This is a genomic window from Pseudoxanthomonas mexicana (assembly GCF_014397415.1).
GTDB classification, from domain to species: domain Bacteria; phylum Pseudomonadota; class Gammaproteobacteria; order Xanthomonadales; family Xanthomonadaceae; genus Pseudoxanthomonas_A; species Pseudoxanthomonas_A mexicana.
The window spans coordinates 1,509,539-1,624,881 of sequence record NZ_CP060731.1; the positions used below are offsets into that span (position 1 = coordinate 1,509,539).

A 115,343-nucleotide genomic window follows, 5' to 3' on the forward strand; every position below is an offset into this window, starting at 1 on the left:
GGCCTACCAGCGCATGAAGCTGTACGACGTGTCGCAGCTGCCGGTGATGGAAGGCGACCGGTTGGTTGGCATCGTCGATGAAAGCGACGTGCTGCTGCACGTCTATGGCGACGAGGCCCGCTTCCGCGACCCGGTCGCCACGGCCATGGTCAGCAAGCTGGACCGGCTGGACGTGCGCTCCCCGATCGAGGCCTTGCTGCCGGTGTTCGACCGCGGTCAGGTGGCCATCATCACCGACGGCGACGCCTTCCTGGGGCTGATCACCCGCATCGACCTGCTGAATTATCTGCGACGCCGCGCACAGTAGCCCGCAGACTCCGGCTGCCCACAGGGGAGGGCCGCCGGACATGGACGATATGTTAAGACTCGGCCGGTAGAATGGCCGGCTGATTCAAGGAACCCGAACATGGCGACACATTCATCCCCTTCCGGTGGGGACGCGGGCGATCTCGCACTGGGCACGCTGGCCATCCATGGTGGCCAGGCGCCCGATCCCACCACGGGCGCAGTCATGCCCCCGATCTACGCCACGTCCACGTACGCCCAGAGCAGTCCGGGCGTGCACCAGGGCTTCGAGTACTCGCGCACGCACAATCCCACGCGTTTCGCCTACGAGCGTTGCGTGGCGGCGCTGGAAGGCGGCAGCCGCGGCTTCGCTTTCGCGTCCGGCATGGCGGCCACCTCGACGATCCTGGAGTTGCTGGACAGCGGCAGCCACGTCGTGGCGATGGACGACCTGTACGGCGGCAGCTATCGCCTGTTCGAGCGCGTGCGTCGACGCACGGCCGGGCTGGACTTCAGCTTCGTCGACATGACCGACCTGGCGGCGTTCGAGTCCTCCATCCGTCCGGAAACGCGACTGGTGTGGGTGGAGACGCCCACCAACCCCATGCTGAAGATCGTCGACATCGCCGCCATCTGCGATATCGCGCACAGGCGCGGCCTGCGCGTGGTCGTCGACAACACCTTCGCCTCGCCCATCCTGCAGCGTCCGTTGGCGCTGGGCGCCGACATCGTCATGCATTCGGCCACCAAGTACCTCAACGGCCACTCCGACATGGTCGGTGGCATGGTGGTGGTGGGTGACGACACGCAACTGGCCGAGCAGATGGCCTTCTTGCAGAACTCCATCGGCGCTGTCCAGGGGCCCTTCGACAGCTTCCTCGCCCTGCGTGGGCTGAAGACCCTGCACCTGCGCATGAAGGCGCACTGCGATAACGCGCTCGCCCTTGCGCAGTGGCTGGAAACGCACCCCGCAATCGAGAAAGTCATCTACCCCGGCCTGGCATCCCACCCGCAGCACGCACTGGCGACCCGCCAGATGCAGGGCTACGGCGGCATCATCTCCATCGTGCTCAAGGGCGGCTTCGACGCCGCGCGCACGTTCTGCGAGAACACGAAGCTGTTCACCCTGGCCGAATCGCTGGGTGGGGTGGAGAGCCTGGTCAATCACCCGGCGGTGATGACGCATGCGTCGGTGCCGGTGGAGCGTAGGGAGAAGCTGGGGATTACCGACGGGCTGGTGCGGTTGAGTGTGGGGGTGGAGGCGTTGGAGGACGTGCAGAACGACGTGGCGGATGCGCTCACATTAGCGGTGGGCGTACGCGCGTGAGCATGTTGCCCCTGGATTCGCGCCAGCGCTCCTTGGTATGGGAGCTCACCAAGCGCGATGTTCTCGGACGTTATCGTGGCGCGAGTTTCGGCGTGCTGTGGTCGTTGATCAGCCCCTTCCTAATGCTGATGGTCTATACGCTTGCCTTCGGATTCATTCTTAAGAGCAGGTGGCCCGGCACTAGCGGATCCACGCAGGATTTCGCCCTGATCCTGTTCGCAGGACTTTCGGTGCATGGGTTCTTTGCAGAGTGTTTGACTCGCGCGCCCCAGCTGATTCTCTCGAATGTGAACTACGTCAAGCGCGTCGTATTCCCGCTTCAGATGCTTTCCTGGAGCATGATGTTCTCGGCAGCGTTTCACTTATTCATGAACTTACTGGTCTTGTTGCTGCTCAAGTGGATATGGCACGCCGAGATCCATTGGACCACCATATTTCTGCCGCTAGTCATGATACCGATGCTGGGCCTGGCGGTGGCCGTTTCCTGGCTCGTCTCGGCATTGGCGGTGTACTTGCGCGACGTGGGGCAGTTCGTCGGCGTGCTGGCAGCGGCGATGCTGTTCCTGTCCTCCGCGATCGTACCCGTGGATTCGGTGCCGGAGAGTTATCGCTTGGTGTTTTACCTCAATCCGCTTACGCTGATCATCGATCAGGTACGGGAAGTAGTGATTTGGGGCCGTACTCCTGACTGGAGCGCCCTGCTGCTGTACGGTGCGGGAGTGCTGATCTTCGCCGTCGGCTCCTATCAGGTGTTCAGTCGGTTGCGCCGAGGCTTCGCCGATGTCCTCTGAGAGCCACAGCAGCAGCCACTTGGCCGGCGAGTGCGTGATCCGGGTTGCGCACGTCGGTAAGTCTTACAGGATGTACCGCAAACCTTCCGAGCGTCTGCTGCATGCCATCTTCGGGGGCAAGGACGGAGGAGTTTCGGAATTCTGGGCATTGCACGATGTCAGCCTTGACGTCCGGCGCGGCGAGACATTCGGCATCATCGGACGCAATGGATCCGGTAAATCCACGCTGCTTCAGATCATCGCGGGCACCTTGCAGCAGACGAGGGGCGAGGTAGCGGTCAAGGGCCGGGTGGCCGCGTTGCTGGAGTTGGGGAGTGGGTTCAATCCGGATTTCACCGGGCGCGAGAATGTCTATCTCAACGCGACGATCCTCGGGCTGGCGCGACGCGAAATAGACGAGCGCCTGGACAGCATCCTGGCATTCGCGGGTATTGGCGAGTTCATCGACCAGCCGGTCAGAAGCTATTCCAGTGGCATGTCGGTCAGGCTGGCCTTTGCCGTCATCGCCCATGTGGACGCCGACGTGCTGATCGTTGACGAGGCGCTGTCTGTGGGCGACGTATTCTTCGCGCAGAAGTGCATGCGCTTCCTGCGGGAATTCAAGAAGGAGGGCACTTTGCTCTTCGTCAGCCATGATGCGGCAGCTGTCACCAACCTGTGCGACAGGGCGCTCTGGCTCGACTCGGGCGTCATGAAGATGCAGGGGGGCGCGAAGGAGGTTGTCGAGGCTTACCTGGCCCAGCAGCATGCCACCGACCGACGGGATGTAACGGGAGTTGAGGTCCACGTCGCTGAAGGAAGGGATGGCAAGGAGGCGAATGGCCCTGATTTTCGCGCGTCCGCGCAGCAAGAGCTTGGGCATGCGGGGCGCATGTCAGTGTTCGAATTCGACCCGGAGCAAGCGGGGCTGGAGTTCGGGTCCGGGATGGCCAAGATCGTTGACGTTGGCCTGTACGACGACTCGGGAAACAGGCTCTCGCTAACGGAAGGCGGCGAAATCGTGCGACTGCGTATCTCAGCAAGAATGGACCACGACATCGATAGGCTCATCTTCGGGTTCTACGTGAAGGACAGGCTGGGCCAGCGCTTGTTCGGCGACAACACCTACCTTTCCACGACTGGCTCCGCGATCGCGGGTGACGTCATCCAGGCGGAGTTCCGGTTCCGCATGCCGAGAATGCCCATGGGGTCCTACCTCGTCGATGTCGCAATCGCGAGCGGCACACAGGAGGATCATACCCAGCATCACTGGGTGCACGATGCGATCGAGATTAGGGCGCTCGACCAGACAATGAGGTACGGCCTGATGGGCATCCCGATGCTCGGCATCAGCATGACCAGGGCAGGTGGGCAGTGAAGTTCACAGGCGAGCGCTTCGTTCCGAGCGAAAGCGGTGAGATCAGGCAGGAGCATATCCATCGGTACGCGTGGGCCCGCGACTTCGTGGCGGGCAAGCGGGTCCTGGATGTTGCCTGTGGTGAAGGGTACGGCAGCAGGATGCTCGCCGAATGTGCCGCCACGGTCGTTGGCGTCGATGTTTCCGGCGATGCCATCGAGCATGCGAAGCAGAGCTATGGGCAGGCGAACCTGACGTTCATGCAAGGCGACGCGGCTGCGCTCGAACTTCCCAGCGCTGCGTTCGACGTCGTCGTGTCTTTCGAGACGATCGAACACCTGGTTGCCCAGGAAGCGATGCTGGATGGCATCAAGCGGGTGCTCGCGCCCGACGGCCTCCTGATAATTTCTTCGCCGAACAAGAAGGTCTACAGCGACCTTGCAGGGCACCATAACGAGTTCCACGTCAAAGAGCTCTATTTCGATGAGTTCGACGAGCTGTTGAAGTCCAGGTTCGCGCATGTTGTCTACCTCGGTCAGCGCATCTCGACTGGCTCGGCGATTCTTTCTATTGAAGAGACCTTGAGCGGTCGTTCGGTAGATGTGGTCGTCGACGAGGGGTCGCGTGTCGTGGCACGCGTTCCCCAGCATCCGCAACCGGTCTACTTCATCGCGTTGGCCGGCGCGAAAGAACTGCCGCAAGTCCGTGCCTCGCTTTTGTTCTCCGAGGTAGACGACCTGTTTGAGAGGCAGCGGAGCATCGCCAGATGGGCGCAGTCGCTGGAAATCGAAGTCGAGCGTGTTGGCCAATTGCTGCGGGAAGAGCAGGAGGATGGCACGAAGACCAAGCAGTGGGCGCAAAGGCTGAATGCCGAGCTTGAGGGGACGCGCGCGAGTCTTGGCCGCCTGACCGAAGAGTTCGAGGAACGTTCACAATGGGCGTTGTCGCTGGATGGCGAGCTGAGCGAACTACGACGGGAGCTAGAAGGCGTACTCAAGGAGAACGAGAAGCTCAGTGTCAGTGCCGCCGAGTCGCGCAGAGCATTGAGCGAGTCGCAGCGGTCGCTGGATCAGGCGCGAGAAGCGACGGACGTCTTGCAGCGCGAGCTAGCCGGCGCACGGGAAGAGAGTCGCGCCCTCCTCGTTAGCAACACCGCGATGCTGGCCTCGGAGAAGATTTACAAACAGGATCTGAGCAGGATGCAGAACGAACTGGAGGCGTCGCACGCCGCAGGCAAGATGGCGTCTGAGGCGGTCGCACTCGTCAGTGAAGACGCGATTCGCAAGCGCGCGGAGACCCTCGAGGCACATAGTAAGGAAATGGCCGGGCTGAGGGGTGAGCTGGACGTGATCTTGCGGTCCAAGTCGTGGCGCTGGACCAAGCCGTTGCGTTTCGCCGGCAGGCTTGTGCGCGGGGACTGGCGAGCTATCGCCAGTTCGTTGAGGCAGTCGCCCATAGCGGGGAGCCGGTGGCTCGCGCCTTTACGCGGTCCCGTAAAGCGCTGGCTCATGGTTCGAGCGGCGTCCGATGCGATGGCGCATGGGCCGATGGGCCTAGAGGCGGTTGTCTCGGATCGAACCGGCACGCTTTCGCAGCTGACATTCGAAACTCACCAGAAACCGCTGGTGACCATCGTCATTCCAGCATATGGGAACCTTGACTACACGCTGGCTTGCCTGAAATCCATAGGTGAGCATACACAGGGGATCGCCTATGAAGTGATAGTGGCGGAAGACGCTTCGGGCGACGGCGAAATGGATTTGCTCGCTTCGGTGCCAGGGCTCCGTTACGTCGCCCACGAGCATAATCTTGGCTTCATCAGGTCATGCAATGCGGCCGCGGCGTTGGCGCGGGGTTCGTTCCTGTGCTTTCTCAACAACGACACGGAAGTCACCCGGGGTTGGCTGGCTGCCCTGCTCGACGTCTTCCAGTCGTTCCCCGACGCTGGGTTGGTGGGCTCCAAGCTGATCTATCCCGACGGCAGGCTTCAGGAGGCCGGTGGGATCCTTTGGCGCGATGGTTCGGCCTGGAACTACGGGCGGCTGCAGAATCCGGCTGACCATGAGTTCAACTATGTCCGGACCGTCGACTACTGCTCTGGTGCAAGTATCCTCGTGCGCACGGATGAGTTCCGTAAGCTCGGCGGGTTTGACGAGCACTTCGCGCCTGCGTACTGCGAGGATTCCGATCTATGCTTTCGCTTGCGCAGGCTTGGGCTGCAGACCTACTACGCTCCGCGGTCCGTGGTCGTACACCACGAGGGCATTTCGCATGGCACTGATACCGGCGGCGGCATCAAAGCGTATCAGCTGCTCAACCAGAAGAAGTTCGTTGCGCGATGGTTCGAGGAGCTCTCAGGCCACTATCCCAATGGCGTCGATGTATTCAAGGCGCGGGAACGTGCGTGGGGCAAGCGCGTCGTCCTGATCGTCGATCATTACGTCCCGCAGCCCGACCGTGATGCGGGGTCGCGGACCATGGCCGCGTTCATCGATAGCTTGCTCGATCTCGGACTAGTGGTGAAGTTCTGGCCGGACAATCTATGGTACGACGAAGTCTATGCGCCCTTGCTGGAGCGGAAGGGCGTCGAGGTGATCCATGGAGAGAGGCGTTTCGCGGGATTCGAGCGGTATGTGCAGGAGTACGGCGCTCACATCGATTTCGTGATTCTGTCGAGGCCGCACATCTCCGCTCCCTATCTCGACCCAATTCGCGCCCACTCCTCGGCAAAGATCATCTACTACGGTCACGATCTGCACTTTCGCCGGCTGCAGCGGGAGGCCGAGGTCATGCATCAGGCGGGTCTGCTGGAGCAGGCGGCCCGAATGGAGCAGTTGGAGCGCTCGATCTGGAGACGTTCCGATCTGGTGCTTTATCCATCCCAAGAGGAGGCGCTGGAGGTCGTTGCCCTGGAGCCCGCCGCCAAGGCAAGGTCCATCACTCCCTATGCGTACGAGCCCGTGCGCGAGCCTACGAGTCCGTCGTCCCGACGCGGGATACTCTTCGTCGCCGGTTTCGGCCACCCGCCTAATGTCGACGCCGCGTTCCATCTGGTCGACGACATCATGCCTATTGTTTGGGCAGAGGTTCCTGATACCCCGGTCTTCCTCGTAGGTGCCAATCCTACGACCGAAGTCAAGGCACTTCAGGGCGACAAGGTCGTGGTCACTGGCTACGTCGATGACGGTGTGTTGGCCGACTACTACGCGAGAGCACGTGTCGCGGTGGTCCCGCTGCGTTACGGCGCCGGCATCAAGAGCAAGGTTGTTGAGGCCTTCCAGCAGGGGCTCCCCTTGGTAACTACGCCCACTGGAATGCAGGGCTTGGTGGGGGGCGATGGCATATGCGAGGTCGCGACGGCCGCTGAAGATCTGGCGCGCGCGATAGTGCGTCTACTGCGCGATGATCGTGCGTGGTCGAACTACGCCAGCGAGGGGCGTGCATACGTCGAGGACCGTTTCTCCAGAAGCAGCATGCGCGGTCAGATGCGTGACGTACTCAAGTTAGAGGAATTTCAAGAATGATTGTTCGCGCGCGCGCGCCATTGCGCTTGGGTCTGGCGGGGGGCGGCACCGACGTGTCACCCTTCAGCGACCTGCATGGCGGTCAGGTGATGAACGTCACCATCGACAAGTTCGCCTACGTCACGATCGACGATTCTCCATCCTCGGATGTCGAGCTATACGCGACCGACGCGGGTGTCGCGGAACGGATCCCCGCCGCACCGTTGCAAGGGGACCTGGGGGCGCTCCAACTGTCGAAGGGCGTCTATAGCCGGATCTGCAGGCAATTCCTACAAGAACATTACCCCGCCATCCGCGTGCGGACGCACTCCGACGCGCCTCCGGGATCGGGGCTGGGTTCTTCGTCCACCATGGTCGTGGCGCTGATCACGGCGTTTGCCGAGTACTTCTCCCTAGCCCTGGGCGAGTACGACATCGCGCAACTTGCCTATGAGGTGGAGCGGAACGATCTCGGCCTGTCTGGCGGCAAGCAGGACCAGTACGCCGCTGCATTCGGTGGCTTCAATTTCATGGAGTTCTACGGCGGAGACCGCGTGATCGTCAATCCGTTGCGGATCAAGGACTGGGTTTGGGCGGAGCTGGAGGCGAGCCTCGTGCTCTACTTCACCGGCGTCTCCCGCGAATCCGCACGCATCATCGACGAGCAGGCACGCAACGTCGTGGAAGGAAACAACCAATCGGTGGAAGCGATGTTCCGTCTGAAGGAAGAAGCCGTGCAAATGAAGGAGGCGCTGCTCCGTGGCGACATCAAGCGGTTCGCCAGCGTGATGCAATCCGGCTGGGAAGCTAAGAAGCAGATGGCGCGCAGTATTTCCAACCCCGATATCGACGCGCTTGAGGCGCTTGGTTTCAAGCATGGCGCCATCGCATCGAAGGTGTCAGGAGCGGGTGGTGGCGGTTTCATGATGTTCGTCTGCGACCCTGCCGACAGGATGCGGTTGGTCCAGGCGCTGTCCGGCGCGGGCGGGAGAGTATACGATTCGCGCTTCTCGGCCGAAGGCGCGATTTCTTGGAGGGTCTCATGAAGCAGTTCATCGATGCGGAGTTCTCGAAAACGCTTGATAACTTCAATCGGATGGCGGCGGATGTAGCCCTGAAGGACGAAATCGTCCGTGCGGTCGAGCTTTGCCTAGCATCGTTGAGAAGCGACGGGAAGATTCTGTTCGCGGGCAACGGCGGGAGCGCGGCGGATGCTCAGCATTGGGCAGGAGAGCTGGTCAGTCGCTTCTACTACGATCGCCCGGGTCTGCCCGCAATCGCGTTGACCACCGACACCAGCATCCTCACGGCCATCGGCAACGACTACGGCTACGACTACACATTTGCACGCCAGGTCGAGGCGCTGGGTCGCCGAGGGGATGTCCTTGTGGTGATCTCCACCTCGGGAAATTCGCCGAACATTCTCCGCGCTGCCCAGGCAGCGAGGGATCGTGGAATCTATGTCATCGGATTCACCGGTCAGGGCGGCGGGAAGCTCGCGCCCCTCTGTGACGTTTGCTTTCGCATTCCCTCAGATGAGACGCCCCGCATCCAGGAAGGGCACGAGTTCATTGGACACCTGTTGTGTGCGCTGATCGAAGCCGAAATGTATCCACGCTGATGCTGGCGGACGAAGCGATCATCCTGGCCGGAGGCCTGGGCACCCGATTGCGGCCGATCATCAGCGACGTGCCCAAGCCGCTCGCGCCCGTCGCTGGACGTCCGTTCCTGGCATGGATGCTGGATGCCTATGCCCGCCGGGGTTTTCGGCGCGTGATCCTGGCGACGGGCTACCTCGGAGACCGCATCGAGGAGGCCGTTGGCAATGCATGGCAGGGGCTCGATATCGTATATTCCCGAGAGCGCGAACCGCTGGGCACGGGAGGAGCGCTGAGGTTGGCTGTAGGGCTCGCGGAGGGGGACTGGGTACACGTCGGTAACGGCGACACCTACCTAGACTTCGAGCCGCAGGATCTAGAGGCGGCGGCCTCGGCAACGAACGCGTCTGCCGTCGTGGCGCTGGCTGCGGTTGATGATGTGGCGCGATACGGCGCAGTGGAAGTGGAGGGGCCCCGAATCGTACGTTTCCGGGAGAAGGGCGGACAAGGCCCCGGTCTGATCAATGCGGGCAGTTACCTGCTCCAACGTTCGTTGCTTGAGGATGCCCGCATGTCGGCTCCCTTCTCGTTCGAAGAGGGGATACTGCTCCCGCAGACGCAGGCGGGACGTGTAGCTCACATGGACCGTACAGAACATTTCATCGATATCGGCGTGCCCGCGGACTACCTGCGAGCAGAGATCGTGTTTTCCGACCGGAAGCAGTGACGTAACTGGAGGAACCCGTGGAGCAATACTCCGAAATGCAGCTTCATTCGTTCGCGGGCTGGAACGATCGCGACGGTGACGAGGGTCTAAAGCGTTGCTGGTTGCACGACCACGATCGCGCCGGTCAGGTTTGGCAGGATGGGGTGCAGCAATGTTGTTTGTGCTCAAAGGCGACGGTTTTCACGCTTGCTGCGGGGGCCGATCCGATCGCGTTCGACACGCGCGAGCAGATCCTGTGCACCGAATGCAGGTTGAGTGCGCGCGTCCGCGCTGCGTTCGGCCTGGCTAATCGGGAACTCCGTGGCAGGAACGGCGCCAGCGCATATCTGACGGAGCAGGCGAGCCTGGCGTTCAGTTGGGCGCAGCGCCACTTGCCCGCGCGCGTACATGGAAGCGAGTTCGAAAGCGATGCGAAGGCGCGCCTGAGGCTGTCTGGCTATCTGCGCGATATCGGCGGCTGGGGCGACATCGACTTTCAGGATGTAACCAAGCTTTCCCACGCGGACGCTCAGTTCGATGTCGTCATCAGCATGGACGTGCTTGAGCACGTGCGGGACTACATCAAGGCAATCAGGGAATTTGCCCGGGTGCTGAAGCCGGGTGGAGCGCTCGTAGCCACTTTTCCGTTCAACGACAGACCTTCCACCCTCATCCGTGCCCGGTTGAGCGACGGGGTCATCGAGCATCTCATGGAGCCGGAGTTCCATGGAGATCCGTTGGGTGCCGGCATCCTGTGCTGGTATCACTTTGGATGGGATGTACTGGACGTCTGTCGTGATGCGGGCTTCAAAGATGCACGCATGGTGATGCCGTGGAGTCCGGCTTCTGAGTTGCGCTATGGCTTGTGGACGCTGGTGGCTCACCGATGAGGACGGCTGCCACGCGCGAATGCGGGGGCATGGATGGCTGAGAAAGGCCCGACAGAACATCCACCGGCCGTCGCCGATCCGCTGGTTGATCCGGCGTTTGAGTCGGTGCGGGCCGATGGCGCTGCTCCTCGCCGTGCGCTGTTCCTCGATCGGGATGGCGTCATCAACGTGGACCACGGCTATGTGCATCGCCCCGAAGACACCCAGTTCGTCGATGGCATCTTCGACGTCTGCCGGGCGGCGGCTGGCAAGGGTTGCCTGCTAGTGGTGGTGACTAATCAGGCCGGCATTGGGCGGGGTTACTATTCGCGCGAAGCGTTCTTGGACTACATGGCCTGGATGCATTCGCAGTTTCGCATCGAGGGTGCGCCGCTCGCCGCAACCTATTACTGTCCTCACCACCCCACGGAAGGCATGGGGGACTATCGCGTCGTGTGCACATGCCGCAAGCCGCAGCCAGGCATGCTGTTGGCTGCGGAGCGAAGGTTCGGAATCGATATGGCGGGATCGGTGCTCATCGGCGACACAGTGAACGACATGTTAGCGGGAGCGGCGGCAGGCGTCGGTCAACGATGGCTGCTGGAGGGTCACGACCAGCGCAAATCCCAACAAGAACTTCCCCCAGGCGCGGTTCGCCTGCGGGTACTGGCCGATCTGGCGACTGACCGGCTCTGACAGCAAACACCCAGCAACGACCCTGTGCCATCACGGTGCAGGTCGCGCGGCGGGCATAGAAGGACGATGATGGACAGCGAGAGTCTCAAACGATATTCGACCAGCGACGGGATCATCCTCTTGTTGCTATCGCTGTGTGTTTCGACGGCGGTCTATCATCCGTATTACTTCGGGGACGAGCTCTTCTCTTTCGCATTCGGAATGAGTCACGGCGACGGGTTCTGGGGGACGTTCTCGGAACTCAATGCATACAAGCCCAGAGTCCTGATGAATCTGATCTGGGCAGCGATCGTCGCCGCCGAGGCGCCCCGCTGGGTGGCGATGATCGTCAATGCGAGCGCGATGGGGGGCTGCGCCATCCTCGTGTATCGAATCGGTACACGGAACCTAAACGCCACGCGCGCAGCCAGCCTGTGTGCGGCCCTGGTGCTGCTGGGCTCCCGTTTCGGCGTGATGCTCTACTTCGACTATGTTTCCGGAACAGTCGAGACGATCAGTCTCGCTGCGTTCCTTGGCGGGCTGGCCCTCTCCGCGAGTGCGGTGTTCGATGGGAAGCTGCTGTCGGGCGGGCGCTCGATCGCAACGATTGGCTGTTTTTTGCTAGCGGTGGCGGTCCACGAGCGGTTCGTAGCGGGCCTGGCGGGTGTCATGGTGGTGGTGAGCCTGTTCTGGCTGAAGCGCCATTGGGCGGCGCGTGATTTCCGCGGACTCGTTTTTCCGGTATTGGGCGTCATCCTTCCTGCCCTCGCCGTGGTGCTGTTGGTCAAAACGCTTTCTTCCAATTCCTTGGCGATGGGGACCTCGGGTCAGACGGTGCAGGTGTCGGGTGACACGCTGTTGATCGCCGTTACTTACTTGCGCAATCTCTTCCTGGGCAGCAACTTCGGTCCCGTCTGGTTCGTGGGAAGCCTCAACCAGAGTCACGCTTGGGCAGGGTGGGTATTCGGGACCTCGGCCGCGTTGCTCGCACTGGCGTGGATCGCTCCCTGGCTGCTGCGAGGCAAACCGTCCATTGCCACGGACGGGGAGGGTCTCGTCCGCTACCAGGCGATCGGCGTGCTGCTCGCGTTCGTTGGAGGCATGGTGGTGGTAGCCAGCCTGCCGGGCGCCGATCGGCAGGAAGCGCGCTGGATGTTTCCCGCGTTTGCGGCGCTGCTGCTGCTGGTTCTCGCAACGTATCGCAGCCGGGCGCGATTCGTGTTGCTACTTTTGCTGACCATGAGCCAAGCGTTCTACCTCTCCTATGGCTCACTGGAGCGCATCGCAAGTATCAATGCGTCGATGACGGCGAAGCAGTTGGGGCGTGCGATGGATGCGGTTGATTTCCCGGGCGATGCCGGAGTGATGGTGGCGGTCGCCGAGCCGGACACGAGCTGGGTACTCGGCGGGTCCGACGGACGGGTCTTCTGTCGCGTCAACCTATCTCAGCGAAACTGCTTGTTCTCGGCGACGGCACAGCTCCAAGGTTCGACCGCCGAGTACGGATTCGGCCTGACGCCGCAGGGCGCGAATCGTCGTGGCGAAGCGCTCTATCGCTATGTGCCCCGTGCACAAGCAGCCGCGATGCTTGGCTCGACGACGCTGCCGGAAGGGGGTGACTTCCTGGGGCGAGGGGCCACGTGGCCGGACTGGACGCTCGCCGACGCTGCGTCGCGTACTGAACGCGGTGTCGTGGTGGCGAGCTTGGCCGAGAACTTCTATCGCCTTGACGCGGCGCGGGTAGATGGGAAGTTTCTAGTCTACCGGGCCGAACCTGTCGAGGGCGACCGTGTGCCGATGCGCATCCAGGTCAACTGGCACAACGCTGAAAACGGCTTCCTCGATGCCTTCATCGACGTGGTCGATGTTTCGGGGCCCCTCAAAGACTACCCCGCGCTGATCATTGCACCGGAAGGAGCGGCGTATGGCCTGGTGTACGCGACCTTGCACGACGGTGCGGCCGGCAAGGTGCGATTGGAATCGGTCCGCGTCGTGGACCTGGCTGATGCGGCCGATCCGAGCGGGGCATCGCCCCGCTCCACGCCCCTGCCCGGAGGCGGCTAGGTGCGCTTCTTGATGATGTAGAGAGGCTTCGCCTTGATCTCGTCGAGGATGCGCCAGAGGTACTCGCCGATCAGACCCAGCATCAGCATGAGTACGCCGCCAATGAGCAGGATGGCGACCATGATCGGCGCCCAGCCTGAGAACGGCGTCCTTCCGAGCGCCCATCCGATCGTGATGGCGATGGCGTAGAGCACTCCCATCAGTGCCACGAACACGCCCGCAGCCGACATCAAGCGGATGGGCAGGTAGGAGCCGTCCAGAGCGAAATCGTAGAATAGCTTGAGCTTCTTGCTGAACGTGTACTGCGATTTCCCTATTTCCCGCTTGCGCCGCGTGTACGGCAGGAAAGTCGCCGGCAGGCCCGCCCAGATCACGTCGCCCTGATAGAAGCGGTTGCGACCCTTCATCGACAGGAATACCTCCATCGCGCGACGACTCATCAAGACGAAATCGAAACCGCCGGTCGGAATGTTCGGGTTGGATGCGCGCACCGCGGAGTAGGCGAGCTTTGAGAAGAGCCTTGCGCCGAGAGAATCCTCGCGCGCCTCACGATAGCCGATCACGACTTCCGATCCCGCTTCCCAGGCGCGCACCATGTCGACCGTAAGTTCCGCAGGATCCTGCATGTCCGCCGACATGCTAACGATGGCGTCGCCATTGGCATGGTCGTAGCCCGCGATGATGGCTGCAAGCTGTCCGAAATTCCGGCTGAAGGTGATCGTCCGGACCTTCGGATCCTCGGCTGCGATCCCGCACATTTCTTCATATGATGCATCGCGCGAGCCGTCGTCGACGAAGATGATCTCGTAGTCGTGCGCTGTCAACGCATCCGTGAACAGCGCGCGAATGGCTTGCCATGTCAGGCGGATGGACCCTTGGTTATGGTAAACGGGGATGACGTAACTGATGGTGCTCATGGCGCTGCCTGTTTGTCGCGGATCACGGTAGCGAGGGTCGTGCAGATATAGGCAATCTGCTCATCGCTCAATCCGATGAAGAAAGGCAGCCCCAGAATCCGCGAACCTATGTCGGTCGAAACCTCCAGGTCGCTAGACGGGTAGTCCCGGAGGGCGGGATGGGCGTCGAGTCCCGGAGCGTACCAGCGTCGCGTCTCAATACCGGCGTCCGATAGCTGTGCGCGTACTGCCTGCACATCGATCCCGGCGGGGAGCGCAACCGGCATCAGTGGGTATACGCCGTCCGGGTCCTTCGCCTGCAACTCCACTTCGCCTACGTGGGTTCTCAGTGCGGTGAGGTAGCGTGCGTGGAGATCGCGCCGCGTGCGCTGCGTGTCTGCCCATTCGTCGAAGGACGCCAGGCCGAGGGCGCAGTGATACTCGCTCATCTTGCCGTTGGTGCCATGACCCACCAGTAGACCGGTGGATGCATCGATGCCGAAGTTCGCCAGTTGCCTGATCCGCTTGATGCGCTGGACGTCGTGGGAGATGACGGCTCCACCTTCGGCCGCACCGAACGACTTCGTAGCATGGAAGCTGTAAACAACGTCGGCGACCTCGCCTGGCAGCTGGTTGCCGTATGCGCCGGCCGCGTCGATGACGACTGGGAGGCCAGTCTGGCGGGAGAATTCGTCCCACTCGTTGGGGGCGTGCGCGAAGCCGAACGTGGAGACGGGCATCACGGCATCGACCTTAAGTCGATCCGCGACGGTGCGCGCAATGGCAGGCGTCAGCACCCAGCTTGACGCGTCGATATCCGCGAATATCGGCACGAATCCGCAACGGATGACGGACGTGGCGGTGGCTACAAAAGTGATCGCCGGCAACATCACGCGCGCGCCAGGACGCAGATCGAGTGCCTGCAAGGCAAGTTCCAAACCTACGGTGCAGTTGGCTACCGTCGTGATGTTGTCTGGGCCGAGCGTGGGTGCGGTGTCCTGCAGCAGGCGACGCTCGAACTCCGTGTTAAGTGGGCCGAAGTTCGTGTACCAACGGTTCTGGTCGATCTGACGCAGGTAAGGCACTAAGGTGTCCGCCAGTGGCATCCGCGGGACGAGAAGGGGAATCCGGTTCATCATCTATCCGTGAAGGAGAAATACTTGTGCGCTAGGTAGCTGGCCACCGTCAGCAGGGCGATCAGCACGGCCTGGACGATGCGAGGGTCCGCTCCGGCCAAGTGGACGGTGAGTGGGAGCAGAATCATGTTGGCAACGAAGATGCTGCTGTTGGCGATCAAAAAACGCAGGAATTGTCGACCGATCGCCCCGCGCGCCTTGAAGACCAGCCAACGTTGGGTGACGAAGGAATGCGGTACTGCGATGAGGTAAGAGAGGACCAGCGTCAGCAAGGGCCCGATCTCGTTACCAGCCCAGGCATGGCAGGCGAGGAAGACGAGATAGCCGAAAAGCGTGTTCCAACCGCCGACCGCGAGGAAACGTATTCGCTCGCTCAACAGGAGGGACATACCCCAGGTCTTGATGGCGGTAGCCGGTCCCGCGCGCTGGATCATTTCTTAGGTAGCTTCTTCGCAGGATTGCCAACATACACGCCGGCCTCTTCTATGTGAGACACGACGATGGCGCCCATGCCGATGGTCGTACCGGCGGCGATCTTCAGGCCTTCCCGGAGTGCAGCATTGGTCCCGATGTACGTCAACTCGCCGATATCGCAGGCGCCACTGATGTTGACCGCCGGTGCGGTCGTGACGAAGGGCCTCAGCTGGCAGTCATGACCTACCGTCGTGGCTAGGTTCAGATGGACGTGCTCCGAGACGACGATATCGCAAGTAAGTATCGAGCCGGCGCAGACGACTACGCCTGGAGCGAGATCCACGCGTCGGGAACTTTGCACGCTCGGATGCACCAGTGTGGGGTATGTTATTTCTTTGGGCAGCGCATCGCGCAAGTTCCTGCGAACAGCGGGACTGCCAACCGCCAGCACCGCTTCCCATCGGCCGGAGTCAAGCGAGGAGATCGGCGCGACAGGCAGGCCGGACACCTCGCGCTCCCTCCAGATCTCATCGGTCTCGAAGAATCCTCCGACACGAGATTTGAGGCCCAGGTCAGTCAGCAGCCAGAGGACCTCCCTGGCAAAGCCGCCCGCGCCGACGATCGCAATTTTCTTCATGTCACTGCCTCGATGGAATGGATGCTACTGACAGGCGATCCAGACAGGGGCGCCGTACACGGCCGGACGACCAGTGGGCTCCCAGCTTTGGGTTGCATTGACGGTCACAGCGCCTGTTCGAGCTCCGGCAGCAGCACGAACAGGTCCCCCACCAACCCGATGTCCGCAATCTCGAAGATCGGTGCTTCGGCGTCCTTGTTGATCGCCACGATGGTGCCGGCATCCTTGATGCCGGTCAGGTGCTGGATGGCGCCGGAGATGCCGACGGCCACGTACAGCTCGGGGGCGATGATCTTTCCGGTCTGGCCGACCTGCAGTTCGTTCGGCACATAGCCGGCGTCGACCGCGGCGCGGGAGGCGCCGACGGCGGCGCCCAGCTTGTCCGCCAGCGCATAGATGACCTTGAAATTCTCGGCTGAGCCGACGCCGCGACCGCCGGAGACGACGCGCTTGGCGCTCTGCAGGTCAGGGCGATCCGACTTGCCGGCGGCCAGGCCGATGTAACGGGTGTGCGTGGGCAGGGTGGCGTCCACGCTGACGGCTTCGACCGTCGCGCTGCCGCCCTTGGCCGCTTCCTGCCACGAAGCGGTACGCACGGTGGCGACGACGGTCTGATCGGCCGGGGCTTCGACGGTGATGATCGCGTTGCCGGCGTAGATCGGACGCTTGAAGGTATGCGGGCCTTCCACGGCCATCAGGTCGGAGACCTGGTTGACGCCCAACAGAGCGGCAACGCAAGGCAGCAGGTCCTTGCCGAAGGTGGTGGAGGGCGCGAACACGTGCGTATAGCCCGCGGCGAGCTTGGCGATCTGAGGCGCGAGCACCTGGGCGATCGCGTTCGCGTTGGCGGTGTTGGCGACGGTCAGCACCTTCGCAACGCCGGCGATCTGCGCGGCTTCGGCAGCGATGGCCGTCGGGTCGGCAGCCAGCACGACCACGTCGATCGCGTCGGCGTTCACGGCCGCAGCGGCGCTAACGGTCTTGGCGGTGGAGGCGTTGAGCTTGCCGTCCAGGTGTTCGGCGATGACGAGAACCTTGGCCATTACAGCAACCCCTTCTGCTTGAGTGCGGCGACCAGTTCGGCCGCGTCCTTCACCATGACGCCCTTGCTGCGTTTGGCTGGCGGGGCGTAGTGCGTGGTCTTGTGCGTATCGGCGGATTCGACGCCTAGGTCGGCCAGCTGCAGCGTTTCCAGCGGCTTGCTCTTGGCCTTCATGATGTCCGGCAGCTTGATGAAGCGCGGTTCGTTGAGGCGCAGGTCGGTGGTGACGACCGCAGGCAGGTCGACCTCAAGCGTTTCCAGGCCGGCGTCGACTTCGCGCACCACCGTAGCCTTGCCGTCGGCGATGTCGAGCTTGCCGGCGAAGGTGGCCTGCGGGCGGCCCCACAGGGTGGCCAGCATCTGGCCGGTCTGGTTGGCGTCGTCGTCGATGGCCTGCTTGCCGAGGATCACCAGATCGGGCGATTCCTTCTCGACCAGCTTCAGCAGGGTGCGGGCGGCGGTCAGCGGCTGGATGGCCTGATCGGTGACCACGTGGATGGCACGGTTGGCGCCCATGGCCAGGCCGTTGCGCAGGTGGGCCTGGGCGTCGGCGGGGGCGATGGTGGCGACCACCACCTCGGTGGCGATGCCCTTGTCGCGCAGGCGCAGGGCTTCTTCCAGCGCGATCTCGTCGAAGGGGTTGGGAGACAGCTTGACGCCGTCGGTGACCACGCCGGAGCCGTCCGGCTTGACCTGGATGCGGACGTTGTAGTCCACCACGCGCTTGTAGGCGACGAGAATCTTCATCCTGCGGGAATTCCTGTGTGCGACGGAGAGGCCCGGCCGCGGCGGTGGGCCGAGGGCAGAAGCCGGATTTTAGCCGTCAGGCCCGATCCATGCGAGTCCGTACGGCGGCGTCTGCCGGCGGCGCGGCGAGCAGGGCGGCGAGTCGGGCTGCGCTGCCGGGGGCCTGGTCGAAGAACAGGGAGGGCTCGGTCAGCTCCAGTTCGAGCAGGCAGGGCTGGCCGTTCGGGCCGGACAGCAGGTCGATGCGTGCGTAGGTCAGGGGCGCCTCCAGCTGACGCAGACGCGTGGTCGCGGCCAGGATGCGCTCGGCGAGGGTGAGTTCCGAAGGCAGGGGATCGCGCGCGGTGATGTCACCCGCTGCCATAGGCGCCTGGCGTGCCGCTTCTCCGGGAGGCAGCTGCGCGCCCTTGCGGAGCGCATGGCTGAAATGGCCGGCAAAGTAGACCAGGGCGGTTTCGCCAGCGGCATCCACCGTGGACAGGTAGGGCTGCAGCATAACGCTGCGGTCCTGGTCGAGCAGCCGGGCGATATGGTTGCCGGCGGCGAACTGCTGGTCGCGCTGGTAGCGCTGGGTGTCGCGCGCGCCGGCACTGACGGTCGGCTTGACCACGAACTCGTCCGCATCCGCGAACGCCTCCAGAAAGCGGCTCAGGGCCTCCATGGGTTCGGCGTCGGGCTCCACGAACGTAGTCGGCACCGTGGGGATGCCGACGGCGGCCAGATCGGCCAGATAGTGCTTGTCGGTGTTCCAGCGGACCACGTTCAGGGGGTTGAGCAGCAGGGTCGCACGGTCCACCCGTTCGGCCCATGCCAGAAACTCCGGCAGCCGTTCGGTGTAGTCCCAGGGCGAGCGGAGCAGGACAGTGTCGAAACGCCCCCAGTTCACGGTGGGATCGTCCCAGGCCACGGCGCGGGCATGCAGGCCGGCATCGGCACACGCATCGAGCAGGGGAACGAGGTCATCGTCATGCCCGGTGGCAGCGACGGCGGTGACGAGGGCGACGGTTCTCATGGCGGCAGTGTACGCGCACGCCCCGCGCCGGATTCCCATTGCCCGAAAGTACCTGTGTCCGGGATGGGCGGCTGGGTAGAATGCCGGCTTTCACCATCGAATGGATCGCGTCATGGCGGCTAATCCCGGCTCCCGAGGCAGGCAGAAGCTCTATCCCAGTGCGGCAGCGGCGCTTGAAGGCGTCGTGGCCGACGGCCAGACGCTGGCGGTCGGTGGCTTCGGCCTGTGCGGCATCCCCGAAGCATTGATTGGCGCCCTGCGCGACAGCGGCGTGAAGGGGCTCACGGCGATCTCCAACAACGCCGGCGTGGACGGCTTCGGACTGGGGCTGCTGCTGGAGACCCGTCAGATCAGGAAGATGATTTCGTCCTACGTGGGTGAGAACAAGGAGTTCGAGCGCCAGTTCCTGTCGGGCGAGCTGGAGCTGGAGTTCAACCCGCAGGGCACGCTGGCCGAGCGCCTGCGCGCCGGCGGCGCCGGGATTCCCGCGTTCTTCACCCGCACCGGCTACGGCACGGTCGTCGCCGAAGGCAAGGAAACGCGCCAGTTCGGCGAGCATTGGTACGTGATGGAGACGGCGCTGATGGCCGACGTGTCGCTGGTCAAGGCGTGGAAGGCCGACAAGGCGGGCAACCTGGTGTTCCGCAAGACCGCGCGCAACTTCAACCCGGCCTGCGCGATGGCCGGCAAGGTCTGCATTGCCGAGGTCGAGGAGGTGGTGGAGGTCGGCGCGATCGACCCGGACCACGTCCACCTGCCGGGCATCTACGTGGACCGCATCGTCCACAACCCCGCCCCCGAGAAGCGCATCGAGCAGCGCACCGTCCGCCAAGGAGACAAGTGATGCCCTGGACCCGCGATGAGATGGCGCAGCGCGCTGCCCGCGAACTGACCGATGGCGCCTATGTGAACCTGGGCATTGGCCTGCCGACCCTGGTTGCCAATCACATTCCCGCCGGAATGGACGTCTGGCTGCAGTCCGAAAACGGCTTGCTGGGCATCGGTCCGTTCCCGACCGAGGACGAGGTGGATGCCGACCTGATCAATGCCGGCAAGCAGACCGTCACCGCGCGCGCTGGCGCCAGCTACTTTGGCAGCCACGACTCCTTCGCCATGATCCGCGGCGGCCACATCGACCTGGCCGTGCTGGGTGCCATGCAGGTGACCGACAAGGGCGACCTGGCCAACTGGATGGTGCCAGGCAAGATGGTCAAGGGCATGGGCGGCGCCATGGACCTGGTGGCGGGGGTCAAGCGCATCGTCGTGCTGATGGAGCACGTGGCCAAGGACGGGAGCCACAAGATCCTCCCCCAGTGCGACCTGCCGCTGACCGGCGTCGGCGTGGTGGATCGGATCATCACCGATCTGGCGGTGTTCGACGTCACCGGGGAGGGACTGGTGCTGGTGGAGTCGGCCGACGGGGTGACCGAGGCAGAGCTCCGTGCGAAGACGGGCGTGCCCTATCGGTCGCTGGCTTGACGCGCGCCATGGTGGCGTGACCGGGGTCAAATCTCCGCTCACGTTACTGGCGATGCATCTGACTTTCAGCTGTACGTCATCCTGCCGATAAACAGGGAAGCGGACCGGGTTGGCTGTTTTACAGCCGGTCAGCTGGGCTATATTGTCCGTTCAGGGGCTCCAACTGTTTTTCTTGAGGGTACGTATGAAACTCCGCATTGGCGCTTGCGCCTTGGTAGTGGCTCTGGCCGGGTGCAGTGGAGGCAACCCCGAATCGGGCGTGGCCGGGATGCGTGGCGTGGCCGCGACCCAGCCGTCCGGCACGCTGCCGGCCGCGCTTCCGTTGGCCCGCGCGATCGGCGCCTCTATTGCCAATGCGCCGGACCGCGGCGCGCTGTTGTCCTATCCGGACCAGGCGAAGGCTGCCAAGCAGGAAGGCGCCTATACGTGGTACCCCACCGCCATCAGCGAGGCGCACGCTTTCAAGGCGGTGGCCACCGGCGAAATGACGGTCCCCTCGCCCGATGGCAGCCAGGTCAAACTGCGGTACGAGCGCCATGTCGAGGAAATCGACGGCAACTGGACCTGGATCGGCCGTGTGGTCGGCGGCGATCCTATGCAGGAAGCCATCATCACCTTCGGCGAGAAGGCGGTGTTCGGTTCCATCCCGCAGGCCAGCGGCAAACCGGCACTGAGCTTGCAGACCCGTAACGGCAGGGTGTTCGCTGTCCAGACCGATCCTTCGAAGGTCGTGTCGGCGACCAAGGGCCATGTGGACATGATGATCCCGGAGGCGGCCGCGCTGCGCTCGTCGATGGGGGCCGCGGTCAGCCAGTCGGCGCCCGTGAGCCAGGGCGCGACCATGGTGGCGCAGGGTGCGCCGCAGACCGCTGCCAACACCATCGACGTGGCCATCGGCTACACGCCTGAGTTCGCCACGGCGAATGGCGGCGCGTCCGGCGCTGCGACCCGGTTGGTCTTCCTGGTCCAGGTGGGCAACCAGGCCTTCGTCAACAGCGACGTCAACGGCTACCTGCGCATCGTCCATGCCCTGCAGGTCAGCTATACCAATACCAACAGCAACCAGACGGCGCTGTCCGAGCTGACCGGCAGCAATGGACAGTCCGCTGTCACCATTCCGGCCGGCCTCGCGCCGTTGCGCGCGGCGCGCGACCAGTACGGCGCGGATATCGTCGTGCTGGTACGCAAGTTCAATACGCCGGAGAACGAGGGCTGCGGCATCGCTTGGCTGAACGGCGCCAACCAGACCGCCATCACTGCAGCGGATGCGCCATGGGGCTACGCCGTCATCAGCGACGGCTACGACCAGGGGACGGACGGCAAGACGTACTACTGCGCCGACGAGACCCTGGTGCATGAAGCTGCGCATCTCATGGGGTCCGCGCACGATCGCGCAAATTCGACAGCCCCCGGCCCCAACAACACAACGGTCCTGCAGTATGGCGCGTATCCCTATTCGTTCGGATACAAGACAACGGCAGCGGCCGGCAACTTCTACACCGTGATGGCGTACGGCGACACCGGCCAGATCTCGCACCGCATCTTCTCCACGCCCCTGAAGAGCACCTGCGGCAGCGGCGCCAATCTGGCATGCGGCGTCGCGAACAGCGAGGACAATGCGCGTAGCTTGAACCAGACGATTCCGGTGGTGGCGACGTTTAGGGCGACGGTTGTACCGCTGGGGAAGGCGGCGAACGACTTCAACGGCGACGGTAAGTCGGATATCTATTGGCGCAACAATCAGACGGGTGTCAACCACATCTGGCGCCTAGACGGGCGAGTCCAGACGGGCTGGGGCCATGTCTACACCGAGGCGGATCAGGCGTGGAAAGTTATCAGCAGCGGTGACTTCAACGCTGACGGCAAGGCGGATGTCTTGTGGCGCAACTCGACCTCGGGTCGGCTGTTCATCCAGCACATGGATGGTTACACCGTGCTCTCGACGTCGGGCAGCGTGGATAGCCTTGCGGATCTGGCGTGGGAAGTGGCGGCCGTGGCGGATTTCGATGGTAACGGCACCTCGGACATCTTGTGGAGGAACGTCAACGATGGACGAGTCACGCTATGGACGATGAGCGGGCGTGCGCCGACGGCGGCGGTGCAGATCTATCAGGAACGCCAGCTCAGCTGGCGAATCGTCGCCCCGGGCGATTTCAACGGCGATGGCTATCCTGACCTGCTGTGGCGCAATGTGGCCACGGGTGAGAACTTTATCCTCTACATGCAAGGCACGTCAGTCGCGGCAGGCTCGGGCTTGATCACGCGAGTTTCCGAGCAGCAGTGGCAGATCGTCGCTGTTCGTGACTTCAACGCGGATGGACGCGACGACATTTACTGGCGCAACTCGATGAGTGGGCAAAATGCGCTTTGGCTGATGAACGGCCTGCAGGTCGGCACGCTGAGCTACGTGTACAACGAACCTGCCGCTGCCTGGAAAATCGTCAACTCCGGCGATTACAACGGCGACGGTCGGGCAGACTTGTTCTGGCGCAATACGTCGACTGGCCAGAACTTCGTCCAGCTCTATGATGGAACGCAGGTTCTTGCGACGTCCGGCTATACGACGCAGGTTGCGGACCAAGCTTGGCAGGTTACGGGAAGGTGACGGACAGGCGCATCCTTGCGAATGTGATTAAGCAACGGCGACGCTTACGCGTCGCCGTTGCTTTTTTGGAGGCTCAGAGATGAAACGAGCAGGCGACAAGCTCGCGTGGGCAGCATTGCGCCTTAAAGGTTCTGGTAATTCGGCCCCGATCCGCCTTCCGGCGTCACCCAGTCGATGATCTGGTAGGGATCCTTGATGTCGCAGGTCTTGCAGTGCACGCAGTTGGCGGCGTTGATCTGCAGGCGCTTGCCTTCGCCGTCGTCGACGATCTCGTAGACGCCCGCCGGGCAGAAGCGCGTGCAGGGGTTGTCGTATTCGGCGGCGCAACGGGTCACACAGACGGAGGTGTCGTGCACGCGCAGGTGCACGGGCTGGTCTTCGTCGTGTTCGGTGGCGGCGTAGTAGACGCCTTGCAGGCGGTCGCGCGGGGCCAGCGTACGGTCCACGTAATCGCGCTTGGATGCTTCGTGTTCGCTGAGCTTGTCGAGCGATGACCAATCCGGCTTGACCTTCAGCGTCCAGGGCGACAGACCGCCGGTGACGGTTTCCCACGCGGCGTTGGCCATGCCGAACCACAGGCCCTTCTTGAAGCCGGGTTTGATGTTGCGCACGGACTTCAGCTCGGCCATCGCATCCGAGGCACGCAGCTTCGCATCGAACCCTTCCGGTGCGAGCTGCGATGCCACCAGATGCTCAGCCGCCAGCATGCCGCTGCGGATGGCCTGGTGCGTGCCCTTGATCTTCGGCACGTTGAGCAGGCCGGCGGTATCGCCGATCAGCAGCGCACCCGGCATGTCCACCTTCGGCAGCGACTGCCAGCCACCGGTGACGATGGCGCGCGCGCCGGCGGACAGGATGCTGCCGCCTTCGAGCAGCGGCTTGATCAGCGGGTGGTTCTTCCATTGCTGGAAGGCTTCCCACGGCTTGTACTCAGGGTCCTTGTAGTCCAGGCCGCTGACATAGCCGAGCGCGATCTGGTTGTTCTCCAGGTGGTAGAGGAAGCTGCCGCCGTAGATGTCGTTGCTGGCGGGCCATCCCAGGGTATGCACGATCTTGCCGGGCGTGACGCGGCCTTCCGGCACCTGCCACAGTTCCTTGATCCCGATCGAGTACGCCTGCGGATCGCTGTCCTTGTCCAGCGCGAAGCGCTTGACCAGTCGCTTGGTCAGGTGGCCGCGTGCGCCTTCGGCCAGCACGGTGACCTTCGCGCGGATGTCGATGCCCTGCGTGTAGCCGGGTTTGTGGCTGCCATCCTTGGCGATGCCCATGTCGCCGATGCGCACGCCGATGACCTTGCCGTCGTCGTCATGCAGCGTCTCGGCGGCGGCGAAGCCCGGGTAGATCTCCACGCCCAGCGCTTCGGCCTGCGGGGCGAGCCAGGCGCACATCGCGCCCAGCGACACGATGAAGTTGCCATGGTTGCGCATGCCCGGCGGCACCATCGGGAACTTGCGGCCACCATCCTTGCTGAAGTACCAGAACTCGTCCTCCGTGGCCGGCACGCAGATCGGCGGCGGATTGTCGCGCCAGCCGGGGAGCAGGGCATCCAGCGGTGCGGGTTCGATCACGGCGCCGGACAGGATGTGCGCGCCGATCGTGCTGGCCTTCTCGATCACGCAGACCGAGATATCGGGATTCAGCTGTTTCAGCCGGATGGCGAAGGCCAGGCCCGCCGGGCCAGCGCCGACGGTGACGACGTCGTACTCCATCACATCGCGTTCGACATCGGACATCGGGCTTGCTCCAGCAGGGCGTTAGGCTGCCGGTATTTTCGGGGTTTGCACCGGACGGGGCAAATCCGCGAGCATCGCGGGCGTGACCATACCCTTGCCACTGTCGACGGATGGCGCCTTGGCCGCGCTGCCGGGTGCATCGCTTGCATTCGTGCCGGAATGGCTGGGCGCCGACGAGGCCGATGCGTTGTTGCGCCTCCTCCAGCGCGACCTGCCCTGGAGCGTGCACCGGATCAGGATGTTCGGACGTGAGGTGGATTCCCCCCGCCTCAGCGCTTGGATCGGGGATGCAGGGGCGGTCTACCGCTATTCGGGCGCCGATTTCACCCCTTGCCCCTGGAATCACGCCCTGTCGGTGCTCAGGGTGCGGCTGCAGGAGGAACTGGGAGTGCCGTTCAACAGCGTGCTGGCGAACCTGTACCGCGACGGGCGGGATGCCATGGGCTGGCACAGCGACGATGAACCCGAACTGGGTCCACGTCCTGTCATCGCCTCGGTGAGCCTGGGCGGCGTGCGGCGTTTCGCGCTGAAGCATCGCCGCGATGCGGCGCTGAAGGGTGTGCTGGAGCTGCCGCATGGCAGCCTGCTGGTGATGTCCGGTGACACCCAACGGCTGTACCGGCATGCGCTTCCGCGTACCTCCCGCGTGGTGGCTCCCCGGATCAACCTGACGTTCCGCCAGGTCGATCCGGCGCGTCGCCACTGAGCGGCGGACGGGTCAGGGGGATGCGGCCGGCTTCGGGTCGCTGTTCCCCGAAACGAGCACCCAACCCGCGATATCGGTCGTGGCCGCCTGCAGGGCCTGTTCGAACGCCGCGGCCACGCGGGCCACGTCCACGCCATCCGCAGGCCGCTGCTGCAGGAACGTGCGCGAGGCGACGACGCGCTGGCCGCGGTTGTTCACCAGCTTGGCGTTCACCTCCACCACCGCCTCCGGCAGTGCGCCGCCCGCGTAGTCGGCGTCGAACCGGCGCAGGTCCATGACCAGCTTGTAGTCGCCCAGGATGCCGGCGTCGGCGCTGGCCACCGCCGGAATGCGGCCGGAATCCTCCAGTGTGCGCTGTACCGCATCCTGCAGCATGTCGGTCGCCGGCATTGCCCAGGACGCGCCGCGATAGACCTGCAGCTCGCCGGGCGTCGGCCGCACGCTGATGCGGGGGCTGTCGATCACGCGCGCCGCGGTGGGCTTGGCGATCACCAGCGTCCATGACACGGCAGGCCAGTCGGGGCGCGCCGGCACGCGGACGTCGGGGGCGAAGATGGTGACGGGATCGCGCTGTTCGCTGCCCAGGATGGAACAGCCGGCCAGTGCGAGCGCGAGGGGGAGGGCAAGGGCGAGGCGCATCGGCTTCATTTCGGGTCGAACTCCTTGGGTGCATCGCGGCCCAGCAGGTAGCGGGCGGGATTGCCTTCGAGGCGGTCGCTGACGCGGCGCAGGTCGCGCACCAGGCCGCGCAATTCGGTCAGCGTGGGGCCCAACTGGCCCAGGCCGTCGTTGGCGAAGCTGTTGATGGCGGCACGGTTCTCGCCGAGGATCGCATCGGCGTTGCCGGCCGCCGAATCCAGCTTGCCCAGCGTCGTCTCCAGCTTGTCCAGGATCCCGGGCAGTTCCTGCACCAGGTTCTTGTCCAGGCGCTCGATGGCGCCGTTGGTGGTGGTCAGGGTCTTGTCCAGGTTCTGCGCCGCATCACGCGCGCTGACGATCAGCGACTCCAGCCCGTCCTCACGGCTGGCGAGCGAGTTGCTCATGGACTCCAGGTTCTCGAGCGTGGCGGTGATGCTGGCCACGTTCTTGTCGCTCAGCACCTGGTCCAGGCGCTCAACGATGCGGTTGGCGGTGTCGGTGATGTTCTGCAGTGCCGACGGGGCGGTCTGGATCACCGGCGCTTCGCGGCTGTCCACGCTGGTAAGGGCCGGTGCCTGCGGCGTACCGCCACTGAGCTGGATGATGGTCGGCCCCGTCAGGCTGGTGATGGCGAGCTTCGCACGGGTATCGGTCTTCACCGGCGTGTACGACTCCACCCGGATGCGTGCGATCACCTGGCGCGGATCGTTGGGCGCAAGCGACAGCTTGGTGATCGAGCCCACCGCAATGCCGTTGTACTGCACCGGGCTGCCGACGGACAGGCCGGTGACCGCCTCGCGGAACACCACCTGGTACTCCTGCCACGTGCGTTCCGATGAATACTTGGCCGCCCACAACCCGAACAGCAGCAGCGCGCTGGCGATGATGAGGGTGAAGGCCCCGATGAGGACGTAGTTGGCGCGTGTTTCCATGGATCAGACCGCCGTTTGCGAAAGGGAGGGCGCGGAAGGCCGCTGTCCATCGCGCGCGGCGCGCGCGCGCGGACCGTGGAAGTATTCCTGCACCCAGGGATGGTCGAAGCGCTCCACCTCTGGCAGCGGCGCGACCGTGACCACCTTGCGGTCCGCCAGCACGGCCACGCGGTCGCAGATCGCGTACAGCGTGTCCAGGTCGTGGGTGATCAGGAACACCGTGAGGCCGAGCGCTTCCTGCAGGGTCTTGATCAGGCGGTCGAATGCGGCCGCACCGATCGGGTCCAGCCCCGCGGTGGGTTCGTCGAGGAACAGCAGCGGCGGATCGAGGGCCAGCGCGCGGGCCAGACCGGCACGCTTGCGCATGCCGCCCGACAGCTGCGACGGCAGCTTGTTCAGCGCGTCGGCGGGCAGGCCGGCCAGCTTGACCTTCAGCAGGGCCAGTTCGTAGCGCCAGCTGTCCGGCAGTTCCGGATGATGCTCCTTCAACGGCACCTGCACGTTCTCGCCGACCGTCAGCGAAGAGAACAGCGCGCCATCCTGGAACAGCACGCCGGTGTTGCGTTCGATGTGCTGGCGCGCGGCGGGATCCTGCGACAGTGCATCCTCGCCGAGCACGGAGATCCGGCCTTCCTGAGGTTCGCGCAGGCCGAGGATGGCGCGCATCAGCACCGATTTGCCGGTGCCGGACCCGCCGACCACGCCGAGGATCTCGCCGCGGCGCACGTCCAGGTCCAGGCCCTCGTGCACGGTCTGCTCGCCGAAACGGTTGACCAGCCCGCGCACCTGGATCACGGCGTCGCGCGCGGACGAATCAGCACGCCGCTCCGTCGTTGCGGGCGACGTGCCATCCGGACCCGCTGCCTGTTGTCCGATTTCCGATGCCATCGTCACCAGTCCATGTGCATGAACCACAGCGCGGCCAGCGCGTCGATCATGATCACCAGCGAGATGGCCTGCACCACGCTGGACGTGGTGCGCTCGCCGACGGACTGCGCGGTGCCTTCCACGCGCAGGCCCTCCAGGCAGCCGATCAGGCCGATCACCAGCGCGAACACCGGCGCCTTCGACAGGCCCACCAGGAAGTGGCGCACTTCGATGGTGTCGTGCATGCGCGCGATGTACATCTGCGGCGGGATGTCCAGGTCGAAGGCGCCCACGGTGACACCACCGGCCAGGCCCGCCATCATCGAGATGAAGGTCAGCAGCGGCAGCATCACCAGCAGGGCGAGCAGGCGCGGGATCACCAGCAGGTCGATGGGGTCCAGGCCCAACGTACGGATGGCGTCGATCTCCTCGCGGCTCTTCATCGCGCCGATCTGCGCGGTGAAGGCCGACGCGGTGCGACCGGCCAGCACGATGGCCGTCATCAGCACGGCGAACTCGCGCAGGAACGCGATGCTCACCAGCTCCACCACGTAGATCTCCGCGCCGAAGTCGCGCAGCACGGTGGAGCCGAGGAAGGCGATCACCGCCCCCACCATGTACGACAGCAGGATCACCAGCGGCACCGCATCCAGGCCCACCGCTTCCATGTGCGCCACCGTGGCGGTGGGGCGGAAACGACGCGGCTCCTTGACCATCCGCACCAGCTTGACCAGGTTCTCGCCGGTGAAGCTGAGCAGGGCGACGATTTCCTGCCCGTTCTCGTGGACCCGCTGGCCCAGACGGGACAGCGCGGCGAGTACGCCGTAGTCGCGCTTGCGTGGCGGCCTGTCGTCGGCGACATCCTCGATGGTGCTGACCAGTGCCTGATGGTCGGTGCGGAACGCGATGTCCGACAGCTCCATGCCGCGGCGCTTGGCGAAGCGCATCAACTGCAGCACGCCGGCGGAGTCGATGCGGTCGATCCCGGTGGCATCCAGTTGGTCGACCGCGTCCGGCAGCGTGCGCAGCTGCTCGGCCACCTCCAGCGCGCTGGACAGCGTCCAGTCGCCGCCCAGCCGGACCCGGCGGGGTTCGGCGGCATCGGCTTCGCAGTGCGGGCGGGCAAGGGTGGGGGTCATGGCATCGCTCGGCCAAGGAGCATACAGGCTATCCCGCTGAACGTGAGGACCACGCCGATGAACGCCCGCTTGCCCAGCGGTTCCCGCAACCAGAGCGCCGCGAGCACCACCACGAACACCGAGGCGGACTCGTTGAGGATCGCGGCCACCGAGGCCGAGGTGAACTTGTAGCCGCCCAGCCACAACACCATCGACAGTCCCTGACCGACCAACGCGGCCACGAGCAGGCGACGCCACGGCACATCGGAGGGGACGAAGCGCATGCGCGCGCGCATCGCAGGCAGCGTGGCCAGCCCCAGCAGGCCCGCAACCGCGCCGGCGAGCCGCAGCGCGGTCACCCACAGCAGCGGCTGGGTTTCCAGCGTGCGCTTGACCATCACGATGGCGATGGCCATCAGCGCGATCGCGGCCAGCCCGATCACGACGCCGCGCACCGTGTGCTGCGGATGCGTCCGCCATTCCCCGGGAGGGCGACTGACCAGCAGGACGCCCAGCCCCACCAGCGCGAACCCCAGCCACTGTCCCGCGCCCAGGCGTTCGTCCAGGAACAGGAAGCCGAGCAGGAGCACCAGCGGACTGTAGAGATTGCCGATCACGCCCATCCGACCGGCGCCCAGCTCATTGAGCGCGCGGAAGTACAAGGTGTCGGCCAGCGCGATGCCGATCACGCCGCTGGCCACGACGATGGCCAGTTCCGTCGCCGGCAGCGACGGCCAGGCCCCCGCATGCAGCACCAGCGCCACCGGTGCCAGCACGGCAAGCACCAGCCCGTTCTTGAGCAGGTTGAGCGCGAGCGGCGGCAGATGCACGCCCAGCTGCCGTGCCAGGATCACGCCCACCGCCCATGTCGCCGCGCTGCCCAGCGCCATGGCCTCGCCGATGCCCACTCGTCCCCCTGTCCTGCTGCAGGTGCGTAGTGTAAGCAGCATGCGATGAAGGCGACCGCACGCCGCTTCGGCGATACTGTGCCGATGGCCGACGACACGTTGACTCCCGCGACCTACGCCCAGCGCATCGCCTTCGTCTGCGAGATCGCCGGGCGCCTGCACCGTTACGGCACCACCGCGCAGCGGCTGGAGGGCACGGTGGTCGGGCTCTCGCAGCGGCTGGGCCTGGATTGCGAGCCGTGGTCGAATCCGACCGGCCTGATCCTGAGTTTCAGCGATCCGGTACGGCCGCTAGGGGCCAGCGACAGCACGCGGGTGATCCGGCTGGCGCCGGGCGAAACCGACCTGCACAAGCTCAGCGAAGCGGACCGCATCGCCGATGCCGTGTCGATGGGGGAAATGAGCATCGCCCAGGGCCACACCGCGCTGCGCGCACTCGACCGCACGCCGAGCGTGCGCTGGCGCGCGATGCAGATCTTCGCGTCGGGCCTGGCGGCGGCGGCCGTCGCCGGGCTGTGGCGGCTGCCGTGGCTGGACATGGCGACGGCGGGGCTGATCGGCATCATCATCGGCGTGCTGGGCGAGCTGATCGCGCGCCGGCCACAGATGAAGGAAGCCAGCGACGCGATCTCGGCGCTGGTGGCGGGCTTCGTCGCCATCCTTGTGGCCAACTTCATCGCGCCGCTCAACCTCAACACGGTGATCATCGCGTCGCTGATCGTGCTGCTGCCCGGCATGGCCCTCACCAATGCGGTGAACGAGCTGACCAGCCAGCACCTGGTGTCGGGCGTGGCCCGTTTCGCCGGCGCCATGGCGACGGTGCTCAAGCTGACCGTCGGCAGCATGATCGCGGTGACGCTGGCGCAGCTGGTGGGCCTGTACCCGGAGGTCCGCGCGCTGCGGCCGCAGCCGGAATGGGTGGAGTGGGTCGCGATGGTGTTCGCGGCCTATGCCTTCGCGGTGTTGTTCAAGGCGCACCGGCGCGACTATTTCTGGGTGATGGCCGCCGCCATTGCCGGGTACAGCATTTCGCGCTATGCCGGGCAGGCCTGGGGCAGTCCGGTGGGCATCTTCCTGTCCGCGCTGGTGCTGACGGCGGCCGGCAACGCGTTTGCGCGCTGGGCCAACCGACCGGGTGCGTTGATCCGCGTGCCCGGCATCCTGATGCTGGTGCCCGGCAGTACCAGCCTGCGCGGGCTGCTGACGCTGGTGCAGCAACAGGATGTGGGCGTGGGGCAGTCCGCGCTGCTGGCGGTCACCAACGTGGTGATGGCGCTGATCGCGGGCCTGCTGTTCGGCAACCTGCTGATCTCCTCGCGCAAGAATCTCTGAGGCGACCTGCGCAAACGAAAACGGGAGGCCAGGCCTCCCGTTCGTGTCCGATGCCGCAGCGGCTTACTTCTTCTTGATGAGGAAGTCGTCGGCCTTCTTGCCCTTGGCGATCAGCGCGGCCATCCAGCGCGGATGCTTGCCGCGGCCGGTCCAGGTTTCCTTGGGGTTGGCCGGGTTGCGGTACTTCGGCGCGACCTTGCCCAGCTTGCGGCCGGCGCGGGAGCTGGGCTTCGCGGCGGCCTTGGCGCCCCGATTGCCGGACATGCCGAACAGCTCTTCCAGCGTGTAGCCCTCGGCCTTGGCGAACTTGGTGATCTTGCTGCGCACGGTGGCGATAGGCGTGCGCTTGGCCAGCCGGCTCTGCTGCTGCTTGGCTTTTTCGATCAGGGCGCCAAGCTCCTTGGCGGACAGGTTACGCAGGTCGATCGACATCAGAATCTCCAGTCAGGAAGGGAAACGCCCGTCCTTGGCCGAATAATCATCTTAATCGACGGGATAATCGCGGCACAAACCGCGACGATCCCCTTTTCCGGAATCCGTCCTGCGATCAACCCCGCAGGCGCGCCAGCAGTTCGTCGCGACCGATGTTCTCGGCCTCCGTCGCCCGGCGCGCGCGGTATTCGAACGTGCCCGCAGCCAGCCCGCGTTCGGACACCACCACGCGATGCGGGATGCCGATCAGTTCGATGTCGGCGAACATCGCGCCGGGACGCAGTCCGCGGTCGTCCAGCACCGCCTCGATGCCCGCCGCCTGCAGTTCTTCAAGCAGGGCCTCGGCCGCATTGTTCACCGCGGCATCGTTTTTCGGATTGATCATGCAGACGGCCACCGCCCAGGGCGCCATCGGCGCGGGCCAGATGATGCCGTTGGCGTCGTGGTTCTGCTCGATCGCCGCCGCCACGATGCGCGACACGCCGATGCCGTAGCAGCCCATCGCCGGCGTGGCGGCCTTGCCGGTCTCGTCCAGCACGGTGAACTTCATCGCTTCGCTGTACTTGCGGCCGAGCTGGAACACATGCCCCACCTCGATGCCGCGCACGATGCGGATCTCGCCGCCGTCGGCGGCCTGGTCGCCAGGCACCACGTTGCGGATGTCGGCCACGGTCTCCGGTTCCGGCAGGTCGCGGCCCCAGTTGACGCCCGCCAGGTGGAAGCCGGCCTCATTGGCGCCGACCACGAAGTCCGCCATCGCCGCCACGTCGCGGTCGGCGACCACGCGGATCGCCTGCTTCGCGCCGATCGGGCCGAGGAACCCCGGCTCGCTGCCCAGGTGGGCGAGAACCTCGGCCTCCGTCGCCAGGCGGTAGTCGGCCATGCCGGCGACCTTGCCCAGCTTGATCTCGTTGACGGCGTGGTCGCCGCGTACCAGCGCCAGCACGAAGCCGCCATCCGTCATCACGGCCACCGACTTGACGGTGCGCTGGAGCGGAATGCCGAGCAGTGCGGCGACGTCCTCGCAGGTCTTCTGCGTGGGCGTGGCGACCTTGGTCATCGTTTCCGAGGCGGCGGCGCGCGGACCCGGCGCGGCCGCCTGTGCGGTTTCGACGTTCGCGGCGTAGTCCGAACCGGTGGAGAACGCGATGGCGTCCTCGCCCGAATCCGCCAGCACGTGGAACTCCTGCGAGGCATCGCCGCCGATGGCGCCGCTGTCGGCCTGCACCGCACGGAAGTCCAGGCCCAGGCGGGTGAAGATGCGCGTGTAGGCCGCATGCATGTTGCGGTATTCGCGCACCAGATCCTCGTCTGTGATGTGGAAGGAGTACGCATCCTTCATCACGAACTCGCGCGCACGCATCACGCCGAAACGCGGACGGATCTCGTCGCGGAACTTGGTCTGGATCTGGTAGAAGTTGACAGGCAGCTGCTTGTAGCTGGAGAGCTCCTGGCGCGCGAAGTCGGTCACCGCTTCTTCGGCCGTGGGGCTGTAGCAGAAGTGCTGCTCCTTGCGGTCGGTGATCTTCAGCAACTGGCCGCCGAACTTCTCCCAGCGTCCGGTTTCCTCCCACAGCTCGCGCGGCTGGATGGTCGGCATGATCATTTCGATGGCGCCGGCGCGGTCCATTTCCTCGCGGACGACGGTTTCCACCTTGCGCAGCACGCGCAGGCCCAGCGGCGACCAGGTGTACAGGCCGGCGGCCAGCTTGCGGATCATGCCGGCGCGCAGCATCAGCTGGTGGCTGACCAGTTCGGCGTCGGCCGGGGTTTCCTTGGTGGTGCGGAGATGGAACTGCGACAGGCGCATCGGCATCGGCGTTCAGGGGGACGAATCGCCTATTTTGCCAGCCTTGGCCGCGTGCGGGGCGTTATTCCAACGGCCCGGCCCGATCGCCTTCCACCCGTATGCCGGCGGGCAGGTCACGGTCCACTCGTTCGTAGCGCCGCCCCTTGGGAGGGTGGTCGGTGATCTGCAGCACCCCGGCATCATCGCGCCAGCGGTACAGCGAAGGGCGTGCGTCCTGTGCCTGGGCAGCCGCCTGGCGGGCCCGCGCCTGCGTGTGCTGTCGGGCTTCCGGTGACTCGCGCGCCAGCCACCAGGCGATGCCGCCGCCCGCGGCGATGCCGACCGCGATGGCCAGCCAGGCCCGCACGAGGCGTCAGCCGCCCGGCTTGCAGTAGGCCTTTACCGCTGCGTCGGCCAGCGCACGCTGGTTGGCGCGGGCGGCATCGTCCAGGGTGACGTCAGGCTTGCCGTCACCATCGGTGTCCTGCTGCACCGGGCCTTGGTGCGCCAACGCTTCCAGGTTCCGGCGGGCGGTCGCGCATTGCGGATGCTCGGCCGGCTTGCCCGCGGGCGCCGCTTCGGCCGCCGGTGCGCCGTACTGGTTGATGCGCCGGTTCTGCACCGTCTGGTTCGGGGGCGGGCTGTCGGCGTAGTGGGTGACGCCGTTCTTGTCCTTCCACTGGTAGACCTGCTGGGCCTGTGCGGTGGCGGCGACGGCGAGGCACAGCGCCAGCGCGGCTAGACAGGGGACGAGGCGCATGGCCGGCTCCGGGATCGAGGAACCCCGATTGCAGCACCCCGAGGGCGTACAGGCAAGCCGGAGCGCGGACCGCTTGGGCTAAACTGCGACCCATGAACGAAATCAAGCCGCCCCCGCGTTCGCGCGGGATCTACCTGCTGCCCAACCTGTTCACCACGGCCGGCCTGTTCGCGGGGTTCTTCGCGATCATCGCCGCGGCGAACGGCCAGTTCGTCCACGCCGCCATCGCGGTCTTCGTGGCGGGCCTGATGGACGGCATCGACGGGCGGGTGGCGCGGCTGACCGGCACCAGCAGCGACTTCGGCGTGCAGTACGACTCGCTGGCCGATCTGGTCAGCTTCGGCCTGGCACCGGCGCTGGTGATGTACCACTGGTCGCTGTCGGCGCTGAAGTTCGATGGCGGCGTGATGGGCCGCGTGGGCTGGGTGGTGGCGTTTCTGTACGCGGCGTGTGCGGCGCTGCGCCTGGCCCGGTTCAACACCCAGGTTGGCACCGTGGACAAGCGCTGGTTCATCGGCCTGGCCAGCCCGGCGGCGGCGGGATTGATGATGTCCTTCGTGTGGGCGTTCGCTGACGGCGAACTGGGCTGGACCGGCGAGGAACTGCGCTATGTGGCGCTGGGCGTGACCCTGGCCGCGGCGCTGTTGATGGTCAGCCGCATCCGCTTCTGGAGCTTCAAGGGCACGGGCGAAGGCGGGGCGAAAGCCGACCGCATTCCGTTCGTGGTGCTGGCACTGGTGCCGTTGGTGCTGGCCATCCTCTTCATCGACCTGCCGCGCACGCTGCTGGCCGTCGGCGTGGTGTACGCGCTGTCGGGACCGGGCTATTGGCTGTGGCAGCGGGTGCGTCGGCACAAGGATGCGCAGGCGTGACGCTCGCGGCGGACCGTCTGTGGTCGGCCGAGCAGCAGGGTTGGCTGCGCGCGCTGGGCCTGACCGTCTTCCTGCCTGCCGACTGGCCCACCGAGACGGGAGCACCTTCCCGTGAGGCGCCTGAAGCTGTGCCCGAGCGCGCCGTGCCGCCGTCGCCCGTGCGCGCCCGGCCGCCGGCACCCGAGGCGATCGAGCGCACGCCGCCGGTGCGTCCCGCGTCGCCGGTTCGCCTGCCCGGTTCGCGCATGCCCGACCGGCTGCATTTCGCGCTGATCCGCGCTTCGGGCATGAATCCCAACGCGCCGGGCGCGGCGGAGGTGTTCGCGCAATGGCCTTCGTCGGCCGAGCTGCGCGGCAATCCCGCGGCCAAGCGCGCGCTGTGGCCGGTACTGCGGCGCCTGCGGCGGAGCGCGCCGTGAGTGCGCAGGGCGTCGAGGTTTCACCGACGTCCGCACCCAGCCTGCGGCCGATGCGCGAGGGCGACCTCGATGCGGTGATGGCCATCGAGCAGCGGGCGTATCCGTTTCCCTGGACCCGGGGGATCTTCCGCGACTGCCTGAAGTCGGGCTACCCGTCTTGGGTGATGACCGAACACGGCCTGGTGATCGGCTATGGGCTGCTGAGCATCGCCGCGGACGAGGCGCATGTGCTGAACATCTGCGTTGCGCCCGAGCGTCAGGGGCGGGGACTGGGTCGGTACCTGCTGCGTGCGCTGGTGAAGATCGCGCGCGACCAGCGCTCGCAGCGTGTGTTCCTGGAAGTCCGGCCCTCCAATCCCGGTGCCATCGCGCTGTACCACAGCGAAGGCTTCAACGAGATCGGCCGCCGCCCACGCTACTACCCGGCCCGCGATGGCCGCGAGGATGCGCTGGTGATGGCGATCGAACTGGTCGCCGACGACATCACCACGATGCCGCCGCTGTAGAGCGCTGTCGTTCGATTCTTCTTGCCGTCATCCCCGCGAAAGTGGGAATCCGCTCCGTCGTTCGCGTTTCAAGGAGAACGGCAACATCAAGATGGATCCCGGCGTTCGCCGGGATGACGACAACATTGATCAGCCCAGCTTCGCGCGCTGCGCGTGCAGGGCGGCGAGCTGGCTGCTCCAGTCGGCCAGGCGCTGGCGCTCCTGTTCGACCACGGCCGGGGGCACCTTGTCGGTGAACTTGGCCAGCTTGGCCTCGCTCTTGTCCTTCTCGCCGGACACGCGGGCGATTTCCTTGTCCAGGCGCGCGCGCTCGGCATCCAGGTCGACCAGGCCTTCCAGCGGCACCAGCAGCTTCAATTCCCCGACCACGGCGGCGGCGGAGGCGGGCGCGTCCGCGCCGGCCTCCATCCATGCGATGTCGTCCAGTTTCAGCAGGAACGACAGCGACGATGCGAAGCGCGCGACGCGTGCGCGGTCGTGGTCGCTGCCGTCCTGCAGCAGCAGGCGGATGGTCTTCGCCGGCGACACGTTCAGCTCGCTGCGCACGCGACGCAGCGCGGACACCATGGTCTTCAGCCATTCCACGTCGGCATCGGCCTGCGCGTAGTCCTGGCCGGCGAAGTCGCTGGCGACCGGGTAGGGGCGCAACGACACGGTGCCGCCATCGATGCCCAGCTTCGGCGCGACCTGCTGCCACAGTTCCTCGGTAACGAACGGCGTCAGCGGGTGCAGCAGGCGCAGCAGCGATTCCAGCACGTACAGCAGCGTGTGGCGGGTGCTGTCGGCGGCCGCGGCGTCATCACCATTCAATGCAGGCTTGGCCAGTTCGACGAACCAGTCGCAGAACTCGTTCCAGGCGAACTCGTACAGCGCCTGGGACAGCAGGTCGAAGCGGTAGGCGGCGAACTGCGCTTCGGCTTCCGCGGTGACCTGGGCCAGGCGCGACAGGATCCAGCGTTCGGCATCCGTCTTCGGCTGCGGTGTGCCGGTGGCGCTGAAGACCTCGGTGTTCATCAGCACGAAGCGGGTGGCGTTCCACAGCTTGTTGCAGAAGTTCTTGTAGCCCTCGGCGCGGCCCATGTCGAACTTGATGTCGCGGCCGTGGGTCGCCAGCGCAGCGATGGTGAAGCGCAGCGCGTCGGCGCCGTGCGCCACGATGCCGTCCGGGAATTCCTTGCGCGTGGCCTTCTCGATCTTCTCGGCCATCTTCGGCTGCATCAGGCCGCCGGTGCGCTTGGCCACCAGGTCTTCCAGCGAGATGCCGTCGATGATGTCCAGCGGGTCCAGCACGTTGCCCTTGGACTTGGACATCTTCTGCCCGTCTTTGTCGCGGATCAGGCCGGTCATGTAGACGTCGCGGAACGGCACCTGGCCGACGAAGCTGTCGGTAGCCATCACCATGCGCGCCACCCAGAAGAAGATGATGTCGAAGCCGGTGACCAGCACCGACGACGGCAGGTAGCGGTCGAAGCCGCGCGCGGCCATCGCCTGTTCGTCAGGCCAGCCCATCGTGCTGAACGGCCACAGCTGCGAGGAGAACCAGGTCTCCAGCACGTCGCTGTCCTGGGTCAGCGCGACGTCGGCGGACAGGCCGGCTTTCGCGCGCGCTTCGGCTTCGTCGCGACCGACGTAGCAGTTGCCCGCGTCGTCGAACCACGCCGGAATGCGGTGGCCCCACCAGAGCTGGCGGCTGATGCACCAGTCCTGGATGTTCTCCATCCAGTGGCGGTAGGTGTTGATCCAGTTCGGCGGCACGAACTTCACCTCACCGGACTCGACCAGTTCCAGGCCGCGCTTGGCCAACCCGTCCATCTTCACGAACCACTGGTCGGTCAGGTAGGGCTCGATCACCTGGCCGGTGCGGTCGCCGCGCGGCACCTGTAGCTTGTGCGGCTTGGTTTCGACCAGCAGGCCGGCGTCTTCCAGATCCGCGAGGACGGCCTTGCGTGCTTCGTAGCGGTCCAGGCCGCGATATTTCTCCGGTGCGTTCTCGTTGATCGCCGCGGTGGGCGTCAGCAGGTTGATCAGCGGCAGGCCGTGGCGCAGGCCGACCTGATAATCGTTGAAGTCGTGCGCAGGCGTGACCTTGACCACGCCGGTGCCGAACTCGCGGTCGACATAGTCGTCGGCGATCACCGGGATCTCGCGGTCGGTCAGCGGCAGCTTGACCATCTTGCCGATCAGGTGCGCGTAACGCTCGTCTTCCGGATGCACCATCACCGCGGTGTCGCCGAGCATGGTTTCCGGACGCGTGGTGGCGACCACCAGCGAGCCGCTGCCGTCGGCGAGCGGGTACTCGATCGACCACAGGAAGCCGTCTTCCTCGACGTTCTCCACTTCCAGGTCGGAAATCGCGGTCTTCAGTACCGGATCCCAGTTGACCAGGCGCTGGCCGCGGTAGATCAGGCCCTGTTCGTGCCAGCGCACGAAGGCCTCGATGACGGCCTTGGACGCCTGCTCATCCATCGTGAAGGTGCTGCGCGACCAGTCGCCGGACGCACCCATGCGGCGCATCTGCCGTTCGATGGTGTCGCCGGACTGCGCCTTCCACTCCCAGACCTTGGCGATGAAGCCGTCGCGGCCCAGCGAATCGCGCGTCTCACCCTGGCCTTCCAGCGCCAGGTTGCGGCTGACGACCATCTCCGTCGCGATGCCCGCATGGTCGGTGCCCATCTGCCACAGCGTGTCGTAGCCGCGCATGCGGTGGTAGCGCACCAGCGCGTCCATCAGCGTGTGCTGGAACGCGTGGCCCATATGCAGGGTGCCGGTGACGTTCGGCGGCGGCAGCAGCACCGTGTACGGTTCGCCCGTGCCGCTGGGCTTGAAGTAGCCGGCGGCTTCCCACTGCGCGTACAGGCGGGATTCGAAGGATTTCGGGTCGTAGCTGGAGGCGAGGTCGGTCATGGGATTCCGGGGGGATGTTGGAGTCGTCATCCCGGCGACTGCCGGGATCCATCCTGATCTTGCCTTTGCGTTGTCTGGCGGGAGGCCAGCGCAACGGCAGAATGGATTCCAGCGTTCGCTGGAATGACGGGTGCTACATATCGTGCTTGTTCACTTCAAAGCCGCGCGCCTTGTACTGCTTCCAGCGCTCGCGCAGCGGTTCGCGTGCGGACGGATCGGCGGGCACCACTTCCAGCACGCGCTCGCAGGCACCGGCGAAGGCCTCGTCGCGCAGGTTGATCACCAGCGCGCGGGCCGGCACGTCGACATCCGGCGTGGCGATCAATACGGGCGTCAGTTCGTCCTCTTCGTCGCCGGCGATCTGGTGCGGGATGTAGGCGTCGGGATCGAACTCCCACAACAGCTCGTCCAGTGCCTCGGCCTGGGCCGCGTCACGCGCCAGCACCAGCGTCCACTGGTTGCTGTCGTAGGCCTTGCGGGCCAGTTCGCAGACCAGCTTGAGCGGCTCCTCGAGGAAGCGCGGCTTGGCGATCAGGTAGAAGTCGGCTCGTGACATAGAAGGCAGGAGTGAGTGGGGAGAAGTGAGAAGTGAGAGGGGAGCGTGCTCTGCTCACTCCTCACTTCTCTTCGCTCACTTCTCGCTGCTCCGGTCCAGCAGCCACTGGCTCAGCAGGCCGACCGGACGGCCGGTCGCCATGCCGCGCTTGCCTTCGTCGTTGGAGACGCCGGCGATGTCCAGGTGCGCCCAGCGCTGGCCTTCGGTGAAGCGGGCCAGGAAGCAGCCGGCGGTGATGGCCCCGGCCCAGCGGCCGCCGATGTTGTAGACGTCGGCGAAGGTGGATTCCAGCTGGGTCTGGTACTCGTCCCACAGCGGCAGGCGCCAGGCGCGGTCGAACACGGTTTCGCCGGCGCCCAGCAGCTCGTTGCTGAGGTCGTCATGCTTGCTCATCAGGCCGCTGGCGTAGCGGCCCAGCGCCACGATGCAGGCGCCGGTCAGCGTGGCCACGTCGACCAGTGCGGCGGGCTTGAAGCGCTCGGCGTAGGTCAGCGCGTCGCACAGGATCAGGCGGCCCTCGGCGTCGGTGTTGCCGACTTCGATCGTCTTGCCGGACATGCTGGTGATGACGTCGGAGGGACGATACGCATTGCCGTCGATGGCGTTCTCCACCGCCGGCACGATTACCACCAGGTTCACCGGCAGCTTCATCTTCGCCGCCGCGACGAACGTGCCGATGACGCTGCCGGCGCCCAGCATGTCGTACTTCATCTCCTCGATGCCGCCCTGGGTCTTCAGGTTCACGCCACCGGTGTCGAAGGTGATGCCCTTGCCGACCAGCACGTACGGCTTGGCGTCGCCGCCCCCGTTCCACTTCAGCACGATCAGGCGCGGGCGGTTGGCCGAGCCGCGGGCCACGGCCAGCAGCGATCCCATGCCCAGCGCTTCCATCTGCGCCTCGTCGAGGATCTCGGCCTCGGCGCCGGTTTCGGCCGCCAGCTTCTGGGCCTGCTCGGCCAGATATGCCGGGGTGCAGATGTTCGGCGGCAGGTTGCCGAGTTCACGGGTGGTCTGCACGCCTGCGGCGATGGCCACGCCCTGCGCCAGCGCCCGGGCGTCGTCGCCGCTGACGTCGAAGCGGACCAGGCCCGGGTCGTCGTTCTTCTTCTTGCCCAGGGTGGCGGTGTAGCGGTAGCAGGCGTGGTCCGCGGCGATCACGGCCTGGCGGATCTTCCAGGCGGCATCGCGGTCCTTCACGTCCACTTCGGACAGGGTGAACAGCGCGGATTTCGCCGGGCCGGTCTTCAGCGCGCGGGCCGCATCGCCGACGGCCTTCAGGTACTGGGCCACGCCGAACTTGGCCGTTTCGCCCAGTCCCACCACCAGCACGCGCGGGGCGGCGACGCCCGGCAGGTCGTGCAGCAGGGTGGTCTTGCCCGTCTTGCCGCCGACATCGCCGCGCTGGACCAGGGCCGACAGCTTGCCGCCGCTCGCCGCATCCACGGCCTGCGCGGCCGGCGTGAGGCTCTTGTCGGCCCAGGCGCCTACCACGAGGCAGTCGACGCCGGCCTGGGCGGGGGCTTCGCGGTTCAGGGTGAATTCCAGCGTCATTGATCAGATTCCCGGTTCAGTTACGTACAATCGCGGGCCGGATGAAAGGTGGCTGGCGCCATCCCGGACCGCAGAGACCGCCGCCGCAGGTGCGGCGCACAAGCCCGAGATTGTAGATCAAGCCCTCCTGATGCCGAAGCTGGACCGCTACCTGTTCCGGGAATTCACCCAGAGTTTCCTGGCCACCCTGATCATCCTGCTGATGGTCAGCGTGGGCGGCGTGATGGCGGACCTGCTGGGCGACGTGGCGGACGGCAAGGTGCCGGCCCGCCTGCTGCTGTCCCAGCTGGGCCTGCAGTTCCTCAACTACATGCCCTACATCATCCCGCTGGCGCTGATGCTGGGGCTGCTGCTGGCGTTCTCGCGCCTCTATCGGGATTCGGAAATGGCGGTGCTGACGGCGGCCGGCATCGGCCCGCGCCGCCTGCTGCGGCCGCTGCTGATGCTGGTGGTGCCGGTGGTGGTGATTGTCGGCCTGTGCTCGCTGTGGCTGGGCCCATGGGCGCTGCGCACCGCGCAGACCATGCTGGAACACGCCAACCGCAGCCTGGTGGTCTCGGGCCTGGACGCCGGCAAGTTCACCGTGCTGTCCAGCGGCGCGGTGGTCTACGTGAGCGGGCTGTCGCCGGACGGGACCGGCCTGAGCAGGGTGTTCATGCACCGGGCGAAGGACGGCCGCATCGACGTGGTGACGGCCAAGTCCGGGCAGATGTTCTTCGAGGGTGAGCGCAACCGTTACCTGAGGCTGGATGACGGCTTCCGGGTCGAGGGCCCGGACGGTCCCGGCCTGGATTACCGGCTGATCCGCTACAAGGCCAATGAAGTCGCCCTGCCGGACCGCGCCGACACCCTGGACAAGGACGATCCCTCGCTGCAGCCCACCTCGAACCTGCTGGGCGACGCGCGTCCGGCCGCCAACGCGCAGCTGCACGCGCGCCTGACCCCGCCGCTGCTGGCGCTGGCGTTCGCGCTGCTGACCCTGCCGCTGTCGCGCAGTTCGCCCCGTCAGACCCGTTACGGGCGGGTGATGCTGGGCTTCCTGGCCTATCTGGTCGGCATCAGCCTGATGTTCAACGGCACCCAGTGGCTCAGCGAGGACAAGCTGCCCGGACTGGCGGGCCTGTGGTGGCTGACCCTGCCGCTGCTGGCCGCGGCGATCTGGTTCTATCTGCGTGACGGCCGGCCGTCGCGACCGCGGAGGCGCGCATGAGGTTCATGCCACGCCTGCACGACACCTATGTGGGCCAGGTGGTACTGGTCACCGTCCTCCTGGCCTGGGCGGTGCTGGTGGGCTTGGACGTGGTGATGGCGCTGTCCGGGGAGATCGGTGACCTGGGCACCGGCAACTACACCTTCGGCCATGCCGTGGCCTGGGTGCTGTACACGGTGCCGCGCCGTGCCTACACGATGTTTCCCACCGCGGCGGTGATCGGCTCGCTGATGGGGCTGGGGCAGCTGGCGGCCAGCTCGGAACTGACCGCGCTGCGTGCGCTGGGCCTGTCGCGGCGGCGGTTGAGCATTTCCGTGGCGGCGGCGCTGGCGCTGTTGACCGGCCTGATGGTGGTCAGCGGCGAAACGCTGGGCCCGTGGGGCCAGCGCCAGGCCGACACACTGAAGATGAGCGCGCGCACCGGCAACGTGGCGATGGACCGCTATTCCGGGTTGTGGGCCCGCGAGGGCAACACGTTCCTCTACGCGCAGAGCGGCGAAGAGCGCGAGCAGCCGGGCGGCAAGGTGTCGCTGCAGCTGCGCGACGTGCGGATGTACGAACTGGCGGACGACGGTCGCCTGGCCTCCATCGCGCACGCCGCCATCGCCGAACACCTGGACGGCTACTGGCTGCTGAAGAACGTCCGCCGGACCACCTTCAACGAGCGCTCCGCCACCCAGACCACGGTGCTCGGCGAGCGTTGGGAATCGGAACTGGACGCTTCGGTGCTGTCGTCCAGCCTGGTGCGCGCGCGCAACATGCCCAGTCACGAGCTGAGCCAGAACATCGATTACCGCAAGCGCAACGGACTGGACGCGCGCGACTACGAGGACCAGTACTGGGCGCGCTGGTTCTATCCGCTCAACGTGCTGGCGCTGTGCCTGGCCGCCATTCCCTTCGCCTTCGGCAGCCTGCGCAGCGGAGGCATGGGCAAGCGGCTGTTCCTGGGCATCGTGTTCGCCGTGGGCTTCTGGGTGCTGCAGACCATGTTCGTGCGCCTGGCGGGCGCCTTCCGGCTGGACTACCGCATCGCCTATGCGATCCCGCCGTTCGCCCTGCTGGGCATTTCGTGGCTGCTGTTCCGGCGACGCAGCCGCTGAGGTGGCGTCAGGCGCGCTTCGGCAGCCGGACCATGCGCGTGCCGCTGTAACGATCGTGGAACGTCAGACGGTCCCGGTCCAGCCACGCCCACCAGAAGCCCAGGCCCCCCGCGAGCGTGGACAGCGTCGCCAGCGCATAGCGGCGCCACAGCGTGGCGAGTGACGGCGCGCCACCATCCAGTGCGGTCACTTTCAGCCGCCATGGCCGCATGCCCAGCGTCTGCCCACCGCGCAGCCAGCTGAAGGTGGCGTACAGGCCGGCGACACCCCAGCAGCAGGCCCAGAGCAGCCACCACATCGGGCTGAAGGGTTCGATGTTGTGGCGGACGTCGCCGCTGATCACCACGTCGACCAGGACGAACGGGATAGCCACGGCCAGCCACATCGCCAGCACCGGCCAGATGTCGTAGAGCAGGGCGAGCAGACGCCAGCCGATCAGGGTGCGGGGTTTTTCAGGGGTAGAAGCGGGTGCGGATTTCATCGCGACAGGATACCGGCTACGCCCGTTCGACTCCTGTGGGAGCGACGTGAGTCGCGAAGACCCGGCCCCTCTCGCTGGAACAGCGGGGTTGTGGACGACGCCGCAGACATCGGTCCTCAGCATCGATCGCGTCCCACTCCCCGCTTCGCGACTCACGTCGCTCCCACAAGACCGGGGACGCATCGCCTAAGCTTGCCGCATGACTGCCCGCACGCCCGCCGAACGCCGCCAGCAGGCGAGCGCCCTGCCTCCGGTCCCGGATACGGATGCCGCCGATATCGCCGCCTTCCTCGATGCGATCTGGGCCGAGAGCGGACTGGCCCGGCCCACGCTGGACAGCTACCGGCGCGACCTGGAGGGCTTCGCCCGCTGGCGCGACGGCCGCGGGGGCGGACTGGCCGCGACCGATCGCGCGGGCCTGTTCGACTACCTGGCCTGGCGGACCCGCCAGGGCTATTCGCCGCGCAGCAACGCCCGCCTGCTGTCGGCCCTGCGGGCCTTCTTCGCCCATCGGCTGCGTCAGGGGCTGCGGCGTGACGATCCGACCGCCCTGCTGGATCCGCCGCGCCTGCCGCGCTCACTGCCCAAGGCGCTGGCCGAAAGCGAAATCGACGCGCTGCTGGCTGCGCCGGACACCGCCACGCCGCTCGGCCTGCGCGACCGCGCGATGCTGGAACTGATGTACGCCGCCGGCCTGCGCGTCAGCGAGCTGGTCCACCTGCCGGCCACCGCGGTCAACCTGCGCCAGGGCGTGCTGCGGGTCACGGGTAAGGGCAGCAAGGACAGGCTGGTGCCCTTGGGTGAGGAATCGCAGCACTGGCTGGAAACGTACCTGGCGCAGGCGCGTCCCGCCCTCGCCGGGAAACGCAGCGTGCCGTCGCTGTTCCTCGGCACGGGGGGCGAACCGCCGACCCGGCAGCAGTTCTGGGCCCTGGTCAAGCGGTACGCGGCGGTGGCCGGCATCGATCCTGTCCGCATCAGCCCGCACGGACTGCGGCACAGCTTCGCCACCCATCTGCTCAACCGCGGCGCCGACCTGCGCGCCCTGCAACTGCTGCTGGGACACAGTTCGCTGTCGACCACGCAGATCTACACCCTGGTGGCGCGCGAACACCTCAAACAGCTGCACGGCCGCCATCACCCGCGCGCATGAACCCGGTCACGCTTGCGGCCGGTTAAGCCGGCCGCCCGTCGCCGTGTGCCAGAATCGGCACCTCTCTCCGCCACCTGCCGCGCCGCGGCTCCACCGGATGCTCCTGATGCCCCGCCTGATCACCGCCGCCCTGCTGGGCGCCCTCAGCCTGACCGCGTGCGCGCAGGCCCCGCAAGCGCCTGCCGCCGACAAGCCGGCTGCGGCCAAGCCCGCGACGGCGTCGACCGCCGCCAGCGGCTCGGCAGAGGACCGCGCCCGGGCCGCGATCGCCAAGCTCAACCCCCGTGCCAAGGTGGAATACGTGGGTGCGGCGCCGCTGCCGGGCTTCCGAGAGGTCATTGCCGGCGGCCAACTGCTCTATGTCAGCGATGACGGCCGCTACCTGATGCAGGGCGCCGTGCTCGACCTGGAGGCGCAGGAAGACCTGATGCAGAACAGCCCCGCGCTGGCCGAGCATCGTCGCAAGCTGATCGCCACCATCCCGCACGCCGAACGCATCGTGTTCGCGCCGCCGAACGCCAAGTACACCGTCACCGTGTTCACCGACATCGAATGCGGCTATTGCCGCAAGCTGCACGGCGAAGTGGGCGAGCTCAACCGCCTCGGCATCGCCGTGGAATACTTGGCGTTCCCGCGCATGGGCCTGGGCAGCCAGGACCACAAGGACATGATCTCGGTCTGGTGCTCGCCCGACCGCAAGCGCGCGCTGACCGATGCCAAGGCCGGCAAGCCGGTCGCCCCCCGCGACTGCAAGAACCCGGTGACGATGGAGTTCGATGTGGGCCAGCGCATCGGCGTGAGCGGCACCCCGGCCATCTACTCGGCCGAAGGCGTGCAGCTGGGCGGCTACCTGCCGCCGGCCGCCCTGCGGGCCAAACTGGACGAGCTGGCGGCGAAAAAGGCCCCGGCCGCCGCCGCAGGCGCCGCACCCTGACGCCAGGGAAGCCGGCCCCGGGCCGGCTTCGCTACAATAGCGGGCCCCGTCCTGACGGCACGCCCCCACGGTTCCCGGACATGATCGTCCTCGAAGGCCAATCGGCCTTGTCGCATTTCCGCCGCGCGCGGCTCGAATCCAAGCTCCAGTCCATCGCCCCCGCCGTCCGCGTTCGCGGCGCCTGGCATGTGTACTTCATCGAGGCGGACCCGGGCGCCAGCCCGGACCTGGCCACGCTGCGGCGCGTCCTGCAGGCCAACGAGGGCGATGCCCCGCAGGCGGACGGCGCGGTCTCCCGCTTCGTCACCCCGCGCCTGGGCACGCTGTCGCCGTGGGCCAGCAAGGCCACCGAGCTGCTGCGCGGCGCCGGCCAGCCGGTGAAGCGCGTCGAGCGCGGCCTGCGCATCGACCTGGAAGGCTGGGACGATGCGTCGCCAGCGCTGGCCAAGGCGCTGCACGACCCGATGACGCAGTCCCTGCTCGCCAGCCGCGAGCAGGCGCAGGCCCTGTTCACCGCGCCCGCGCGCGGCGAACTGGAGCGCATCCCGCTGGCGCAGCTGGAGGCCGCGAACGCGCGCCTGGGCCTGGCGCTGGCCGAGGACGAGATCGACTACTTGCGCACACGCTACGCCGAGCTGGGTCGCGATCCGTCCGACGTTGAGCTGATGATGTTCGCGCAGGCCAACTCCGAGCACTGTCGGCACAAGATCTTCAACGCCAGCTGGACCATCGACGGCAAGGAGCAGGACCGTTCCCTGTTCCGGATGATCAAGCACACCCACGCGCAGACGCCGGAGCACACGCTCAGCGCCTACAGCGACAACGCGGCCGTGCTGGAAGGCTACCCGGCCGCGCGTTTCCGCCCGGACGGCAGCGGCCAGTACCGGATCGAGGCGAGCGTCGACTCGGCGTTCTGCATCAAGGTGGAAACGCACAATCACCCCACGGCGATCGCGCCGTTCCCCGGCGCCAGCACCGGCGCCGGCGGCGAGATCCGCGACGAAGGCGCCACCGGCCGCGGTGGCAAGCCCAAGGCCGGCCTGACCGGCTTCTCGGTCTCGCACCTGCGCATTCCCACGCTGCCCCAGCCTTGGGAGGCACCGCGCGCGCTGAATCCGCGCATGGCGCCGGCACTGGACATCATGCTGGATGGTCCGCTGGGCGGTGCCGCGTTCAACAACGAATTCGGCCGGCCGAACCTGCTGGGCTATTTCCGCAGCTTCGAGCTGCCAGAAGGCGAGGCGCTGACCCGCGCCTACGACAAACCAATCATGCTGGCCGGCGGCCTGGGCGCGATCGACCGCATCCAGGTGGAGAAGAAGACGCTGTCGCCCGGCGACGCCGTCATCGTGCTGGGTGGCCCGGCCATGCTGATCGGCCTGGGTGGCGGTGCGGCCAGTTCGGTCGCCTCGGGCGAGAGCGCCGAGGATCTGGATTTCGCCAGCGTGCAGCGCGACAACCCGGAGATGGAACGCCGTTGCCAGGAAGTCATCGACCGCTGCGTGGCGATGGGCGAGGACAATCCGATCCTGTGGTTCCATGACGTCGGCGCGGGCGGTCTGTCCAACGCGATCCCGGAACTGCTGCACGACTCCGGCGTGGGTGGCGTGATCGACCTGGGCAGGGTGCCCAGCGACGATCCCTCGCTGTCGCCCATGCAGCTGTGGTGCAACGAATCGCAGGAACGCTACGTGCTGGGCGTGCCGCAGGCACGGCTGGCGGAATTCGCGGCGATCTGCGAACGCGAGCGCTGCCCGTTCGCGGCCGTTGGCGTGGCGACGAAGGAAGAGCGACTTGTAGTGGGCTACGGCGCCTTGGACGATGCTTCCCTTCTCCCTCCGGGAGAAGGTGGCGCGCAGCGCCGGATGAGGGGTGACGAAGGTCAGGGTGGTTCCGCCATCACCGGCTCCGGTTCCCCTCACCCCAACCCCTCTCCCGAGGGGAGAGGGGCTTATCCCATCGACCTGCCGATGGACGTGCTGTTCGGCAAGCCGCCGAAGATGCATCGCGACACGGCGCATCCGGCCCCGCCGAAGTGGCCCGCGCTGCAGACCGGGGCACTGGACCTGCATGAAGCCGGCCTGCGCGTGCTGGCGCATCCGACCGTGGCGGCCAAGCAGTTCCTGATCACCATCGGCGACCGCAGCGTCGGTGGCCTGACCGCACGCGACCAGCTGGTCGGTCCGTGGCAGATGCCGGTGGCCGACTGCGCCATCACGCTGAGCGGCTACGAAGGCTTTGTCGGCGAAGCCATGGCCATCGGCGAGCGCACCCCGCTGGCGCTGCTCGACGCGGGCGCCGCCGCCCGCATGGCGGTGGGCGAAGCCATCACCAACCTGTGCGCCGCGCCGGTGGAATCGCTGCACCGGGTGAAGCTGTCGGCCAACTGGATGGCCGCCTGCGGATACCCGGGCGAAGACGCCCTGCTGTTCGATGCGGTGAAGGCTGTCGGCATGGAACTGTGTCCGGAACTGGACATCAGCATCCCGGTCGGCAAGGACTCGCTGTCGATGCAGGCGCAATGGCACAGCGACGGTCAGGCGCAAAAGTCGGTGTCGCCGGTCTCGCTGATCATCAGCGCGTTCGCGCCCGTCACCGATGTGCGCCAGCAGCTGACGCCGCTGCTGGCGCGCGAAGACGACAGCGAACTGTGGCTGATCGGCCTGGGTGCGGGCAAGAAGCGGCTCGGCGGTTCCGTCCTGGCGCAGGTGTATCCGCAGTCGGGCGGCGATGGCGCATGGCCCGCGTTCGCCGGCGACGGTCGTGACGAGAGCGTGCCGGACCTGGACGATCCGCAGCGTCTGCGCGACTTCTTCCACCTGATCGCCGATGCGCGCGAAGCCGGCCTGCTGCTGGCTTACCACGACCGCAGCGACGGCGGCGCGTTTGCCACGCTGTGCGAAATGGCGTTCGCCTCGCATCGCGGGCTGGACATCAACCTGGACGGGTGGGGCGACGACGCGTTCCGCACGCTGTTCGCCGAAGAGCTGGGCGCGGTGGTGCAGGTGGCCGACGAGGATCGCGCGGCCTTCGCCGACCTGGTCGAGCGCCACGCGCTGACCGAATGCGCGCAGCGCATCGCGCGCCCGACGACGGCCGCCGTGGTGCGCGTGCAGCAGGACGGCGACGTGCTGACCGAATGGCGCTGGGAGGAACTGTTCGATGCCTGGTGGTTGGTCACCCATGCCATGCAGAAGCTGCGCGACAACCCGGAGGCTGCCGACCAGGAGCGCGAGACCGCGCGCCAATTCGGACGCACCGGCCTGAAACCGAAGCTGTCGTTCGATGCCGCCGAGGATGTCGCGGCGCCTTTCATCGCCACGGGCAAGCGCCCGAAGGTGGCGATCCTGCGCGAGCAGGGCGTCAACGGCCAGATCGAGATGGCCTCGGCGTTCACCCGCGCCGGCTTCGACGCGTTCGACGTGCACATGAGCGACCTGATCGCGGGCCGTGTGTCGCTGGCGGACTTCAGCGGCCTGGCTGCCTGCGGCGGTTTCAGCTACGGCGACGTGCTGGGTGCGGGGCGTGGCTGGGCGACCTCCATCCTGGAGCGCAACGCCCTGCGCGATGTCTTCGCGACCTTCTTCGCGCGCGCCGACACGTTCTCGCTCGGCGTCTGCAACGGCTGCCAGATGATGAGCCAACTGAAGGACATCATCCCGGGCGCGCAGCACTGGCCGGTGTTCCTGCGCAACCAGAGCGAACAGTTCGAAGCGCGCGTGGCGCTGCTGGAAGTGCAGGAGTCGCCGTCGGTGTTCTTCCGCGGCATGGCAGGTTCGCGCATCCCGGTGGCGGTGGCGCACGGCGAAGGCCGCGCCTCGTTCGCCGGCGCGGTCGACCAGGCCGCGGCGCACGTCGCACTGCGCTACGTGGACGGCGATGGCGTGGTCGCGACGGCGTATCCGCTCAATCCCAACGGCTCGCCCGACGGCATCACCGGCCTGACCAGCGACGACGGCCGCGCCACCATCCTGATGCCGCACCCCGAGCGTACGCCGCGCAGCGCCAACCACAGCTGGCACCCGGCCGGCTGGCCGGAAGACTCGCCGTGGCTGCGCATGTTCCGCAACGCGCGGGTGTGGGTGGGGTGAGCGCCTGTCCATTGGCGCGGTTCACAGGAGGGGGAAGGCAGGCGCCTCTCCCCTCTTTAGTTTTGCGGATCCGATTCGTTACCTTCGCGCGATTACTTCGGGGAAGGGGAAGACGATGGGGCGGAAGAAGTTAAACAAAGTAATCACCTCCGTCCCCTTTTTCGCCTTTTCCAGAGCTCAGAAAGCGGTAAGCAGTTATTGGAGTGTTACTTCCGTGTCGGTATGCCGGTCCAGATTCAGTCTTCCATGAATATTTGCGTAAGCTCACCACAGGGCATCATCAAGAGGACATGGCCGTAATGACCGTGCTGCCATTTAAAAAGTTGGATAAGATCGTGGACCAGGCCATGCTGGAATGGTTTACGCCGCTGGGGTTCGTGCGCGCCAGTTCGGGGGGCGTCGAGCGATGGCAGGGAGACCGCTATGACTATCTGGGGTGTGTGGTCAACCGGATTGGCGGCGAGAATCGGGTAAGCCCGTTCGGTCAAATGGGGTGGCGGCACCGCAAGGGCATCTACTCCTACTTCATGTCCGACGATCCGGTGGAGTCGAATAAGATTGCAGTAGACGTCCAGTTGCAGTACGCCAACTTCACGAACGACTGGACAGCCGACATGCGCTGTCAGCACGAGGAAGAACTGGAAACGTTCCTGCCGCAATTGCGGAGCTTCGTCATGGATCGGCTCTATCCGGCGTTGATGTCCTACGCAACGCCGGAGCAGGTGTTGGCGCTATATCTAAAGAAGAATCACAGTAGCCCCACAGACTTTGATCCTCCGGTTTGGCAGGGGTACAACGCGGCGTCGGCCTTGACTGGCCTGATCTTGGCTAGGTTGCACGGCCCGGGACATTACGAAACCCTGAAACGTCGTTATGCCGGAGAATTTGCCGACCTTGACGTCGATACATTGGCACGGGCCAATCGCTTGATTGCCTACTTGGACCAGCCTGATCCTCTCCCGGCCCTGCCTTCAACGTGAACGTGCGGGTGTCGGCGGTGATGTGGCGGTGGCTAGCAAGGCGCGACGCCAGCAGTTAACCGCTTCGCCCTTCGGAGTTGAACAACAAAGGAGCGGAGGAAGTTAAATCAATAAGGAGCGAAGGTGGCTGAGCAGTCTTCGTTTCTGGTCCTCCACTACTGCGGCATTTGGACCGGCCGTCCTATCGAGGACGCCCACGGCAGAGCGCGGCAGGCGGACCTGCTAAAGTCGGACATCAGAAGGAGGCTCCCGTGAACGCTGCCGCGCTCGACACCCCGCTTTCCGACGACGAACGCATCGTCGCGGCCCTGTTGGCCCGCGGGCGGCTGAAGGAAGCCGACCTGGGGCGGGCGCGGCGCCTGCAGGACGAGACCGGGGGCGACCTGCTGTCGCTGCTGTCGCGCCTGGGGCTGGTGTCCGAGCGCGATCATGCGGAGACGGCCGCCGAGGTGCTCGGGCTGCCGCTGGTGACGGCGAAGGACATGCCCGACGTGCCGCCCGAGTCGGTGGCGCTTTCACTCCGTTTCCTCAAGCAGTTCCATGTCTGCCCGGTCGGTGAGGACGAAACGCACGTCGACCTGCTGATGGCGGACCCGCAAGACGCCTACGCGCGGGAAGCCGTGCGCCTGGCCACCGGTCGCGACGTGCGTGTCAGGGTGGCGCTGCGTTCGGAGATCAGCGACCTGGTCGAGCGCTATTACGGCCAGGGCCGCAGCGCGATGGGCGCCATCGTGGAGAACGCCGACGGCGAAGCCACCGCGGACCTGGACGATGTCGAACACCTGCGCGACCTGGCGTCCGAAGCGCCGGTCATCCGCCTGGTCAACCTGGTGATCCAGCGGGCGGTCGAACTGCGCGCCTCCGACATCCACATCGAGCCGTTCGAGAACCGCCTGAAGGTGCGCTACCGCATCGACGGCGTGCTGGAGGAGGGCGAAAGTCCGCCCGCCAACCTCACTGCCGCGGTGATCAGCCGCATCAAGATCATGGCGCGGCTCAACATCGCCGAGCGCCGCCTGCCGCAGGACGGCCGCATCATGCTGCGCGTGCAGGGCAAGGAACTGGACCTGCGCGTCAGCACGGTGCCCACCGCCCATGGCGAAAGCGTGGTGATGCGCCTGCTCGACCGCGAGACGGTCGTGTTCGATTTCAAGAAGCTGGGCTTCACCGATGCCTTCCTGCCGCAATTCCAGAAGGTGCTGCAGCAGCCGCACGGCATCCTGCTGGTCACCGGCCCCACCGGCTCGGGCAAGACCACCACGCTGTACACCGCGCTGAGCAAGCTCAACACGCCGGACGTGAAGATCATCACCGTCGAGGATCCGGTCGAATACCAGATCGAGGGCATCAACCAGATCCAGGCCAAGCCGCAGATCGGGCTGGACTTCGCCCACGCGCTGCGCAGCATCGTCCGCCAGGATCCGGACATCATCATGATCGGCGAAATGCGCGACCTGGAAACCGCGCGCATCGCCATCCAGTCCGCGCTCACGGGTCACCTGGTGCTCAGCACGCTGCACACCAACAACGCAGCCGGCGGCATCACCCGCATGCTCGACATGGGGGTGGAGGACTACCTGATGACCTCCACCATCAATGGCATCCTGGCCCAGCGCCTGGTGCGCCGGCTCGAGCCCACGCATGCGGAGAAGTACGCCGCCTCGCCCGAGGAAATCGAGAAGTTCGGGCTTCGCCGCTTCCACCCGCAGGGCGAGATATTCCTGTACCGCCCGCGCGGCTCGGCCATCGCGCCGACCGGCTACCTGGGCCGCACCACCATCGTCGAGTTCCTGGTGATGAACGACGAGATACGCCGCGCCATCATGCGCCACGCCGGCATGGGCGAGATCGAACAGCTCGCGCGCGACGCCGGCATGCAGACCATGTACGAGGACGGCATCGCCAAGGCGCTGGCCGGCGAGACGACGATCGAGGAAGTGCTTCGCGTCACCGAGGAGGGTTGAGCCATGGCGAAGGACTGGGTGCGGATCTGCCTGTTCGCGGCGGCGCTGGTGCTGCTGCCCGTCGCCGCGAAGGACAAGCCGGCGCGCACGCTGGCCCGCGCCGAACTGCCGCCGGGCTTCGCCATCGGCAGCGGTTCTCCGGCGCTGGCCCTGCAGGTGGACGTCGTCGGCGACAAGGTGGTGTCCTGGGCGCCGGCGCAGCCGGGCGCGGGCAACCTGCGCGGCACCCGCAGCGGCGACGCCGGCCAGACCACGCTGATGGTCTCCAGCACGTTGCCGGACGCGATCAAGTTCGACCTCTACGTCTCCACCGATGGCGAACGTTTCGAATACGCCAGCACCTGCGGCGTGACGCCGGGCGTGTCCTCGTTCGAGATGTGGGAACGGCCGATCACGCTGTTCGCGATGGGCAATCCGCGGGTGCTGCCGAAAGGGCGCATGGACTGCGACTGAGCCGCGGATATCCCGCAAGGAAAGGGCCCGGCATCGCCGGGCCCTTCTTCTTTGCGCGACCGTGGTTTACAGGTCGATACCGAAGCCCACGCCGGCCGACTTCTCGTCGCCGCTGAACGCGCCACCGATGCTGAAGGACGCGCGGTCGCCGATCGGCTTGGAATAACCCACCGACAGCGCGTTCTCGCCGTTCTGCCAGCCGGCACCCACGGCGACCCGTCCGCGTGGGCTGCGGCTGCCGGCGGCGTTGATGGCCATGTTCAACATCGCCGAACTCATGGCGCCCATCCTGTCCAGTCGGCGGTCCTGCTCCGAGAACCGGCGGTTGACGTCGCCCCGGAAGGCGTTGAAGTCGTCCTCCAGCGCCTTGACCTGGAAGTCCGCGTAGGCCTTCGCGCTGGCCAGGGTGCTCGCCGAGGACTGGTCGGTGTAGGACTGTGCGCTGCTGAGCGTGTTGGCGTCGCCCGCATCGGCGTAGGATGCGGCCGCGGCCGGCACGTCCGCTGCCGCGGTGGCGTCGGTCGGTGCCGCGACCGCAGGCTGGCCGCTGGCCACGGCGCCGCTGCTGGCAGCATCCGTCGTCGTCGCCGTCCCGCGTGTCGGCGTCGCAGCGGCAGCGCCGGTGCCAGGCGCGGACGCCGTCTCGCCCGCGACCTGACCCTGGCTGGCCTGCGTGGGCGGTGCAGCACTGGCGGACGCCGTGGCGCCGCTGCTCGATCCGCTGTACATGCCATACAGCTCGTTGAGCTTGGCGTCGACAGCGGTGAAGGCCGCGCCGACGTTGTTGTACGAAGTTCCCTGGATCGTATAGCTGGGTGCGATGAACACGCCGCCGGAGAATCCCGCGCCGCCGCCGAGCGCACTGGCCACGAAGCTCAGTTGCGACAGGTTCACCGCGTCGGTGGCCTGGGTGCCGGCCGCGACGTTGGTGACCTGGCGCTCGCTGCCGACGCTGCCGACGGAGACGGTGTCTTCGCGGTCCGCGACGGAATCGCCACCGATCGCCACGCTGTTGTCGGCTTCGGCGCTGGCCAGGTTGCCCACCGCCACCGCGTTGACGCCCTGCGAGTAGGCGCCACCGCCCACGGCGACCGAGTAGTCGCCGGACGCCTCGGTCGGAAGGAAGCCGAAGAACGCGCCGCCGACCGCCACGCTGTTGTCGCCGCTGGCGATGGCGTTCGAACCCAGCGCGGTGCTGTCGTAGTTGCTCGCGACGGCACCGAAGCCCAGCGCGGTCGCGCTTTCCTGCGACGCTTCCGCACCGTAACCGAACGCCGAGGCGGCGAAGGCGGATGCGCTGCTGTAGCTGCCGATCGCCGCCGATCCATCGCCCGATGCATCGCTGCGGAAACCGGCCGCCGTCGCCTGCAATCCCGACGCCGAACTCTCCGTGCCGTTGGCGGTGGCATAGGCGCCGGACGCGGAGGCCCCCGCGCCGGTGGCGGTCGCGCCGCTGTCGCTGGCGACGGCCCCTGCCCCTATCGCGGTGGCGTCGTCGGCCGTCGCCTCCGTGCCGGCGTAGACCGGATTGCCGTCTTCATCGAGCAGCGGGTCGCCGTTCTCGTCGAACAGCGGGCGCTGCCCGCCGAGCGCGACGGCACCCGCGCCGGTCGCCTGCGCGCCTGCGCCGCTGGCGACACTGTTCTCGCCGGTCGCGGTGGCGTTGAAGCCGGTGGCCGTCGCGCCGTTGGCGATCGCGAAGGCACCGGATCCCGTCGCTGTCGCACCGACGCCCTCCGCCAGGGCCGCCGCGCCGGAGGCGGTCGCGTAGTCGCCGGTCGCGGTGGCGTCGTCGCTGCCGTCGCCGGCACCGTTCGCCTTGAAGTAGCGGGTGGCGTTTTCCGACGCTTCGGCCAGCGCGTTCAACTGGTCGAGGTTCACGGCATCCGTGCCTTCGGTGCCTGCGGCCACGTTGGTGATCTGGCGTTCGGCACCCACGTCACCCACCGAGACGGTGTTGTCGCGGTCGTTCCACGAGTTGGCGCCGATCGCGACGCTGTTCGGCGCCCCCGCCACGGCGTTCACGCCCACGGCCACGCTCTCTTCGCCATCCGCGTAGCTGTTGTGGCCGAGCGCAGTGCTGTACTCGCCGGTGGCCCAGGCCCCGTTGCCGAAGGCCGAGCTGCCGGTGCCGCTGGCACGTGTGTTGATGAGGCCGAAGAAGGTGGTGCCGCCCACGGCGGTGCTTTCATCGCCGCCGGCGGCGGCCCCTTCGCCGACCGCCGTCGCGCCGCTGCCGCCTGCATCGGCACCGTAGCCGAACGCCGAGGCGAAATCCCCGCCCGCGCTGCTATAGCCACCGACCGTGGTCGAGGCCAGTCCGCCCGCACTGCTACGGAAGCCGACCGCCGTGGACTGCGTTTCCGCTGCCGAGGCTTCGGTGCCCAGGGCGGTGGCGTAGGGACCGGACGCATTCGCACCAGCACCCACGGCGCTCGCGCCGACTTCGCCCGCGACGGCGCCCGCGCCCACGGCCGTGGCATCGTCCGCCGTGGCTTCGGTGCTGGCATAGACGGGATTGCCGTCCTCATCGAGCACGGGATCGCCGTTCTCGTCGAACAGCTGGCGCTGGCCGCCCAGCGCGATCGCGCCTGCACCGGTGGCCTGCGCGCCGGCACCGTTGGCCACGCTGTTGCGGCCGGTGGCGGTGGCGTTGAAGCCGGTCGCGGTGGCGCCTTCGGCGATCGCGAACGCACCGGAACCGGTCGCCGTCGCACCCACGCCCTCCGCCAGCGCGGCGGAGCCGGAGGCAGTGGCGTGGTCGCCATTCGCGGTGGCGTCATCGGTGCCGTCGTTCGCGCCGTTCGCCTTGAAGTAGCGCGTGGCGTTTTCCGAGGCTTCGGCCACCGCGTTCAACTGATCCAGGTTCACCGCATCGGTGCCTTCGGTCCCGGCCGCGACGTTGGTGATCTGGCGTTCGCTGCCCACATCGCCGACCGAGACGGTGTTGTCGCGGTCCGCGGTCGAGTTGGCGCCCAGCGCCACGCTGTTGTCGCCCAGGGCCGTGCTGTAGAAGCCGACCGCGGTGCTGTTGTCGCCACTGGCCCAGGATTCCGCACCCAGTGCGGTGGCGTAGTCGCCCGGCGCGTAGGAGAAGAAGCCGGCCGCCGTGCTTTCCAGACCCGACGCTTCGGCCAGGCTGCCGGCCGCCAGACTGTAGTCGCCCGCCGCAATGGCGCCGCTGCCGAAGGCCGCCGCGCTGAAGCCGCTGGCCTGCGTGTAGACCAGCAGGCCGAAGCCAGGGATCAGGTCCGCCGGGCCGCCGACGGCGACGCTGTAGTCGCCGGTGGCCCCGCTGGCATGGCCGAAGCTGGACGCATACGATCCCGTCGCCGTGCTGCCATAGCCGAACGCGGAACTCGCTTCCCCGCTGGCTTCGCTGAGTACGCCGAACGACGCACTGCCCAGCCCCGACGCCAGGCTGCCGGAACCCACGGCCGTGGCCCCGAGGCCCGAAGCGACGGTGTTGACGGTGATCGGATTGCCGTCGGCATCGAAGGCGTCCACCTGCCCGCCGATGGCGATGCTGGAATCGCCGCTGGCCTCTGCGCTGCTGCCGGTGGCGACGCTGTTGCTGCCGGTAGCGGTCGCGGAGAAGCCGGTGGCGGTCGCGCCGTCGCCCAATGCGAAGGCAGCGGAGCCGGTCGCGGTCGCGCCGATACCTTCGGCCAAGGCGGCCGAACCGGACGCCGTCGCGTAGTCGCCGGTGGCCGTGGCGTCGTCCGCGCCATCGTCGGCCCCATTGGCCTTGAAGTAGCGCGTGGCGTTCTCCGAGGCTTCGGCCACCGCATTCAACTGGTCCACGTTCACCGCATCGGTGCCTTCGGTGCCGGCCGCGACGTTGGTGATCTGGCGTTCGCTGCCGGCGCTGCCGACGGACACGGTGTCTTCGCGATCGGCGACCGAGTCGCCGCCGACGGCCACGCTGTTGTCGGCTTCGGCCGTGGCCAGATTGCCCAGCGCCACCGAATTGAAGCCCGGCGTGTAGGCACCACCACCGACCGCGACCGAGTAGTCGCCGGAGGCCTCGGTCGGGATGAAGCCGAAGAACGCGCCGCCGACCGCCACGCTGTTGTCGCCGCTGGCGATGGCGTTGGAACCCAGGGCAGTGGAATCGAAGTTGCTCGCCACCGCTCCGAAGCCCAGTGCCGTGGCGCTGTTGCCACTGGCTTCGGCGCCGTAGCCGAACGCGGAGGCGCCGAAGTCGGAGGCACTGCTGTAGCCGCCGACGGCGGTGGCGGCGTCATCCGATGCGCCGCTGCGGAAGCCGACGGCCGTGGCCTGCGTGCCGGACGCGGTGGCTTCCGTACCTAGCGCGGATGCGTACGCACCCGACGCATTCGCGCCTGCGCCCGCGGCTGTCGCGCCGACCTCGCTGGCAACGGCGCCTGCGCCGAGGGCGGTGGCATCGCCCGCTGTGGCTTCGGTGCTGGCATAGACCGGGTTGCCGTCCTCATCGAGCACCGGGTCACCGTTCTCGTCGAACAGCTGGCGCTGCCCGCCAACCGCAATCGAACCAGCACCCGTCGCTTGCGCACCGGCGCCATTGGCAACACTGTTCTCGCCGGTGGCCGTGGCGCTGAAGCCGGTCGCCGTCGCACTGTTCGCCAACGCAAAGGCGCCGGAGCCGGTCGCGGTCGCGCCGACGCCCTCGGCCAGCGCGGCCGAGCCGGAGGCGGTGGCGTAGTCGCCGGTGGCGGTGGCGTCATCGGTGCCGTCGTTCGCACCGTTCGCCTTGAAGTAGCGCGTGGCGTTTTCCGAGGCTTCGGCGACCGCGTTCAACTGATCCAGGTTCACCGCGTCGGTGCCTTCGGTACCGGCGGCGACGTTGGTGATCTGGCGCTCGCCGCCGGCGCTGCCGACCGACACGCTGTCCTCGCGGTCGGCAACGGAATCGCCGCCGAGCGCGACGCTGTTGTCGGCGGTCGCCGAAGCCAGGTTGCCGATGGCGGTCGCATTCGTGCCCGGCGCCCATGCGCCACCGCCGACTGCGGTCGAGAAGTCGCCGGATGCCTCGGTCGGCAGCAGGCCCAGCAGCGATCCGCCGACCGCGACACTGTTGTAGCCGGTCGCGAGCGAGCCGGAGCCCAGTGCCGTGCTGTCGCCACCGCTGGCGTCTGCACCGTAGCCGACGGCCGTGTCGAAGCTGCCCGAGGCATTCGCGAACCCGCCGACCGCCACCGTGGCAATGCCGGTCGCCGTGCTGGTGTGGCCTGCCGCCAGCGACTGGGTGCCCGTCGCCGTGGACGCACTGCCGAAGGCGCCGGCGTATGCGCCGGTCGCGCTGCTTCCCGTGCCCACCGCACTCGCGCCTGCGCCGGTCGCGTTGGCCTGCGTGCCCACGGCCGTGGCGTTCGCTCCCGTGGCGGTGCTCTGGCTGCCCAGTGCCGTCGCGCCCTGCGCGGTCGCGCTGCTGTCGTAACCCACGGCGGTCGCATTCACGCCCTTGGCTTCCGCGTAACCGCCGACGGCGGTGGCGCCGGCCTTGCTGGCGATGCTCTTGTAGCCCACCGCCACCGCATGCCGGCCGGAGGCATCGACATCATCGCCGCAGGCCACCGCGTTCTCGCCCGGCCGACCGTCCTTGATCGGATTGCCACGCGCATCCACGCAGTAGGCAGGTCCCGTTCCGATCTGCGGCTTGTCGTTCTGCGGCGGGCCCTTCTGCTTGTCGTGCGCGAATGCCACGCCGAAGGGAATGCCCGCGAGCAGGGCCGAGGCCAGCAGCGTCACGCCCAGGCGTGCACGCACGCGCGCACCGGACGACATCACGCCGTGCGCGCGTCGCGCGAGCTCCGAGGCCACCACCAGCATGCCAAGGGAAGGGTTCCACACCTTGCTGTAAATCCTGTTCATGGATCACGTCCTTCTTTCTGTGTTTTCGGGGGAATACGACAGCCTCCGGGCCTGGCGGCACGGAGATGCGAGGCGGACTGCGTCAGCGAAACGGACTGCGCGGCATGCGACAGGGAAGACGCATGGCCGGCGCGCACGGAGCAATGGAATCGGGAAATCGGAGCAGGAAGCGTGGCGCGGAATGCGACGCAGGGGCGCGCAGCAGTGCATGCGAAAGACGCAGCATCACGATGCTGCAGAAAAGACGTGCAAGCGGAACCGCCATGCGCGATACCGCGAAGGAAAACACTTCCCGCATTCCCCATCCCCTTGGCCCGAGATGATGCAAAAACCACTCCGTGTCATCGAACACTACCCGTGCGTTGTGCAATTTGCGAGAGATTTGCTACGTTCGATGCAACGCGACGAAAAACGCTGAAAACAAGGCGTTAATGGCGTGTGTTCATCGCGTGAAGAGTGTCGTGGCAGGTAAACAGGGGTACCTGCACGATCCGCTTGAAAGGGAAGTCGCAAGTCGTTGAGTAAGCAGTTGGTAAACGGGTTACCCAGTTCGTTCATCCTTGTAGACATGGAGCAGGTCAAGTGAATCCCTATTCTTCTTTCCGCAATTCGCATCGCCGTCCCTTGGTTGCTGCACTCGCCGCAATGTTCGCGCTGGGCGCCGTCGCAGGCTCCGCCTCGGCGGGCGATGTCAGTACCGCCGGTCTGCGCGACGGCGAGACCTACGACCGTTTCATCGTGAAGTACCGCGACGGCAGCACGGCGCGCACCAGCAGTGCAACGCTGCAGCGTTCGTTGGTCGGGGCTGTCTCGCGTGCCGCGCTGGGTCCGGCGAACGGCAAGCCGGTGAGCGCCGCGAAGCTGCGCCGCCTCGGCATCGGCGCGGAGCTGGTGAAGACCTCGCGCAAGCTGGATCGCGTGGAGGCCGAAAGCCTGCTGCGCCAGCTGGCGACGGATCCCGATGTCGAATTCGTCGAAGTGGACGCGCGCCGTTACGCGCGCCTGGTGCCCAACGACACCTACTACAACCAGTATCAATGGCACTTCAAGGATCCGGTCGGTGGCATCAACCTGCCGACGGCCTGGGACAGTGCGACCGGCGCGGGCGTCGTGGTCGCGGTGCTGGACACGGGCATCACCGCGCACAGCGACCTGGATGCGAACATCCTGCCCGGCTACGACTTCATCAGCGACACCTTCGTGTCCCGCGATGGCGACCTGCGCGATGCCGATCCGCGCGACGAGGGCGACTGGAATCCGGTGGCGGGCGAATGCTACGCGGGCTCGCCGGTGCAGGACAGCAGCTGGCATGGCACCCATGTGGCGGGCACCGTGGCGGAAGTGACCAACAACGCCAAGGGCATGGCCGGAGGCGCGTTCGATGCGAAGGTCGTGCCGGCGCGCGTGCTGGGTCGTTGTGGCGGCTACACGTCCGACATCTCCGATGCCGTGATCTGGGCCTCGGGCGGTACGGTCGCGGGCGTTCCGGCCAACGCCAACCCTGCGGAAGTCATCAACCTCAGCCTGGGCGGTTCCGGCGCGTGCAGCGCGGTGGAGCAGAACGCCTTCAACATCGCCATCGCCAACGGCAGCACCGTCGTGGTGGCGGCGGGCAACGACGCCGGCAACGTCAGCGGCTATTCGCCGGGCAACTGCGCCGGCGTCATCACCGTGGGCGCCACGCGCATCACCGGCGGCATCGCCTCGTATTCGAACTACGGCACGCGCGTCGACATCTCCGCGCCCGGCGGTGGCGGCAGCGTGGACGGCAACCCGGGCGGCTACGTGTGGTCCACGGGCAATGCGGGCACCACCGTTCCCACCACCGAGACCTACTTCGGCATGGGCGGTACGTCGATGTCGGCCCCGCACGTCGCGGCGGTGGTCGCGTTGATGCAGAGCGTGGCGGAGACGCCGCTCACGCCGGCGCAGGTACTGGCCACGCTGAAGTCCACCGCGCGACCGTTCCCGGTAGCGCCGCCGGCGAACCGTCCCATCGGCGCGGGCATCGTCAATGCGGCCGCGGCGGTCCAGGCCGTCATCGGCGGCGGCGAGCCGCCTGCGGCGACCGTCCTGACCAACAATGTCGCGGTGGGCGGCAACACCGGTGCCAAGGACGCGGTGGTGCAGTACGCGCTGGTCGTACCGGCCGGGGCCACCCAACTCTCGTTCATCAGCTACGGCGGCAGCGGCAATGCCGATGTGTACGTGAAGTTCGGAAGTCCGGCCACCGCATCGAACTACGATCTGCGTTCGGCGCGTCCCGGCAACAACGAGATGGTCAACATCGCCAGTCCGCAGGCGGGCACGTACTACGTGTCGCTGGTCGGCAAGACGAAGTTCGCCAACGTCAGCGTGCGCGGCAGCTACACCGCGCCCTGAGCGGGCGTGCGGCTCCTCGGTCCCGGAATGCCCGGGCCGAGGCGCCTGCAGGGTGCGCGCATGACGATGCCCCGGCGAATGCGGTAAGTTGGCGCATTCTCCCCGTTCCCACCGGCATGCCGCTCTATCGTTACAAGGCCCTCAACGCGCATGGCGAGATGCTGGAAGGCCAGATGGAGGCCGCCAGCGACGCCGATGTCGTGACACGGCTGCAGGAGCAGGGACACCTGCCGGTGGAAGCGGTGCCTGCGGTGGCCGGTGCCGGTCGCAGCTGGACGCAGTTGTGGCGTCCCCATGCGTTCGGCGGCGACCGCCTGGTGCAGTTCACCCAGCAGCTGGCCACGCTGCTGGGCGCGGGCCAGCCGTTGGACCGCGCGCTGGGCATCCTGCTGGACCTGCCCGAGGACGAGAAGGCGCGTCGCGTGATCGCCGACATCCGCGATGCCGTGCGCGGCGGCGCGCCGCTGTCGGCGGCGCTCGACCGCCAGCATGGCCTGTTCTCGCGGCTGTACATCAACATGGTGCGTGCCGGCGAAGCCGGCGGCAGCCTGCACGACACGCTGCAGCGGCTGGGCGACTACCTGGAGCGCAGCCGCGCGCTGAAGGGACGCGTGGTGAATGCGCTGGTGTATCCGGCGATCCTGCTGGTGGTGGTGGGGCTGGCGCTGCTGTTCCTGCTGGGATACGTGGTGCCGCAGTTCGCGGTGATGTACGAAAGCCTGGACGTCACGCTGCCGTGGTTCACGCGCGGGGTGTTGTGGCTGGGCGCCTTCGTCCGCGATTTCTGGTTCGTGCTGATCACCGTGCCCGCGCTGGCGGTGCTGTGGTTCGACCGGCGCCGCCGCGACCCGGCGTTCCGCGCGCGCCTGGACGCCTGGCTGCTGGAACGGCCGCTGGCCGGGCCGTTGCTGGCGCGGCTGGAGACCGCCCGGCTCGCGCGCACGCTGGGCACGCTGCTGAAGAACGGCGTGCCGCTGCTGACCGCGCTGGGCATCGCCCGCAACGTGCTGGGCAACCGCGCGCTGGCCGCCGATGTCGATGCCGCCGCCGACGACGTCAAGAACGGTCACGGCCTGTCGGCGTCGCTGGGCAAGGGCAAGCGTTTCCCGCGGCTGGCCCTGCAGATGATCCAGGTGGGCGAGGAGTCGGGCGCGCTGGACGGCATGCTGCTGAAGACGGCCGAGACCTTCGAGCAGGAAACCGCTCAGGTGCTGGACCGTATGCTGGCCGCCCTGGTCCCCGCCATCACGCTGGTCCTGGCGGCGGTGGTGGGCGTGGTCATCATCGCCGTGCTGGTCCCGCTGTACGATCTGACCGGCGCCATCAACTGAATTCCGGAGAAACCGCACCATGTCCCATCCGCGCCCGCAGACCGCATTCCGCTCGCCGCGCTCGCAGCAGGGTTTCAGCCTGCTGGAGATCATCATCGTGCTGGTGCTGATCGGCGGCATCCTGGTGCTGGTGGGCAGCCGCGTGATGGGCGGTGCGGACAGCGGCAAGGTGAAGCTGGCGCAGTCGCAGCTGCAGACGCTGTCCGGCAAGATCGAGACCTACCAGCTGGACACCGGCAGCTATCCCGCGCAGCTGTCCGACCTGGTGACGCAGCCCGGCAACGTGGCCGGCTGGCTGGGGCCGTATGCGAAGGAAAGCGAACTGCTGGACCCCTGGAAGAATCCTATCGAGTACCGCATCCCCGGCGAATCGCAGCGGTTCGACCTGATCAGCCTGGGCGCGGACGGGAAGGCCGGCGGCGACAGCGTCGACGCGGACCTGCGGAACGAGTAAGCGCCGGCGCCCACCGTCGTGGCCTGCCGCAGCGCGCTCTCGCATGCCCACGCGCCCGGCGGGCGGCGTGCGGGTGCCCCGCAGGACGGGTTCACCCTGCTCGAAACCCTGCTGGTGGTGGCCCTGATGGCTGCCGCCGCGGTGCTGGCGGCGATGGTCTTCACCGGCGGCATGGAAGGCATGCGCCTGCGGTCCGAGTCCAAGGAGATCGCCGCGCAGCTGCGGTATACGCGGGCGCGTGCCATCGCCACCGGGCAGGCGCAGCGCTTCCGCATCGATCCGCGCGCGCACCAGTGGGAAGCTGCCGGCGACCGCCGCGGTGCCATCGATGCATCGCTGGCGGTGCGCTTCACCGGCGCGCGGGAAGCGCAGGCGCGTGCGGGCGAGGGGGCCATCCTGTTCTTCCCGGACGGCGGCTCGACCGGAGGCCGGGTCACGCTGGCGAGCGGGCGCGCGGCATGGAGCGTGGACGTCGGCTGGCTGACCGGCGAGGTGCGCCTGCTGCGCGACGAGGTGCGTGCGCCATGAATACGCCGTCGTCCGCGCGGCAGCAGGGGTTCACCCTGCTGGAGGTCATCGTGGCGTTCGCGCTGCTGGCGCTGGCCCTGACCCTGCTGCTGGGCTCGCTGTCGGGGGCGACGCGGCAGGTGCGCGATTCCGCTGATGCCAGCCGCGCCACCCTGCATGCGCAGTCGCTGCTGGCGCAGCTGGGTGCGGGCGAAGCCTTGCAGCCGGGGCGGCAGGAGGGCGGTTTCGAACGCGACCGCTACCGCTGGCAACTGGACGTGGTGCCGTTCGCCGATCCGCTGGCGGCGCGTGCGCAGCGCGACCCGGGCGCGCCGCAGCTGCTCGACGTGCGCCTGCAGGTGCGCTGGGGCGACGGCCGCGGACAGGCGCTGCAGTGGCGCACGCTGCGCCTGGCGCCGCGCGACATCAACCAGGCGGCATCGCCATGACATCGCGCCGCGCCCAGGGCTTCACCCTGATCGAAGTGCTGCTGGCGCTGGTCCTGCTGGCGGCCGGGCTGGCGCTGGCCTTCGCCACGCTGCGCTCGTCCACCGCGGTGGTCACCCGCGGAGAGGACATGGCCCAGGCCAGCGAGCGCATGCGCGCCGTGCATGGCTATCTGCGCGCACGGCTGGCCTCGGCGCAGCCGATCGTGTTCGCGACCGATCGCGGCACGCTGCGGCAGGCGCGCTTCCTGGGGTCGCCGCAGCGCATGCGTTTCGTGGCCGACCTGCCCGACTATCTGGGTTACGGCGGCCCCTACCTGCATGACGTGGTCGCCGACGAGACGGGCCAGCTGCGGGTCGCCTTCGCGGTGGCGCAGCCGGAGGCGTCGCTGGAGGACGTGGACCTGGCGGCGCGTGGCCTGCGCGCCGAGCGGCTGGCTGATGGTCTGCGCGTGGTGCGCTTCCACTACCGCGGATTGGATGCGGACAACCGCCTGGGGCCGTGGCAGGACCGGTGGGAGACCTCGGAGATGCTGCCGTTGCAGGTGAAGATGGAAGTGGAAGCCGTCCGGGGTGGGCGCTGGCCCGACCTGGTGGTGACGCTGGCACGCAGTGAGGGCGGCGCCGGTGGCGGCGCGCTGTCCGGCGGCAACGCCCCGGTGCTGCCATGACCGGCATGCGCGGTGCCGCGCTGTTGCTGGTGCTGTGGCTGGTGGCCCTGCTCACCGCGCTGGTGGGCGCGTACGCGCTGACGGCACGTATCGAGGCCCTGCAGGGCCGGGTGGGAAGCCGCGGTGCGATGGCGCAGGAGATCGCGCGGGCTGGCATGGAGTACGCGCTGGTGCGGGTGGCGGACCGCAATCCGGAAACGCACTGGCAACCGAACGGCCGCGCTTACGCGTGGCGGTTCGAGGGGCACGACGTGCAGGTCCGCATCATTGACGAGACCGGCAAGGTCGACCTGAACCAGGCTGACGTGCCGCTGCTGTCCCGACTGATGCAGGCATTGGGCGAGCCACCCGATGCCGGCGACGCGCTGGCGGCGGCCATCGTGGACTGGCGCGATGCCGACGACCTCAGCCAGCCGGTCGGCGGCGCGGAAGACGGCGACTATGCGGCGGCCGGCCGCCCTTACGGCGCGAAGGACGCGCCTTTCGAGACCATCGCCGAGCTGGAACAGGTGCTGGGCATGACGCCCGATCTGTACGCGCGGCTGGAACCGTTCCTCACCCTGTACTCGGGACGCGGGCAACCCGATGCCACCTATGCGCAGGGGCCGGTGCTGGTGGCGATGGGCATGGATGCCACGGCGTGGCTGGCGCAGCGCGAAGCGGCCGGCGCCGCGGGCGCCCTGCAACTCGTCGGCACCGGCAGCGGCACGTATAGTATCGAGAGCCGTGCGCGGCTGGCCGATGGCCGCGAGACGTCGTTGCGGACGGTGGTGCGCGCGGGGGCCAGCCCGGTACCGGGTTCGGCCTACACCTTGTTGCGCTGGGAGGAGGGCGCGTCACCACAATGAGCGGCGTACGCGACACCTTGCAGCGGTTCCGCGCCCGACTTGGCACGGGGCCCGGCGGCTTCCTGGTCTGGTGGGGACAGGCACTGGCGACCTGGCTGCCGGCACGCTGGCGCGTGCTGCTGGGCCTGACCGGCGACCGCCTGCTCTTCCAGCGCCACGAAGACGAGGTGGCCATGGCCTGGCAGCAGGCCGCGCACCGGCATGCACTGGCGCGGTTGCCTGCCACGGTGACGCCGGGCGAACTGCGCGCACTGCTGGGCACCCGCCTGGCGGATCTGCCCCGCTGGTGGCTGATGCCCGCCGACAAAGTGCTGCGGCGCAGGCTGCTACTGCCGTCCGCCGCGGCTGATCGGCTGCGCGATGTCGTTCGTTTCGAGATCGACCGGCAGACGCCGTTCGCCGCCCATGAGGCGTGCTTCGATGCGCGGGTGCTGGGCGTGCGCGAGGACGGGCAGCTGGAGGTGGAACTGGTTGCCGTGCCGAAGGCGACCTTTGCCGCCGGCCTGTCCGGACTGGGTGCGCTGGCCAGCGACCTGGCCGGCGCCGATGTCGAGGATGCCGCCGGCCTGCCGCTGGGGGTCAACCTGCTGCCGGAAGAGGCGCGCGCGACGCGCCAGGCGCCCCAGCGCCGTCTGCACCTGGTGTTCGCGGGCATCGCCCTGTGTGCGCTGGTGTTGGCGGCGTGGCGGGTGCTCGACAACCGGCAGACCGGGGCCGAGGCATTCGCCGCGCAGGTCGAGGCCAACGCCGACGCCGCGCGCCGGGTCGCCGCGCAACGCCAGCAACTGGTCGACCTGGTCGCCGGCACCACCACCCTGAACCAGACCAGCGCCCGGCGCCCGACGGCGCTGGAAGTGATGGATGAGATCACCCGCCGGCTGCCCGACACCACCTATCTCGAGAAGCTGGCGATCGAAGGCGATCGCCTGACGCTGATCGGCTTCAGCCCCGAGGCGTCGGGGCTGGTCGCGCGCCTGCAGGGGTCTCCACTGTGGCGCAATCCCGCGCTGAGCGGTGCCCTGCAGCCGGACCCGCGTACGCGCATGGACCGCTTCACCCTGACCGCCGAACTGCTGGGCAAGCAGGATCCGTCCGCGCCCGCCGCCACGGGAGGCGCCGATGCCGCCGGCCATCACTGACCGCGACCGCTGGCTGGCGCTGGCCCTGCTGCTGGGCGCCCTGTTGCTGGGATACCTGCTTTTGGTGCACCCGTGGTGGACCGTGCCCATGCAGGAGACCGGCCGTCGCGTGGCGGAACTGCGCGAACGCGAACTGCGCATCCGTACCCAGCTGCAGCAGGCGCCGCAGGTGCAGCGCGAACTGGCCGCGGCGCTGGAACAGCAGGCGCAGCGTCCCGGTTTCCTGCCGGAAGCGACGGTCGAGCTGGCCACCGCCGGCCTGGTCCAGCGGCTGGAAGCCATCGTCAAGCAGGCCAGTCCGGGCAATCGCAGCTGCGCCATCGCCAACCAGTCGCCGCTGGCCCTCACCGGCCGCGAGGTCTATCCGCGCGTGGTGGTGCAGGTGCGCCTGCGGTGCGGAGCGCCGGAACTGGCCTCGGTGCTGCACCAGATCGAATCCGGCAGTCCGCGCCTGTTCGTGGAGAACCTCAACATCCTGGCGCAGCGCTACGCCTTCCAGGCCAGCGAAACCGGGGCCGGTGGCCTGGACGTGAACTTCGACCTGTACGGGTACCTCAAGCCGTCGCCGGCCGCGCCACGGGAGCCTGCACGTGCGCCGTGACGCCTGGAACGCCCGCACCTGGATCCTCGCGGTGGTCGCGGGGTGGTCGTTGCTGGTCGCCGTGCTGGCGATGTTCGGGCTCGGCGGGCGGATCACGCCGCTGCCCGCCGACCCGGACCTGGTGCAGCCCCTGCCGCGACTGCCCGCGGCGCCGCCGGAACGGCTGGGTCCGTTGCCGCAGTACGCGATGGTGGGCGAACGGCCCTTGTTCTCGGAAGACCGGCGTCCCAAGCCGTTCTTCCTGTCGGGCGAGGAAGCGGCCGCGCCGGCCTTCGACCTGGTGCTGAGCAGCGTCCTGATCACGCCACGCCTGGAGCTGGCCATCGTGCAGCCGGCGCAGGGCGGCGAAGGCCTGCGGGTGAAGCTGGGCGAATCGCCGGCCGGCTTCCCGGGCTGGCGACTGACCGAACTGGCGCCGCGCCGGGCCGTCTTCGACGGGCCGGAAGGGCGTCGCGAACTCGAACTGCGGGTGTTCGACGGGGCCGGCGGACAGCCGCCCACCGTGATCACCGGGACCGGAACCGTGCCGCCGGCCGCCGCCCCCATGCCGGGTGCACGCCCGACCGGCGGCAACAGTGCGCCGGTCGCGGTCCCCGCAGGACCGGCCCCGGTCCCGGCACCTCCTCCGGCCGCCACGGCGGACGCGGTGGCGCCCGCCTCCGCGACGGAGGCGCCTGCCGCTCCGGCGACCACCACCGACCAGCAGATGGAAGCCATCCGCCAGCGCATCGAGCAGCGCCGCGCGCAGCTGCGGCAGCAGCAGGCGCAACCCACCCCGCCGCCGGCAACGCCCGGCAAGACACAGTAGAGTGCCGGCATGACGTTACGCGTGATCCTGTTTTCCCTCTGCCTGGGCCTGCTGGCCGGCTGCGCCAGCACCCCCGTGCCCGACGTGCGCCGGACCGCGCCCGCGGCGACGGGCGAGGTCGTGCCGGGCGCGGCGCAGACCGCGGCCATGAAGGAGGATGAGGCGCCCGTCACCGGTCCGCAGGCGCAGATCCGCCGCGGCAACGGGCAGATGATCAACCGCAGTGCGGCCAGCGCGCCGCTGCCCTCGCTGGGCGGGGCCAGCAGCGGTTCGGCTACCTTCAATTTCGAAGGCGAGTCCGTGCACGCCGTGGTCAAGGCCATCCTCGGCGACATGCTGGGGCAGAACTACGTGATCGCGCCGGGCGTGCAGGGCACGGTGACGCTGGGCACGCCCAAGCCGGTGTCGCCGGCCGAGGCGCTGAACCTGCTGGAGATGGTGCTGGGCTGGAACAACGCGCGCCTGGTCTACAGCGGCGGCCGCTACAACATCATCTCTGCCGACCAGGCCCTGGCCGGCAGCGTGGCGCCGCGTACCGGCCCGGCCTCGACTGCGCGCGGCTACGAAGTGCGCGTGGTGCCGCTGCGCTTCATTTCGGCCAGCGAGATGAAGAAGGTGCTGGAGCCGTACGCGCGGCCGAACGCCATCGTCAACGTCGATGGCACGCGCAACGTCATCACCCTGGCCGGCACGCGCAGCGAGCTGGAAAACTATCTGCGCACCGTCGAGATCTTCGACGTGGACTGGCTGTCGGGCATGTCGGTGGGCGTGTTCCCGCTGCAGTCCGGCCGCGCCACGCGCGTAGTGGCCGACCTGGAAAAGGTGTTCGGCAACGACAGCAAGACGCCCAGCGCCGGCATGTTCCGCTTCATGCCGCTGGAAGGCGCGAATGCGGTGCTGGTGATCACGCCGCAGCCCGCCTACCTGGACCAGATCCAGCAATGGCTGGAGCGCATCGACGGCGCGGGCGAAGGTAGCCGCCTGTTCTCCTACGAGCTGAAGTACATCAAGGCGCGTGAACTCGCCCAGCGCCTGGCCGAAGTCTTCGGCGCCTCGGGTGGCGGCGCCTCCGGCGATGCCCGTTCCACCGGCGGCGCGGGCAACGTGTCGCTGATGCCCGGCACTGAGCCCGTGCAGATCAACGATGGCGGCATGAACGGCACCGGGGGTTCGGTCGATTTCGGTGGCAGCGGCAGCGGCGGTTCGGGCGGCGGACTCGGCGGCGGCTCGCTCTCGCTCAACCAGCGCGACAGCGGCAACGGCGCGGTGACGCTGGAGGTTGATGGCGCACGCGTGGGCGTGGCGGCGGTCGAGGAAACCAACACGCTGCTGGTGCGTTCCAGTGCCAGCGCGTGGCAGTCGATCCGGGAAGTGGTCGAAAAGCTCGACGTGATGCCACTGCAGGTCCACATCGAGGCGCAGATCGCGGAAGTGTCGCTGACCGGCGACCTGAGCTACGGCGTGAACTGGTACCTGGAACGCGCGATGACCGACAACGGCCTGGGGCCTTTCGCCGCGCCCGGCGCGGGTGGGCCCAGCAAGTGGAGCACGCTCGCCGGCAGCATCGGTGGCGTGAGCGGCGCAGGGGCTGTCTGGACGCTGGTCAAGAACGACGCAGCGGCCGTCATCACCGCGCTGGACGAAGTCTCCGACGTGCGCCTGCTGCAGACGCCGTCCATCTTCGTGCGCAACAACGCCGAGGCCACGCTCAACGTCGGTAGCCGCATCCCGATCTCGTCGGTCACCGTCAACCCAGGCCTGGGCACCGACAACACCTACAGCCAGGTGCAGTACCTGGACACGGGCGTGATCCTGAAGGTGCGCCCGCGCGTGACCAAGGACGGCATGGTCTTCCTGGACATCGTGCAGGAAGTCAGTTCGCCGGGCAGCGAGCCGGACGCCAACGGCAACGTGCGCATCAACACGCGCCGCTTCAAGACCGAGGGCGCCGTGCAGGCCGGCAACACGGTGATGCTGGCCGGCCTGATCAGCGATACGGCGACCCAGGGCTCCTCCGGCATCCCGGGCCTGAGCCGCCTGCCGATCATCGGCGGCCTGTTCGGCAAGAAGACCACCGGCACCGAGCGCAGCGAGGTCATCGTGCTGCTGACGCCGACCATCGTCAGCAACCCGCAGGAAGCCAACGACCTGACCGACGAGTACGGCAAGCGCTTCCGTGCGCTTGAGCCGCTGAACACGCCGCGTTCCAAGTGACGCCGCCGCCCGCATCGTCCCTGCCCATCGTCCTGCTGCCGATCGGCACCGACGACGATGCGCTCGATGCCTGCCTGGGTGCGCTGGATGCCGGCACGCCCGCAGGTACGCGGCTGTGGCTGGCCGACGATGCGCAGGCCGGTCCGCGCGCGCTGGCCATCATCGAGCGCTGGCTGACACGCACCTCCCTGCAGGCCGACTACACGAGGCGCCCGCGCATGCTGGGCGAAGTGGCGCACATGGACCAGATGCTCGCCGCCTGCGGCGACGCCGATGTGGTGGTGCTGTCGCCCGATGCGCAGCCGCTGCCCGGCTGGCTGCAGCAGCTGGCCGCCTGCCTGGCCCGCGATGCCGCCATCGCCACCGCCACGCCCTGGTGCAACGCCGGCGAGACCGCGGCCTGGCCGCGGCTGGGCGAGGTGAGTCCGCCGCCGGACGACGTCGAACGCACCGCGCAGGCCTGCGCGGCGATGCCGCCCCTGCACCCGGAACTGCCCGCCGCGGTCGCGCATGCCGTCGCGTTGCGCGGCAGTGCCCGCAAGCGCGTCGGTGGGCTGGACACGGCCAGCTACGCCTCGTGGTACGCGGCCCTGGTGGACCTGTCCCTGCGGCTGTCCGGCCTGGGCTGGCGCAACGTGCTGTGCGAGACCGCGTTCGTCGCCCGCGGCGGCGAGGGTGGGCCGGCCGATGGCGACATGGATGCCTTGAACGCGCGCTGGCCGACCTTCACGCCGCGGTTGGCGACCTTCCTGATGGACGACCCGCTGCGCGGACCGCGCGAGCGTCTCGCCGCCCTGTATGCCGATATCGGATCGCCGGAGCGCCAGCGTGACCTCTTCGGTTGAGGCGGATGCCGTCGCCGTGGTGGTGGTGACCCACGAGAGCGCGGACACCATCGACGATTGCCTGATGCGCCTGCGCCTGGCGCACGGCGTTGACCAGATCCGCGTGGTCGACAATGCCTCCACCGATGCCACCCTGGCCATCGTGCAGCGGCATGCACTGCACGACGGCCGCGTACGTTTCATCGCCAATCCCGACAATCCGGGTTTCGCGGTCGGGTGCAACCAGGGCGCGCGCGATTCGCATGCGCCGTGGCTGGCCTTCGTCAATCCCGACCTGATGGTGGAAGCCGACACGCTGTCGCGGCTGCGCGCGCATGCGACGGGTTTCGCCGGCGAGGTCCTGCTGGGCGTCGACCTGGTCGACGAAGCGGGCGTGCGCGACACCGCCGCACGTCGTCGCGACCCGGTCTTCGCCCAGATGCTGCGCGCACCCGGTTGCGCGTCGAAACTCGGCGTGCCGCCGGACGACGCGCAGATGCTGCAGCCGGTGGACGCCGTATCCGGCGCGCTGATGCTGCTGTCCCGCCCGCTGTTCGATCGCCTGGACGGCCTGGATGAAGGCTATCGGCTGCACGCCGAGGACATGGACCTGTGCCGTCGCGCCCGCCAGGCCGGGGCGGTGGTCGCGGTCGCCAACGACATCCGCGTGCTGCATATCCGCGGGGTGTCCAGCCGTGCGCGTCCCGTGTTCGTGGAATGGCACAAACACCGCGGGTTGTGGCGCTATTTCCGCAAGTTCGAAGCGGCGCAGTGCGGGCTTCCCACGCAGCTAGGCGTGTTCGCGGCGATATGGCTGCATTTCGGTGCGGTGCTGATGCGAATCCTCCTGCAGCGTCGTTGACGCGCATGGAAGAGTCAGGGGCGAAGGTGATGACCCGCCCCCAGCAGCGCGGACACCGCTTGCTCCAGCTGGTGCGCCTGCACCAGCACATAGTCGGTGTCGTAGGTCGACAGCGCGAAGATGCCTACGCCCCCGGCAGCCAGCGGATCAAGCACGGCCTTGAGGATGCCGGTCAGCGCGAAATCGAAGGGACCTTGCAGCTTGAACATGCGCCAGCCGCGCTGGCAGCGTACGTCCTCGGGAACATGCTGCTCTTCGCAGACGAGCGAGAGTTCGTCGTCGGCCCAGCTCGCGTGGCGCATGCCGCCGGTGGGCCACCAGGCGGGCAGGGCGGCGCCGGCCGGCAGCTGCGCGACGGCGTAGCGCCCCGGCAGCAACGTGAGTGCCAGCGATGGGGCCGTCATCCGGCGCGACCGTTCCACCAGAACAGCACATTGACCGCGAGCACGACGACCATCGTGTAGATCAGCGACAGCGGCCCGCCCACGCGCCACAGCTGGCGCGAGGTGTAGTTGGCCGGGCCGACCACCATGGAGATCACGGGATTCGATGCCGTCATCAGGTTGTTGGACGCCGACAGCGCCACGATCAGCGCGAACGCGGTGGGGTTGCCGCCCGCGGCCAGCGCCAGGTTGATCGCCATCGGCACCATCACGATGGTCGCGCCCACGTGGCTGATGACCAGCGAGAACGCGGTGGTCAGCAGTGCGACCGCGATTTCCAGCGCCCACACCGGAATGCCTTCTGGCAAGCGCTCCACCGTGTGTCCGGCCACCCACGCCGCCGCACCGCTGCTGTCCATCGCCCAGCCCAGCGGGATCAGGCCGGCCATCAGGAACACCGTCTTCCAGTTGATCGCGCCGTAGGCCTCGTCCATGCGCAGCACGCCGGTCAGCAGCATGCCGGCCACGCCGGTCATCAGGGTCAGGGCCACCGGCAGCTTGGACGTCAGCGCGATGATGATGGTGATGGCGAAGATGGCCATGGCGATCTTGAACTTGTGCGGTCGCTGCTCGCCCTTCGGGTAGTCGGTCACCACCACGAAGTCGCGGCTCTCCGCGGCCTGGCCCAGGTCCTGCCAGATGCTGTGGAACACCAGCATGTCGCCGGCGCGCAGCTTCTCTTCGCGCACGTTGTCGCGGATGACCTTCTTGTCGCGGTTGATCGCCAGCAGGCTGATACCGTTCTGCTTGCGCAGGCGCAGCTCGCGCGCGGTCTTGCCGATGAACTTCGAGGTGGGCGGTACCACCGCCTCGGAAATGCCGGCGCGGCTGGGGTTGAACAGGTCGCCGAAGTGGCGCAGCCGCGAGGACATGCGCAGGAAGTGGTTCTGCGCGAAATCGCCCACCTCCTGACGCGCGCCCATCACGCCCAGCACGCTGCCCACCCAGATGCGCATGTCGGCCGGCGGGGCCAGGCGCGTGTCGTTGCCGGTCTGCAGCGCCAGCATCAGCGGCGCGTCGTGCAGTGCCTCGGCCTCGCCCAGCGACATCCCCACCAGCGGGCTCTCCGCGGTGACGATCAGCTCGAACACGTCGCCTTCGATGCCGTAGGTGTTGGCGAAGTAGCTTTCGGTGCGTGCGGGGGTCACGCTGGTTTCGGTTTCGTCCTTGAGCTTCCTGTCGCCGTAGTAGCGGAAGTACAGCAGCGAGGCGGCGACCAGCAGCACGCCGATGGGCGCGGGCGCGAACATGCGCAGCGGTTCCAGCGTGGCCATGCCGGAGGGCAGGTTGTTGTTGGCCGAAACCAGCAGGTCGTTGAGCAGGATCAGCGGCGAGTTGCCGACCATGGTGAAGGCGCCGCCCATGACGATGGCGGCCGCGATGGGCAGCAGCAGCCGCTGCAGCGACAGCCCGGTGCGCGAGGACAGCCGCGAGGCCACCGGCATGAACAGCGCCATCACCGACGGGTTCTGCATGAAGGACGAATTGAGGCTGGCGATGGCCGTGGTCATCAACAGCAGCCGCTGCTCGATGCCGTGGCCGCGCCGCAGCAGCCACGACGCCAGGCGGTTCAGTGCGCCGGTGCGGTCCAGCCCCGCGCCCAGGATCATCGTGGCGATGATGCTCATCACCGCGTTGCCGGAGAAGCCACCGAAGATCTCCTCCGGCGCGATCAGGCCGGTGATGCCCAGCACCACCAGCACCACCAGCGCGACCAGGTCGGCGCGGATGCGTTCGAACAGGAACATCGCCATCGTGAAGCCGACCAGCCCGAGGACGAGCTTCATGTCGTTGGTCAGCGTCAGCGCGTTGTCCATTACGGCAGGCGGGAATCGGGAATGGGGAATCGGGAATCGGCGGGGGCGCCCCGGCTCAGCGGCCCATTACAAGCAGGAGGACGTGGACGGGTCATCACATCCATTCCCTATTCCCCGGTCCCCATTTCCGTCTTGTCGTAGACAAGATCCCACACGCCATGGCCCAGCTTCTGGCCGCGGGTCTCGAAATGCGTCTGCGGGCGCCAGTCGGGGCGCGGCACGCTGCCGCGCGGGCCGGCGCGGTTGACCAGCCCCGGGGTGGCATCCAGCACGTCCCACATGTGTTCGGCATAGGCCTCCCAGTCGGTGGCGCAGTGCAGCCGACCGCCCGGGCGCAGCTTGCGCGCGACGAGCGCGGCGAATTCCGGCTGCACCAGGCGGCGCTTGTTGTGGCGCTTCTTGTGCCAGGGATCGGGGAAGTAGATGCGCACCTCGTCCAGCGACCCGTCGGCGACTTCGTGCTGCAGCACCTCCACCGCGTCGTGGTGGTAGACGCGCACATGGTCGCTGCCGTCTTCGGCCAGCGCGTTCAGCAGGCGGCCCACGCCCGGGGCATGCACTTCCAGGCCGATGTAGTCGCGGTCCCTGTCGTGGCGGGCGGCAAAGCGCAGGGCTTCGCCGTTGCCGAAGCCGATTTCCAGCACGCGGGGCGCGCTGCGGCCGAATACCGCGTCGTAGTCGCGCGGTTCGCCCGTGTAGTCCAGCCCGAAGCGCGGCCACTGGGTATCGAAGGCACGCTGCTGCGCCTCCGTGAAACGGCCCTGGCGCAGCACGAAGCTGCGCACCTCGCGTCGCCCTTCGGTCAGGGTGAAGGGCTTGGGCGGCGTTTTCGCCCCCGGGCTGGAGAACGGATCGGTCATCAGCCGATCAGTCCGTCGATGGGGCTCGATGCGGAGGCGTTGCGCTTGCGCGGGATGCGGCCGGCGAGGAAGGCTTCGCGACCGGCCTCCACGGCCTTCTTCATGGCGCTGGCCATCAGCACGGGATGCTTCGCACCGGCGATGGCGGTATTCATCAGCACGCCGTCGCAGCCCAGTTCCATGGCGATGGCGGCATCGGAGGCGGTGCCGACGCCGGCGTCGACCAGCACCGGGACCTTCGCGTTCTCGATGATCTCCAGCAGGTTGTACTTGTTCTGCACGCCCAGGCCGGAGCCGATCGGCGCGGCCAGCGGCATCACCGCCACGCAGCCGATCTCCTCCAGGCGGCGGGCCAGGATGGGGTCGTCGCTGGTGTAGACCATCACGTCGAAGCCGTCGGCCACCAGCTTCTCGGCGGCGGCCAGGGTCTGCACCACATCGGGGTACAGCGTCTTCTGGTCGCCCAGCACTTCGAGTTTCACCAGCGTGTGGCCGTCGAGCAGTTCGCGGGCCAGCCGGCAGGTACGCACGGCGTCGTCGGCGGTGTAGCAGCCGGCGGTGTTGGGGAGGATGGTGTAGCGGTCCGGCGGCAGCACGTCGAGCAGGTTGGGCTCGTTGGGCGACTGGCCCAGGTTGGTGCGGCGGATGGCGACGGTGACGATCTCGGCGCCCGCGGCTTCGGTGGCCAGGCGGGTTTCCTCGAAATCCTTGAACTTGCCGGTGCCGGTCAGCAGGCGGGAACGGTAGGTCTTGCCCGCGATCACCAGCGGGTCATGGGGGGCGGTGTTGGACATGCGGCGATTATCGCCGATGTTGGACGCAGGGTGGCAGCGCGCGGGCCGGCGCGGCCGGTGGGCTCAGCCTCCGCCCAGCGCGTGCACGATCTCGACCCGGTCGCCGTCCTTCAGCGTGGTCTGCGCATGGCGGCTGCGCGGGATGATTTCGCCGTTGAGCTCGACCGCGACGCGGCGCTCGGCCAGGCCCTGTTGCTGGAGCAGGGCGAGAAGGGTGCCGGGGTGGGGCAGGGCATGGGGCTGCCCGTTCAACTGGATGTCCATGGCGGCATTGTCGCCCATGGCGGATGTCATTGCCGCATTGCAGCGTGTGCGCCGGCCGCGTTTGGTGGAACGATGCGCGCCATGCGCAGCCGTACGGCAGAGCCGGCGCGCAGTCCATCATCCATTGCCCCGGGAGATTCCATGAAGCGTTCCATCTCGCCCGTCCGTTCGTTGCTGGCCGTCGCGCTGGCGATGGCGGCAGCCCCCGTCCTGGCCCAGGACGGCCCGTATACGCAGACCGTGTTCTTCGGCGACAGCCTGACCGACGCCGGTTACTTCCGCCCGCTGCTGCCGGCATCCGTCCGACCGGTGACCGGCCAGTTCACCACCAATCCCGGCTTCGTCTGGTCCCAGTATCTGGCCGAGTACTACGGCACCAGCGCCTACGCCAACGGCAATGGCCAGGTGGGCACCAACTACGCGGCGGGCGGCGCGCGCGTGGGTACCAACACCACCGGCGCGCTGGGCCCGATTCCTTCGCTTGCCACCCAGGTCAACACCTACCTGGCCTCGACCGGCGGCCGTGCCGACCCCAACGCGCTCTACACGGTCTGGGGCGGCGCGAACGACCTGTTCGCCATCACCAGCGGCGGCGCGGATCCCACCACGACGATCGGCGGCGCGGTGACCGCGCAGGTGGGCATCATCGGCACGCTGCAGAACGCAGGCGCGCGCTACATCCTGGTGCCCACCATCCCGGATCTGGGCGTGACGCCGGGTTTCCGCGCGCAGGGTGCGGCCGCGGCCGCGGCGGGCACGCAACTCTCCACCACCTACAACACCGCACTGTTCAACGCGATCGATACGGCCGGCCTGCGGGTCATTCCGCTGGACACCTTCTCCCTGCTGCGCGAAATCGTCGCCAGCCCGGCCGAGTACGGCTTCGCCAATGTCACGGGTACGGCCTGCCAGCCGCAGATCACCGCCAACTCGCTGACCTGCAACCCGACCTCGTACGTCAACCCGAATGCGCCGGATACCTACGCATTCGCCGACGGCGTGCACCCCACCTCGAAGGCGCACAGCATCCTGTCGCAGTACGCCGTGGCGATGCTGGAAGGCCCGCGTCAGATCGCGCTGCTGCCGTACACCGCGTCCGTGCACGGGCGTGCGCGCGCCGACCGCGTGGCCGCGCACGTGGCCGGCAAGCCCGAGGCCGACGGCATGCGCTGGTGGGGCGACCTGCGCGGGGACTTCCTGCGCTATGACGACGGCGACCTGTACGACGGTGCCGGCCCGATGGGCACGTTCGGCGTGGACTGGTCGCGGGGTTCGATGGTCTATGGTGCGTTCGCCGGCTATGGCCGGGCGAAGTACGACTTCGGCAAGCGCAGTGGCAGTTTCGACGAAGCCGACGCCACGCTGGGCGGTTTCGCCGGCTGGTACGGCGACCGCCTGTGGGCCAACGCGCAGGTGAGCTACAGCTGGATCTCCTACGACGTGGACCGCGAAGTCCAGCTGGGCAACGTGACCCGCCGCCACAGCGGCTCGCCTGACGGCACCAACCTGAGCCTGGGCCTGAGCGCCGGCTACCAGTGGGGCGAGGGCGCGTTCCGCCATGGTCCGGTGATCAGCGTGCTGTCGCAGACCATCGACATGGACGGCTACAGCGAGAGCAACGTCAACTCCAGCGCGCTGGCGTATCCGGACCAGGAGTTCGATTCGCTGATCGGCAGCGCGGGCTATGAGTTCAGCTATGCGATCAACGACCACCTGCAGCCTTACGCCCGCCTGACCGTGGACAAGGAGTTCGAGGATCCGGCCGAGGAGGTGTTCGCGCAGGCCCTGTCGCTGCCGGGCACCAGCGCCTACGCCGTTCCGGGACTGGACACGGACGACGGCTACGGCACCCTGCTGATGGGCGCACGCACCAAGCTGTTCGGCTTCGATGCCAACTTGGGCGTCACCACGACGGTCAACCAGGGAGGCGGCACCAATACCACCGCCTTCATGACGCTGGGCGGAAGCTTCTGAAGTGACTGAACGATGCGGCGCCGGTCGCCGGCGCCGCATTGCCTTGTCCCCCGGCCCGGCATAGACTTCGGTCGTCCGCGCGGGTGTAGTTCAATGGTAGAACTGCAGCTTCCCAAGCTGCTAGCGTGGGTTCGATTCCCATCACCCGCTCCATCCCCCGTCTCGCTTCCGTCGTCATCGCCCGGCCTTCCGGGCGTGCGATGCTGTACGCGGCCCAGGTGATCCCGCGTCCATGAAGCTCGCCATCCTGTCGCGCAACAGCAAGCTGTACTCGACCCGCCGGCTGGTGGAAGCCGCACGCCAGCGCGGCCACACGGTCCGGGTGCTGGACCCGCTGCGCTGCTACATGCGCATCGCCTCGTCCGGCTTCCAGCTGCATTACAAGGGCCGCTCGCTGGCCGGCTACGACGCCGTCATTCCCCGTATCGGCGCGTCCATCACCCGCTATGGCACGGCGGTGCTGCGGCAGTTCGAACTGATGGGCACCTACAGCCCGAATCCGTCGGACGCCATCCTGCGCGCCCGCGACAAGCTGCGCGCGCACCAGCTGCTCGCCGCGCAAGGCATCGACCTGCCGGTGACCGTGTTCGGCGACAACCCCGACGACACCTCCGACCTGCTGTCCATGCTCGGCCCGCCCCCCCATGTGATCAAGTTGAACGAAGGCGCCCAAGGGGCCGGCGTGATGCTCACCGAGAAGCCCTCGGCATCGCGCAGCGTGGTGGAGGCCCTGCGTGGCCTGTACGCCAGCTTCGTGGTCCAGGAGTTCATCGGTGAGGCGGACGGGGCCGACCTGCGCTGCTTCGTCGTGGGCGATGATGTGGTGGCGTCCATGCGCCGGCAGGCGCCGGAAGGGGACTTCCGCTCGAACCTGCACCGGGGCGGCACGGCCCTGCACGTGGCGGCCACCGAGGAGGAGCGGGCCGTGGCCATCCGCGCCGCACGCGTGCTGGGGCTGGGGGTCGCGGGCGTGGACCTGATCCGGGCCAAGCGCGGCCCGCTGGTGCTGGAGGTCAATTCCACGCCCGGTCTGGAGGGCATCGAGGCGGTATGTGGCGTGGATGTGGCCGGCAGGATCGTGGAGCACCTGGCGATGCATGCTGAACAGGGCAGCTGATCGCCCTTTCACATGGATTTAACGTCCCTTTTAACGGGTGTTTAATCGATCCCCGCGTAGCCTCTCCCGGACCGCAGCTCTGCGTTCCTCCCGGTGGATTCATCTGGAAAGCACAGGATTACGGTAATCGGGGCATTACTTTGGCCCAAGCGGGCGCCCGCCCGCTTGGGCCTTGTTTTTTGTTGGATGCCTTGGCGTAGTCGCAGTTGCCTATGCAAGAATCGGATCTGCCCACGCCGCTTCACCCCCGGCTTCGGGAAATGGCGGGTTGCGGCGCATATCCGACTACATTGGCGGGTGAACAATTTCGAGCGAGGTGAAAGGATGCGTAAGCTGTTACTTGTCTCCGTCATGCTGCTGGCCGTACCTGCGGCGGAAGCCTCGATGAGCGCGGCATCGGGCGCGGACACGACCGCGACAGACCAACTCAATGTCTCCGTGCCGTTCGAGAAACAGAAGGAGAAGATCCTGGCGGATCTTGCGGAGGGCAAGGCCTACTCCGAAATCTCCCAGACGGACCGGATTGAAGTGCGCAATGCGCTCAACCGCATCGGCGATTCCCTCCAGCGCGCAGGTGGAGTGGACCAGCTTTCATCGGATGACAAGGTGAGGGTTATCAACGATCAGGAGCTGGTCAATACGATTCTGACGCGAGCCGGGGAAGACAGCCGCCTGGTGTGCACCCGGGAAAAGAAGGTCGGTTCGCATCGCGCAACCACGCAGTGCCACACGGTCGCGCAACGTCGCCGCATGCGCGAAGAATCGCAGCAAGAGCTGGGAAAGAACTTCCGCCAGCCCATCCTTAAATCTCGTTGATACAGATGCGCATCCTCGTCATCGAAGACAACAGCGATATCGCCGCCAACCTCGGCGACTATCTGGAAGAGCGTGGCCACACCGTCGACTTCGCGGCCGACGGTGTGACCGGGCTGCACCTGGCGGTCGTGCACGAGTTCGACGCGATCGTTCTTGACCTCAACCTGCCGGGAATGGACGGCTTGGAGGTCTGTCGCAAGCTGCGCAACGAGGCGCGCAAGCAGACTCCGGTGCTGATGCTGACCGCGCGCGATTCGCTGGACAACAAGCTGGCAGGCTTCGATTCCGGTGCCGATGACTATCTGATCAAGCCGTTTGCGCTGCAGGAAGTGGAAGTGCGCCTCAACGCGCTGTCCCGTCGTGGCAAGGGTGTGCAGACCCGCGTGCTGGAAGTGGGCGAACTGGAGTACAACCTGGATACGCTGGAAGTCCGCCGCCAGGGCAAGCTGCTGCAGCTCAACCCCACCGCGCTGAAGATCCTGCAGGCGCTGATGGAGGCCTCGCCCGCGGTGGTGACGCGCCAGGAACTGGAGACCCGCGTCTGGGGCGAGGAACTGCCCGATTCGGATTCCCTGCGCGTGCACATCCACGGCCTGCGCGCGGTGGTGGACAAGCCGTTCGACTCGCCGTACATCCAGACCCGCCATGGCATCGGATACCGCATCGCCGCACCCGATGCCAGCAGCTGATTCGTCGAAACCCCGCCGCCACCGCCGTTTCCGGCGGCGGCTGCGCACCCGCATCATCCTGTCGTTCGTCCTGCTCGGGTTCGGATTGACCCTGCTCCTGGCGTTCTCTGCCAACTGGGTGCGCAATCGGGTCGAGGAGGACCTCGTCGTCGATGCGATCAGCCAGAACATTACCGAGTACCAGCGACGTTACGAAGCCAGCGGAGGACGCGAGCGTGATCTGCGTGTGCAGACCATGCGCGCCTACGCATTCGCGCCGGACAAGTTTGCTCAGCTGAAGAGCGATCAGCCGGAATGGTACGACCTGCCGAACGGTATCCATACGATAAGCGGTACCGACGAGGATGGTTCGCCGTTCTCCTACTGGCTTGCCGTTCAGAAGACGCCAGAGGCCTGGTTTTTTCTTGCGTATGACAAGACGGAGTCGGTCAAGGCCAAGAGCAAGTTCAACAACGCATTGATCGGCGTGGTCGTGGTGTTCACGGGAATCTCGTTGTTGATCGGCTGGTGGTCCGCCTCCCGCGTGATGAGTCCCGTGTCGGAACTGGCTTCGCGCCTGCGTGCCTATCGTGGCAGCAGCAACCCACGGCCCCTGGCTCCCCACTTTCCCGAGGACGAGGTGGGCGAACTCGCCAAGGCGCTCGACGACTACTCCGAGCGCCTCACCGAAGTCGTCCAACGCGACCGGGAGTTCAACGCCGACGTCAGCCATGAGCTGCGCACGCCGCTGGCCATCATCCGGGGCTCGGTGGAACTGATGCTGTCGCGGCCGGACATGGACGAGAAGACGCGCACCCGCATCCAGCGCATCCAGCGTGCCGAACAGCAGTGCACCGACCTGATCAGCGCGCTGCTGCTGCTGTCGCGCAACGAGCGCGGTCACGGCAACACCGACGTGGCGCGCGTGGTCGACCAGTTGCTGGACGCCCACCGCGCCACGCTCGGCGGCAAGCCGCTCACGCTGCGTGTGGAGGGCGAGGAAGGCGCACGCGTCGATTCTCCCGAAGCTGCGCTGTCCGTCGCATTGGGCAACCTGATCGGCAATGCGGTGAAGTACACCAAGGAGGGCGAGGTCGTCGTCCGCCTGCTGCCAGATGCGGTGGAAGTGGTCGATTCCGGGCCAGGCCTGAGCAAGGAGGACGCCGCGCGCCTGTTCGAGCGCGGCTATCGCGGCACGCATGCCGGCCACTCGCAGGGCGGTGGCATCGGCCTGTCCATTGTCAGCCGGCTGTGTGCGCTGTACGGTTGGGAGGTCGGTGTACGGCCGGGCGAATCGAAAGGCGTGGTGGCGACGCTCCGTTTCTCGCCGACGCGCGAGGTGTCGGCAGCCACTCCGGCGCGTGCATGAAGCGCCCACGGCAGCGCGGTTACAGCGTGATCCAGAAGCAGTTGTAGGCGCGTCGCAGTCCGAACGTGGTGTTCGAGGGCGTGGCGCCGTTCTTCAGCGTCTGCACGATGCGCAGGCCCACGGGGCGCGTGTGCTGGGTCGTCGTCGGGTAATAGCCGTCCCGGTTGGGGTCGACGACGGCGCCCTCTGCATCGAGGATCGGTGCGGGGGCAGGACGCACCGGCACGATGTCCACGAGTGGGCGCTGCACGACCGCATCCAACTGGTCGAGGATCCGCAAGGCGGAGGCATCGGACACGCCGCTCCAGTGGTAGACGCCCGCCAGCCGGTTGACTTCGCCCGCCGTGATCGCCATCGACACCTGCGCCACCAGGTCGCTCAGCGTGCGGGAACAGCCACCGCGATAGAGCGCGCCCGTCGCCGAGGGCCCGGTGCTACCGGCCGGTAGCCGATCCATTGCGCCGATGTCTTCGCAGTTCTTGTCGGTGTAGACGGTGTCGCCGTCCATCGTCGTACAGCGCTGTACGCCCTGCTGCTGCGCCTCGGCGGGTGCTGCAGGGAATCCGGCCCACAGGCACAGGCTGGCGAGAAGGAGAAGCGGGAGGCGCATGCCTGCAGCGTAATCCGGGCATGGCATCCGGTCACCGAGCGCATGCCCGGAGTGCGACCGCCGTTCACCTGCGGGTGGGGCGCATGGCGCGCCCCGGCGTTCAGGCCGCCCAGCCCAGACGGGACAGGACGGTCTGGGTCGGCTTGGCGAGGTTCAGGGTGTAGAAGTGCAGCGACGGCGCGCCACCGGCGATCAGCCGCTCGCAGAGGCTGGCCACCACGTCGGCGCCGAAGTCGCGAACGGCATCCGCATCGTCGCCCAGCGCCTGCATGCGCTTGCCAATCCAGCGCGGGATCTCCGCGCCGCAGGCTTCGGAGAAGCGGCGCAGCTGGGTGAAGTTGGAGATCGGCATGATGCCCGGGATGATCGGGATGTCCACGCCCAGCCTGCGCACCGCGTCGACGAAGTGGAAATACGCATCCGGGTTGTAGAAATACTGGGTGATCGCGCCGTTGGCGCCGGCATCGACCTTGGCCTTGAAGTGGCGCAGGTCGGTCAGGGCATCCTCGGCCTGCGGGTGCGTTTCGGGGTAGGCACCGACTTCGATGTGGAAGGTGTCGCCATGTTCGGCGCGGATGAACTCGATCAGCTCCGACGCATAGCGCAGGTCGCCCGGGTGGCCCATGCCGGAAGGCAGGTCGCCGCGCAGCGCGACGATGCGCTTGCACCCAAGCGCCCGGTACAGCCGCAGCAATTCGCGGATTTCCTCGCGGCTCCCGCCTACGCAGGACAGGTGCGGCGCGGCATCGAAGCCATGGTGCTGGTTGAGATGGCGCACCGTCTCGGACGTATAACTCAACGTGGAACCGCCGGCGCCGAACGTACACGACACGTACTCCGGCGCATGCGCCTTCAGCTTGTCGGCGGTGCGATCCAGTTGGGCGCGCTGCTCGTCGGTCTTGGGCGGATAGAACTCGAAGCTGATGGAGGGCATGGCGGCGTCCAGTCGTATGCCTGGCAGTATATCTCTTCATCCGGATGCATGTGAATACTTTGGGGGTAGGTCCAAGGGGCCGTCAGTCCGAGAACTGCTTCACCTGTGCCAACGCCTGGCTCAGCTGTACGGCGGGCGCCACTTCCATGCGGATCGGGGAGACATCGACTTCATTGCAGGGGTCTTCCAGCGCGGCGAACTGGCTGTCCACCAAAGCCACCGGCATGTAATGGTCACGGCGTCCGAGCACGCGAGCGGCCACCAACGCCCTGTCGCCCTGCAGGAACAGGAACCGCAACGGCAGCCCGCTGGCGCGCAGCCGGTCGCGATGGCGTCGGCGCAGGCCGGAGAACGCCAGCACCACGCGTTCGCCCCCCGCCACTCGGCGTTGCAGGTCCGCGGCGATGCGACGTACCCAGGGCGCGCGCATGCGATCGGTGAGCGGTTGGCCACTGGCCATGCGCGCTTTCGCCGCCGCACTGTGGAAGTCGTCGGCATCCAGGAATGTCGCCGGCCAGGCATCGGCCAGGGCCCGCGCCAGCGTGGTCTTGCCGCTGCCCGACACGCCCATAACCACGACCACGCTGACACGTTCGCTCATGCGGGGATCTCCACCCGCACCTGGTAGGTGCGACCCGCCTCGAAACCGCGGATGGCCGTATCGTCCTGCCAGACGCCATCCAGCGCCACACGTGCGCGGGCGAGCCCGTCCACGCGCTCGATGACGACCTCGAACATGGCGCCCCTGAAGCGGCGCGACGCGCGCGCCGAAGGCCAGTGCGAGGGCAGGTGCGGTGCGATCCGCAAGGCATCGCCGTCCCCGCGCAGGCCAAACAGCTCCTCCACCACGCAGCGGTACAGCCATGCAGCGGTTCCGGTATTGAACAACTGGCTGGAACGACCGGCGGTACGCGGGTGCAGACGCCACGCGCCGCGGTAGTAGTTGGGCACGAACACCGGCAGCTGGCCGCGCTGCAGGCAGTCGGCCGGCTCGGGCGAGGGCAGCATGGTGCGCAGCACCCGCCACGCGCGATCAGCCTCCTCGCGTTGATAGAGGCTGTACAGGTAGAACGCCGCCGCATGGTTGTAGACCGCACCGTTCTCGGCGGTGCCCGGGAATTTCTGCGTCACCCGCCCGACATCCTCGCGCATGCGCGTGTACGGCGGGTCGTACATGGTCACGCCATAGGGCGAGACCAGGTGCGTGTCGATGGCGTCCAGCATGCGCGACTGCCGGTCCCCGTCCGCCGCGCCACTGAGCAGGGACCAGCTCTGCGGGTTGAGGAAGATGCGGCCTTCCTGATCCGCGCTGACACCAAAGGCGGCGCCGTCGTCGGTGATGCCGCGGCCGTACCAGTCGCCGTCCCAGAGGTGCATGTTCATGGCCGCATTGCACGCGGCCGCGCCCAGGCGGAATTCGTCGACGAGCCGCTCATCGCCACGGCGCGCGCAGATCTCCGCCCACTGCGTCAATGCATAGGCACTGGCCAGCGTCAGCCAGCCCGACACGCCGCGCCCACGCCAGCCGACCATGTTCATCGGATCGCACCAGTCGCCCTGCGCGATGTAGCTCAGTCCCCGCGGATCCCGTGCCTGCAGCAGCCAGCGCATGGCGCGGGTGATGCGCTCGCCGACGGGGGCGGCATGGCCCTCGCGGTCGGTGACCATCGCGTCGAGGATCGCGTCGTCGCCCGTTTCGTCCAGGTAGGCGCGCAGGCAGATCGGCAACCACACGCAATGGTCCGCGTGCGGGATCTGGTTGATGTACTTCAACTCGGCGCCTTCGACCAGCAGGATGCCGTCCGGCATCGCCCCCGAGGACTCCTGCTGCGAGAGCGCGTGCAGGAACGCCGCGCGCGCGACGTCGGGACGCAGGAAACCCATGCCCATGTGGTCCTGCAGGTAGTTGCGGGTCTGTGGATCGGTGGTCAGGCGGTTGACGTCGCCGTGATAGAAGATCTGCCGCGGCAACCAGTGGTTGGCGAACGCGTCCAGCCACGGATCCGGCGTTTCGATTCGCAGGCAACCCGCGCCGGCCTCGATGTACGCGGCGCTGGCGCGCCGGGCTTCGGCGAAACCGTCCGGCGAAAGATGGCGCGCGCGCAACTGGCGGATCTCGTCGTCGTCGCGCGCGGGCGCGAACACGAAGCGATACTCCTGCATCTCGTCGTCGTCGAGGGTCACGCGGTACTGCAGCACCGTCGTCGGCATTTCGTAGGCCGCGTCGCCGCCGCCCAGAAGCTCGCCGCCGACAATGCCATCCGGTGCATGCAGCCCGCCTTCGCCCTCGAACTGGGCCTGGTTCGCTTCCCATGCGTCCGGCGTGCGTGCATGCAGCAGCACGGTGCGGTCCTTGAAGTCGCGCTGGCGGAAGTAGTCCTCGACCTTCTGGTACGGCGCGATGCTGTCGCAGACGATCGCACCCAGGTCGGGACGATAGCGTCCGGACTGGTTCATCCACGACATGTAGCCGACCGGGAAATACGGATACAGGCTCAGCCGCCGTCGCCGGCCCGACCGGTTGCGCACGCGGACGGTCCACAGCTCGGCCACGTCGTCGACCGGCAGCACCACGCCCATCTCCACCTCGATCCCCGCGCACTGCACCCGCCACGCGACATCGTTGAGGCCGACGGAGAAAGCGAACGCCTCCGGCGTGCGGCGCACCGGCTCGTGGGGGACGGAGAACAGCGCGCCGTCCTCTTCGTCCTTCACGTAGCAGAAGCGGCCCGGGTGGTGCGCGTAGTACGGCTGTTCCGGCTGCATGAAGGTCCGGGCTTCCAGCGTCGGCGCATGTGCGTACTTGGCCGGCTCCGGCTGCGTGAACTGCGCCGTGGCGAATCCGCGACAGTTGAGCTGCAGCAGCATCCGCCGATTCCACAGGAACGTGGACGCCGCAGGCATCGCCGTGGGGCTGGTCAGGACGAACCGCCGGCCGCCTTCCTCGAAACCGTATGGGACCTTCGTCATGCCGATGCCTCCCGGCGCGACCGCAGGTCGGCCTGAACCTGCGCGAGCGTGGCGCCATCCAGGGGATAGAAGCGCATCACCCAGGCCGCCAGCAGCGCGACGCAGCCCGGGATCACCGTCAGCAGCAGCACGATGCCGAGCCGCGAGGCGTCCGACTGCGCCGCATTCGCCACATAGCCCATGCCGGCCAGGATCCACGCGATCGTGGCCGAAGCGAGCGCGCCGCCCAGTTTCTGCGAGAACGTCGCCGCGGCGAAGGTCATCGCGGTGGCGCGCCGCCCCGTCTTCCACTCGGTGTAGTCGGCGCAGTCGGCATACATCGAGAACGCCAGCGGGGATTTCGGTCCCAGCATCAGTCCCACCAGCAGGTTGAGCGCGAACATCAGCCAGACGGACTCGGGCGGGATGAAGAACATCGCGCAGCTCGCCACGCCGACGCCTGCCATCAGCCCTGCCATCAGCCGCCGCTTGTCCACGTAGCGCGTCATCAGCGGCGTCAGTCCGGCGCCCACGGCGAGCGCAAGTGCGTAGGTGCCCAGGAACAGCCCGGTCAGCTCGGGCCGCGCGAGGTGGTATTTCAGGTAGTAGGCCAATGAGCCGCCGCGCATCACGATGGTCACCATGATGATCAACGCCAGCGCGAACAGCACCATCCACGGCCGGTTGTGCAGCAGGTCTACGACATCCTGGCGGACGGCGCTGGCCTGTTGGGGCGGGGGCGCCACGCGTTCGCGCGTGGTCAGGGCCACGGTAACGAAGGCCACCGTGGCGATCACGCCATACAGCGACAACGTCAGCTGCCAGCCCAGCGCCTGATCGCCGCGTCCCAGCCAGCGCACCAAGTCCAGCGTCAGCCCGTTGACCGCCATCGTGCCGGCGAACGCGGCGATGAAGCGGAAGCTGATCAGCTGCGTGCGTTGCTGGCTGTCGGCGGTGATCACGCCCGACAGCGCGGAGTAGGGAATGCTCACCACGGTGTAGGCCAGCATCATCAGCGTGAAGGTGGCATAGGCCCATGCCAGTTTGCCGCCCTCGCCCAGGTCGGGCACGGTCCACGTTAGCACGCCGGTGAACGCCAGCGGCAACGCGCCGTACAGCAGATAGGGACGGAAGCGGCCGAAACGGCTGCGGGTGCGATCCGCCAGCGCGCCCATCAGCGGGTCGGTGACCGCATCCACGATCTTGGTGACCAGCATCATCGTGCCGACGGCGGCCGCCGCCAGGCCCATCACGTCGGTATAGAAGATCAGCAGGAATGCCGAGATGTTCGCCCAGTACAGGTTGAAACCGAAGTCGCCGATGCCGTAGCCGACTTTTTCCCCGAAGCGAGGTCCGCTGTCGGGTGCCCTCGTGCCGGCGGACTGCGCGGCGTCGCCGCTTCCCTGGTCGCTGCGCATGTCCACTCCCGATGCTGGGTCGTTGCGCCGCAGCCCAGGCACAGGCGTGGGCGACGGCACGGTGGTCAAGCTTGCGATGATCCCCCTAGCGAGGCAAGCGCCCAGCGGTATCGAAATGGTTGCGAATCAAGGTGCGCGACGGAGACTCGCTGCGTGGAAGGCAGAACGGGCGCCCTGAGGCGCCCGTTCTTTCGTCGCAGCGGAACCGCGTCGATCAGTAGCGGTAGTGGTCCGGCTTGTACGGGCCTTCGACCGCCACGCCCAGGTAGTCGGCCTGGTCCTGGGTGAGTGTGGTCAGCTTCACGCCGATCTTCTCCAGGTGCAGGCGCGCGACCTCCTCGTCCAGGTGCTTCGGCAGGCGGTAGACGGTCTTCTCGTACACGTCCTTGTTCGCCCACAGGTCGATCTGCGCCAGCGTCTGGTTGGCGAAGGAGTTCGACATGACGAAGCTCGGGTGGCCGGTGGCGCAGCCCAGGTTCACCAGGCGACCTTCGGCCAGCAGGAAGATCGCGTTGCCGTTCGGGAACACGAACTTGTCGACCTGCGGCTTGATGTTGATGCGCTTGGCGTCCGAGGCGTACAGCGCGTCCACTTGGATCTCGTTGTCGAAGTGGCCGATGTTGCAGACGATGGCCTGATCCTTCATCGCCCGCATGTGCTCGAGGGTGATGATGTCCTTGTTGCCGGTCGTGGTGACGTAGATGTCGGCCTGGCCCAGGCTGTCCTCGACGGTGTTCACCTCGAAGCCTTCCATCGCCGCCTGCAGGGCGCAGATCGGGTCGATCTCGGTGACGATGACGCGGGCGCCGTACGCGCGCAGCGAATGCGCCGAGCCCTTGCCCACGTCGCCGTAGCCGCAGACCACGGCCACCTTGCCGGCCAGCATCACGTCCATCGCGCGCTTCAGGCCGTCGGCCAGCGACTCGCGGCAGCCGTACAGGTTGTCGAACTTGGACTTGGTGACCGAGTCGTTGACGTTGATCGCCGGCACCAGCAGCTTGCCCTGTTCGGCGATCTGGTAGAGGCGGTGCACGCCGGTGGTGGTCTCTTCGGACACGCCCTTCCAGTCCTTGACCACGCGGGTCCAGTAGCCGGGGCGTTCCTTGGCGACACGCTTCAGCAAGTCCTTGATCACCTGCTCCTCGTGGTTGCCCGAGGCGGTGTTGACCCAGTCGCTGCCGTTCTCGAGCTCGTAGCCCTTGTGGATCAGCAGGGTGACGTCGCCGCCGTCGTCCACCACCAGCTCCGGGCCGGTCAGGGTGCCGTCGGCCAGGGTGAAGGTCAGGGCGTCCAGCGTGCAGTCCCAATACTCTTCCAGCGTCTCGCCCTTCCAGGCGAACACCGGCGTGCCGCTGGCGGCGATCGCGGCGGCGGCGTGGTCCTGCGTGGAGAAGATGTTGCACGACGCCCAGCGCACGTCGGCGCCGATGTCCTTCAGCGTCTCGATCAGCACGGCGGTCTGGATGGTCATGTGCAGCGAGCCGGTCACGCGCACGCCCTTCAGCGGCTTGGTGGCGGCGTGCTTGCGGCGGATGGACATCAGGCCGGGCATCTCGTGCTCGGCGATGTCGAGTTCCTTGCGGCCCCAATCGGCCAGGGAAATGTCGGCGACCTTGTAGTCGCCCTCGGTGGAAAACTTGCGTACGGCGTTCATCGTCTTGGCTCCGGGAAGGTGGCGAGCAGGGCTCGCATGCTTGACCGGGCGCCGTTGCGGTTTCCTGCCGAGCCTGGCCGTGCTTGCCTGTCGAACAGACATCACGGTCGCAGCGCCCCTCGGCGGACACATTATATCGCTTGTTCCGGATGAAACGATGACGCACGGCCTGGCCTGATCGGGTAGGCTTCGGATGCTGCCCTGCAGCAGACCACTTGTCCTCAGGGACAATACCAATCCTGGCCCAAGACGACCCCACGCCGCGCATGAACAGCCCCCGCAGCCTCGAATTCGCTCCGCCCGACGTCCCCCTGCGCGAGGACGTGCGCCGCCTGGGGACGCTGGTGGGGGAAATGCTGGCCGAACAGGTCTCGCCGGAGTTCCTGGCCCATGTCGAGCGGGTACGCACCACCGCGATCGCCCGCCGCCAGTCGGGCGAGCCGCCGCAGTCGCTGGCCGGCTTGCTGGACGGGCAGTCGCCCGCGCAGGCGGAGTCGCTGATCCGCGCCTTCAGCACCTACTTCCAGGTGGTGAACATCGCCGAACGCGTCCATCGCATTCGTCGCCGGCGGGATTACCAGCGGGCCGGCAGCGCGCGGCCGCAGCCCGATGGGCTGCACGACGCGCTGGCCCGCCTCAAGGCGCAGGGCGTCTCCCTTGAGGAACTGGCCGGCTGGCTGCCGCGCATCGACGTGGAGCCGGTCTTCACCGCGCACCCGACCGAGGCGGTGCGCCGCGCGCTGCTGGAGAAGGAGCAGCTGATGGTGGCCAGCCTGATCAACGGACTGGACGGCACGCGCACGCCCGGCGAACTGGCCACCGACACCGCCCGCTTCCGCATGGCCCTGACCTCGGCCTGGCAGACGGCCGACTCCTCGCCGGTGCGCCCGGGCGTGGAAGACGAACGCGAGCATGTCGGGTTCTACCTGATCGAAGTGCTGTACCGGGTCATCCCGGTGCTGTACGAAACGCTGGAAAGCGCCATCACCGAGGTCTACGGCGCCGTGCCCGAGGTCACCGCGCGGCTGCCGCGCGTGTTGCGCTTCGGCACCTGGGTCGGCGGCGACATGGACGGCAATCCGAATGTCGATGCACGCACCGTCACGGCCACGCTGGACGCGCAGCGACGCGCCATCCTCACGCGCTACCTGAAGGAGCTGCGTCAGCTCACCACGCTGCTCAGCCAGTCGAGCTCGATCATCGGCGTGTCGGGCGAGGTGTCGGCGCGGGTGGAGCAGTACCGCGCGCTGCTGCCCGATGCGGCGAAGAAGTCGCGTCCGCGGCACGGCGACATGCCCTATCGCCTGCTCAACGACCTCATGCGCGCTCGCCTGCATGCCACGCTGGAAGACCGGCCCGAGGGCTACGCCTCACCGGAGGAACTGGCGCACGACATCGAACTCATCCTGCGCAGCCTGGAAGCCAACCGCGGCATCCACGCAGGGTGGTTTGCGGTGCGCAGGCTGGCCTGGCGCGTGCGCACATTCGGCTTCCATCTCGCCCGGCTGGACGTGCGGCAGGAATCCAGCGTGCATGCGCGTGCAGTGGCCGCCGCACTGGGCGACGCCGGCTGGGAGCAGCGCGGGGCGGTCGAGCGCGCGGCATTGCTGGGGCCGTATGCCAGCGGCGATGCGGTCCTGCCGGCGTCGGCCGAGGAAGGCAACGAACGGCTGGATGCGGTCTTCAAGGCCCTGGCCGATGCGCGCGCGCGGCACGGTACCGATGCGCTGGGCACCTACATCATCAGCATGGCGCACAGCCGCGCCGACGTGCTGACCGTGCTGGCGCTGGCGCGCCGGGGCGGGCTGGTCGACGACGCGGGGCAGGTGCCGCTCGACATCGCGCCGCTGTTCGAGACCATCGACGACCTGGGACATGGCACCGACGTGCTGCGCGACCTGCTGGCCGATCCGGTCTACCGGACCCATCTGGCCGCGCGCGGCAACGTGCAGATGGTGATGCTGGGGTATTCCGACAGCGGCAAGGACGGCGGCATCGCCGCCTCGCGCTGGGGCCTGCAGCGGGCACAGGTGGACCTGGTCGAGGCGGCCCAGGAACTGGGCATCAGGCTGACGTTCTTCCATGGGCGCGGCGGTTCGATCATCCGCGGTGGCGGCAAGACCACGCGCGCGCTGGAAGCGGCGCCGCGCGGCAGCGTGGACGGGCGCCTGCGCGTGACCGAGCAGGGCGAGGTGATCCACCGCAAGTACGGCATCCGCGCGCTGGCGCTGCGTTCGCTGGAGCAGTCGGTCGGGGCGGTGCTGCTGTCCAGCCTGCGTCCGCGTCCACCGGAGCCGCGCGAGGCGCGCTGGCGCGGGATCATGGCGCTCGTGGCGGAGCAAAGTACGCAGGCCTACCGCGCGTTCGTGCAGTCGCCGCGCTTCATGGATTATTTCCGCAGCGCCACGCCGATCGATGTGATCGAGCGGATGACGCTGGGCTCGCGGCCCTCGCGCCGGCTGGGCCAGGATGCGGCACTGGGCAACCTGCGTGCGATCCCGTGGGTGTTCGCCTGGAGCCAGGCGCGCGCGGTGATCCCCGGGTGGTACGGCGTGGGCACCGGCCTGCAGGCCGCGGTGGATGCCCATGGCGAAGACGCGCTGCGCGAGATGGCGCGCGACTGGCCGTTCTTCAAGACTTTCCTCGACGATGTTTCCATGGTGCTGGCCAAGGGCGACCTGAGCATCGCCGAGATGTATTCGAAGATGGCGGGCGAGCTGCACGGGGCGTTCTTCCCGAAGGTGCAGCAGGAGCATGCGGCCGCGGTGCGCTGGGTGCTGGCGCTCAACGGCAATGACTGGCTGCTGCAGCACGACCAGCGCCTCGCGTTGTCCATCCGGTTGCGCAATCCCTACATCGACCCTATCAGCGTGATGCAGGCCGACCTGCTGAAGCGCTGGCGCGACAGCGATCGCCAGGATGATGCGTTGCTGCATGCGCTGGTCGCCAGCATCAACGGCGTATCGCAGGGTGTGCAGAACACGGGCTGAGGCGCCGCTGCCGCTTTTTGTAGGAGCGACGTGAGTCACGACCGCACGCTATCTGGACGCGAGCGGTGGAACGCCACGGGAAAATGAGGTGGAGGGATCAGCGCATGTGATGACGGTGATCGGCCGTCAAAGTGTGTGGTCGCGACTTACGTCGCTCCTACACGGAAGCCACTGCTCACCCATCCAGCTCCGACCAGCGCTGGTAGGCGTGGTCCAACTCCGCCTGCTTCGCGGCGAGCTCTTCGTTCGCGCGCTGCAGGTCGGCAGGCGACTGCTGGTAGTAGGCCGGGTCGTTCATCGCTTCGGTGCGCCTTGCGACCTCGGCTTCCAGCGCTTCGATGCGTGCCGGCAGCTGTTCCAGTTCGCGCGCTTCCTTGAAACCCAGCTTGCGCTTGGCGGCGACCGGTTCGGGTTGCTTCGACAGCGCGGGCTTGGCGGGCGAGGAGGAGGGCGGCGCAGCGGGCGCACGACGTTGCCGCAGCCAGTCCGTGTAGCCGCCCACGTAGTCGCCCAGCCGGCCTTCGCCCTCCAGCACCAGCGTGCTGGTGACCACATTGTCCAGGAAGTCGCGGTCGTGGCTGACCAGCAGCAGCGTTCCCTTGTAATCGAGCAGCAGTTCTTCCAGCAGTTCCAGCGTCTCGACGTCCAGGTCGTTGGTCGGTTCGTCCATCACCAGCAGGTTCGAGGGCTGCGCGAACAGCTTCGCCAGCAGCAGGCGGTTGCGTTCGCCGCCGGAGAGGCGGGTGATCGGAGCTCGGGCGCGTTCGGGCGAGAACAGGAAGTCCTGCAGATAGCCGACGATGTGCTTGCGGCTGCCGTTGATCTCGACGAAGTCGCTGCCTTCGGCGACGTTCTCCAGCGTGGTGCGTGATTCGTCCAGCTGGCTGCGGTGCTGGTCGAAGTACGCGATCTGGAGGCCGGTGCCCAGCTTCACCTCGCCGTGCTGCGGCGCGAGTTCGCCCAGCAGGATCTTCAACAGTGTCGACTTGCCCGCACCATTGGGACCGATGATGCCAACGCGGTCGCCGCGCATGATCGTCGCGGACACGTCGTCCAGCAGCACGCGGCCACCGTAGGCCTGGGTGATGTGCTTGGCCTCGATGACCTTCTTGCCCGACGACTGTGCGGCGGCGGCTTCCATCTTCACGTTGCCGGACAGCTCGCGGCGTTGCGCGCGCTCGCGACGCATCGCCTTCAGCGCGGTGACGCGGCCTTCGTTGCGGGTGCGGCGGGCCTTGATGCCCTGGCGGATCCAGACCTCTTCCTGCGCCAGCAGCTTGTCGAAGCGGGCGTTTTCCTGCGCTTCGGCATGCAGGCGCTCCTCGCGACGGCGCAGGTAGTTGTCGTAGTCGCCGGGCCAGCTGGTCAGCTGGCCGCGGTCGATCTCGAGGATGCGCGTGGCCAGCGAGCGCAGGAAGCTGCGGTCGTGGGTGACGAAGACGATGCTGCCGGAAAACGACTTCAGGAAACCTTCCAGCCAGGCGATCGCTTCGATGTCGAGATGGTTGGTGGGCTCGTCCAGCAGCAGGATGTCGGGATTGCGGACCAGCGCCTGCGCCAGCAGCACGCGCCGCTTCATGCCGCCGGACAGTGCGGCGAAGTCGGTCTCGTCCGGCAGTTCGAGCCGCTCGAGCACCTGCTGCACGCGGCGGTCCAAGTCCCAGCCGTGCTGGGCTTCGATCTGCGCCTGCGCTTCGCCCATCGCGTCCATGTCGCCGTCGTGCACGGCATGGTGGTAGCGCGCCAGCAGCTGGCCCAGGTCGCCCAGGCCCTCGGCGACCACGTCGAACACGGTGCCCTGCGTATCCTGCGGCACCTCCTGCGCCATGCGCGCGACTACCACGCCGTTCTGCACGCGGATCTCGCCGTCGTCGGGCTTGAGTTCCCCGGCCATCAGCCGCATCAGCGTGGACTTGCCCATGCCGTTGCGGCCGACGATGCAGACGCGTTCGCCGGGTTCGATGGACAGGTCGACGTGTTCGAGGAGAAGCGGACCGCCGACACTGAAGTCGACCCGCTGGAATTGCATCAGGGACATGCGCGTATTGTAGCCGGCGCGCCCTGCCGGCGGCCGCTGATCAGGCGTTTTCGATGGCCCGGCTGCCCAGTTCGGCATGCCGCCGTTCCATCTCCTCGCGCAGCTGGCGGCGCAGGCGTGCGGCGGCGCAGCGGCGGATCTCGTCGGGCGTGGACGGTTGCAGCGGCGGGACCGGGGTGGTCCGGCCGTCCTCGTCCACCGCCACCATGGTGAAGAAGCAGCTGTTGGCGTGGCGCACGCTCTGCTTGCGGATGTCCTCGGCCACCACCTTGATGCCGATCTCCATCGACGACGTGCCGGTGTAGTTGACGGACGCCAGGAAGGTCACCAGTTCGCCGACGTTGATGGCCTGGCGGAACATCACCTGGTCCACCGATAGGGTGACCACGTACTTGCCGGCATAGCGGCTGCCGCAGGTATAGGCCACCTGGTCGAGCAGCTTGAGGATCGCGCCGCCGTGGACCTTGCCGGAGAAGTTGGCCATGTCCGGCGTCATCAGCACCGTCATGGTGAGCTGGTGGCTCTTCAGCGATTCCATGGCATGCCTCCGCAAGGTGAGGCGCGCAGGCTAACCGATCCCGGTGCGGGTCGTGCGGCCCCGTCGCCGCAAAAAGAAACGGGCCGCATGAGCGGCCCGTTTCTTCATCCCAAGTCGCTGGACCCCTGCCTTCGCAGGGGTGACGGTCTGGCAAAGGCGCCCGCGCGTGCGCAGGCGCGCCAGACCGTTACTTCAGCTTGGCGTCCTTGCGCAGGGCTTCGGCGCGGTCGGTCTTCTCCCAGGAGAAGGCGGTCGCGGTGTGCTTCTTGCCGGCGCTGTCTACATAGCTGATCTCCTTCGGCTTGCGGCCGAAGTGGCCGTAGCTGGCCGTCGCCTGGTAGATCGGGTGCTCCAGGTCCAGCATCCGGGTGATGCCGTACGGGCGCAGGTCGAAGTGCTTGCGGATCAGCTTCTCGATCACGTCGTCGCCCACCTTGCCGGTGCCGAACGTGGTCACCGAGATCGAGGTCGGTTCGGCCACGCCGATCGCGTAGGAGACCTGCACTTCGCACTTGTCGGCCAGGCCGGCGGCCACAATGTTCTTGGCCACGTAGCGCGCGGCGTAGGCGGCCGAACGGTCCACCTTCGACGGATCCTTGCCCGAGAACGCACCGCCGCCATGGCGGGCCATGCCGCCGTAGCTGTCGACGATGATCTTGCGGCCGGTCAGGCCGCAGTCGCCCACCGGGCCGCCGATGACGAACTTGCCGGTCGGGTTGATGTGCACCTTGTTCTTCGGCAGCGCGTCCAGCCACTTCTTCGGCAGCACGGGCACCAGGATCTCGGCACGCACGGCTTCGATCAGGTCCTTCTGCTTGATGTCCGGATCGTGCTGGGTCGACAGCACCACGGCGTCGAGGCCGAGGATGCTGTTGCCGTCGTAGCGCAGGGTGACCTGCGACTTGGCGTCCGGGCGCAGCCACTTCAGCTTGCCCTTCTTGCGCACCTTGGCCTGCTGTTCCACCAGGCGGTGGCTGTAGTACAGCGGGGCGGGCATGAATTCCGGCGCCTCGTTGCAGGCGTAACCGAACATCAGGCCCTGGTCGCCCGCGCCCTGTTCTTCCGGCTTCTTGCGGTCCACGCCCTGGTTGATGTCGGGGGACTGCTTGCCGAGCATGTTGATGATGGCGCAGGTGTGGCCGTCGAAGCCGACGTCCGAATTGTCGTAGCCGATGTCGTTGATGACCTTGCGCGCCAGCGACTCGATGTCGACCCACGCGGTGGTGGTGACTTCGCCGGCCACGATGGCCGCGCCCGTCTTCACCAGCGTCTCGCAGGCCACGCGCGCGCGCTTGTCCTGGGCCAGGATCGCGTCCAGCACGGCATCGGAAATCTGGTCGGCGATCTTGTCCGGATGGCCTTCGGAGACCGATTCGGAGGTGAACAGGTAGCTGGACATCAGGCTTATATCCTTTGATTCGGATGAAAAGATGGGCGCGCATGATACACGCCGGCGGCAGCGCGTGCATTCTGCCCCGTTCAGGGTTGCCCGGGGTTAAGCGGGAATCAAGCGCCCTGCTGTCACCGGACTGCCAGAAAACGGAAACCGTGCTGTCGCCGGCCAGGCGCAGGCTGCGCGGCGAAACCCCGCCGCCAGCCCCTGCCATGCACCCGCTGGAACGCCAGATCGCAGAACGTTACCCCCACTGGTTCCGTGGCCACCGCGCGCGGCTGACCGGTCCGCTGCTGCGTACCCTGGGCCGCTGGTCCCGACTGGACCAGGCCTACGCTTTCCTGGCCGACCACGGCCACCTGCAGGGCCTGGACTTCATCGATGCCGCCATCGACCACCTCAACCTGCGGCCGTCCGTCGATGAGGATGACGCACGCCGGATCCCGGCGCAGGGACGGTTGCTGATCGTGGCCAATCATCCGTCCGGCGCGCTGGATGCACTGGCGCTGCTGCAGATGGTGGGCCGCGTGCGCCGTGACGTCCGCATCGTCGCCAACGACATGCTGGCCGGCATCGCGCCCCTCGCCCCGCTGTTGCTGCCCGTGCGCATCCTGGGCGGCAAACCGAGCGCGGACAGCGTGCGGGCGGTCGAGCAGGCGCTGGAAGCCGAGCAGTGCGTGATCGTGTTCCCCGCCGGCGAAGTGTCGCGTCTGGGGCCGCGCGGTGTGCGCGATACGCGCTGGCGCCGCGGCTTCCTGCGCTTCGCCCGGGCCACCGGCGCGCCGGTGTTGCCGGTGCGGGTGGTGGCGCGCAATTCGGCGTTCTTCTACGGGGCGTCCGCGCTGTTCAAGCCGGCGGGTACGGCACTGCTGGCGCGCGAGATGTTCCGCCGCAGCCAGCGTCGCCTGCAGCTGCACGTGGGCCAGCCGCTGCGGCTGGATCCGGCCATCGCTCCCGCCACCCTGATCCGCCAGGTGCGCGAGGCGCTGTACGCACTCGGTCGCCGTGAGCCCAGGCGCGTCGAGCCGCCGGCCGACGTGCAGGAGCCGCTGGTCGATGCGCTGGCGCCGGACGCGCTCGCGGCCTGCATCGATGCGCTGGATGTGCTGGGCGAGACCACCGACGGCAAGCGGATCTGCGTGGGCCGGCTGGCCGGCGGTTCGCCGCTGCTGCGCGAGATCGGCCGCCTGCGCGAGCTGACCTTCCGCGCGGTGGGCGAGGGCACGGGCAAGCGCATGGACGTGGACGCGTTCGACACCTGGTACGAACACATCGTGCTGTGGGATGCGGCGCAGAAGAAGATCGCCGGCGCCTACCGGCTGGCGCGCGGCGCCCCGGTGCTCGCGGCGCAGGGCCTGAAAGGCCTCTATACCGCTTCGCTGTTCGACTACGCGGACGACGCGCTGCCGCGCCTAGCCGCAGGCATGGAGCTGGGCCGCAGTTTCGTGGTGCCCGACTACTGGGGCAGCCGCAGCATCGACTACCTGTGGCAGGGCATCGGTGCCTACCTGCGCCGGCATCCACGGGTTCGCTATCTGTTCGGTGCGGTGTCGATGAGCGCGGCGCTGCCGCTGCACGCGCGCGAACAGATCGTGGCGTACTACGCCCACTACTACGGCGATCCGAATGGCGAGGCGCGCTCTCGCCATCCGTTCCGCTACACCGCCACACCTCCGTGCTTCGACGCTCTTGAGGCCGACACCGCCTTCCGCGTCCTCAAGACCAACCTCGACACGCTGGGGGCGACGGTGCCGATGCTCTACAAGCAGTACACCGAGCTCTGCGAGCCGGGCGGCGCGCGCTTCCTCGCGTTCGGCGTGGACCCGGATTTCAGCGATTCCATCGATGGGCTGATCGAAGTGGACCTGCACCGCATCCGGCCGAAGAAGCGCGAACGCTACCTGGGCGAGGCATGGCGGCCGACGGAGACCGCGGCGTGAGTCCGCCGGCCGCGCCACCGCCGATACGGCGCGCGGTCTTCGTTTCCGACGTCCATCTGGGTTCCAAGCACTGCCATGCGGTGGAGTTCGCCGATTTCCTCGCAGGGCTGCAGTGCCGGCGGCTGTACCTGGTCGGCGACATCGTCGATCTGTGGTGGATGGCACAGCGCCGGGCGTCGTGGGATGCCGCCCACAACCGGGTGGTGGAGGCGCTGCACGCGCTGGCACGCAATGGGACCGAACTCGTCTACGTGCCCGGCAACCACGATCGCCCCATCCGCCGTTTCTGCGGCCTGATGCTGCCCGCCATGCAGGTGCGCCGCCGTGCGATCCACACCACGCTGGACGGGCGTCGGCTGCTGGTCACCCACGGCGACGACTACGACGGCGTCACCCACTTCGGCGGCCTGCAGGAAAAGTTCGGCGACTGGCTCTACTACCGCATCCTCACCGGCAACCGGCTGACCAACCAGCTGCGCCGCCGCCTGGGCCTGCGCTACTGGTCGCTGGCGGAATACCTCAAGCGCCAGAGCGACGCTGCCGAGCGCTACATCGCGCGCTTCGTCCATGCGGGCCTGGAGGATGCGCGGCGGCGCGGCCTGGATGGCATCGTCTGCGGGCACATCCATCGCGCCGCGCTGCTCCAGCACGAGGGCCTGCTGTATGCGAACGACGGCGACTGGGTGGAAAGCCTGACCGCGCTGAGCGAAGAGGCGGACGGGACGCTGTGCCTGCTGTCCCACACCGGCCAGATCCTGGCCGACGTCGCGCCGCGGCTGCGCCTGGTTCCGCAGGACGTGCCGTGCGCGGCGTGAGGACGGCCGGCGGCTGCTAGGATCGCCGCATGGATTCCCTCAGCCAGATCGTCCTCGGCGGCGCCGTCGCCGCCGCCATCGCCCCCGCCGCCCATCGTCGTGCCGCGCTGCTCGCGGGCGCGGCCCTCGGTACGCTGCCTGACCTGGACAGCCTCCCCATCGCGCTGTTCTCCGACAATCCGGTCACCCTGATGACCGTGCACCGCAGCTTCAGCCATTCGCTGTTCGTGCTGCCGCTGGTGGGCTGGCTGGTGTGGTGGCTGTTCAAGCGGTTCGGCCAGGGGCGTGTCGCGTCCGCGCCAGCGCGCTGGTTCTGGGCCATCCAGCTGGCACTGGTGACGCATCCCCTGCTGGATGCCTTTACCGTCTACGGCACGCAGCTGTGGTGGCCACTGTCTCCGCCACCGACGATGTGGTCCAGCGTGTTCATCATCGATCCCCTGTACACCGTCTGGCTGCTGGTCGCCTGCGTGGCCGCGTGGTTCCTGCGCGAACGCGCCGCCGCCCGGCGTGCACTGACGTTGGGCCTGGTGCTCAGCAGCGCCTACCTGGGCTGGTCGTTGGTGGCCAAGGCGATGGTGGACCGCGAAGCCGAACGCACGCTGGCCTCGATGGGCCTGGGCGATGCGCCGTACTTCTCGGTGCCCATGCCGTTCAACACGCTGCTGTGGCGTGTAGTGGCAATGACGCCGTCGGGCTATGTGGAAGCCGAACGTTCGGTGCTGGTCGATGAGGGCCCGCTGAGGTTCCGAGGCTACCCGTCGAACGTGCAAGCGCTGCGCGAAGCGGCGGACGTGCCTGCGGTGCAACGGTTGTCGTGGTTCAACCATGGCTTCATGCGCGCGCAGGTCCGGCAGGGTCGCCTGGTCCTGTCCGACCTGCGCATGGGCGTGGAGCCGGACTACAACTTCCGTTTCCAGGTGGCGGAATGGCGCGACGGACGCTGGCAGGCCATGGCGCCCGTGCAGGAGCCATGGTCCATCCCGGTCAGGGGTGGCGACGGTCTGGGCCGTCTGTTGGCGGCCATGTGGCATCGCACGTGGCATCCCTCACCGATTCCTGTGCGCGCCAGGCTTGACGACGCGCACGCGCCTCCCGCGCCGCAGGCGGGCGGGGATCATGCGCAATAGGCCGGTCGGTCAGTAAACCGTTGCGCGCGCCTGCACGAAGGCATAGAAGAACACCGCGTCCGGATCGTTCTGCACGTCGTGCATCTCCCGGCGCATGCCATCGACCACGTCTTGGGTGACCCGGCCCGCCTCGACCATCGAGTCCGCGGCGGACAGCAGCAGTTCCTCCCAGAACGCGATCATGTCCTTCCGCCTTGCCGGCTCGCGGTTGTCGAAGTGCACCGTCTTGATTTCCGTGACCACGTCGCGGTAACCGCCGGCCAGCAGCAGGTTGCCCAGCTTGGCGCCGATGAACGGGTCGCCGCCACTGTCGTACTGGAAGTCGTTGAACGCCATCCAGTAGCGCCAGGTGTTGGGCGAGTACGGATGCAGCAGGAACGAGGAATTCATCACCTCGGTGACGTAGATCGGCGAACCCGGCGCCAGCACGCGCCGTACTTCGCTGAGCACGCGCGCCGGGTTGGGCACGTGCTCCAGGATCCAGCACAGGAATGCCGCATCGAAGTCGCGCGCACCGAAGGGCAGGCGGCTCGCGTCGGCCTGCTGCAGCGTGTAGCGGTCGCGGCACCAGGGCATCTTCGCCAGGTTGTCCCGCGCGGCGTCCAGCTGCACCTGGTTGAGGTCCACGCAGGTGGCGTGCAGGTCGGGAAAACGGCGCAGCAGGATCTCGGTCTGCGCGCCCACACCGCTGCCCACTTCCAGCAGGCGGCGCACCCCGGTGTAGTCGACATGGTTGAACAGCGTGCTTTCCAGCAGGCGGGCCTGCTTGATCAGGCGGGCCTGCTCCACCGGCGAGAAGCCATGCAGGTAGGGAGAACTGGATTCGGTCACGAAAGCCTCCGTCAGAGAATCAGGCCGCCGTCGGCAGCGCATCGCCGGCAATCAGGGCATCGAAGTAGTCGCGCGTCAGCCGCAGCTGTTCCCCGGCAGTCTCCGCGCGATTCACCACGGCGCGGAAGGCGGCCTGTTCCGGCCGGTCCTTCGCGTACCAGCCCAGGTGCTTGCGGGCGATGCGCACGCCCTGCGGTTCGCCGTAGAAGGCGTGCAATGCCTGCAGGTGGCCCAGCAGGATGTCCCGCACTTCATGCAGCGTCGGTGGGGGAAGGTGCTCGCCGGTGGCGAGGAAGTGCGCGATCTCGCGGAAGATCCACGGACGCCCCTGCGCGGCGCGGCCGACCATCACCGCGTCGGCGCCGGTCTTCGCCAGCACCTGCGCGGCCTTGGCCGGCGAATCGATGTCGCCATTGGCGACGACGGGAATACGCAGCGCGGCCTTGATCGCGGCGATGGTCTCGTACTCGGCCACGCCGGTGTAGTGCTGGTCGCGCGTGCGGCCGTGAACGGCCAGCGAGGCGATACCGCTCTCCTGCGCGATGCGCGCGATGGTCGGGCCGTTGCGGTGGTCGCAGTCCCAGCCCGTGCGGATCTTCAGCGTGACCGGCACGTCCACGGCCTTCACCACGGCGTCCAGGATGCGGCCCACCAGCGCCTCGTCGCGCATCAGCGCCGAGCCCGCCCAGGCGTTGCAGACCTTCTTGGCCGGGCAACCCATGTTGATGTCGATGATCTGCGCGCCGTGGTCGGCGTTGTAGCGCGCGGCATGGGCCAGTTGTTGAGGCTCGGTGCCCGCGATCTGGACGCTGACGGGGCTGGGTTCCCCCTCGTGGTCCATGCGGCGCAGCGACTTGTTCGTGCTCCAGAAGCGCGGGTCGCTGATGGTCATTTCCGAGACCGCCAGGCCCGCACCCAGCCGTTTGCACAGCAGCCGGAACGGCTTGTCGGTGACGCCGGCCATGGGGGCCAGCATCACCGGCGGGTCGATGCGGTAAGGGCCGATCTGCATGGCGGCATTGTACCGCCGGCCCCGGAGGGTCAGCGCCTGCGGCGTCGCGCGCGCCAGAACAGGAAGCCGGTCGCCAGAAGGAAGGCGGGCAACAATCCTGCAGCGGCGACGGCCCATTGCCAGGCGCGCCCGCCCACGAAGCCGCCATGCAGCGGATACATCGTCTCGCTGATGCGGGCGCCGGCACCCTGCGCGGTCGCGTCGTGCACCTGCACCGCGCGTGCGCGGTATGGGTCCAGCCAGATCACGCTGCGGCCGTTGGGATGCCACTCGCCGGGCGCGCGGAAACGGATCGACACCAGGGCGTTGTCGCCCTCCGGCACGCTGACGCGGCGGAGTTCGCTGCCCCGCGGAGCCGCGTCTGCCGCGGCCAGCAGCACGGCCGGCCAATCGATGGCGATGGTCCTCCGTTCGATCGGCAAGGGCGGTACGACCTCGGGGCCATCGGCGAAGGTCCAGCGGAGCGCGCTCCGGAACGGCTGGCTGTACACCATCGCCACGCCGGTGAAGGTCACCACCAGCAGCAACGGCAGCAGGAGAACCCCCAGGCTGCGATGCCAGCTGAGCCAGCGCCGGGCGGGCGGCGCCGCATGCCAGCGCAGGCTCGCCGCCAACGCGGCCAGGCGCGGCCACCACAGGTAGAGTCCGGACAACAGCAGGAACAACGCCACGATGCCGGATGCGCCCAGCACCTGCTCGCCCGTCTCGCCGGCGAGCAGGTGCGTATGCAGGTCGCGCATCCACATCACCACGTCGTTGCCCGTATTCCGCACCAGCAGAAGCTCGCCATTGGCGGGATCGAAGTAGTGGCGTTCACCCTCGGCGGCGAACGCCTGCCAGGCAGGCAGCCGCGGCGAGGGCAGATCGACGGAACGGATGCCGCTGTCCTCCGCCCCTGCCACGATCCGCGCCAACGCATGACCCTGAAGCGCGAGCGGCGGGAGCCGTTCGCGCTCCAGTTCGGGATGCGCAGCCAGCAGCAGTTCGGATTGGAACGCCAGCACCGTGCCGGTCAACGACACCACGGCGAACACCAGGCCCACGGACAGTCCCAGCCACAGGTGCAACCACTTAAGCACGGGGCGGAAGCGCCATGCGGAGGAGGTGGACATGGCCTGGCGGCGGAGCATGCGGGGCGTTGGCGAGGCGCGTCAGAAGCGGTGGGACCAGCCCACCGTGAGCACGCGCCCGCGTCCGGCGGTGTAGGTGTCGTTGCGTGGCGTGCTCTGCGAGTAGTAGGTGACGTACTGCTCCGAGAAAAGGTTCTCCACGCCCACGCTCAGCGTGCCGAGGGGCAGCTTGATGCGGGTGAGCAGATCCACCGTGGTGTAACCGTCGAAGTCGGCCACCGGGGTGCCGCGCAGGTCGAATTCGCGATCCAGCGCCTTGCTCGCCTGCAGGCGCACGTCCACCGAGGGCGTGAACGACGCCTCCCAGAACGCGGTGACCCGGTCCGGACTGATATTGATGCCAGGCAGATCGCTGTCGACGCGGCCATCGGCATTGCTGTCGTAGCGACCTTCGCTGCGTGCGTAGGCCAGGCCCGCGCGCATGCCGTCGCTGAAGCGGTACGACAGGCTGCCATCGAAGCCCTTGATCTCGGTCCGTTCGCGGACCACCGCATACGTCTGCGTCGCGGTATCGAAGGCCAGCCGCGAGCCCAGGTCCGAGTCGGAGCGGTACAGGGCCAGATGCACCAGCCAGCGGCCGTCGTCGTAATCCAGGCCGATCTCCTGGTTGTCGGCGATGACCGGCTGCAGGTCGACCAGGTTGTCCACCCGCTGGCCGACCGCGGTGATGCCGCGCAGCACGCGACCGATGTCGGCCACGGTGTAGCCTTCGGCGTAGGACGCGTACAGCTTGAGCGCGTCGGTGGCTTCCCACACCAGGCCCAGGTTCGGCAGGGTCTCGGTGGTTTTGGTGGTGCCGCCGGTGACCAGGTAGCGCGTGCCCTTCACGCCGGCCGGCACGGTGCGCTGGTCGGGGATGGTCAGGTAGTCGTCCACCTGCAGTTCGCCGCGCTCATGCCGAAGGCCGCCCGTCAGCAGCCAGGCGTCGGCGAACCGCCATTCCGCCTGCACGAAGGGCGAGACCGATTCGTAGGTCGTCTCCGGCACCCAGTCGATCTGCGCGTAGACCAGTTCCTGGTAGGTGCTGTCGCGGGCCAGGTCGAGCCCGAACGTGGCCCGCAGGTCCATTCCGAACAGGTCGCCGCGCGACCAGCTGAACTTGCCGCCGAGTTTCTCCGACGCATTCTGCGACTGGTCGTACCAGTCCGGGTCGCGCCCGTCGCCCCAGAAGTCGCCCCAGTAGCTGCCGCCGTAGAGCGCCTTGAAATCCACCCAGTACAGCTGCGTCTGCAGGAAGCCGCCGGCCAGGTCATGATCGGTGTAATCCAGCACCACCGATGTCGAGCGGTTGCGGGCGCCTTCGCCTTCGCTGCCGCCGGGCGCGGAGGTGGCCAGCTGGCCGGTGGCGATGTTGCCCGGCACGGTGCGGTAGTCGTTGTTGCCCTGCAGTTCGTAGTGGTTGGCGCTGACCTGCAGCCGGCGCTGGTCGTCGAGGTTCCAGCCGACCTTGGCGAACAGGTTGTGGCTGCGCGCGTCCATCAGGTCGCCCTGGACGTCGTTGACGGCGATCGCCCGGCCATCGCCGTCGTAATAGAGTCCTTCGCTGGCCAGGGATGCGCCGCCGACGAAGTCGACGTCGCCGTGGCGCGTGCCGAAGACGTAGGACGCCTTGTAGCCCGCGCTGTCGTCTTCGCGGGGGACCGCCACGCTTGCGCTGACGCTGACATCGTGGAACGTCTCGCCGTCCTTGCGGGGCGCGCGCTTGGTGATGATGTTGATGATGCCGCCGGAGGCGCCCAGGCCCTGCAACGCATTGGCGCCGTGGATCACTTCGATCCGCTCGATCATCGCCGGGTCGATGGTGTGACCGTCGCGTCCGCCTTCGCGCAATGGCGTCGACTGCGGTACGCCGTCGACCAGATACAGCGGCTTGCGGCCGCGCAGGTTCTCACCGGCGTTGGTCAGCTTCTGGCGGGAAGGCGTGAAGGCCGGAATCAGGTTGGCCAGAACCTGGGACAGGTCCTGCGTCAGCGCCAGCTGCTGATCCAGCTGCTGGCGATCGATGATGGTGATGGTGTTCGGCAGGGCTGCGGCCGAATCCGGAATGCGGCTGGTGCTGGCCGAGACCGTCACGCGGTCGAGCTGGACGGCATCGTTGGACTGCGCAACCGCAGCCGGGCTCAGAATGGATGAGAGGGCGAGCGAAAGCAGGCTCAGGCGGAGCGGAGAGGTCATGGAGAAGGATCGGGCGTGTCGGACCCGATCATTCTAAATGAGAATGGTTATCAGTAGCTAGAGGTGTCCGCTGGCATGTGCCTGCGGGCCCTCGACCGGAAGCCTTGTTCAGCCCGCCACGGTGTCGAAGCGCGCCCGCAGTTCGCTCAGCAGCGGCATGGCCAGCGCGGCTCCGGCCCGTTCGGTGGACAGCGCGGCGTAACGGTTGGCGAAGCGCACATGGTCGGCGAATGACGCCTGCGAAGCTTCCGCCAGCGATGCGGCCAGCGCACCGTTGAAGGCGTCGCCCGCGCCCGTCGTATCGACGACCGTCGCCGCTTCGGCAGCCATGCGGTAGTGCGGCCGCGCATCGCCGCGCAACGCCTCCTCGGGGTGGGAGACGTACACGCCGGTGGCGCCCAGCGTCACCACCACCGTGCCGTGCGGGAACAGCTGCCGGCAGTGCTGGTGCAGGGTGACGCCATCGAGGGTGGCGACATCGTCGGCGGTGATGCGTTCGCCCAGATGGCGGGCGAGCAGGGCAGCGAACTCGGTTTCGTTGGGCGTGATGACGTCGGCATGCGCCAGCAGTTCGGTGGTCGTCGCGGCGTTCGCCGGCGCCGGGTTCAGCAGGGTGGTGGCGCCCTGCTGCCGTGCGGCCTGCAGCGCGGCCAGCACCGCGTCGGCAGGCGATTCCAGCTGGACCAGCACCACGCCGGCCGTCGCCAGCACGTCCGCCTGGCTGGCGACGAAATCGGCCGACAGCATCGCGTTGGCGCCGGCACCGATGACGATGGTGTTGCGCCCGTGCGCGTCCACGTAGATGCCGGCGGTACCGGTGGGCTCGTCGCTCGCCTGCACGCGCAGCGCCAGGCCGTCGGCGGCTGCCAGATCGCGTGCCAGCCGGCCACCGGCGTCATCGCCCAGCGCGCAGACGAACGTCGTGTCCGCGCCCGCCCGCACCGCCGCGATGGCCTGGTTGAAGCCCTTGCCGCCCGGGCCGTTCGCGTAGCGGCCGGCAATGGTCGCGCCAGCGACCGGCAGGACGTCACAGCGCCACACGTGGTCGACGTTGAAGGAGCCCACGACGACGACGTGGGACGGGGTGGGGGATGGCGTGTTCATGCGGGGATACCTGGAGTCCGGACCACGGCAATGCCGTGGTCACGGGAGGGAAACGTAAGCAGGAGGAAGGAAGCGGCCGGCGGCCGCTCCCTCCGGATCAGCCGAAGTGCGACAGCACTCCGGCGATGGTGGCCGTCATCAGCGTGGCGATGGTGCCGCCCAGCACGGCGCGCAGGCCGAAGCGCGCCAGGTCCGAGCGCCGTTCCGGCGCCAGACCGCCGATGCCGCCGATCTGGATGGCGATCGAGCTGAAGTTGGCGAAGCCGCACAGGGCATACGTGGCGATCAGCCGGCCTTCCTCGGTCAGGGTCACGCCGGGCGTCTGCCCGTTCACGATGCCGGCCAGCTGCAGGTAGGCGACGAATTCGTTGATGACCACCTTCTGGCCGATCAGCGAGCCCACGGTGGTGGCGTCCTGCCACGGCACGCCGATGACCCAGGCGATCGGGGCCAGCAGGTAGCCGAAGATCGTGGCCAGGTCGGTCGGCTTGCCGATGGCGGCCGCCAGGCCGGTGACGTCGCCGAACCAGGTCAGTGGCGCATTGATCAGCGCGATCAGGGCGATGAAGGCCAACAGCATCGCGCCGATGTTCAGCGCCAGCTTCAGGCCGTCGCCGGCACCGGCCGCCGCGGCGTCGATGATGTTGCTGGAGGTCTTCTCCACTTCCATCTTCACCGTGCCGCGGGTCAGCGGCGTGCCGGTTTCCGGGATCAGCAGCTTCGCCACCACCAGCGTGGCGGGAGCGGCCATGATCGACGCGGCCAGCAGGTGCTTGGCATAGAAGGCCTGCTGCTCCGGATCGCCGCCGCCCAGCATGCCCACGTAGGCCGCCAGCACGCCGCCGGCGATATGGGCCATGCCGCCGATCATCATGGTGATCAGCTCGGACTCGGTCATCTTCGGGATGTACGGGCGCACCGTCAGCGGCGCTTCGGTCTGGCCGATGAACACGCTGGCGCAGACGCTGGTGGTCTCGGCGCCTGACACGCGCATCACCTTGGTGATGGCCAGCGCCATCATCCGCACGATGAACTGCATCACGCCCAGGTGGTACATCACGCCCATCAGCGCGGCGAAGAAGATGATGGTGGGCAGCACCTGGAAGGCGAAGATGAAGCCGAACTTCTCGGTGTCCATCAGGCTGCCGAAGATGAAGCCGGAGCCCGCCTTCACGAACTCCAGGATCTTCACGAAACCGTGGCCCAGCCAGTCGAACACCTCGCGCCCGCCCGGCACCAGCAGCACCAGCGCGGCGAAGGCGATCTGCAGCGTGATGCCCGTGGCGACCAGCTTCCAGTCGATGGCCCGTCGGTTGTTGGAAAACAGCCAGACGATGCCGACCAGCACCGCCAGACCGAACAGGCCGAAGCCGATCCGCCCCAAGACTTCCAGCATGTATTCCCCCAGACCTTGCGTGTTGTTCTGACCCGGCAGTCTAGCAGCGCACCGGCTCCATCAGTCCGTTCAGCCAACCCCGCGCCAGGCAACCCAGAGGGCCAGGGCGAAGAACACCAGCGCGGCCAGGCTGCGGGCCAGCTTCAACGGCAGCCTGTCGGCGAAACGGTGGCCCAGCCAGACCACCGGCAGGTTGGCCAGCAGCATGCCGATCGTGGTGCCTGCGATCACCTGCCACAGCGGCTCGTACCGGGTCGCCAGCAGCACGGTCGCCACCTGGGTCTTGTCGCCGATCTCGGCCAGGAAGAACGCCACCGTGGTCGCCAGGAAGGCGCCATGGGCCGGCAGCTTCTCGTTCTCGTCCAGCGTGTCCGGCTTCAGCGTCCAAAGCGCCACCGCCAGGAAACTGGCCGCCACGACCCAGCGCAGCACCTCGGGCGACAGCCAATCGGTCAATTCCGCACCCAGCCACGCCGAGATCGCATGGTTGACCAGCGTGGCGGCGAGTATGCCCAGCGCGATCGGCCATGGTTTGCGGTAACGCGCGGCCAGCAGCAGGGCGAGCAGCTGGGTCTTGTCGCCGATCTCGGCCAGGGTGACGGTGCCGGTGGACACCAGCAGGGCTTGCAGGGACAACATCTACGACTCCGGGGCCAGGCATTCGCGTGTGGACGCGAAGGCAAACGACGCACTGCCCGGCCCGGGTTAGCGCGACGCCTGCCTTCGGTCTTGCCCGGCGAAGCGGATCGCTTCGTCCCGCGCACCATGGTCGGTCGACCAAGTGTGTTGATGCGCGGACCCCGTGTGGACGGGTGGGCTACTCCCCGGAGGAGGAAAGTGCGCGCATTGTAGGAGGTGTGCGGTGTGGGGGGCGGAGCCATTCTCATTTGGCCGCGTGCCGGGCGTCCGGACGGGCGCTACGATGGACACGGTCGTTACCGGAGCCTGCCATGCAATATCGCCGCCTGGGCACGTCGGGCCTCCAGGTCTCAGCCCTGTCCTTCGGTGCCTGGCTGACGTTCGGGCAGCAGGTGGGCCCGCGCGAGGCGGGCGAACTGATCGCGCTGGCCTGGGACCACGGGATCAACTTCTTCGACAACGCCGAGGTCTATGGCCATGGCGAAGCCGAGCGCGTGATGGGTGAAGCGCTGCGCGCGCTGGGGTTGCCGCGGGATGGTTTCTGCGTGTCCAGCAAGGTGTGTTTCGGGTCGGTGGAGAACCCGCGCCCCACCCAGCGCGGCCTGTCGCGCAAGCATGTGTTCGATGCCTGTCACGCGGCCCTGCGCCGGCTGCAGGTGGACTATCTGGATCTCTACTACTGCCACAGGCCGGATCCGGATACGCCGGTCGAGGAGACCGTCTGGGCGATGGACAGCCTGATCCGGCAGGGCAAGGTGCTGTACTGGGGCACGTCGGAGTGGCCGGCCGCCCGCATCCGCGAAGCCTCCACGATCGCGCGCAAGCATCATCTGCACGGGCCCACCATGGAGCAGCCGCAGTACAACCTGCTGCATCGCCAGCGGGTGGAACTGGAGTACGCGCCGCTCTACGCCGAGCTGGGCCTGGGCACCACCACCTGGTCGCCGCTCGCCTCCGGACTGCTGACCGGCAAGTACGGGAAGGACATCGCCGGCGACACCCGGCTGGGCCGGGCCGGGCACGAGGAGCTGCGCCGGATGGTGTTGGGTGCGGAGGGCGCCCGGCGGCCGGAGCGCGCAGCCCGCTATGCCGCAGCGGCGGCCGAACTGGGTGAGAAGCCTGCGCCGCTCGCCATCGCCTGGTGCCTGCAGAACCCGCATGTCTCCAGCGTCATCCTGGGCGCCAGCCGCCCCGAGCAACTGCGCGAGAACCTCACGGCGCTGGAGCTTGCGGGGCGATACGACGAGCCGGTCTGGGCCCGGCTGACCGCCGCCGCGGATTGAGGCGGGAGCCCCGTCCGGGGTGTTGACTCGCAAATAAGAATCATTATCATCATTGGCGTTCCGTCCTGGAGCTTCCCGATGATCTCGAACGTCACCGCATTGCCCACGTCCGATTCGCTGGCGCTGCGCGAGCGCCTTTCCCTGTCGCACGCCCGGCCGCAGGCCGAGGACACCCTGGACAGCACCGCCCTGCTGAAAGGGCAGCGCGAAGTCCTCATCCGCCACGGCGACCGCGTGTATCGCCTGCGCCACACCAGCAACGACAAGCTGATCCTCACCAAGTAGGCCGAACCCTCGTCGCGACGGTGCATCGTCGCGCCGCGCCGCTGCATAACACCTTCTCTCTCCACCGGGCGCCAGCCAAGGATTCTCCGGCCGCCAGCCTTCCGGGTCTTCATCACCCACAGGAATGCTGTACGCCATGAAGCGTCCCACGCTGCTCACCGCGGCCGTGTGGCTGGCCCTTGCCGGCCATGCCCGTGCCGAAACCGCCGCCGATGCGGCACCGTCCTCCTCCTCCGGTACAGGCGCACACGAACTGGAACGGATCCAGGTCACCGCCACGCGCAGCGAGCGCGCCGTCGCCGACGTACCCAACACAGTCAGTGTCATCGATCGGGAGGAACTGGACGACCGCCTGGTGCGCGACATCAAGGGCCTGGTGCGCTACGAGCCCGGCGTCACGGTGACCTCCAGCTTCGGCCGCTTCGGCCTGGGCGGTTTCCGCATCCGTGGCCTGGAGGGCAACCGCGTGCGCATCCAGACCGATGGCATCCCGGTGTCGGATGCGTTCTCGATCGGCAGCTTCTCGAATGCGAACCGCAACTTCGTCGACCTCGATACGCTGAAGCAGGTCGAGATCGTGCGCGGGCCTTCCAGTTCGCTGTACGGCTCGGACGCGCTCGGCGGCGTGGTCTCCTTCATCACCAGGGACCCGTCGGATTACCTCGACAATGGAAAGGATGCGTACTTCGGTTTCCGCCTCGGCTATGACGGCAGCTGGAATGGCCTGTTCGGCAACGCCACCGCGGCGTTCGGCGGCGAGCGCTGGAGCGGCCTGGTCAGCGTGGGTCATCGGCAGGGTCAGGAAACCGAGAATCATGGCGATATCGCCGGCGTCGGCGGCGCACGAACGCTGCCCAATCCGCAGGAGCGGGACGGCCGCAGCCTGCTGACGAAGCTGGTCTTCGCGCCGACTGAAGGGCAGCGCTTCCGCCTGACGGTGGAGGGCAACGAAGACAGCGCCGACACCGATCTGTTGACCCAGCAGGGCTACCAGTCGCTGACGCGCGCCACCCATGATCGCGTGATCGCGCGCGACCACCAGACGCGTGCGCGCGTCGCCTTCGCGCACGAATGGGACGACCTGTCGGCCGGTTTCGCCGACAGCCTGGACTGGCAGGTTTACCGCCAGGACAGCGAGACCACCCAATACACGCGCGAGGAACGGACGCTGCCGGCGCCGACGCTGCGCGACATCCGCGAGCGCGCGTTCAATTTCGACCAGCGGACCCACGGTCTGCAGGTGAATTTCCGCAAGGCGTTCGGTGCATCGGTCCGGCACGACCTGATCTACGGCCTGGACATCGCACGCACCGAGACGCGGCAGAAGCGCGACGGCCTGCGCACGTTCCCGCTGACGGGCGTGAGCACGCCGGTGATGTCGCCGGATACGTTCCCCGTGCGCGACTTCCCGATCAGCAGGACCACGACCGCCGCACTGTATGTGCAGGACGAGATCGGTTTCGCCGACGGCACGTTCCGGCTGGTACCGGGCCTGCGCGTGGACCACTACCGGCTCGATCCCCGGCACGATGCCATCTTCGACACCGACAACCCGGGCCTGGCGCTGGCGGACATCCGCGAGACCGCCGTGTCGCCCAAGCTGGGCGTGGTGTGGAGGTTCGCGCCCGCATGGTCGCTGTTCGGCGGCTATGCGCACGGCTTCCGCTCGCCGCCGTACAACGACGTCAACATCGGCTTCACCAACGTGCAGTTCGGCTACACGGCGATCGCCAACCCGGACCTGAAGCCTGAAACCAGCGATGGCGTGGAACTGGGCGTCCGCTACGCCGGGAAGGCGGCGTACGCCAGCCTGTCGGGCTACTACAACCGCTACAACGACTTCATCGAGTCGATGCGCTTCATCGGCTACAACGATGACGGGCTGATGGTCTACCAGTCGCAGAACATTTCCGAAGCGCAGATCCATGGCGTGGAGTTCAAGGCGGGCCTGGACATCGGTGCCTTGTCCGATGCGTGGGACGGCTGGTCGCTGCGCGGCGCGGCCGCGTGGTCGCGCGGCGAGGATCGCAGCGCCGATACACCGCTGGACAGCGTGGACCCGCTGACCGCGACGCTGGGCCTGGCGTACGACGCGCCGTCATGGGGTGCGGAGCTGGCGGGTCGGTTCGTCGACCGCAAGCGCCGCGTCTCCGATCCGGCCTACTACCGCCAGCCAGGCTATGGCGTGCTCGACCTGTATGCGCACTGGAACTTCGCGCCCGGGGCCCGGTTCAACGTCGGTGTGTTCAACCTGGGGGACCGCACCTACATCGAGGCCGGCGACATCGCGCTGGTGCTGGATACCAGTACGACGCTGGCCCGCTATACCGCGCCGGGGCGCAGCCTGTCGGCCAGCCTTGCCGTGAGCTGGTAACGGCCATGGCGACGCTGCGCCTGATGCCAGGTCCCGTGTTCGGCGACGTGAGCGACGCGTTCCCCGCCGCCACGCAGCTGGCGGCGCTGGGCCCGGTGCTGTGCCTGTACCGCACGCAGCAGGGCAGCGAGCTCGCCGGTTGGCAGCAGGCCGTGCGGGTGGAAGTCCACACCGGCGTGGGCAGCGACGGACTCGACGAACGCCTGCTGTTCTTCGATGCACAGGGCCGCTGCTGCTGGCGCCTGTGCCTGTTGCCGGACAGCGACTTCGTCGCGTGGGACCGGTTGGCGGCGTCGTTGCCGGCTGGCCGGGATGCCGACGCGGGCGGGCTGGCGGACCGCCTGTGGCGTCGCCTCGCCGGCCGCCTGCTCGGCGGGCAATGGCGGGCCTGCGTACTGCACCTGCACGCGTTACCGCAGCCCGGGGCGCTGCCAGTGCTGGCCGCCAGCCTGCCATTGATGTCGATGCTGAGCGCCAGCACCGCGCAGCGCCTCGCACAGGCGGAAGGGGCCGATCTGGAGGGCGGGCCCCGTACCAACATCGGCCTGCCGTCTCCATCCCGTCAGCCTTCCGATGCCTCCCCTGCGGAGGAAGCCCGTGAGGCGGGCGACAACGTCATTCCGCTGGTCAGAAAAACATGAGAGGAAACCCCGTGAAAAAGCCGGTCGCCACCCTGGTGTCCACCACGCTGCTGCTGTCCGTCGGCCAGGCCTGGGCCGCCGATCCCGTCCGCGACCGCCAGGCCATCCTGGCGATGCAGGGTGACTACACCGTCGACTTCGCCTTCGACGAAACCGTCCTGCTGCAGCCGGGCTACGAGCGCCAGCCCGCCATGCGCAGTGGCGGCGATGAGACCGTCATCGTCGTCGAGGACACGCCCACCCGGATCGTCCTGCAACACCTCCTGGTCGATCCCAGGAGCGGCCACGTCACCAAGCACTGGCGCCAGGACTGGACCTACGAAGCGCCGACGCGCTTCGAGTTCAGCGACGACCAGACATGGCGCGTGCGCGCGATGGCGCCCGATGCGACACGGGGCGCCTGGACGCAGTGCGTGTACGAGGTCAGCGATGCGCCGCGCTACTGCGGGACGGGGCGCTGGGACTACCGAAACGGCGTGGCCACCTGGACCAGCGACCTGAGCTGGCGCCCGCTGCCGCGCCGCGAGTACACCCGGCGCAGCGATTACAACGCGCTTTCCGTGGTCAACCGCCACACCCTGACGCCGAACGGCTGGACCCACGAGCAGTTCAACACCAAGGTGCTGCGCAGGCCCGACGGAACGCTGGTGGAACTGGCGCGCGAATTCGGCTTCAACGACTACCTGAAGACCACCGAGGTCGACTTCACGCCCGCGCGCGACTACTGGCAGGCGACGGCCGGCTACTGGGCCAGGGTGCGCGCGCACTGGGACGGATTCCTGTCGCAGGCTCCGGGCCTACGGCTGAAGACCAAGGTGGACGGCATGGCAATGATCATTCCGCTGTTCACGCAGGCGGGTGATATCCAGGCAGGCAAAACGGTGGCGGACGCGGACATCGCCCGGGTGTTCGCCGACTGGGTGGAGCCGGCGCCGGTGGAACGCGCTGCTGCGGCGTCGCGCTGAAGCTTCTCTCCGGCACAGGGACGTGCCGTTCTTTGCAAAAAAGACCCCCGCGGTCGCGGGGGTAGGGGATTCACGCGTTTCTCTTCTAATGATGCGTATCAGATGAGGGTGCCGCCGCCCTTGCCGGCGGGCGGCGCCTGAGGTGCGGGCGGCGGAGATGGCAGGGGCGTGTCCTCGCCGTCGTCTTCGAAGGTCTGCACCTTGCCGTCCTGATCGACGATCATCACGCGACGGCGCTCCACCACGGCCGGTGTCTTGCCGACGGCCGCGGCCACCCGCGGCTTGACGACGATGCGCGATGTCGCGGGCAAGCGGAGCGTGGCGGCCTTCGGTACGGTCACCGTGCCGGTCCGTACCTGCCGGTCACGCAGGTATTCGATCGCGACCTTGGCCTCTTCCGGCTTGCCGCGCAGTGCCTGGGTGACGTCGCGGGGCGACGTCACCGGTGCGCCGTCCACCTTGCGGATCACGTCGCCCGGCTGCAGGCCTTCGAGTTCCTCGCCGACGGACAGGACGAGCACG

The 115,343-nt window shown here is 67.5% G+C and carries 97 protein-coding genes, 1 tRNA gene, 1 pseudogene and 2 riboswitches (2 of these 101 running past the window's edge); of the genes and pseudogenes, 55 read left to right on the top strand and 44 right to left on the bottom strand.

The genetic code is table 11. From position 1 onward, the window contains the following. The 11 genes from IAE60_RS06910 to IAE60_RS06960 all read left to right on the top strand — a co-directional run. Positions 1-307, top strand: partial view of a pyridoxal-phosphate dependent enzyme gene (locus tag IAE60_RS06910; RefSeq protein ID WP_162110525.1) — the final stretch only. Its footprint begins 1,064 nt before the window's first position; 307 of the gene's 1,371 nt are visible here — the last part of the coding sequence; the start codon falls outside the window, past its left edge; the stop codon is at positions 305-307. Positions 308-406: 99 nt separating this feature from the next. Beyond that, positions 407-1,612 (top strand): cystathionine gamma-synthase, encoded by a 1,206-nt coding sequence (locus IAE60_RS06915; RefSeq protein ID WP_187574321.1) that lies wholly within the window; start codon positions 407-409, stop codon positions 1,610-1,612. Positions 1,613-1,614: 2 nt separating this feature from the next. Next, positions 1,615-2,403 carry an ABC transporter permease gene (locus IAE60_RS06920; RefSeq protein ID WP_425504460.1) on the top strand — a complete coding sequence of 263 codons (789 nt, stop codon included), beginning with the start codon at positions 1,615-1,617 and terminating at the stop codon, positions 2,401-2,403. Beyond that, positions 2,393-3,760, top strand: a complete 1,368-nt coding sequence (locus IAE60_RS06925) for an ABC transporter ATP-binding protein (RefSeq protein WP_187574323.1) — start codon at positions 2,393-2,395, stop codon at positions 3,758-3,760. The genes IAE60_RS06920 and IAE60_RS06925 overlap by 11 nt, the downstream gene beginning before the upstream one ends. Beyond that, entirely contained in the window at positions 3,757-7,263 is a 3,507-nt protein-coding gene (locus tag IAE60_RS06930) for a glycosyltransferase (RefSeq protein ID WP_187574324.1), read from the top strand. Before IAE60_RS06925 ends, IAE60_RS06930 begins: the two co-directional genes overlap by 4 nt. Next, the gene (locus IAE60_RS06935; RefSeq protein WP_187574325.1) at positions 7,260-8,288 is read left to right on the top strand and encodes a GHMP family kinase ATP-binding protein; all 1,029 of its coding nucleotides are present in this window, start codon (positions 7,260-7,262) and stop codon (positions 8,286-8,288) included. The genes IAE60_RS06930 and IAE60_RS06935 overlap by 4 nt, the downstream gene beginning before the upstream one ends. Next, positions 8,285-8,863, top strand: a complete 579-nt coding sequence (locus IAE60_RS06940; RefSeq protein WP_187574326.1) for a D-sedoheptulose-7-phosphate isomerase — start codon at positions 8,285-8,287, stop codon at positions 8,861-8,863. The genes IAE60_RS06935 and IAE60_RS06940 overlap by 4 nt, the downstream gene beginning before the upstream one ends. Further along, a complete protein-coding gene (locus IAE60_RS06945) occupies positions 8,863-9,567 on the top strand; it encodes a sugar phosphate nucleotidyltransferase (RefSeq protein WP_187574327.1) in 705 nt (234 codons plus the stop codon). The genes IAE60_RS06940 and IAE60_RS06945 overlap by 1 nt, the downstream gene beginning before the upstream one ends. A gap of 17 nt (positions 9,568-9,584) precedes the next feature. Beyond that, positions 9,585-10,436: a class I SAM-dependent methyltransferase gene (locus tag IAE60_RS06950; protein WP_187574328.1), complete on the top strand. Its 852-nt coding sequence runs from the start codon at positions 9,585-9,587 to the stop codon at positions 10,434-10,436. Between the two features lie 33 nt (positions 10,437-10,469). Further along, the gene (gene gmhB, locus IAE60_RS06955) at positions 10,470-11,111 is read left to right on the top strand and encodes a D-glycero-beta-D-manno-heptose 1,7-bisphosphate 7-phosphatase (protein ID WP_222937215.1); all 642 of its coding nucleotides are present in this window, start codon (positions 10,470-10,472) and stop codon (positions 11,109-11,111) included. A gap of 66 nt (positions 11,112-11,177) precedes the next feature. After that, positions 11,178-13,154 (top strand): hypothetical protein, encoded by a 1,977-nt coding sequence (locus IAE60_RS06960; protein WP_187574329.1) that lies wholly within the window; start codon positions 11,178-11,180, stop codon positions 13,152-13,154. On the opposite strand, the gene IAE60_RS06965 is transcribed toward IAE60_RS06960, so the two are convergent. The 7 genes from IAE60_RS06965 to IAE60_RS06995 form a co-directional block, all read right to left on the bottom strand. Beyond that, on the bottom strand, positions 13,151-14,071 hold the full coding sequence (locus IAE60_RS06965; protein WP_187574330.1) for a glycosyltransferase family 2 protein: 921 nt from the start codon (positions 14,069-14,071) through the stop codon (positions 13,151-13,153). The two genes, IAE60_RS06960 and IAE60_RS06965, sit on opposite strands and share 4 nt — an antisense overlap. Beyond that, complete coding sequence (locus tag IAE60_RS06970) at positions 14,068-15,186, bottom strand: DegT/DnrJ/EryC1/StrS family aminotransferase (protein ID WP_187574331.1); 1,119 nt, start codon at positions 15,184-15,186, stop codon at positions 14,068-14,070. The genes IAE60_RS06965 and IAE60_RS06970 overlap by 4 nt, the downstream gene beginning before the upstream one ends. After that, entirely contained in the window at positions 15,186-15,620 is a 435-nt protein-coding gene (locus tag IAE60_RS06975; protein ID WP_222937216.1) for a GtrA family protein, read from the bottom strand. The genes IAE60_RS06970 and IAE60_RS06975 overlap by 1 nt, the downstream gene beginning before the upstream one ends. Next, positions 15,617-16,237, bottom strand: coding sequence for a NeuD/PglB/VioB family sugar acetyltransferase (locus IAE60_RS06980; protein ID WP_187574333.1), 621 nt, complete (start codon positions 16,235-16,237; stop codon positions 15,617-15,619). The genes IAE60_RS06975 and IAE60_RS06980 overlap by 4 nt, the downstream gene beginning before the upstream one ends. 104 nt (positions 16,238-16,341) lie before the next feature. Next, positions 16,342-17,280 carry an electron transfer flavoprotein subunit alpha/FixB family protein gene (locus IAE60_RS06985; RefSeq protein ID WP_187574334.1) on the bottom strand — a complete coding sequence of 313 codons (939 nt, stop codon included), beginning with the start codon at positions 17,278-17,280 and terminating at the stop codon, positions 16,342-16,344. After that, entirely contained in the window at positions 17,280-18,026 is a 747-nt protein-coding gene (locus IAE60_RS06990) for an electron transfer flavoprotein subunit beta/FixA family protein (protein ID WP_187574335.1), read from the bottom strand. Before IAE60_RS06990 ends, IAE60_RS06985 begins: the two co-directional genes overlap by 1 nt. Before the next feature lie 76 nt (positions 18,027-18,102). Further along, positions 18,103-19,038: an ATP-grasp domain-containing protein gene (locus IAE60_RS06995; RefSeq protein WP_187574336.1), complete on the bottom strand. Its 936-nt coding sequence runs from the start codon at positions 19,036-19,038 to the stop codon at positions 18,103-18,105. A gap of 112 nt (positions 19,039-19,150) precedes the next feature. Between IAE60_RS06995 and IAE60_RS07000 the strand changes: the two genes are divergently transcribed. The 3 genes from IAE60_RS07000 (at position 19,151) to IAE60_RS07010 (ending at position 23,122) form a co-directional block, all read left to right on the top strand. Next, the gene (locus IAE60_RS07000; RefSeq protein ID WP_187574337.1) at positions 19,151-19,882 is read left to right on the top strand and encodes a CoA transferase subunit A; all 732 of its coding nucleotides are present in this window, start codon (positions 19,151-19,153) and stop codon (positions 19,880-19,882) included. After that, positions 19,882-20,517: a CoA transferase subunit B gene (locus IAE60_RS07005; RefSeq protein ID WP_187574338.1), complete on the top strand. Its 636-nt coding sequence runs from the start codon at positions 19,882-19,884 to the stop codon at positions 20,515-20,517. The genes IAE60_RS07000 and IAE60_RS07005 overlap by 1 nt, the downstream gene beginning before the upstream one ends. A 184-nt stretch (positions 20,518-20,701) precedes the next feature. Continuing rightward, positions 20,702-23,122 carry an FG-GAP-like repeat-containing protein gene (locus IAE60_RS07010; RefSeq protein WP_187574339.1) on the top strand — a complete coding sequence of 807 codons (2,421 nt, stop codon included), beginning with the start codon at positions 20,702-20,704 and terminating at the stop codon, positions 23,120-23,122. 122 nt (positions 23,123-23,244) lie between these two features. Here the strand turns inward: IAE60_RS07010 and IAE60_RS07015 are convergent, their stop codons facing one another. After that, positions 23,245-24,855 (bottom strand): electron transfer flavoprotein-ubiquinone oxidoreductase, encoded by a 1,611-nt coding sequence (locus IAE60_RS07015; RefSeq protein WP_187574340.1) that lies wholly within the window; start codon positions 24,853-24,855, stop codon positions 23,245-23,247. A gap of 118 nt (positions 24,856-24,973) precedes the next feature. Here IAE60_RS07015 and IAE60_RS07020 point away from each other — a divergent pair, with 118 nt between their 5' ends. Beyond that, the gene (locus tag IAE60_RS07020) at positions 24,974-25,561 is read left to right on the top strand and encodes an alpha-ketoglutarate-dependent dioxygenase AlkB family protein (protein WP_187574689.1); all 588 of its coding nucleotides are present in this window, start codon (positions 24,974-24,976) and stop codon (positions 25,559-25,561) included. A gap of 12 nt (positions 25,562-25,573) precedes the next feature. Here IAE60_RS07020 and IAE60_RS07025 read toward each other — a convergent pair whose 3' ends face one another. The 5 genes from IAE60_RS07025 to IAE60_RS07045 are packed head-to-tail and all read right to left on the bottom strand — an operon-like array spanning position 25,574 to position 30,067. Next, on the bottom strand, positions 25,574-26,209 hold the full coding sequence (locus IAE60_RS07025) for an ABC-type transport auxiliary lipoprotein family protein (RefSeq protein WP_187574341.1): 636 nt from the start codon (positions 26,207-26,209) through the stop codon (positions 25,574-25,576). Then, a complete protein-coding gene (locus tag IAE60_RS07030; protein ID WP_185895202.1) occupies positions 26,206-27,132 on the bottom strand; it encodes an MlaD family protein in 927 nt (308 codons plus the stop codon). The genes IAE60_RS07025 and IAE60_RS07030 overlap by 4 nt, the downstream gene beginning before the upstream one ends. A gap of 3 nt (positions 27,133-27,135) precedes the next feature. Beyond that, positions 27,136-28,020, bottom strand: coding sequence for an ABC transporter ATP-binding protein (locus IAE60_RS07035; RefSeq protein WP_187574342.1), 885 nt, complete (start codon positions 28,018-28,020; stop codon positions 27,136-27,138). Between the two features lie 2 nt (positions 28,021-28,022). Continuing rightward, positions 28,023-29,138, bottom strand: a complete 1,116-nt coding sequence (locus tag IAE60_RS07040) for an ABC transporter permease (RefSeq protein ID WP_187574343.1) — start codon at positions 29,136-29,138, stop codon at positions 28,023-28,025. Then, positions 29,135-30,067: a DMT family transporter gene (locus tag IAE60_RS07045; RefSeq protein ID WP_187574344.1), complete on the bottom strand. Its 933-nt coding sequence runs from the start codon at positions 30,065-30,067 to the stop codon at positions 29,135-29,137. Before IAE60_RS07045 ends, IAE60_RS07040 begins: the two co-directional genes overlap by 4 nt. A gap of 42 nt (positions 30,068-30,109) precedes the next feature. Here IAE60_RS07045 and IAE60_RS07050 point away from each other — a divergent pair, with 42 nt between their 5' ends. Beyond that, entirely contained in the window at positions 30,110-31,357 is a 1,248-nt protein-coding gene (locus IAE60_RS07050; RefSeq protein ID WP_187574690.1) for a threonine/serine exporter family protein, read from the top strand. A gap of 69 nt (positions 31,358-31,426) precedes the next feature. Here IAE60_RS07050 and IAE60_RS07055 read toward each other — a convergent pair. The 4 genes and pseudogenes from IAE60_RS07055 to IAE60_RS07070 all read right to left on the bottom strand — a co-directional run. Further along, a pseudogene (locus tag IAE60_RS07055) lies at positions 31,427-31,789 on the bottom strand (H-NS histone family protein); the annotation flags it as partial. A gap of 115 nt (positions 31,790-31,904) precedes the next feature. Next, positions 31,905-33,599, bottom strand: a complete 1,695-nt coding sequence (locus IAE60_RS07060) for a proline--tRNA ligase (RefSeq protein ID WP_187574691.1) — start codon at positions 33,597-33,599, stop codon at positions 31,905-31,907. A gap of 61 nt (positions 33,600-33,660) precedes the next feature. Further along, positions 33,661-33,945: a DUF4124 domain-containing protein gene (locus IAE60_RS07065; protein WP_187574345.1), complete on the bottom strand. Its 285-nt coding sequence runs from the start codon at positions 33,943-33,945 to the stop codon at positions 33,661-33,663. A gap of 6 nt (positions 33,946-33,951) precedes the next feature. Further along, on the bottom strand, positions 33,952-34,338 hold the full coding sequence (locus IAE60_RS07070) for a DUF4124 domain-containing protein (protein WP_185895208.1): 387 nt from the start codon (positions 34,336-34,338) through the stop codon (positions 33,952-33,954). A 92-nt stretch (positions 34,339-34,430) separates the two neighbouring features. On the opposite strand from IAE60_RS07070, the gene pssA reads away from it, so the two are divergent. The 3 genes from pssA to rimI are packed head-to-tail and all read left to right on the top strand — an operon-like array spanning position 34,431 to position 36,135. Next, positions 34,431-35,210 carry a CDP-diacylglycerol--serine O-phosphatidyltransferase gene (pssA, locus tag IAE60_RS07075; protein ID WP_185895209.1) on the top strand — a complete coding sequence of 260 codons (780 nt, stop codon included), beginning with the start codon at positions 34,431-34,433 and terminating at the stop codon, positions 35,208-35,210. After that, positions 35,207-35,629, top strand: a complete 423-nt coding sequence (locus IAE60_RS07080) for an alanine acetyltransferase (protein ID WP_187574346.1) — start codon at positions 35,207-35,209, stop codon at positions 35,627-35,629. Before pssA ends, IAE60_RS07080 begins: the two co-directional genes overlap by 4 nt. 50 nt (positions 35,630-35,679) lie before the next feature. Next, positions 35,680-36,135: a ribosomal protein S18-alanine N-acetyltransferase gene (gene rimI / locus IAE60_RS07085; protein WP_187574692.1), complete on the top strand. Its 456-nt coding sequence runs from the start codon at positions 35,680-35,682 to the stop codon at positions 36,133-36,135. Between the two features lie 129 nt (positions 36,136-36,264). Here the strand turns inward: rimI and IAE60_RS07090 are convergent, their stop codons facing one another. The 3 genes from IAE60_RS07090 to IAE60_RS07100 all read right to left on the bottom strand — a co-directional run bounded on the left by IAE60_RS07090 (position 36,265) and on the right by IAE60_RS07100 (position 41,146). Further along, a complete protein-coding gene (locus IAE60_RS07090; RefSeq protein ID WP_187574347.1) occupies positions 36,265-39,039 on the bottom strand; it encodes a valine--tRNA ligase in 2,775 nt (924 codons plus the stop codon). A 133-nt stretch (positions 39,040-39,172) separates the two neighbouring features. Beyond that, complete coding sequence (locus IAE60_RS07095; protein ID WP_187574348.1) at positions 39,173-39,595, bottom strand: DNA polymerase III subunit chi; 423 nt, start codon at positions 39,593-39,595, stop codon at positions 39,173-39,175. A 75-nt stretch (positions 39,596-39,670) separates the two neighbouring features. Beyond that, positions 39,671-41,146 carry a leucyl aminopeptidase gene (locus IAE60_RS07100; protein ID WP_187574349.1) on the bottom strand — a complete coding sequence of 492 codons (1,476 nt, stop codon included), beginning with the start codon at positions 41,144-41,146 and terminating at the stop codon, positions 39,671-39,673. Between the two features lie 130 nt (positions 41,147-41,276). Between IAE60_RS07100 and lptF the strand changes: the two genes are divergently transcribed. Together lptF and lptG are read left to right on the top strand one after the other, a co-directional pair. Then, positions 41,277-42,356, top strand: a complete 1,080-nt coding sequence (gene lptF / locus IAE60_RS07105; RefSeq protein ID WP_187574350.1) for an LPS export ABC transporter permease LptF — start codon at positions 41,277-41,279, stop codon at positions 42,354-42,356. Further along, on the top strand, positions 42,353-43,456 hold the full coding sequence (gene lptG, locus IAE60_RS07110) for an LPS export ABC transporter permease LptG (RefSeq protein ID WP_162110763.1): 1,104 nt from the start codon (positions 42,353-42,355) through the stop codon (positions 43,454-43,456). The genes lptF and lptG overlap by 4 nt, the downstream gene beginning before the upstream one ends. A gap of 7 nt (positions 43,457-43,463) precedes the next feature. Here lptG and IAE60_RS07115 read toward each other — a convergent pair whose 3' ends face one another. Further along, entirely contained in the window at positions 43,464-43,937 is a 474-nt protein-coding gene (locus IAE60_RS07115) for an RDD family protein (RefSeq protein ID WP_187574351.1), read from the bottom strand. A 199-nt stretch (positions 43,938-44,136) separates the two neighbouring features. On the opposite strand from IAE60_RS07115, the gene xerD reads away from it, so the two are divergent. The 6 genes from xerD (at position 44,137) to IAE60_RS07145 (ending at position 53,512) form a co-directional block, all read left to right on the top strand. Then, positions 44,137-45,090, top strand: coding sequence for a site-specific tyrosine recombinase XerD (gene xerD / locus IAE60_RS07120; RefSeq protein ID WP_162110761.1), 954 nt, complete (start codon positions 44,137-44,139; stop codon positions 45,088-45,090). A gap of 106 nt (positions 45,091-45,196) precedes the next feature. Beyond that, positions 45,197-46,024, top strand: a complete 828-nt coding sequence (locus IAE60_RS07125) for a thioredoxin fold domain-containing protein (RefSeq protein ID WP_185895218.1) — start codon at positions 45,197-45,199, stop codon at positions 46,022-46,024. 80 nt (positions 46,025-46,104) lie between these two features. Beyond that, positions 46,105-50,115: a phosphoribosylformylglycinamidine synthase gene (purL, locus tag IAE60_RS07130; RefSeq protein WP_187574352.1), complete on the top strand. Its 4,011-nt coding sequence runs from the start codon at positions 46,105-46,107 to the stop codon at positions 50,113-50,115. A gap of 290 nt (positions 50,116-50,405) precedes the next feature. Further along, on the top strand, positions 50,406-51,095 hold the full coding sequence (locus IAE60_RS07135; RefSeq protein ID WP_187574353.1) for a hypothetical protein: 690 nt from the start codon (positions 50,406-50,408) through the stop codon (positions 51,093-51,095). Between the two features lie 251 nt (positions 51,096-51,346). Then, the gene (gene gspE / locus IAE60_RS07140) at positions 51,347-53,059 is read left to right on the top strand and encodes a type II secretion system ATPase GspE (RefSeq protein WP_187574354.1); all 1,713 of its coding nucleotides are present in this window, start codon (positions 51,347-51,349) and stop codon (positions 53,057-53,059) included. A gap of 3 nt (positions 53,060-53,062) precedes the next feature. After that, positions 53,063-53,512, top strand: a complete 450-nt coding sequence (locus IAE60_RS07145) for a hypothetical protein (RefSeq protein ID WP_187574355.1) — start codon at positions 53,063-53,065, stop codon at positions 53,510-53,512. 66 nt (positions 53,513-53,578) lie between these two features. Here IAE60_RS07145 and IAE60_RS18920 read toward each other — a convergent pair whose 3' ends face one another. Continuing rightward, positions 53,579-59,368, bottom strand: a complete 5,790-nt coding sequence (locus IAE60_RS18920; RefSeq protein WP_187574356.1) for an ESPR-type extended signal peptide-containing protein — start codon at positions 59,366-59,368, stop codon at positions 53,579-53,581. 645 nt (positions 59,369-60,013) lie between these two features. Here IAE60_RS18920 and IAE60_RS07155 point away from each other — a divergent pair. The 13 genes from IAE60_RS07155 to IAE60_RS07215 all read left to right on the top strand — a co-directional run bounded on the left by IAE60_RS07155 (position 60,014) and on the right by IAE60_RS07215 (position 72,455). Beyond that, entirely contained in the window at positions 60,014-61,750 is a 1,737-nt protein-coding gene (locus IAE60_RS07155) for a S8 family peptidase (RefSeq protein WP_187574693.1), read from the top strand. Positions 61,751-61,866: 116 nt separating this feature from the next. Further along, positions 61,867-63,081, top strand: coding sequence for a type II secretion system protein XpsF (gene xpsF / locus IAE60_RS07160; RefSeq protein ID WP_187574357.1), 1,215 nt, complete (start codon positions 61,867-61,869; stop codon positions 63,079-63,081). A gap of 19 nt (positions 63,082-63,100) precedes the next feature. After that, the gene (gene gspG / locus IAE60_RS07165) at positions 63,101-63,535 is read left to right on the top strand and encodes a type II secretion system major pseudopilin GspG (protein WP_162109023.1); all 435 of its coding nucleotides are present in this window, start codon (positions 63,101-63,103) and stop codon (positions 63,533-63,535) included. 18 nt (positions 63,536-63,553) lie between these two features. Further along, a complete protein-coding gene (gene xpsH, locus IAE60_RS07170) occupies positions 63,554-64,063 on the top strand; it encodes a type II secretion system protein XpsH (RefSeq protein WP_312769882.1) in 510 nt (169 codons plus the stop codon). Beyond that, positions 64,060-64,491, top strand: coding sequence for a type II secretion system protein XpsI (gene xpsI / locus IAE60_RS07175; RefSeq protein ID WP_187574358.1), 432 nt, complete (start codon positions 64,060-64,062; stop codon positions 64,489-64,491). Before xpsH ends, xpsI begins: the two co-directional genes overlap by 4 nt. Further along, on the top strand, positions 64,488-65,159 hold the full coding sequence (locus IAE60_RS07180) for a prepilin-type N-terminal cleavage/methylation domain-containing protein (RefSeq protein ID WP_162109020.1): 672 nt from the start codon (positions 64,488-64,490) through the stop codon (positions 65,157-65,159). The genes xpsI and IAE60_RS07180 overlap by 4 nt, the downstream gene beginning before the upstream one ends. Continuing rightward, positions 65,156-66,007, top strand: a complete 852-nt coding sequence (locus tag IAE60_RS07185) for a type II secretion system minor pseudopilin (RefSeq protein ID WP_187574359.1) — start codon at positions 65,156-65,158, stop codon at positions 66,005-66,007. The genes IAE60_RS07180 and IAE60_RS07185 overlap by 4 nt, the downstream gene beginning before the upstream one ends. Then, positions 66,004-67,146 carry a PilN domain-containing protein gene (locus IAE60_RS07190; RefSeq protein ID WP_187574360.1) on the top strand — a complete coding sequence of 381 codons (1,143 nt, stop codon included), beginning with the start codon at positions 66,004-66,006 and terminating at the stop codon, positions 67,144-67,146. Before IAE60_RS07185 ends, IAE60_RS07190 begins: the two co-directional genes overlap by 4 nt. Then, positions 67,127-67,747 (top strand): type II secretion system protein GspM, encoded by a 621-nt coding sequence (gene gspM, locus IAE60_RS07195; protein ID WP_162109017.1) that lies wholly within the window; start codon positions 67,127-67,129, stop codon positions 67,745-67,747. The genes IAE60_RS07190 and gspM overlap by 20 nt, the downstream gene beginning before the upstream one ends. Beyond that, positions 67,737-68,555 carry a general secretion pathway protein GspN gene (locus IAE60_RS07200; RefSeq protein ID WP_187574361.1) on the top strand — a complete coding sequence of 273 codons (819 nt, stop codon included), beginning with the start codon at positions 67,737-67,739 and terminating at the stop codon, positions 68,553-68,555. The genes gspM and IAE60_RS07200 overlap by 11 nt, the downstream gene beginning before the upstream one ends. A 9-nt stretch (positions 68,556-68,564) precedes the next feature. Then, entirely contained in the window at positions 68,565-70,769 is a 2,205-nt protein-coding gene (gene gspD / locus IAE60_RS07205; protein ID WP_187574362.1) for a type II secretion system secretin GspD, read from the top strand. Continuing rightward, positions 70,766-71,614 carry a glycosyltransferase family 2 protein gene (locus IAE60_RS07210; protein ID WP_187574363.1) on the top strand — a complete coding sequence of 283 codons (849 nt, stop codon included), beginning with the start codon at positions 70,766-70,768 and terminating at the stop codon, positions 71,612-71,614. The genes gspD and IAE60_RS07210 overlap by 4 nt, the downstream gene beginning before the upstream one ends. Next, positions 71,598-72,455 (top strand): glycosyltransferase family 2 protein, encoded by an 858-nt coding sequence (locus IAE60_RS07215; protein WP_244966677.1) that lies wholly within the window; start codon positions 71,598-71,600, stop codon positions 72,453-72,455. The genes IAE60_RS07210 and IAE60_RS07215 overlap by 17 nt, the downstream gene beginning before the upstream one ends. A 14-nt stretch (positions 72,456-72,469) precedes the next feature. Here the strand turns inward: IAE60_RS07215 and IAE60_RS07220 are convergent, their stop codons facing one another. The 5 genes from IAE60_RS07220 to thiS form a co-directional block, all read right to left on the bottom strand. Further along, the gene (locus tag IAE60_RS07220; RefSeq protein WP_187574365.1) at positions 72,470-72,859 is read right to left on the bottom strand and encodes an ACT domain-containing protein; all 390 of its coding nucleotides are present in this window, start codon (positions 72,857-72,859) and stop codon (positions 72,470-72,472) included. Beyond that, the gene (locus IAE60_RS07225) at positions 72,856-74,715 is read right to left on the bottom strand and encodes an SLC13 family permease (RefSeq protein WP_185895234.1); all 1,860 of its coding nucleotides are present in this window, start codon (positions 74,713-74,715) and stop codon (positions 72,856-72,858) included. Before IAE60_RS07225 ends, IAE60_RS07220 begins: the two co-directional genes overlap by 4 nt. 107 nt (positions 74,716-74,822) lie before the next feature. Beyond that, the gene (gene trmB / locus IAE60_RS07230; protein ID WP_187574366.1) at positions 74,823-75,575 is read right to left on the bottom strand and encodes a tRNA (guanosine(46)-N7)-methyltransferase TrmB; all 753 of its coding nucleotides are present in this window, start codon (positions 75,573-75,575) and stop codon (positions 74,823-74,825) included. Beyond that, entirely contained in the window at positions 75,575-76,369 is a 795-nt protein-coding gene (locus IAE60_RS07235) for a thiazole synthase (protein WP_185895236.1), read from the bottom strand. Before IAE60_RS07235 ends, trmB begins: the two co-directional genes overlap by 1 nt. Before the next feature lie 63 nt (positions 76,370-76,432). Then, positions 76,433-76,633 carry a sulfur carrier protein ThiS gene (gene thiS / locus IAE60_RS07240; protein ID WP_162109028.1) on the bottom strand — a complete coding sequence of 67 codons (201 nt, stop codon included), beginning with the start codon at positions 76,631-76,633 and terminating at the stop codon, positions 76,433-76,435. A 174-nt stretch (positions 76,634-76,807) separates the two neighbouring features. Here thiS and IAE60_RS07245 point away from each other — a divergent pair, with 174 nt between their 5' ends. The 6 genes from IAE60_RS07245 to IAE60_RS07270 all read left to right on the top strand — a co-directional run bounded on the left by IAE60_RS07245 (position 76,808) and on the right by IAE60_RS07270 (position 82,577). Continuing rightward, positions 76,808-78,607 carry an autotransporter domain-containing protein gene (locus IAE60_RS07245; protein WP_187574695.1) on the top strand — a complete coding sequence of 600 codons (1,800 nt, stop codon included), beginning with the start codon at positions 76,808-76,810 and terminating at the stop codon, positions 78,605-78,607. Positions 78,608-78,686: 79 nt separating this feature from the next. After that, positions 78,687-78,760, top strand: a tRNA-Gly gene (locus tag IAE60_RS07250). Between the two features lie 79 nt (positions 78,761-78,839). After that, on the top strand, positions 78,840-79,724 hold the full coding sequence (gene rimK / locus IAE60_RS07255) for a 30S ribosomal protein S6--L-glutamate ligase (RefSeq protein ID WP_187574367.1): 885 nt from the start codon (positions 78,840-78,842) through the stop codon (positions 79,722-79,724). A gap of 324 nt (positions 79,725-80,048) precedes the next feature. Then, complete coding sequence (locus IAE60_RS07260; protein ID WP_187574368.1) at positions 80,049-80,540, top strand: hypothetical protein; 492 nt, start codon at positions 80,049-80,051, stop codon at positions 80,538-80,540. A gap of 5 nt (positions 80,541-80,545) precedes the next feature. Continuing rightward, positions 80,546-81,229, top strand: coding sequence for a response regulator transcription factor (locus IAE60_RS07265; protein WP_055936695.1), 684 nt, complete (start codon positions 80,546-80,548; stop codon positions 81,227-81,229). Next, positions 81,216-82,577, top strand: coding sequence for a sensor histidine kinase (locus IAE60_RS07270; RefSeq protein ID WP_187574369.1), 1,362 nt, complete (start codon positions 81,216-81,218; stop codon positions 82,575-82,577). The genes IAE60_RS07265 and IAE60_RS07270 overlap by 14 nt, the downstream gene beginning before the upstream one ends. 19 nt (positions 82,578-82,596) lie before the next feature. Here IAE60_RS07270 and IAE60_RS07275 read toward each other — a convergent pair whose 3' ends face one another. The 6 genes from IAE60_RS07275 to ahcY form a co-directional block, all read right to left on the bottom strand. Then, positions 82,597-83,187, bottom strand: coding sequence for a hypothetical protein (locus IAE60_RS07275; protein WP_187574370.1), 591 nt, complete (start codon positions 83,185-83,187; stop codon positions 82,597-82,599). A gap of 100 nt (positions 83,188-83,287) precedes the next feature. Then, positions 83,288-84,121, bottom strand: coding sequence for a methylenetetrahydrofolate reductase [NAD(P)H] (gene metF / locus IAE60_RS07280; RefSeq protein ID WP_187574371.1), 834 nt, complete (start codon positions 84,119-84,121; stop codon positions 83,288-83,290). Positions 84,122-84,203: 82 nt separating this feature from the next. Next, positions 84,204-84,722 carry a gluconokinase gene (locus tag IAE60_RS07285; protein ID WP_187574372.1) on the bottom strand — a complete coding sequence of 173 codons (519 nt, stop codon included), beginning with the start codon at positions 84,720-84,722 and terminating at the stop codon, positions 84,204-84,206. Continuing rightward, a complete protein-coding gene (locus IAE60_RS07290; protein WP_187574373.1) occupies positions 84,719-87,091 on the bottom strand; it encodes a GH36-type glycosyl hydrolase domain-containing protein in 2,373 nt (790 codons plus the stop codon). Before IAE60_RS07290 ends, IAE60_RS07285 begins: the two co-directional genes overlap by 4 nt. Continuing rightward, positions 87,088-88,488, bottom strand: coding sequence for an MFS transporter (locus IAE60_RS07295; RefSeq protein ID WP_187574374.1), 1,401 nt, complete (start codon positions 88,486-88,488; stop codon positions 87,088-87,090). Before IAE60_RS07295 ends, IAE60_RS07290 begins: the two co-directional genes overlap by 4 nt. Before the next feature lie 214 nt (positions 88,489-88,702). Then, positions 88,703-90,142 carry an adenosylhomocysteinase gene (gene ahcY / locus IAE60_RS07300; protein ID WP_187574375.1) on the bottom strand — a complete coding sequence of 480 codons (1,440 nt, stop codon included), beginning with the start codon at positions 90,140-90,142 and terminating at the stop codon, positions 88,703-88,705. Between the two features lie 39 nt (positions 90,143-90,181). Continuing rightward, positions 90,182-90,269: riboswitch (S-adenosyl-L-homocysteine riboswitch) on the bottom strand. Positions 90,270-90,408: 139 nt separating this feature from the next. On the opposite strand from ahcY, the gene ppc reads away from it, so the two are divergent. After that, positions 90,409-93,132 (top strand): phosphoenolpyruvate carboxylase, encoded by a 2,724-nt coding sequence (gene ppc, locus IAE60_RS07305; RefSeq protein ID WP_187574376.1) that lies wholly within the window; start codon positions 90,409-90,411, stop codon positions 93,130-93,132. 175 nt (positions 93,133-93,307) lie between these two features. On the opposite strand, the gene IAE60_RS07310 is transcribed toward ppc, so the two are convergent. The 3 genes from IAE60_RS07310 to metK form a co-directional block, all read right to left on the bottom strand. Beyond that, a complete protein-coding gene (locus tag IAE60_RS07310; protein WP_187574377.1) occupies positions 93,308-95,170 on the bottom strand; it encodes an ATP-binding cassette domain-containing protein in 1,863 nt (620 codons plus the stop codon). Positions 95,171-95,210: 40 nt separating this feature from the next. Continuing rightward, the gene (locus IAE60_RS07315; protein ID WP_187574378.1) at positions 95,211-95,708 is read right to left on the bottom strand and encodes an acyl-CoA thioesterase; all 498 of its coding nucleotides are present in this window, start codon (positions 95,706-95,708) and stop codon (positions 95,211-95,213) included. A gap of 187 nt (positions 95,709-95,895) precedes the next feature. After that, positions 95,896-97,107, bottom strand: a complete 1,212-nt coding sequence (gene metK, locus IAE60_RS07320) for a methionine adenosyltransferase (protein ID WP_187574379.1) — start codon at positions 97,105-97,107, stop codon at positions 95,896-95,898. 206 nt (positions 97,108-97,313) lie between these two features. On the opposite strand from metK, the gene olsF reads away from it, so the two are divergent. Genes olsF through IAE60_RS07335 form a run of 3 tightly spaced genes read left to right on the top strand, consistent with a single transcriptional unit; the run spans position 97,314 to position 100,986 of the window. After that, positions 97,314-99,041, top strand: a complete 1,728-nt coding sequence (gene olsF / locus IAE60_RS07325) for a bifunctional ornithine lipid synthase OlsF (RefSeq protein ID WP_187574380.1) — start codon at positions 97,314-97,316, stop codon at positions 99,039-99,041. Further along, positions 99,038-99,856: a UDP-2,3-diacylglucosamine diphosphatase gene (locus IAE60_RS07330; protein WP_425504461.1), complete on the top strand. Its 819-nt coding sequence runs from the start codon at positions 99,038-99,040 to the stop codon at positions 99,854-99,856. Before olsF ends, IAE60_RS07330 begins: the two co-directional genes overlap by 4 nt. A 29-nt stretch (positions 99,857-99,885) precedes the next feature. Beyond that, positions 99,886-100,986 carry a metal-dependent hydrolase gene (locus IAE60_RS07335; protein ID WP_187574382.1) on the top strand — a complete coding sequence of 367 codons (1,101 nt, stop codon included), beginning with the start codon at positions 99,886-99,888 and terminating at the stop codon, positions 100,984-100,986. A 9-nt stretch (positions 100,987-100,995) separates the two neighbouring features. Here the strand turns inward: IAE60_RS07335 and IAE60_RS07340 are convergent, their stop codons facing one another. The 7 genes from IAE60_RS07340 to IAE60_RS07370 all read right to left on the bottom strand — a co-directional run bounded on the left by IAE60_RS07340 (position 100,996) and on the right by IAE60_RS07370 (position 109,273). Continuing rightward, the gene (locus IAE60_RS07340; protein WP_238394881.1) at positions 100,996-101,817 is read right to left on the bottom strand and encodes a class I SAM-dependent methyltransferase; all 822 of its coding nucleotides are present in this window, start codon (positions 101,815-101,817) and stop codon (positions 100,996-100,998) included. A 19-nt stretch (positions 101,818-101,836) separates the two neighbouring features. Then, the gene (dusB, locus tag IAE60_RS07345) at positions 101,837-102,829 is read right to left on the bottom strand and encodes a tRNA dihydrouridine synthase DusB (RefSeq protein ID WP_187574383.1); all 993 of its coding nucleotides are present in this window, start codon (positions 102,827-102,829) and stop codon (positions 101,837-101,839) included. A 29-nt stretch (positions 102,830-102,858) separates the two neighbouring features. Next, on the bottom strand, positions 102,859-103,959 hold the full coding sequence (locus IAE60_RS07350) for a PepSY-associated TM helix domain-containing protein (protein WP_187574384.1): 1,101 nt from the start codon (positions 103,957-103,959) through the stop codon (positions 102,859-102,861). A 21-nt stretch (positions 103,960-103,980) separates the two neighbouring features. After that, the gene (locus IAE60_RS07355) at positions 103,981-106,134 is read right to left on the bottom strand and encodes a TonB-dependent receptor (RefSeq protein ID WP_187574385.1); all 2,154 of its coding nucleotides are present in this window, start codon (positions 106,132-106,134) and stop codon (positions 103,981-103,983) included. Positions 106,135-106,242: 108 nt separating this feature from the next. Next, a complete protein-coding gene (locus IAE60_RS07360) occupies positions 106,243-107,238 on the bottom strand; it encodes a ribokinase (RefSeq protein WP_187574386.1) in 996 nt (331 codons plus the stop codon). 97 nt (positions 107,239-107,335) lie between these two features. Beyond that, positions 107,336-108,634 (bottom strand): NupC/NupG family nucleoside CNT transporter, encoded by a 1,299-nt coding sequence (locus IAE60_RS07365; protein ID WP_187574387.1) that lies wholly within the window; start codon positions 108,632-108,634, stop codon positions 107,336-107,338. A 69-nt stretch (positions 108,635-108,703) separates the two neighbouring features. Beyond that, positions 108,704-109,273, bottom strand: coding sequence for a TMEM165/GDT1 family protein (locus IAE60_RS07370; protein WP_222937217.1), 570 nt, complete (start codon positions 109,271-109,273; stop codon positions 108,704-108,706). Positions 109,274-109,369: 96 nt separating this feature from the next. Then, a riboswitch (yybP-ykoY riboswitch) is annotated at positions 109,370-109,465 on the bottom strand. A 119-nt stretch (positions 109,466-109,584) separates the two neighbouring features. Between IAE60_RS07370 and IAE60_RS07375 the strand changes: the two genes are divergently transcribed. The 5 genes from IAE60_RS07375 to IAE60_RS07395 all read left to right on the top strand — a co-directional run bounded on the left by IAE60_RS07375 (position 109,585) and on the right by IAE60_RS07395 (position 114,821). Next, positions 109,585-110,556 carry an aldo/keto reductase gene (locus IAE60_RS07375; RefSeq protein ID WP_185895261.1) on the top strand — a complete coding sequence of 324 codons (972 nt, stop codon included), beginning with the start codon at positions 109,585-109,587 and terminating at the stop codon, positions 110,554-110,556. A gap of 78 nt (positions 110,557-110,634) precedes the next feature. After that, on the top strand, positions 110,635-110,841 hold the full coding sequence (hemP, locus tag IAE60_RS07380) for a hemin uptake protein HemP (RefSeq protein ID WP_185895263.1): 207 nt from the start codon (positions 110,635-110,637) through the stop codon (positions 110,839-110,841). Positions 110,842-110,977: 136 nt separating this feature from the next. Continuing rightward, entirely contained in the window at positions 110,978-113,215 is a 2,238-nt protein-coding gene (locus IAE60_RS07385) for a TonB-dependent hemoglobin/transferrin/lactoferrin family receptor (protein WP_187574388.1), read from the top strand. A 5-nt stretch (positions 113,216-113,220) separates the two neighbouring features. Further along, positions 113,221-113,856: a Hemin transport protein gene (locus IAE60_RS07390; RefSeq protein WP_187574389.1), complete on the top strand. Its 636-nt coding sequence runs from the start codon at positions 113,221-113,223 to the stop codon at positions 113,854-113,856. Positions 113,857-113,888: 32 nt separating this feature from the next. Next, positions 113,889-114,821, top strand: coding sequence for a DUF6607 family protein (locus IAE60_RS07395; protein WP_425504466.1), 933 nt, complete (start codon positions 113,889-113,891; stop codon positions 114,819-114,821). 98 nt (positions 114,822-114,919) lie between these two features. On the opposite strand, the gene IAE60_RS07400 is transcribed toward IAE60_RS07395, so the two are convergent. Then, positions 114,920-115,343, bottom strand: the 3' portion of a protein-coding gene (locus IAE60_RS07400; RefSeq protein WP_187574390.1) for a PDZ domain-containing protein. It continues 761 nt past the right edge of the window; 424 of the gene's 1,185 nt are visible here — the last part of the coding sequence; its start codon lies beyond the right edge, outside the window — the gene reads right to left on this strand; its stop codon occupies positions 114,920-114,922.

Coding starts and splice junctions, on each gene's coding strand:
- IAE60_RS07385 (WP_187574388.1), top strand. CDS start 110,978: ATGAAGCGTCCCACGCTGCTCACCGCGGCCGTGTGGCTGGCCCTTGCC.
- gspM (WP_162109017.1), top strand. CDS start 67,127: ATGCCGCCGGCCATCACTGACCGCGACCGCTGGCTGGCGCTGGCCCTG.
- rimK (WP_187574367.1), top strand. CDS start 78,840: ATGAAGCTCGCCATCCTGTCGCGCAACAGCAAGCTGTACTCGACCCGC.
- purL (WP_187574352.1), top strand. CDS start 46,105: ATGATCGTCCTCGAAGGCCAATCGGCCTTGTCGCATTTCCGCCGCGCG.
- dusB (WP_187574383.1), bottom strand. CDS start 102,829: ATGCAGATCGGCCCTTACCGCATCGACCCGCCGGTGATGCTGGCCCCC.
- IAE60_RS06985 (WP_187574334.1), bottom strand. CDS start 17,280: ATGGCCAAGGTTCTCGTCATCGCCGAACACCTGGACGGCAAGCTCAAC.
- olsF (WP_187574380.1), top strand. CDS start 97,314: ATGCACCCGCTGGAACGCCAGATCGCAGAACGTTACCCCCACTGGTTC.
- IAE60_RS07030 (WP_185895202.1), bottom strand. CDS start 27,132: ATGGAAACACGCGCCAACTACGTCCTCATCGGGGCCTTCACCCTCATC.
- IAE60_RS07100 (WP_187574349.1), bottom strand. CDS start 41,146: ATGACGCTGGAATTCACCCTGAACCGCGAAGCCCCCGCCCAGGCCGGC.
- IAE60_RS07025 (WP_187574341.1), bottom strand. CDS start 26,209: ATGAAGCCGATGCGCCTCGCCCTTGCCCTCCCCCTCGCGCTCGCACTG.
- IAE60_RS07390 (WP_187574389.1), top strand. CDS start 113,221: ATGGCGACGCTGCGCCTGATGCCAGGTCCCGTGTTCGGCGACGTGAGC.
- xpsF (WP_187574357.1), top strand. CDS start 61,867: ATGCCGCTCTATCGTTACAAGGCCCTCAACGCGCATGGCGAGATGCTG.
- IAE60_RS07000 (WP_187574337.1), top strand. CDS start 19,151: ATGGCGGCTAATCCCGGCTCCCGAGGCAGGCAGAAGCTCTATCCCAGT.
- IAE60_RS07185 (WP_187574359.1), top strand. CDS start 65,156: ATGACCGGCATGCGCGGTGCCGCGCTGTTGCTGGTGCTGTGGCTGGTG.
- IAE60_RS07265 (WP_055936695.1), top strand. CDS start 80,546: ATGCGCATCCTCGTCATCGAAGACAACAGCGATATCGCCGCCAACCTC.
- IAE60_RS07220 (WP_187574365.1), bottom strand. CDS start 72,859: ATGACGGCCCCATCGCTGGCACTCACGTTGCTGCCGGGGCGCTACGCC.
- IAE60_RS07290 (WP_187574373.1), bottom strand. CDS start 87,091: ATGACGAAGGTCCCATACGGTTTCGAGGAAGGCGGCCGGCGGTTCGTC.
- IAE60_RS07350 (WP_187574384.1), bottom strand. CDS start 103,959: ATGCTCCGCCGCCAGGCCATGTCCACCTCCTCCGCATGGCGCTTCCGC.
- IAE60_RS07335 (WP_187574382.1), top strand. CDS start 99,886: ATGGATTCCCTCAGCCAGATCGTCCTCGGCGGCGCCGTCGCCGCCGCC.
- IAE60_RS06995 (WP_187574336.1), bottom strand. CDS start 19,038: ATGAGAACCGTCGCCCTCGTCACCGCCGTCGCTGCCACCGGGCATGAC.
- IAE60_RS07370 (WP_222937217.1), bottom strand. CDS start 109,273: ATGTTGTCCCTGCAAGCCCTGCTGGTGTCCACCGGCACCGTCACCCTG.
- IAE60_RS06960 (WP_187574329.1), top strand. CDS start 11,178: ATGATGGACAGCGAGAGTCTCAAACGATATTCGACCAGCGACGGGATC.
- metK (WP_187574379.1), bottom strand. CDS start 97,107: ATGTCCAGCTACCTGTTCACCTCCGAATCGGTCTCCGAAGGCCATCCG.
- IAE60_RS07050 (WP_187574690.1), top strand. CDS start 30,110: ATGGCCGACGACACGTTGACTCCCGCGACCTACGCCCAGCGCATCGCC.
- IAE60_RS07355 (WP_187574385.1), bottom strand. CDS start 106,134: ATGACCTCTCCGCTCCGCCTGAGCCTGCTTTCGCTCGCCCTCTCATCC.
- IAE60_RS06925 (WP_187574323.1), top strand. CDS start 2,393: ATGTCCTCTGAGAGCCACAGCAGCAGCCACTTGGCCGGCGAGTGCGTG.
- IAE60_RS07260 (WP_187574368.1), top strand. CDS start 80,049: ATGCGTAAGCTGTTACTTGTCTCCGTCATGCTGCTGGCCGTACCTGCG.
- IAE60_RS07375 (WP_185895261.1), top strand. CDS start 109,585: ATGCAATATCGCCGCCTGGGCACGTCGGGCCTCCAGGTCTCAGCCCTG.
- lptF (WP_187574350.1), top strand. CDS start 41,277: ATGCCGAAGCTGGACCGCTACCTGTTCCGGGAATTCACCCAGAGTTTC.
- IAE60_RS07090 (WP_187574347.1), bottom strand. CDS start 39,039: ATGACCGACCTCGCCTCCAGCTACGACCCGAAATCCTTCGAATCCCGC.
- IAE60_RS07235 (WP_185895236.1), bottom strand. CDS start 76,369: ATGTCCAACACCGCCCCCCATGACCCGCTGGTGATCGCGGGCAAGACC.
- IAE60_RS07155 (WP_187574693.1), top strand. CDS start 60,014: ATGTTCGCGCTGGGCGCCGTCGCAGGCTCCGCCTCGGCGGGCGATGTC.
- IAE60_RS07270 (WP_187574369.1), top strand. CDS start 81,216: ATGCCAGCAGCTGATTCGTCGAAACCCCGCCGCCACCGCCGTTTCCGG.
- IAE60_RS07015 (WP_187574340.1), bottom strand. CDS start 24,855: ATGTCCGATGTCGAACGCGATGTGATGGAGTACGACGTCGTCACCGTC.
- IAE60_RS06940 (WP_187574326.1), top strand. CDS start 8,285: ATGAAGCAGTTCATCGATGCGGAGTTCTCGAAAACGCTTGATAACTTC.
- IAE60_RS07010 (WP_187574339.1), top strand. CDS start 20,702: ATGAAACTCCGCATTGGCGCTTGCGCCTTGGTAGTGGCTCTGGCCGGG.
- IAE60_RS07035 (WP_187574342.1), bottom strand. CDS start 28,020: ATGGCATCGGAAATCGGACAACAGGCAGCGGGTCCGGATGGCACGTCG.
- IAE60_RS06975 (WP_222937216.1), bottom strand. CDS start 15,620: ATGATCCAGCGCGCGGGACCGGCTACCGCCATCAAGACCTGGGGTATG.
- IAE60_RS07045 (WP_187574344.1), bottom strand. CDS start 30,067: ATGCTGCTTACACTACGCACCTGCAGCAGGACAGGGGGACGAGTGGGC.
- IAE60_RS06965 (WP_187574330.1), bottom strand. CDS start 14,071: ATGAGCACCATCAGTTACGTCATCCCCGTTTACCATAACCAAGGGTCC.
- IAE60_RS07360 (WP_187574386.1), bottom strand. CDS start 107,238: ATGAACACGCCATCCCCCACCCCGTCCCACGTCGTCGTCGTGGGCTCC.
- xpsI (WP_187574358.1), top strand. CDS start 64,060: ATGAATACGCCGTCGTCCGCGCGGCAGCAGGGGTTCACCCTGCTGGAG.
- IAE60_RS07040 (WP_187574343.1), bottom strand. CDS start 29,138: ATGACCCCCACCCTTGCCCGCCCGCACTGCGAAGCCGATGCCGCCGAA.
- IAE60_RS07365 (WP_187574387.1), bottom strand. CDS start 108,634: ATGCTGGAAGTCTTGGGGCGGATCGGCTTCGGCCTGTTCGGTCTGGCG.
- IAE60_RS07125 (WP_185895218.1), top strand. CDS start 45,197: ATGCCCCGCCTGATCACCGCCGCCCTGCTGGGCGCCCTCAGCCTGACC.
- IAE60_RS07145 (WP_187574355.1), top strand. CDS start 53,063: ATGGCGAAGGACTGGGTGCGGATCTGCCTGTTCGCGGCGGCGCTGGTG.
- IAE60_RS07275 (WP_187574370.1), bottom strand. CDS start 83,187: ATGCGCCTCCCGCTTCTCCTTCTCGCCAGCCTGTGCCTGTGGGCCGGA.
- metF (WP_187574371.1), bottom strand. CDS start 84,121: ATGCCCTCCATCAGCTTCGAGTTCTATCCGCCCAAGACCGACGAGCAG.
- IAE60_RS07315 (WP_187574378.1), bottom strand. CDS start 95,708: ATGGAATCGCTGAAGAGCCACCAGCTCACCATGACGGTGCTGATGACG.
- lptG (WP_162110763.1), top strand. CDS start 42,353: ATGAGGTTCATGCCACGCCTGCACGACACCTATGTGGGCCAGGTGGTA.
- IAE60_RS07180 (WP_162109020.1), top strand. CDS start 64,488: ATGACATCGCGCCGCGCCCAGGGCTTCACCCTGATCGAAGTGCTGCTG.
- thiS (WP_162109028.1), bottom strand. CDS start 76,633: ATGGACATCCAGTTGAACGGGCAGCCCCATGCCCTGCCCCACCCCGGC.
- IAE60_RS06935 (WP_187574325.1), top strand. CDS start 7,260: ATGATTGTTCGCGCGCGCGCGCCATTGCGCTTGGGTCTGGCGGGGGGC.
- hemP (WP_185895263.1), top strand. CDS start 110,635: ATGATCTCGAACGTCACCGCATTGCCCACGTCCGATTCGCTGGCGCTG.
- IAE60_RS06945 (WP_187574327.1), top strand. CDS start 8,863: ATGCTGGCGGACGAAGCGATCATCCTGGCCGGAGGCCTGGGCACCCGA.
- IAE60_RS07190 (WP_187574360.1), top strand. CDS start 66,004: ATGAGCGGCGTACGCGACACCTTGCAGCGGTTCCGCGCCCGACTTGGC.
- ahcY (WP_187574375.1), bottom strand. CDS start 90,142: ATGAACGCCGTACGCAAGTTTTCCACCGAGGGCGACTACAAGGTCGCC.
- IAE60_RS07115 (WP_187574351.1), bottom strand. CDS start 43,937: ATGAAATCCGCACCCGCTTCTACCCCTGAAAAACCCCGCACCCTGATC.
- IAE60_RS07005 (WP_187574338.1), top strand. CDS start 19,882: ATGCCCTGGACCCGCGATGAGATGGCGCAGCGCGCTGCCCGCGAACTG.
- IAE60_RS07285 (WP_187574372.1), bottom strand. CDS start 84,722: ATGAGCGAACGTGTCAGCGTGGTCGTGGTTATGGGCGTGTCGGGCAGC.
- ppc (WP_187574376.1), top strand. CDS start 90,409: ATGAACAGCCCCCGCAGCCTCGAATTCGCTCCGCCCGACGTCCCCCTG.
- trmB (WP_187574366.1), bottom strand. CDS start 75,575: ATGACCGATCCGTTCTCCAGCCCGGGGGCGAAAACGCCGCCCAAGCCC.
- gmhB (WP_222937215.1), top strand. CDS start 10,470: ATGGCTGAGAAAGGCCCGACAGAACATCCACCGGCCGTCGCCGATCCG.
- IAE60_RS07060 (WP_187574691.1), bottom strand. CDS start 33,599: ATGCGCCTGTCGCAGTTCCATCTCCGCACCACCAAGGAAACCCCGGCC.
- pssA (WP_185895209.1), top strand. CDS start 34,431: ATGAACGAAATCAAGCCGCCCCCGCGTTCGCGCGGGATCTACCTGCTG.
- IAE60_RS07225 (WP_185895234.1), bottom strand. CDS start 74,715: ATGGACAACGCGCTGACGCTGACCAACGACATGAAGCTCGTCCTCGGG.
- IAE60_RS06920 (WP_425504460.1), top strand. CDS start 1,615: ATGTTGCCCCTGGATTCGCGCCAGCGCTCCTTGGTATGGGAGCTCACC.
- IAE60_RS07135 (WP_187574353.1), top strand. CDS start 50,406: ATGGCCGTAATGACCGTGCTGCCATTTAAAAAGTTGGATAAGATCGTG.
- IAE60_RS07095 (WP_187574348.1), bottom strand. CDS start 39,595: ATGTCACGAGCCGACTTCTACCTGATCGCCAAGCCGCGCTTCCTCGAG.
- IAE60_RS18920 (WP_187574356.1), bottom strand. CDS start 59,368: ATGAACAGGATTTACAGCAAGGTGTGGAACCCTTCCCTTGGCATGCTG.
- rimI (WP_187574692.1), top strand. CDS start 35,680: ATGCGCGAGGGCGACCTCGATGCGGTGATGGCCATCGAGCAGCGGGCG.
- gspD (WP_187574362.1), top strand. CDS start 68,565: ATGACGTTACGCGTGATCCTGTTTTCCCTCTGCCTGGGCCTGCTGGCC.
- IAE60_RS07295 (WP_187574374.1), bottom strand. CDS start 88,488: ATGCGCAGCGACCAGGGAAGCGGCGACGCCGCGCAGTCCGCCGGCACG.
- xerD (WP_162110761.1), top strand. CDS start 44,137: ATGACTGCCCGCACGCCCGCCGAACGCCGCCAGCAGGCGAGCGCCCTG.
- IAE60_RS06915 (WP_187574321.1), top strand. CDS start 407: ATGGCGACACATTCATCCCCTTCCGGTGGGGACGCGGGCGATCTCGCA.
- IAE60_RS07310 (WP_187574377.1), bottom strand. CDS start 95,170: ATGTCCCTGATGCAATTCCAGCGGGTCGACTTCAGTGTCGGCGGTCCG.
- IAE60_RS06980 (WP_187574333.1), bottom strand. CDS start 16,237: ATGAAGAAAATTGCGATCGTCGGCGCGGGCGGCTTTGCCAGGGAGGTC.
- gspG (WP_162109023.1), top strand. CDS start 63,101: ATGTCCCATCCGCGCCCGCAGACCGCATTCCGCTCGCCGCGCTCGCAG.
- IAE60_RS07070 (WP_185895208.1), bottom strand. CDS start 34,338: ATGCGCCTCGTCCCCTGTCTAGCCGCGCTGGCGCTGTGCCTCGCCGTC.
- IAE60_RS06990 (WP_187574335.1), bottom strand. CDS start 18,026: ATGAAGATTCTCGTCGCCTACAAGCGCGTGGTGGACTACAACGTCCGC.
- IAE60_RS06970 (WP_187574331.1), bottom strand. CDS start 15,186: ATGAACCGGATTCCCCTTCTCGTCCCGCGGATGCCACTGGCGGACACC.